A 113,712-nucleotide genomic window follows, 5' to 3' on the forward strand; every position below is an offset into this window, starting at 1 on the left:
TCAGCCGCGAAGCGCTGTCGACCCGCGAACGCATGAGCGATGTGTTGGAACGGCTCAAGGGCGGCGGTTTCGTACCGTTTGTCGAGCTGTTCACCGCTGAAGAAGGGCGCCTGGGGGTGGTGGTGACCTTCATGGCGATCCTTGAATTGGTCAAGGAATCCCTGGTCGAGCTGGTGCAGAATGAGCCATTTGCCGCGATCCACGTGCGAGCCCGAGCCGAATAACGAGTCGAAACATGAACCTGACTGAACCCCGTGATCTGGCACCCTTGCTTGAAGCCTTTCTGTTGGCCTCGGGAAAGCCGCAATCTTTGGAAAGCCTGTTCGAACTCTTTGAAGAAGGCGAACGCCCGGAGCCACCGGTCTTCAAGAAGGCCCTGACGATTCTCGCCAAGTCCTGCGATGGCCGCGCGTTTGAACTCAAGGAAGTGGCCTCGGGGTATCGCCTGCAAATTCGCGAGAAATTTGCGCCTTGGGTCGGGCGTCTGTGGGAAGAGCGCCCGCAGCGTTACTCCCGGGCCATGCTGGAAACCATGGCACTGATTGCCTATCGCCAGCCGATCACCCGCGGTGAAATCGAAGACGTGCGGGGCGTGGCGGTCAACAGCAATATCGTCAAGACCTTGATGGAGCGCGAGTGGATCCGCATCGTCGGCTACCGCGATGTGCCCGGTAAGCCGGCGATGTTCGCCACCACCAAGGCGTTCCTCGATCACTTCAACCTGAAGAACCTCGACGACCTGCCACCGCTGGCGGAACTGCGCGAGCTGGAACCGGATCCGGTGCTCGACTTCGATGATGCCCCGGTACCGGCAGCCCTGCAGGAACTGGCCGACGCCAGTGCCGAACCGGAAGAGCCCAAGGAAGAAACCAGTTTCCACACGCTGCTGCTGGAACTGGACAGCATGGAGGAGGGGATCAAGACCGATTTCGACGATTTGCTGCGTGATGGGGCGTCGCCTGAATTCGATCCGGAACAGTCGGTCATCGAGCCAGAAGTCGAAGCGGCACAGCCCGAGCCTGAACCGGAAATTGAACCGGAGCAAGAAGACGACATCCTCGGTGTTGCCGAAGCCCGGGAAAAGCTCCTGGCCGCCGTGGCTGCCCTCGAACAGCCGAAACCCGAGCCCGAACTGTCGGACGAAGAAGCCGAAGCCCAGGCCCTGGCCGAAGCCATCGAGGCCGAACGGCGCCAGTTCGAAGATTGACACCGATCCTGTAGGAGCGAGCTTGCTCGCGATGGTCGTGAACGATGACGCGCACATCCGGATGCCCGTGGCGCCATTGGGTTTTTCGCGAGCAAGCTCGCTCCTACAGGGGGTTGTGATCGCCGAATGATCAAGTTGCGTGTCACCGGTCGGCGGAAAAGCAAATAACCTTGCCTTGATCAGCTAGTCTCTGATGCGCAAACGCCCTCATGCGCGTATGATTCGCGACCCTTCGGCGATCCCTTCGCCCAAGTACCCAGTTTTCAGACCACACCGGGAGGTGCCCAGATGAGTATCAAAGACCAGCAAGACGATCAGCCAATCGGCCCAGCAGGCGAAAAACTGCAGAAAGTCCTCGCCCGTATCGGCGTCGGCTCGCGCCGTGACGTGGAAGCCTGGATCAGCCACGGCCGCATCAAGGTCAACGGCAAAGACGCCACCCTTGGCCAGCGTGTCGACATGCACGACGCCATCACCATCGATGGCAAGGTGATCAAGCGCGAAGAGGCTGCCGAGTCGGTCCGCCGCGTGATCATGTACAACAAGCCCGACGGCGAGATCTGCACCCGCGTTGACCCTGAAGGCCGTCCGACCGTGTTCGACAAGATGCCGCGCCCGAAAGAAGGCCGCTGGATCAACATCGGTCGCCTGGACATCAACACCACCGGTCTGCTGATGTTCACCACCGACGGTGAACTGGCCAACCGCCTGATGCACCCTTCCTACGAAATGGACCGTGAATACGCGGTACGTGTGCGTGGTGAAGTCGATGACGAGATGATCGAGCGTCTGAAGGCTGGTGTTGTCCTTGAAGACGGCCCGGCCAAGTTCACCGACATCAAGCAGGCGCCAGGCGGTGAAGGTTTCAACCACTGGTATCACTGCGTGGTGATGGAAGGTCGTAACCGCGAAGTTCGTCGCCTGTGGGAATCCCAGGGCCTGGTGGTCAGCCGTCTGAAGCGCGTGCGTTTCGGCCCGGTGTTCCTCAACTCCGACCTGCCGATGGGCCGCTGGCGCGAAATGAGCCAGTACGAAGTCGACATCCTGAGTGCCGAGGTCGGCCTGACGCCGGTCGCGATGCCGCAGATGAACGCCAAGAGCAAGGACAAGCTTGACCGGATGCAGCGCAAGTCGTCGCGTCCGATGGCCAAGACCGAACGCGTTCGTACCCTGCGTCCAGCCACTGGTGCAGCCGCCGCACCTGCCGCGCCTCGTGCCAGCCGCGAGCCGCAGATCGAAGGCGAGCGTCCAGGGCGCAAGCCTGCTGCCCGTCAGGACGGCGAACGCGGTCCACGTACGCCACGTCCGGCCAACGGTCGTACCGAGCGTGGCGAAGGTCGTGGTACGCCGGTAGCCGATCGCCCGGCCGACACCAAGCGCCCGGCCAAGCCTGCGCCGAAGCGTCCGGGGATCAAACTGGTCGACGGTGACACGCCATCGGGCAAGCGCCGTGGCGCACCGGCCGGTTCCGGCCAGCGTCCAGGCTTCGGTCGTCGCAAGCCGGAGTGAGGCAGCGGTAAGCTGTTAGCGGCAAGTGAAAAACGCCAACCTTCGGGTTGGCGTTTTTTTTCGTCTGGCTTTATGTCCGTATTGTTTTTGAGGGCGCCATCGCGAGCAAGCTCGCTCCCACAGGGTAATGAGTTTGCTCGGAGAATCGCGATTAAAATGTGGGAGCGAGCTTGCTCGCGATGGCGTCAGTCGTCGCGCTGAGACCTCCAATATGGAAATCATGGTTTACGCGATGTAAAGAAATCCTGACAAAAACCACGGATTAACCCCGTGGATTCGCCACTCCCTGGATACCGTAAGAAAACGCTTACGCTTCAGCGTCTTCCTTCCTCCTTCCGACCCTCTGGCCCGCTTGTTTCACCGCTCCATGCAGGGTGTTATGCGCGCCATGCCTGTCGTGCAGGTGCATAACAAAAAGGAGGCGCAATGAACGCCGCAATCCGTTTTCATCTCTCCGCGAGTGGCGTGTTTGGCGCCGTCTGCGTCGATGATCCGCAAGGATCTGACCCATTTTTTGCAGCCGCCCGAGCCTCTCGGGGCGGACACAGGCAATCCCGGCCATAGACACGCTTGTCCAGCGGGTCTGGCAGCAGGGGGTTACAGGTGTACAATGCGCCGCGTTTTACCTGTGACCTCCTGCGCATCTGCGCAAACCTCAAGGCTATCCGCCTTGTTCACTCCGTCGCGTCACGAGCGCGTCGGGTTCGATTTCGTCACAGATAAAAACAAACAGGTGACGCATGACCGTTGTAATTACGCTGAACTCCTGGTGCCTGCGCTGGGGTTTGATCGGTGCCGCTTAACGCCTTTCTTGAGCAGCAACGTCTACTGAACATCATCAAACCTTGCGTGAGACCCTTTTCATGAGTGGACAAAACCCGCAATCAGGCGAGCTGAAGCGCGGCCTGAAAAATCGCCACATTCAATTGATCGCCCTCGGTGGCGCGATCGGTACCGGCTTGTTCCTCGGCTCGGCCGGGGTGCTGAAATCCGCCGGCCCGTCGATGATCCTCGGCTACGCCATCTGCGGCTTCATCGCCTTCATGATCATGCGCCAACTGGGTGAAATGATCGTCGAAGATCCGGTGGCCGGCTCCTTCAGCCACTTCGCGCACAAGTACTGGGGCGGCTTTGCCGGCTTCCTGTCGGGCTGGAACTGCTGGATCCTGTACATTCTGGTGGGTATGTCCGAGCTGACCGCGGTCGGCAAATACATCCACTACTGGGCGCCGGACATCCCGACCTGGGCCTCCGCAGCTGCCTTCTTCGTGCTGATCAACGCCATCAACCTGGCCAACGTCAAAGTCTTTGGCGAGGCCGAGTTCTGGTTTGCGATCATCAAGGTCGTGGCGATCGTCGGCATGATTGCTCTGGGCAGCTACCTGCTGGTCAGTGGCAATGGCGGCCCGCAAGCTGCGGTCAGCAACCTGTGGTCCCACGGTGGCTTCTTCCCGAACGGTGTCACGGGTCTGGTGATGGCCATGGCTTTCATCATGTTTTCCTTCGGTGGCCTGGAAATGCTCGGTTTCACCGCTGCCGAAGCCGACAAACCGAAAACCGTGATTCCGAAAGCGATCAACCAGGTGATCTACCGGATCCTGATTTTCTACATCGGTGCATTGGTGATCCTGCTGTCGTTGACGCCGTGGGACAGCCTGCTGACCACCCTGAACGCTTCCGGTGATTCCTATAGCGGCAGCCCGTTCGTGCAAGTGTTCTCGATGCTGGGCAGCAATACCGCCGCGCACATCCTCAACTTCGTGGTCCTGACCGCTGCGCTGTCGGTGTACAACAGCGGCACCTACTGCAACAGCCGCATGCTGCTGGGGATGGCCGAGCAAGGCGATGCGCCAAAGGCATTGGCGAAGATCGACAAGCGCGGTGTGCCGGTGCGCTCGATCCTGGCCTCGGCCGCCGTGACTCTGATCGCGGTACTGCTGAACTACCTGATTCCGCACAGCGCGCTGGAACTGCTGATGTCGCTGGTGGTGGCCACCCTGGTGATCAACTGGGCGATGATCAGCTACTCGCACTTCAAGTTCCGCCAACACATGAACAAGACAAAACAAACGCCACTGTTCAAGGCCTTGTGGTATCCGTACGGCAACTACATCTGCCTGGCGTTCGTGTTGTTCATCCTTGGTGTGATGTTGTTGATTCCGGGGATCCAGACATCGGTGTACGCGATTCCAGTGTGGCTCGTGTTCATGTGGGTCTGCTACGGCATCAAGAACAAGCGCAGCGCGCAACATGCACTGCAGGTTGCCGGCTCTGCGGCGAAGTAAACGCAGAACGCAGAAACAACGAACCCGGCCATGTGCCGGGTTTGTTTTTTTTCGGGGTTCACATAAATCCCTTTGTGGGAGCAAGCCCGCTCCCACATTGGTTCTGCTGCGTTCCTGACACTCATTCGCGGTATCCTGCACACTCTGAATACGGACGCTTTTCCATGCTGGTGATTTCCAACAACGTGCAACTGCCGGATGCCGAGATCGAGTTGACGGCCATTCGCGCCCAGGGCGCGGGTGGGCAGAACGTCAACAAGGTTTCCAGCGCCGTGCACCTGCGCTTCGACATTCCGACGTCGTCCTTGCCCGAGTTCTACAAGGAGCGGCTGCTGGCGCTGCGCGACAGTCGCATCACCAGCGACGGTGTGTTGATCATCAAGGCCCAGCAGTACCGGACGCAGGAGCAGAACCGCGCCGATGCGCTGTTGCGGCTGACCGAGTTGATCCTCAGTGCCACCAAGGTCGAGAAAAAGCGCCGTCCGACCAAACCGACCCTCGGCTCGAAGACCCGTCGCCTCGAATCCAAGAGCAAGCGCGGCAATATCAAGGCCGGGCGCGGCAAGGTCGACTTCTAGCGGGCGTCCCGCGCTTCGCGTTGCTTCGGCGCCTGCCGGTACAGGTATAGGCTCAGCATCAAACCGCTGAGCGCGGCGAGGGCGGCGAACAGGAAGATCGAAGCGAACCCGAACCCGGCGGCAATCGCCCCGGCCAGCGGCCCGGTGATCCCCAGCGACAAGTCGATGAACAGCGAATAGGCGCCGACCGCTGCACCACGGCTGGAGGCCGGGACCAGGTTGACCGCCTCCACGCCCAGTGCCGGAAACACCAGCGAAAAGCCGAAGCCGCTCAGCGCCGCACCCGCCAGTGCCCAATGGGCATCCGGTGCCAGCCACAGCAGGAGCAATCCCAGGGTTTCCACTGACAGGCAGGCAATGGCCACGCGAAAGCCGCCGAGGCGGTTGATCAGGTTGCCGAACAGTAAGCGCGCGCCGATGAAGCTGGCGCCGAACAGGCTTAGGCACAGCACCGCGTTGTCCCAGTGTTGCGTGGCGTAATACAAGGTGATGAAGGTGGCGATGGTGCCGAAGCCGATGGAGCCCAGGGCCAGGCCGCAACCGTGGGGGAAGACTCGCCCCAGCACATGCATGAACGGCAGGCGCTCACCGGCAACGATCGGCGCGGCGGTTTTCGGCCAGGCCAGCAGCAGGCCGAGGATCGCCAGCAGCACAATGCTCACTCCCATGCTCCACAAGCCCAGTTGATGGACGAGCAGCACGCCCAGGGGCGCGCCGACAGCCAGTGCGCCATAGCTGGCGATACCGTTCCAGGAGATGACCTTGGCCGTGTTCGCCGCGCCGACCCGGCCGATGCCCCAGCCAATCGAGCCCGAGCCCACCAGGCTTTCCGCGCTGCCGAGCACTAGGCGGCCGATCAACAGGCTGATCAGGCTCAAGGTCGGCAGGCTCTGGGTCCAGGCCGAGACCAGCATGAACACACCGCTCAAGCCGCAACCGGCCAGGCCATACATCACAGCCAGTTTGCTGCCCTTGTTGTCGATGATCTTCCCGGCATAGGGGCGGCTGAGCAGGGTGGCCAGGTATTGCACGCTGATCACCAGACCCGCGATCACCGCGCCGAAGCCCAGGTCGCTGTGGACGTAACCGGGCAATACGGCCAGGGGGATGCCGATGTTCAGGTAGCCAATGAAGGTGAAAAGGACGATGGAAACGACTTGCAGCGTGACCGCCAGGGGGCGCTGGTTTTCAGGCATGGGTAAAGGTCCACGGTAAAGCAGGATAGATAGGCTGCTTATGATAGCGGTGTGGACGGTCGGCGGTTGTGAAAAAGTAAAACTATTTACCGGGCGGTGTCATTCAGCTTTGACGGGAGCGACCAGTTGCGTGGTGACCAGGGCGGCCAGCGCATTTTCCTGGGTGCCGAAGCGGGCGAGCAAAGCGGCTTGTTTCTCGGGAGAGAGGCGATTCCAGATCTCGATCATTTTCTCGGCGGTGCCGATCAGGACGCTGGCCTGCGCTTCGCTGAATTCATCGGTCATGGAAAGTTCTCGTTTCAGGCAGTGTGGAAAGCGCATGGTAGCGCTTTCCACACGGTCTGTACGGCGGGTGTTTCAGTCTTCTCTGTCAGCCTGGCGGCTGTCAGTGGCTTCTTTCGGCTCGGGCTGTTGGGCTCCGGCTTGCTGCGTGGGCGTCTGCTCAGGTACGTGCAGGCTTGGGAAGGGGAGATTAGGAATCTCGTGCATGGTTGCGCTCCTCGCTAAGTCTGTTGATAGATCTGGTAGATCCGCGCTTTAAAAAAGCCTGGGCAGGATACAGCACTGAAAATGACAAACGGACTTTTATATCCATTTGTTTCGACGGATGGGGTTGTATAGACAGATAAGTAACAATTACGCAGAAGCAAATGTGGGAGCGAGCTTGCTCGCGATTGCGGAGTGTCATTCAACGATGATGTTGACTGATAGACCGCTATCGCGAGCAAGCTCGCTCCCACAGGGGGATTGCAGTGCCCGAGGGTTATTTGCAGACGTTGGCAATCGCCTCGGCCAGCAAATCCAGGCGCGTGGCATCAATGCCGGCCACGTTGGCCCGGCCCGAGCTGACCATGTACACGCTGTGATGATCGCGCAGGTTCTTCACTTGCTCAGGCGACAGGCCGGTGTAGGAGAACATCCCGCGTTGCACGCCAATGTGCGCAAAGCGCTCGCGCAAACCGTGAGGCTCCAGCGCTTCCACCAGACCGCTGCGCAGTTGGGCGATACGCAGGCGCATCGCTTCAACTTCGTCGGCCCACAGGCGTTTCAGCTCTGGATCACCGAGGATGGTCGCTACAACGGCAGCGCCATGATCCGGCGGCGTCGACCAAAGGTTGCGGGCGATGTTGGCCAGTTGGCTGCGGATATCCACCAGCTTGTCGGCGGTTTTCGCGCAGACAATCAGCGCGCCGGTGCGGTCGCGGTACAGGCCGAAATTCTTTGAGCAGGAACTGGTGATCAGCAGTTCCGGCAACTCGGCGGCGAACAGCCGGGTCGACCAGGCATCCTGTTCCAGCCCATCGCCGAATCCTTGATACGCGAAGTCGATCAGCGGCAGCAATTCACGCTTGCGTACTACCTCCAGCACCCGTTGCCAGTCATCCTGGGACAGGTCGAAACCCGTCGGGTTGTGGCAGCAGGCGTGCAGCAAGACCACGTCACCCTTGGGCGCTTCGTTGAGCGCCGCCAGCATGCCGTCGACGTCGAGACGGTTGTCACTACCCACGTACGGGTAGTGGCTGACCTTGACCTTGGCTGCCGCAAAAATCGTTTCGTGGATCGGCCAGGTCGGGTTGCTCAACCACACGCCGCGACCTGGCAAGCACTGGGCGATGAAGTCCGCGCTCAGGCGCAAAGCCCCGGTGCCGCCCGGAGTCTGGGTGGCGCCGGCGCGTTGTGCGCTGATCAGCTTCGAGTCGGCACCGAGCACCAGTTCATTGATCGCTTTGCCGAACGCCGGTTCGCCGTGACCACCGATGTAGGTCTTGGTGGACTGGTGATCCACCAGGCGCTGCTCGGCAAGTTTCACCGACTCGAGAATCGGCGTCAGGCCCTGGGCGTCCTTGTAGACACCCACGCCCAAATCGAATTTGCGCGGGTTCGGGTCCTGCGCGTAGGCCTCCATCAGGCCCAGAATCGGGTCGCCAGGCACTCGACCGATGGCGTCGAAATGCATTACTTGCGCCCCTCAGCGTCCTTCGCCACTTCGTCAGTGCGCGCGGCCATGATGAAATCGTTGCGGTGCAGGCCCTTGATCGAGTGGCTCCACCAGGTCACGGTCACTTTGCCCCACTCGGTCAGCAGGCCTGGGTGATGGCCCTCGGCTTCGGAGATTTCGCCGACGGCGTTGGTGAACGCCAGGGCGTGCTTGAAGTTCTTGAACAGGAAGACCTTTTCCAGCTGCATGACGCTGTCACGTACTTCGATGTTCCAGTCCGGGATCTGCTTGATCAGGATCGGCAGTTCTTCGTCGCTGACTTGTGGGGCGTCGGCGCGGCAGGCTTCGCAATGGGCTTGGTTCAAAGTGGACATGGTGTGTTTCCTGTAATCGAGTGTTTTTATATCGGTCGACAGTGCCGTCACGCTAAACCAAAGCGACGGTGACTGACAGACTCACTTGTCAGCAAAAGTCGCGGTTCACGCAGCTTTTGGTTTTGGCGGAAATTTCGGCGTGTGCAGACCCATCTGCATCGCTTGCTTGACCATGCCCATGATGTCTTCGTGGGCCAGGTCGAACAGGCGCTTGAGGTTCGGCAGAACGAAATACAGGGGTTGCAGGATGTCGATGCGGTAAGGCGTGCGCATGCATTCCAGCGGGTCGAAGGCTTGGTGTTCAGGCTCGTTCGACAGGCTGTAGACAGTCTCTTTCGGTGAGGACAGGATGCCGCCGCCGTAGATGCGCTGGCCTTGCGGGGTGTCGAGCAGGCCGAACTCGATGGTCATCCAGTACAGGCGCGCCAGGTACACGCGTTCTTCCTTGGACGCCTTGAGGCCGAGCTTGCCGTAGGTGTGGGTGAATTCGGCGAACCACGGGTTGGTCAGCAGCGGGCAGTGACCGAAGATCTCGTGGAAAATGTCCGGCTCTTGCAGGTAGTCCAGTTCTTCGCGGGTACGAATAAAGGTCGCCACCGGAAACTGCTTGCTGGCCAGCAATTCGAAAAAGGTCTGGAAGGGAATCAGTGCGGGAACCCGGGCAACCTGCCAGCCGGTAGTTTCAGCGAGGACCTTGTTGATTTCGCCGAGTTGAGGAATGCGGTCGTGGGGCAGACCGAGTTTTTCGATACCGTCCAGGTACTCCTGGCACGCACGCCCTTCAATCACTTTCAGTTGACGAGTGATCAGCGTGTTCCACACCGCGTGTTCTTCGGCGGGGTAGTCGATAAAACCTTGCGCATCGGGCTCGCGAGCCACGTATTGCGTCTGCTTCATGCTGCTCTCCTGCTAGGGGATTTCGTTCTTGTTATGTACTGCTATGGACGTAGAAATACCTCAAGAATTGCGCTGTTGCAGCAGGTGACTCTGGTAATTCGCAGGAAGATTTACCGTTTTTCGTAAATTTTTCGTTACGGATTAACTGCTGTGGCGCAGATGTTGAGTTTTTCGGGTTTGAAAAGCATCGTACCTGTCACATAATCTTGACGACTATCTGAGCACCTCAGCAGAAAAATAATCCCCGTAGGAGCGAGCCTGCTCGCGATGGACGTTAACGAAAACGCGTTCATCCTGAATAAACGCGTTGCGCTCGACTCCATCGCGAGCAGGCTCGCTCCTACAGGTTACGCACCCCATTCATCGTTTTTTCGGGCCTTTAATATGCGTATCAAAGTCCACTGCCAGAACCGCATCGGCATCCTGCGCGACATTCTCAACCTGTTGGTGGAGTACGGGATCAACGTGGCCCGCGGTGAGGTGGGGGGGGAGCATGGCAACGCCATCTACCTGCATTGCCCAAACCTGATCAACATTCAGTTCCAGGCCTTGCGTCCGAAATTCGAAGCGATTGCCGGGGTCTTTGGCGTCAAGCGTGTAGGGCTGATGCCCAGCGAGCGTCGACACATGGAACTCAATGCACTGCTCGGTGCGCTGGAGTTTCCGGTGCTGTCGATCGACATGGGCGGTTCCATTGTCGCGGCCAACCGTGCGGCGGCGCAGTTGCTCGGGGTGCGCGTCGACGAGGTGCCGGGGATTCCCCTGTCGCGGTACGCCGAGGATTTCGATTTGCCGGAACTGGTGCGCGCCAACAAGTCGCGGATCAACGGGCTGCGGGTCAAAGTCAAGGGGGATGTGTTCCTGGCCGACATCGCGCCGCTGCAATCGGAGCATGACGACAGCGAGGCTATGGCCGGTGCGGTGCTGACATTGCACCGCGCCGATCGGGTGGGCGAGCGCATCTACAACGTGCGCAAGCAGGAGTTGCGCGGCTTCGACAGCATCTTCCAAAGCTCGAAAGTCATGGCCGCCGTGGTGCGCGAAGCGCGGCGCATGGCGCCATTGGATGCACCGCTGTTGATCGAAGGGGAAACCGGCACCGGCAAAGAGTTGCTGGCGCGGGCTTGCCACTTGGCCAGCCCTCGAGGGCAGTCGCCGTTGATGGCGCTCAATTGCGCCGGTCTGCCGGAGTCCATGGCCGAGACGGAACTGTTCGGTTACGGCCCGGGTGCCTTTGAAGGGGCGCGGGCCGAAGGCAAGCTCGGGCTGCTGGAGCTGACGGCGGGCGGCACGCTGTTTCTCGATGGCGTCGGGGAAATGAGCCCGCGCTTGCAGGTGAAATTGCTGCGTTTTTTGCAGGACGGTTGCTTCCGTCGTGTGGGCAGTGATGAAGAGGTCTACCTCGACGTGCGAGTGATCTGCGCGACTCAGGTCGACCTGTCCGAATTGTGCGCTCGCGGTGAGTTCCGCCAGGACCTCTACCACCGCTTGAATGTGTTGTCGCTGCACATCCCGCCGTTGCGCGAATGCCTCGACGGTTTGACGCCGCTGGTGGAGCACTTCCTCGATCAGGCCAGCCGGCAGATTGGCTGTCCGCTGCCCAAACTCGCCCCGGCGGCCATGGAGCGGCTCAGCCATTACCATTGGCCGGGTAACGTGCGGCAACTGGAGAATGTGCTATTCCAGGCGGTTTCCCTATGCGACGGCGGCACGGTCAAGGCCGAGCATATTCGTCTGCCGGATTATGGCGTGCGTCAGCCCCTTGGCGATTTTTCGCTGGAGGGTGGGTTGGACGAGATCGTCGGGCGTTTCGAGAAGGCGGTACTGGAACGGCTTTATTCGGAACATGCCAGCAGCCGATTGCTCGGCAAGCGACTGGGTGTTTCCCACACAACGATTGCCAACAAGTTGCGTGAATATGAAATAGGCAAACTGGAGCGTTAAAAACTCACTCAAATAAAAACTCTTCTCGAGTGTCAATATTTATCCAGTGCTGTCAGTTCGCATTTAAGGCGCTAAAGCTTCTGCTATTGATCTGAATCATGGAACTTATAGAGGAAGCCATCTAGGCTCCTCTCAAAGTTTGGCAGGAGTGCTGACCATGCCATCAATGGATGACTCTACCCAGCGAGTTCGCAAAGAAACTCGCCTCTTCTATTTCCTGATCATTGTTCTGTTTCCACTGTTATCGGTGGCGATAGTCGGTGGTTACGGTTTTTTTGTCTGGTTCCTGCAAATGCTCCTCGGTCCGCCAGGCCCCCCCAACTGATCGCCATCTATCTCTAATTCAGCAGGGAGTACGGGACATGGGAAGGACGCTGCACATTGCCAGTCTGGTAGTACATGCCCGTCCGGCCCTGTTCGAGGCGGTGAAAGCCAACTTGCGTTTGCTCACGGGCGTTGAACTTCATCAGGAAAGTCCTGCCGGCAAACTGGTGGTTGTGCTGGAAACCGATCACGAAAGCCAGATTCTTCAGCGAATCGATCAGATCAATCGCTTGCCAGGCGTGCTCAATGCCGCCCTGGTTTATCACGAGATTCTCGATGTAACGGGAGAAAGCACATGCCTATGACGCGGCGAGAGTTTGTCAAAGCCCAGGCTGCCGGGATCGCAGCAGCGGCTGCGGGCCTCCCGGTCTTTACCTCTGCCAGCAACCTGATTACCGAACAAGACATGGTCGCCCTGGACTGGAACAAGGCGCCCTGTCGTTTTTGCGGCACCGGTTGCAGCGTCATGGTGGCGACCAAGGACAACAGGGTTGTTGCAACCCACGGCGACGTAAAAGCCGAGGTCAATCGCGGGTTGAACTGCGTCAAAGGCTACTTTTTATCCAAGATCATGTACGGCGTTGATCGGCTGACTCAGCCGCTGTTGCGCATGACCAATGGGCAATATGACAAACAAGGCGAGTTTCACCCGGTGTCCTGGAAACAGGCGTTCGATGTGATGGAGTTGAAGTACAAGGAGGCGCTGAAGAACAAGGGCGGGGAGTCTATCGCCATGTTCGGTTCCGGACAGTGGACGATCTGGGAAGGGTACGCGGCCAACAAATTGATGAAGGCGGGGTTTCGCTCGAACAACATCGATCCCAATGCTCGCCATTGCATGGCCTCGGCGGTCATGGGCTTTATGCGCACGTTCGGTATCGATGAGCCAATGGGCTGTTATGACGATATCGAAGTCACCGACGCATTCGTCTTGTGGGGTTCGAACATGGCGGAAATGCATCCGATTCTGTGGAGTCGGGTCACCGATCGCCGTCTAAGCCAGCCGAATGTGAAAGTGGCCGTGCTCTCTACTTTCGAACATCGCAGTTTTGAACTGGCCGATATTCCGATGGTGTTCAAGCCGCAGACTGACCTGCTCATTCTCAACTACATCGCCAATCACATCATTGAAAGCGGCTCGGTCAACAAAGACTTCGTCAGCAAACACACCAAGTTCGCCAAAGGCACGGATGACATCGGCTACGGTTTGCGTGCCGATAATCCGCTGGAGATGAAAGCCAAAAATGCCGACAAGGCGAACACCTGGACCGACATCGACTTCGAGCAATTCGCCGCTTTTGTAAAACCCTACACCCTTGAGCGCACCGCGAAAGAAACCGGTGTGCCGGCCGAGCGCCTCAAGGCATTGGCCGAACTGTACGCCGACCCCAAGCGTAAGGTGGTTTCGTTCTGGACCATGGGCTTCAACCAGCACACCCGGGGGGTGTGGGCCAACAACCTGATCTACAACATTCACCTGCTGACCGGGAAAATCAGCGAGCCGGGCAACAGTCCTTTCTCCCTGACGGGCCAGCCTTCGGCCTGCGGGACGGCACGTGAAGTGGGCACGTTCTCCCATCGTTTGCCGGCCGACCTGGTGGTCACCAATCCGGCGCACCGCGCCACCGCGGAAAAAATCTGGAAGCTCCCGGCGGGCACCATCAAGGAAAAGGTCGGGTTCCATGCCGTGCAGCAGAGTCGCATGCTCAAGGACGGCGTGCTCAATGTGTATTGGACGATGGCCAGCAACAACATGCAGGCCGGGCCCAACATCATGCAGGAAGTGCTGCCGGGGTGGCGCAACCCCGAGAACTTCGTGGTGGTGTCGGATGTGTATCCCACCGTCTCGGCACAGGCGGCCGATCTGATTTTGCCGACGGCGATGTGGGTCGAGAAAGAGGGCGCTTACGGCAACGCGGAGCGGCGTACGCAGTTCTGGCATCAACTGGTCTCGGCGCCGGGTGACGCCAAGTCGGACCTTTGGCAATTGGTCGAGTTTTCCAAGCGCTTTAAAACCGACGAGGTCTGGCCGCAGGAACTGTTGGACGGCTCACCGCAATACAAGGGCAAGACCCTGTATGAGGTGCTGTTCAAGAATGGCCAGGTCGATCAGTTCCCTGTTGAACAAATGGCGGCGGGCTATCAGAACGACGAAGCCCGGGATTTCGGTTTCTACCTGCAAAAAGGCCTGTTCGAAGAATATGCCCAGTTCGGCCGTGGACATGGTCATGACTTGGCGCCCTTTGATCGTTATCACTCCGAGCGCGGGTTGCGCTGGCCTGTCGTCGAAGGCAAGGAAACGCTTTGGCGCTTCCGCGAAGGTTACGACCCGTATGTCGAGAAGGGCAGTGGCGTGCAGTTCTACGGCTACCCCGATAAGAAGGCAATCATCTTCGCGCTGCCTTACGAGCCTCCTGCGGAAGCCCCGGACGCGGACTTCCCGTTCTGGTTGAGCACCGGTCGGGTGCTTGAGCATTGGCACACCGGGACTATGACCCAGCGTGTCGAAGAACTTTATAAAGCGGTCCCCGATGCGCTGGTCTACATGCACCCGGCCGATGCCAAGGCCTTGAATGCCCGGCGTGGCAGCGAAGTAAAACTGATCAGTCGGCGCGGCGAGATGCGTGCACGGATTGAAACCCGGGGGCGCAACAAGCCGCCCCAAGGCCTGGTGTTCGTGCCGTTTTTCGATGCCAACAAGCTGATCAACAAAGTCACGCTTGATGCGACGGATCCGATCTCCAAACAGACCGATTACAAGAAGTGCGCGATCAGGATTGAGTTGATCAAGACGGCATAAGGAGAGCTTTCATGAATTTTCGTTCGCTGTCCTTGCTTGTCATGCTGCTGATGTGGCTGCCCGCGGCATTTGCGGCAGAACCTGGTTACCCACTGGATGCGCCGGCACCGGATGGGCGGCGAGTCGGCGGGACCCTGACCCAGGAGCTGCCGGCACCGCCCATCGCGGAAGACGAGAACAAGGACCTCAAGCGTGAGCGCAATTACCCCGATCAACCACCCACCATACCCCACAGCATTCGCGGGTATGCCATCGACATGAACAGCAACAAGTGCCTGACCTGCCACAGTCGCGCCAACAGTGCGCGTACCCAGGCGCCGATGATCAGCATCACTCACTACATGGACCGTGACGGCCAGGCATTGGCGGCGGTGTCGCCGCGCCGATATTTCTGCAACCAGTGTCACGTGCCGCAAAAGGATGTGAAGCCACTGGTGAACAACAGCTTCAAGAACATCGACCAGGTCTTGCAAGACGAAATCAACCACCAGCCGAAACCTTGAGGAAAGGCCATGAAATCTTTGCTTGCCTTGCTCAAGGATTATTGGGCTGTGCTGCGTCGGCCCAGCGTGCATTACAGCCTGGGTTTCCTGACCCTCGGCGGGTTTATCGCCGGGGTGATTTTCTGGGGTGGGTTCAACACCGCGCTGGAAGCGACCAACACCGAGAAGTTCTGCACGTCCTGCCATGAAATGCGTGACAACGTTTTTGTCGAGTTGCAGGAAACCATTCACTACACCAACCGCTCGGGTGTGCGCGCCACGTGCCCGGACTGTCACGTCCCCCACGAGTGGACGCACAAGATCGCCCGCAAGATGCAGGCTTCCAAGGAGGTCTGGGGCAAGCTGTTCGGCACTATCAGTACCCGGGACAAGTTTCTGGGCATGCGCCGGGAGCTGGCCGAACACGAGTGGGCACGGCTCAAGGCCAACGATTCCCGGGAGTGTCGCAACTGCCATAACTTCGAGTTCATGGACTTCACACGCCAGGGTAAACGCGCCGCCAACATGCACTCCACCTCATTGGCCAGCGGCCAGGCGACCTGTATCGATTGCCATAAAGGCATTGCCCACAAATTGCCCGACATGAGCGGCGTGAAAGGTTGGTAGCCGGCTTTTCAAGGCGTTGCCGCCAAGCGGCATAACCGCGCCGGTTTTTCGTCTTCGATACATCGTTCGATTCCCTTCTGATTAGCCTCCAGCCCTCTGTTTAAAGGGGGTTGGAGCCGCTGCGCGCAAGTTGGTCTGCAAATTGCTACAGCCTGCGCAACACAGCAGTGGGCGGCAAACGTCCGGCAGGCAGAGGAAAGAGTGTGGACAAGTACCTTTATGTGGCAATGACCGGCGCCAGCCAGAATGCACTGGCGCAAAAGGCTCATGCCAACAACCTCGCGAACATCTCCACCAACGGCTTCCAGAAAGACCTGGAGCAGGCCCGTTCGATGCCGGTGTTCGGTGACAGCTTTCCGGCGCGTGCGTTTGCCATGTCCGAACGCCCGGCCACGGATTTCTCCCCCGGCTCACTGGTGGAAACCGGCCGCGACCTCGACGTTGCCGTGCAAGGCAACGGCTGGATTGCCGTACAGAATCCCGATGGCGGTGAAAGCTACGTGCGCACCGGCAGCCTGAACGTTGACGCCCTGGGTGTGCTGCGCGCCGGCAACGGCATGCCGGTCATGGGCAATGGCGGGCCGATTTCCGTGCCGCCGGAGCAGCAGATCGAAGTCGGCGAGGACGGCACCATCAGCATCCGCGCGATGGGCGAAGGTCCCCGGGTGATGGCGGAAGTCGACCGCATCAAGCTGGTCAACCCGGACTTCAAGAACATGACCAAGGGCCTGGATGGTTCGATCCACACCAAGGACGGCGCGCCTGCGCAGGCCGATGCCGACGTCAAGCTGGTGTCCGGGTTCCTCGAATCGAGCAACGTCAATGCCGTGGAGGAGATGACCTCCGTTCTGGCCCTGGCCAAGCAGTTCGAGCTGCACATCAAGATGATGAACACCGCCAAAGACGATGACCAGGCCATGGCTCGGGTCTTGCAGATCAGCTAATTACCAGAACGTCGCGCCGTAAAACAGGCGCACGAGGAGAATCGAATGCTTCCGGCTCTATGGGTTGCCAAAACAGGTCTGTCCGCCCAGGACACCAACCTGACCACCATTTCCAACAACCTGGCCAACGTGTCGACCACGGGTTTCAAACGTGACCGTGCCGAGTTCCAGGACCTGCTCTACCAGATCAAGCGCCAGCCAGGCGCCCAGTCGACCCAGGACAGCGAACTGCCGTCGGGTCTGCAACTGGGTACCGGTGTGCGCATCGTTGGCACCCAGAAAAACTTCACCGCCGGCAGCCTGCAAACTACCGAGCAGCCGCTGGACATGGCCATCGACGGCCGTGGTTTCTTCCAGATCCTGCAACCGGACGGCACCACGTCCTACACCCGTGACGGTACGTTCCACCTGGACTCCAACGGCCAGATCGTCAACGCCAGCGGCTTTGCCCTAGAGCCGGCCATTGTCATTCCGAACGACGCGCAGACCTTCACGGTCGGCCGCGACGGCACCGTGTCCATCACCGTTGCCGGCAACCCGGCAGCCCAGGTGATCGGCAACCTGCAAACCGCTGACTTCATCAACCCGGCCGGCCTGCAGGCGGTGGGCAACAACCTGTTCCTGGAAACCGCCGCCAGTGGTGCGCCGCAAGTCGGCACTCCGGGCCTGAACGGTTTCGGCTCCACGCTGCAGAACACCCTGGAAACGTCCAACGTCAGCACCGTTGAGGAGATGGTCAACATGATCACCACCCAGCGCGCCTACGAGATGAACTCCAAGGTGATCTCTACCGCCGACCAGATGCTCTCGTTCGTAACGCAGAATCTGTAATCAAGTCTATGTGGCGGCCATTGGGCCGCCTGCAACACCGTGAGGTAGGGTCATGAATCGCTATGTATCTGTTCTGGCACTGAGTGGGATCACCGCGCTCGCAGGTTGCGTGCCTGCGACGCCCAAGCCCAATGACCCTTACTACGCTCCGGTGTTGCCGCGTACGCCGTTGCCGGCGGCCGCGAACAATGGCTCGATCTATCAGGCCGGTTTCGAACAGAACCTCTACAGCGACCGCAAGGCGTTCCGGGTCGGTGACATCATCACCATCACCCTGAACGAAAGGACCCAGGCCAGCAAAAACGCCAACTCGCAAATTGGCAAGAACAGCAAGGCCAACATCGGCCTGAGTTCGCTGTTCGGCAGCAGCGCCACCACCAACAACCCGTTCAGCGATGGCGACCTGAGCCTGAGTGCCAGCTACGAAGGTGACCGCGCGACCAAGGGGGACAGCAAGGCCGCTCAGGGCAATACCCTGACCGGTTCGATCACTGTCACCGTCGCCGATGTGTTGCCCAACGGCATTATCGCGGTACGCGGCGAGAAGTGGATGACCCTCAACACCGGCGACGAGCTGGTGCGGATTGCCGGCCTGGTTCGCGCCGATGACATCGCCACCGACAACACCGTGCCGTCGACCCGTGTCGCCGATGCGCGCATTACCTACTCGGGCACCGGTTCGTTTGCCGATGCGAGTCAGCCAGGCTGGTTCGACCGTTTCTTCCTCAGCCCGCTGTTCCCTTTCTAGGTGGCTACGTTGAATTTCAGAAGTCTCATGATGGCTGCGTTCCTGATGTCCGCAGCGTTCAACGTTCAAGCCGAGCGCCTGAAGGACATCGCCAGCATTTCCGGCGTGCGTTCCAACCAATTGATCGGCTACGGCCTGGTGGTCGGGCTAAACGGCACCGGCGACCAGACGACGCAGACCCCGTTCACCCTGCAGACCTTCAACAACATGCTCTCGCAGTTCGGCATCAAGGTGCCGCCGGGTTCGGGCAACGTGCAGTTGAAGAACGTCGCGGCGGTGTCGATCAGTGCCGATTTGCCGGCGTTCGCCAAGCCGGGTCAGCAGGTCGATATCACCGTTTCGTCCATCGGTAACTCCAAGAGCCTGCGTGGCGGCACCTTGCTGCTGACGCCACTCAAGGGTATCGATGGCAACGTCTATGCGGTGGCCCAAGGCAACCTGGTGGTCGGCGGTTTCGACGCGGAAGGGCGAGACGGCTCGAAGATCACCGTCAACGTTCCGTCGGCCGGTCGCATCCCCGGTGGTGCATCGGTGGAACGTGCGGTGCCGAGCGGTTTCAACCAGGGCAACAGCCTGACGCTGAACCTCAACCGTTCCGACTTCACCACCGCCAAGCGCATCGTCGACAAGATCAACAACATGCTCGGCCCTGGCGTAGCCCAGGCCATCGACGGCGGGTCGATTCGCGTCACCGCGCCGCTCGATCCGAGCCAGCGCGTCGACTACCTGTCGATCCTGGAAAACCTCGAAGTCGATCCGGGCCAGGCAGTCGCGAAAGTCATCATCAACTCCCGTACCGGCACCATCGTGATCGGCCAGAATGTCAAGGTTTCCCCGGCCGCCGTGACCCACGGCAGCCTGACCGTGACCATTACCGAAGACTCGATCGTCAGCCAGCCCGGCCCTCTGTCCAATGGCACGACGGCGGTGGTGCCGCGTTCGAAGGTCAACGCTCAGCAGGAAGCCAAGCCGATGTTCAAGTTCGGCCCTGGTACCACCCTCGACGAGATCGTGCGGGCGGTGAACCAGGTCGGCGCGGCACCGGGTGACTTGATGGCCATCCTCGAAGCGCTGAAGCAGGCCGGCGCCCTGCAAGCCGATCTGATCGTGATCTGAGGACGGCCATCGTGGATATGCGCAAGAGCGGTCTGGTCAGCAGCAGCGATTCGGGCTCCTATTCGGACCTCAATCGTCTGAATCAGCTCAAGGTCGGCGACAAGAACAGCGACGGCAACATGCGCAAGGTGGCGCAGGAGTTCGAATCGCTGTTCCTCGGTGAGATGCTCAAGTCCATGCGCTCGGCAACCGAAGCGCTGGGGCAGGACAATCCGATGAACACGCCGGCGGCCAAGCAGTACCAGGAAATGTACGACCAGCAACTGGCCGTTTCCATGTCCCGCGAGGGCGGTGGTATCGGCCTGGCGGACGTGCTGATGCGCCAGATGTCGAAGAACAAGCCATTGGCGCCGGGCGAGGCCGCTGCTGCATCGCTGGCCAGGCAAGAGGCTGCCAAGGCCGCCGTGCAAACGCCGGTGGCGGCGGGCACGGTTGCGGTCAATGGGCCGCTGTCGCGGGTCAATGGCCAGCATCCATTGTGGGCTTCGCGATCGGTCCATGCGCCGCAAGAGGCGGGCGAGGGTGGTCATCGCAATGACATGGCTCTGATCAATCAGCGACGCCTGGCGTTGCCGCCGAAGCTGGCTGATCGTCTGTTGGCCGGGCTGGTGCCTTCGGCGACGGCCGCAGCCACGACGATCAACAAGACACCGTTGCCTGAGCGCGCGACAAGCACTGGCACCGGTCCTTTGTATAACGGCGACTGGCTGGCCAGCGCGCAGCAAACTTCCAGTGGCGGCATGCAGATCTACGGTCGCGCCATGGCGCAGATTCCGCTGGCGCTGGCGAAGAAAGCCTTCGGTTCCGCCGACCAGTTCGTCAACACCATGTTGCCGATGGCCAAGGAAGCGGCGGCCCGCATTGGTGTCGATCCGCGTTACCTGGTGGCGCAGGCGGCCCTGGAAACCGGCTGGGGCAAGTCGGTCATGCGTGCTCAGGACGGCAGCAGCAGCCACAACCTGTTCGGCATCAAGGCCGGCAATAGTTGGCAGGGCAATTCGGCGCGGGCGATCACCAGCGAATTCAGGAACGGGCAGATGGTCAAGGAGACGGCGCAGTTCCGCTCCTACGACTCCTACGAGGACAGTTTCCACGACCTTGTAACTTTGCTGCAGACCAACAATCGCTATCAAGATGTCGTGAAGTCGGCCGATAACCCAGAACAGTTTGTACGCGAGTTGCAGAAGGCCGGTTACGCAACCGATCCGAACTACGCGAGCAAGATTTCGCAGATAGCCAAGCAGATGACGAGTTACCAGAACTACGCTGCGGCGGGCGTTTCAACTACGCCTTTATAGGCACAAGGTATAAGGTCTGAACCATGAGTTTGCTCAATATCGGGATGTCGGGGCTGAGTGCTGGCCATAACTCGTTGGTGACGACCGGCAACAACATTGCCAACGTCGACACCGCCGGGTACTCGCGCCAGCAATCTGTGCAGAGCACCAAAGGCTCGATTCAGTACGGCAATGTGTTCATCGGCACCGGCACAACGCTGGCCGATGTGCGTCGCGTGTACAACGCCTACCTCGATTCGCAGCTGCGTACCGCCACCTCGCTCAACAGCGAAGCGGCGTCGTACAACGCTCAGGCCACTCCGCTGGACGCCACGCTTTCCGATACCAACACCGGGCTGACCGGCGTGCTGCAAAAGTTCTTCACCTCGATGCAGGGCGTTTCGACCTCGGCCACCGACGACACGTCCCGCCAGTCGGTGCTGACCGGTGCCCAGGCCCTGTCCGCCCGCTTCAATTCGATTGCCAAGCAGTTGAACGACCAGAACACCAACCTGAACGGCAGCCTGGGCGACATGGCGGATCAGGTGAACAAGCTGTCTACCACTATTGCCACGCTCAACCAGAAGATTTCCGAGCTCTCCACCGGCACCAATCAGCCAAACGACCTGCTGGACTCACGCAACGAAGCCGTGCGGCAACTGTCCGAGCTGGTCGGTACCCAAGTGGTCGAGCGTGGCAGCAGCTACGACATCTACATCGGCAGCGGCCAGCCCCTGGTGGTCGGCAACACCACCAATTCACTGCAAACCGTGCCGAGCCAGAACGATCCATCGCGCATGGCGCTGCAGCTGAACCGTGGCTCCAGCACCATCGACGTGACCTCGGTGATCAGCGGTGGTGAAATCGGTGGTCTGCTGACTTACCGCAAGGAAGTGCTCGACCCTTCGCTCAATGAGTTGGGGCGCGTGGCGCTGGTGGTGGCCGACCAGATCAACAGCCAGCAGGCGCAAGGCATCGACAAGAACGGTGACTTCGGCGCGGCGATCTTCAACAACATCAACAGTGCCGCCCTGATCAGTCAGCGCAGCATTGCGGCAGCGGGCAACAGTGCCGGCTCCGGCAACCTGGATGTCACCATCAAGGACACCGGCAAGCTGACCGCCAGCGACTATCAGGTGACGTTCACCAGCGCAACCAACTACACCGTCAAGCGCTCGGACGGCACCGACATGGGCTCGTTCAGCACCACGACGACGCCGGCTCCGGTGATCGATGGCTTCAGCCTGAACCTGAACGGCGGTGCGTTGAGCGCCGGCGACTCGTTCAAGGTGACACCGACCCGTGGCGCGGCGGCCGGTATCCAGACCGTGCTCACCGACCCGAAAAAAATCGCCGCGGCCGCACCCTTGACCGGTGTGACCAGCGCCAACAACACCGGCACCTACACCCAGCCGACGCTGACCAGCACCATCGATATCTACAACCCGGCGGCCCAGGCAGAAATGCAGACCGCGCTCAAGAACTCGACGCCGGTCAAACTGGTGTTCGGGGCGGCCAGCGGCGGTAGCCAGACCTACAACATGGTCGATGCCAAGGGCAACTCGATCGGCACCGGCACCATCGTTCCCGGCCAGAGCAACACCCTGAACCTGAAAGTGGGCATGGTCGATGCCAGCGGTGCGCCGGTGATGGACAACAGCGTCACGCCAGCCGTGCAGAAGACCTTCACTGTGCAGACCACGGTCGGCGCCACGCCAGCGAGCGGCGAAAGCTTCACCATCAACCTGACCGGCGCGGCGTCTTCGGACAACCGCAATGCTCAAGCGCTGGTGGGTTTGCAAACCAAGCAGACCGTAGACACCGGCACCGCGAGCAAGGGCATCAGCCTGACCGATGCCTACAACAAGCTGGTGACCAACGTCGGCGCCAAGGCTGCCCAGGGCAAGTCCGACAGCGACGCCACCACGGCAATCCTGGCCAATGCCAAGGGGGCGCGGGATTCGAACTCCGGGGTCGACCTGGATGAGGAAACCGGCAACCTGGTCAAGTACCAGCAGTACTACACCGCGTCTTCGCAGATCATCAAGGCTGCGCAGGAAATTTTCACCACGCTGATCAATAGCCTTTAAGGAGTCGTAATTCATGCGCATTTCCACCGCCCAGTATTACGAAATCACCGCTGCCAACTACCAGCGCAACTTCAACAAGGCCATCGCGACCAGCAACGAAGCCAGCAGCCTGGTCCGCATCAATACCGCCGCCGATGATCCGATCGGCGCCGGTCGTTTGCTGCAACTGGGTCAGCAGAGCGCGATGCTTGATCAGTACAAAACCAACATCGGCAGCACCAAAAATGCGTTGAGCCTGCAGGAAACCACGCTCGACTCCATCGGTACGGCTCTGCAGCGCGTCAAGGAACTGGCCCTCGCTGCCAGCAACGGCATTGCCACCGACGCGGACCGCAAGGCTTATGCGTCGGAACTGGGCCAGATCCAGCAACAAGTGCTGGGCCTGATGAACTCCAAGGACGCGAGCGGCAACTACCTGTTCTCCGGTTCGAAAACCGACACCGCGCCTTACTCGCAGAACGCCGACGGCACCTACAGCTACAACGGTGACCAGACCACCATCGACCTTGGTATTGGCGATGGCATGACGGTCGGGACCAACACCACTGGCTGGGATGCGTTCCAGCAGACCATCAATACCAGTCGCACCCAGACCACCATGACTGCTCCGGCGGTGGATGACGGTCGCGTGGTGCTGTCCAACGGTACGGTTGGCACCAGCTCCACCTACAACGCGAAGTTCACTGGCGGCCAGCCCTACACTGTCAGTTTCCTCAGCAGCACCCAGTTGAAGATCACCGACTCGCTGGGCAACGACGTGACCGCCGAAGCCAGCCAGAACGGTCTGATCAGCAATGCCAACGGCGCCAACCAGACGGTCAGTTTCCGTGGCGTCGACCTGAAGCTGAACATCAACCTCAAATCCGGTGATACCAACCCGGATGCGGTGATCGCCGGCCACAGTTTCAATCTGTCTTCCACGTCGGATACCTTCAACACCTCGCGCAGCGCCGGTAACCCGTCGACGGCGGTCATCACCGGTTCCAGCGTGACCGACCCGACGGCTTACACCAACGCCTTCCCGGCGGGCGGGGCGATCCTCAAGTTCACCAGCGCCACCAATTTCGACCTGTATGCAGCCCCGATCACCGCTGACAGCAAGCCGGTCTCGTCGGGCACGGTTTCGGGCGGCAACGCCACCGCGGCGGGCGTGACCTTTGCCCTGGGCGGAGGCACTCCAGCGTCCGGCGACCAGTTCGTGATCCAGAACAACAACCATCAGACCCAGAACGTGCTCGACACCCTGGGCCAGATGATCACCGCGCTGAACACGCCAGTCGACGGCGACGCAGTGGCCAAGCAGAAGTTTCTGGGGGCCATGGAGTCAGGAATGGGCAACATCGACAGTGCGGCCAACCAGATCGGCTCGGCCATCACCACGATCGGTGCCCGCGGTCAGGCGCTGGATAACCAGACCGCGACCAACGAGAGCCTGACCCTTGCGAACAGCGAGAGCCAGAAGTCAATTCGCGATTCGGACCCGGCCGAAGTCATGACTCGCCTGACCTTGCAGCAAACCATGTTGCAGGCTGCGCAGCTGGCCTTCAGCAAGATTTCCCAGCTGGGCCTGTTCAACAAGATCTGACGGTGGTCGGGCGCGCAGGCGCCCGATGGCCTTGTCCCTTCAGTATTTATCGTCTTTTTTTGCGGTAACAAAGGGCTCGCTATTCAGGGCGGGCTCGCGCCGCCTGTGAGCCCGCCGTGAATTCACTCCCGCTTGTCAGCCTGGTCATTCCCGCCTTCAATCCGCGCTTTTTCGGTCGTGCCTTGCACACGGCGGTGAGCCAGAGCTACGGCAATCTGGAGATCATCGTTTGCGATGACAGTCGCGGCCAGGAAATCGAAGACATCGTGGCTTCGCTGGTTGAGGAGGGGGCGAGCGTACGTTATGTGCGTAACCCGCGAACCCTGGGGCTGGTGGGTAACCTGCAGGCTTGCCTGGAGCAGGCGCGGGGCGAGTACATCAAATTTCTTTGTGATGACGACCAGTTGTTCTCGGCCTGCATCGAGCGTCAGGCGCAGATGCTCATCGATTGTGCCGACGTCAACCTGGTCGTCGCTCAGCGACTGCTTTGGGATGCCGACGACATGCCTCTGCCTTCGCGCCTGGAAAATACCCCGCTGTCCCCTGTGGGCGGGGTGTTCAAGGGGGAGGACCTGCTGGCGATCTTCGAAAATTTCCCGGTCAACATCCTCGGTGGTTTCAGCAACGCGATGTTCCGTCGGGCTGACGTGCTCGAACTGTTCCCGGCACTGACTCAGCCAGGCCATTGCTTCGTCGCGACCCTCGACTTCGCCTTGTATGTCTGCCTGATGCGGCGCGGCAACCTGGCGGTGTCCAATCACGTGCTCGGCGTCGAACGCCTGTACCCCGAACGATTGAGCGGCCAACAGTCGATGAAGGACGCAGCCGAAATCGAGCGGCAGTGGCTGTCGCAGATGCTCAAGGCACGTAGCGGCGAATCAGCGCCGGCCCAGGGCTGGGTGCGCTATCTGCCATTGACCAGGGTGGAGGAGTCGCCGCGGGTTTGGGAGGAGTTGCCGCTGAGCCGGACCCTGGGCACCAAGCAGACCACCCAGGACTGGCATGTCGGTATTGCCAGTGTCAGTTTCGCGCAACTGTATGCCCAGTGGCTGGCGTGCCGCCGTCTCACCGACGGTCAGCGCGAGCTGCTGGCGGACACGTTGGAGGCGTGGCCAACAAAGCCCAAAATCGTTCCGATCATCATCGATGAGCACGGCAGCCGTTCGGCGTTGGAGCTCACCCTGCAATCGCTGGCGGATCAGGATTACGCCCCTGAGCTGACGCTGGTGCTGTCGGCATCGTGCACAGAAGCCGTGCTGGACGAGCGCGTGTTCCGTTTGCCGTTGCAGGACGACTGGCAGCAGCAGATCAACGCCTTGTTACCGCAACTGGAAGGCACTGGCTGGTTCTATCTGCTGCGTGCCGGTGATCGGCTGGTGGCGCCGGCCTTGCTGGTCATGGCTGAACGCATTGCGCTGTCGCGCGCGATTACCTGTCTGTACAGCGACGAAGGTGGGTTGCATCAGGGGGAGTCGGCCGAGCCTGCCTTCAAGCCGGACTTCAACCTGGACCTGATGCGCAGTTATCCCTACGTGGGGCGAGCGCTGGCATTCGAGCGCGAGCAGTTCCTGGCGCTGGGCGGTTTCGATTCGGTGTACGGCGAACTGGCGCCACACGATGTGTTGTGGCGAATGGTCGAGAGCGGCGGTACGCAGGTGGTCGGACACGTTTCGGAGGTTCTGCTGGAGTCGGCGTTCGACCTGACCAAATGGCTGTCGCTGCCGCAAGTGGTGGACACCAATCCGCGGTTACTCGAGGCGCACTTGCAGCGCCTGGGTGTCGCCCACGGCATTCGCCAGGGCAGTTCGGCACTGCTCAATCGGGTCGACTATCACCATGAAGATCGGCCGCTGGTGTCGATCGTTATCGTCAGCAAGGACCAGACCCTGGCGTTGCAACGCTGTGTCGAGAGCCTGCTGGAGAAAACCGCGTACGGTGAATACGAGTTGCTGTTGGTGGACAATGGCAGCGAGAGCGCCGAGGCGCTTGACTGGTTCGCCGGCATGGCGCAACTGGGCAGCGACCGGGTCCGGGTGTTGCGTTACGAGTTGCAGGGCAATGCAGCGGCGGTGCGCAACTTCGCCGTGCAGCAGGCCGCTGGCGAGTATGTCCTGATGCTCAACCCCTACACGGTGATCACCCAGGCGCAATGGCTGGGTGAACTGCTCAATCATGCACAACGTCCGGAAGTCGGTGTGGTGGGGGCCAAGCTGTTCAACCCCGATGGCCGCGTGCTGCATGCCGGCCTGATTCTCGGGCTGCAAGGGCCCGCCGGCGTGCCGTTCCATGGCGAGATGCTGCACGCGGCAGGCTACATGTACCGCTTGCAGGTCGCCCACAATTTCAGTGCCGTCGGCGGCGACTGCCTGATGGTGCGCAAGGCGGTCTTCGATGCGGTCGGCGGCCTGGATGAGCAGGGCCTGGCGCACTCCCTCAACGAGGTGGACCTGTGCCTGCGGGTCGGCCAGGAAGGTTATCTGGTGGTGTGGACGCCCCACGCGCAACTGGCCTTGGGCGCGCAACCGGCGGTGGTAGCGCAAGAGGGTGACCAGGCCCGGAGCGAACAGGAGCAGGAGGTTTTCTATAAGCGCTGGCTGCCGATCGTGGCCCGTGATCCGGCCTACAACACCAACCTGGCGTTGCAGGGGTTGGGCGGGGCAAGCTTCAGTCTCGAGCCCGGCTTGCGATCCGGTTGGAGTCCGTTTTCCAAGGCGCAATTACCGAAGATTCTCGCGTTGCCGGTCAACGCATCCGCCATTGGCCATTATCGGGTCACGCAACCGCTGATCGAACTGGAGGCCGCCGGCAGGGCGCATGGGCGCATTCATTACAACCTGCCGACCATCATCGAAGTCGAGCGCCATTCGCCTGACGTGATCATCTTGCAGGGGCGCTATTCCGAAGGTCCGATCAACGAAATCCCGAGCCTGCAAAAATATTCCAGCGCGCGACGTATCTATGAGCTGGATGACTTTGTGATCAACGTCCCGCACCGTAATGCGCATATTCGCAATATGCCGGGAAAGGATGAAATGGAGTCGCTGGTCCGGCGCGCCATCGGCATGTGCGATCGCGTGGTGGTCTCCACCGAACCGCTGGGTAACGCACTGTCGGACATGCATCACGACATCCGCGTGGTACCCAACATGTTGGCGTCGCACTTGTGGACCGATCTGCGCAGTCAGCGCCGCACTTCGAAAAAACCTCGGGTCGGCTGGGGTGGCGGCACCAGCCACCACGGTGACCTGGCGGTCATCGCCGATGTGGTCCGCGAATTGGCCAATGAAGTCGACTGGGTCTTCTTCGGCATGTGCCCGGACGATTTGCGCCCGTACATGCATGAGTTTCATGGGGTGATCGGGCTGGATGTGTACCCGGCCAAGCTGGCCAGCCTGAACCTGGATCTGGCATTGGCGCCGTTGGAGTTCCACATCTTCAACGACTGCAAGAGCAACCTGCGGCTGCTGGAGTATGGCGCGTGCGGTTACCCGGTGATCTGCACCGACACCGAAGCCTATCGCGGCTACTTGCCGTGCACCCGGATCAAGACCAACTCCACGGATGAATGGCTGCAGGCGATCCGCATGCACCTGGCCGATCCGGACGCCAGCTATCGCATGGGCGATGAGTTGCGCGAGATCGTGCTGCGTGACTACGTGCTGCGCGGCGACAATTTGCGCTACTGGGAAAATGGCTGGCTGGCGGACTGACCGTTCGCGCATCCATCCCGTCCAGGCAGGCGACATTGAGTCGCCTGCCTTTTTTTTGCCGCCAGGTTTTCCAATCAGCGTTGAAGATGCCCGCCAGGCATTGCCCGGTAGCGGATTGAAAGAGCTGGCGCGTTTCCTGCAAGTCCCCCTTATATCGCCATAAAACGAGCACTTCCGGGGAGTCCGGACGTGTCCTGAACGGCGGCAGGTTTAACCCAGATGGCCCTGCAAAAGCTTGATACAGCTTGGCTGAGCCCTGTGACGAACAAGAGGGAAGGGGATGAAGGCAGTTATTTTGGCGGGTGGCCTGGGTACGCGGATCAGCGAGGAGTCGCACCTCAAGCCCAAGCCGATGATCGAGGTCGGCGGCAAGCCAATTCTCTGGCACATCATGAAGCAGTACTCCGCTCACGGAATCCACGATTTCGTGATCTGTCTTGGCTACAAGGGCTATGCGATCAAGGACTTCTTCGCCAACTACTTCCTGCACACCTCCGACGTCACGTTCGACATGCGCAACAACCGCATGGATGTTCACCAGAACTACAGCGAGCCATGGCGCGTCACGCTGATCGACACCGGCGAAGAGACCATGACCGGTGGCCGTTTGCGCCGCGCCCGACGCTACCTCGAAGACGAAAAGGCCTTCTGTTTTACCTATGGCGACGGCGTGTCGGACCTCAATATCGGTGCGTTGGTGGATTTCCATCTCAAGCACGGAAAGCTGGCGACCGTCACCGCGGTACAGCCACCAGGTCGCTACGGCGCCCTCAATCGCGATGGCGACAGGGTCTTGGGCTTCACTGAAAAACCTCGCGGCGACGGTGGCTGGATCAATGGCGGGTTCTTTGTCCTGTCGCCCAAAGTGCTGCCGTTGATCGACGGCGATGAAACCTCGTGGGAGTCCGGCCCGCTGGACGGCCTGGCCGAGCGCGGCGAACTCATGGCGTTCCAGCACGACGGTTTCTGGCAACCGATGGATACCCTGCGCGACAAGAATCACCTCGAAGCGCTGTGGCAGAGCGGGGAGGCCCCATGGAAGCAATGGGATTGAGCCCGCAATTCTGGCGTGGCAAGCGCGTGCTGGTCACCGGCCACACCGGGTTCAAGGGCAGTTGGCTGACGTTGTGGCTGCAAAGCCTGGGTGCCGAGGTCAGCGGGTTTTCCCTCGATCCGTCCACCGAGCCGAGCCTGTTCGAACTGGCCCGGGTTCACGAAGGCATCAATGATCAGCGCGGCGACCTGCGTGATCTGGGGGCCTTGCTGGAACTGATCGCCGAAACCCAGCCGCAGATCGTTCTGCACCTGGCGGCCCAGCCGCTGGTGCGCGAAGGTTATCGCGACCCGTTGGGCACGTACTCCAGTAACGTCATGGGCACGCTCAACCTGCTCGAGGCGATCCGTCAGGTGGGCGGCGTGCGCGCCTGCGTGCTGGTGACCACCGACAAGGTCTACGCCAATCAGGAATGGCTGTGGCCGTACCGCGAAAACGAAGCGTTGGGCGGTCATGATCCCTACAGCAGCAGCAAGGCGTGCTGCGAATTGCTGGCGCAATCCTATGCCGCCTCGTTCTTTGCGCCGCAAAAGCATGCCGAGCATGGTCTGGCGTTGGCCACGGCCCGCGCCGGCAATGTGCTCGGTGGTGGCGATTTTGCCCCGGAGCGGCTGATTCCCGACGTGCTGCGGGCGTGGTCGGCGGATGAGCCCGTGACCTTGCGCTATCCCCAGGCGGTGCGCCCATGGCAGCACGCGCTGGAACCGCTGGCCGGCTATCTGCAACTGGCGGCCGGCCTGTTTGAGCAGGGCCCGCAATTCGCCGGGGCGTGGAATTTCGGCCCCGGTGAAGCGGACATGCGCAGCGTCGGTGAAGTGGTCGAACTGCTCGCCAGCCGCTGGCCGCAAGCACGCGGGCTACGCATCGAACCGAGCGATATGCATGAGGCCGGCCTGTTGCGCCTGGACAGCAGCCGCGCCCGTCAATTGCTGGGCTGGCAACCGCGCTGGTCGTTGCAGCAGTGCCTGACCCAGACCCTGGATTGGCATTTGGCGTGGCAGAACGGCGATGACATGCGCGCCGTCAGCCTGGCGCAATTGAACCTGTACCGAGGCACGCTGTGAGTGAATTTCTGCTGAAGGCGTTGCCACTGAACGGATTGTTCAGCGTGCAGCACAAACGTTTCGAGGACGAGCGCGGGCACTTTTCCCGGTTGTTTTGCGAAGGCAGCCTCGGTGCGTTTGGCCAGGCGTTTCATATCCGCCAGATCAATCACTCCTGCACCCGCGAACGCGGCAGCGTGCGTGGCCTGCATTACCAGAGTGCCCGTGCACCGGAAGCCAAATTGATCACCTGCCTGCGCGGTGAAGTCTGGGATGTCGCGGTGGATCTGCGTCCCGACTCCGAGACTTTCCTGCACTGGCACGCCGAACACCTGCGTGCCGGCGATGGCCGCAGCCTGTTGATTCCTGCCGGGTTCGCTCATGGCTTCCAGACCCTGAGTGCCGATGCCGAGCTGCTTTACCTGCACAGCAACGACTACACGCCGGAACATGAAGGCGGGTTGTCGGTGCTCGATCCACGGCTGGCGATTGCCTGGCCGTTGCCTGTCAATAATCTGTCGGTGCGCGATGCGAGCCATCCGGCGCTCGATGAACACTTTGCCGGAGTGCGTCTATGAACTGCCGTGGTTGCGCCGCTGCGCTGGCCCTGCCGCTGATTGACCTGGGCACCTCGCCGCCGTCCAACGCTTACGTGCGTGCCGACCAGCTGGAGCAGGCCGAACAATGGGTGCCGTTGAAGGTTGCCGTGTGCCAGCAGTGCTGGCTGGTGCAAACCGAGGATTACACCAGCGCCGACAGCCTGTTCGATGCCGAGTACGCCTATTTCAGTTCGTTCTCCAGCACCTGGCTGGCCCATGCCGAGCGTTATGTGGCCGAGATGGTCGAACGCTTCGGCCTGAGCGCCGACAGCCGTGTGGTGGAAGTCGCGGCCAACGACGGTTACCTGTTGCAGTACGTGGCCGGGCGCGGCATCCCTTGCCTGGGCGTCGAGCCGACCCGCAGCACCGCGCAAGCGGCGCGGGAAAAAGGCTTGGAGATTCGTGAGCTGTTTTTCGGTCGCGACACCGCCGCGCAATTGAAAAGCGAAGGCTGGGGCGCCGACCTGATGGCCGCCAACAACGTGTTGGCCCACGTCCCGGATATCAACGATTTCCTCGACGGCTTTGCGACCTTGCTCAAGCCGGCGGGTGTGGCGACTTTCGAATTCCCGCAGTTGCTGACCCTGATGGCCGGCCAGCAGTTCGACACGCTGTACCACGAGCATTATTCCTACCTGTCGCTGACCGCTGTGCAGACCTTGTGCGAGCGCAATGGCCTGCAAGTGTTCGACGTCAGTCAGCTCCCGACCCATGGCGGCTCGCTGCGGGTCTTCGTCCAGCGGCTGGACGGCGAGCGTCGCGAAGTGCAACCGACGGTTCGGCAACAGCTGCAGGCTGAACTCGCCGCCGGGGTGAAAACCCCTGAGTACTACGCGACCCTGGCGCCCGCCGCCGAGCGCATCAAGCATGACCTGCTGCGCTTCCTGTTGCAGGCCAAGGCCGATGGCAAGCGCGTGGTCGGCTACGGCGCCGCCGCCAAGGGCAACACCTTGCTCAACTACGCCGGGGTCAAGCCGGACCTGCTGGCCTGGGTGGCCGATGCCAACCCGCACAAGCAAGGCAAGTACCTGCCCGGGAGCCGCATTCCGATCGTGTCGCCGGCACAGATCGACATCGAAAAACCGGACTACGTGCTGGTGCTGCCGTGGAACCTGCTGGATGAGATCACCCAGGCCTTTGCCGGCATTCGTGCATGGGACGGTCGTTTTGTCATTGCCATTCCCGAGTTGATCATTCGATGAGCCGAATTCATTACACCAAACCCAGTGTCGGTGAACTGGAAGCCGACTACGTACTCGATGCCGTCCGCCATGGTTGGGGAGAGCGCTGCTACGAGTACCTGACCCGCTTCGAAAAGTCCTTTGCCGAGCACGTGGGTGCGACCTACGCGATTGCAACGTCCAGTTGCACCGGCGCGCTGCACATGGGCATGGCGGCGCTGGGCATCGGTGCCGGCGATGAGGTGATCCTCGCCGATACCAACTGGATCGCCTCGGCTGCGCCCATCACCTATCTGGGTGCGACACCGGTGTTCGTCGACGTGCTGGCCGACAGTTGGTGCCTTGACCCGCAGCAGGTTCGCCGGGCAATTACCCCACGGACCAAGGCGATTCTGGCGGTGCACCTCTACGGCAATCTCTGCGACATGGATGCGCTGCTGGCCATCGGCCGTGAGTTTGGCCTGCCGGTCATCGAGGACGCCGCCGAGGCGATCGGCTCGCAGTGGCGCCGTCAGGCGGCGGGTTCACTGGGCGCGTTCGGTGCGTTTTCCTTTCACGGCACCAAGACCATGACCACCGGCGAAGGCGGGATCTTCGTGACGTCGGACAAGGCTCTGTATGACCGGGTATTGACCCTGTCCAACCATGGTCGGGTAGCGGGCAGCAGCAAACAGTTCTGGCCGGATTTCCTGGGCTTCAAATACAAAATGAGCAACCTGCAAGCGGCCGTCGGTTGCGCGCAGGTTGAACGTATCGACGAGCTGATCGAACGCAAGCGCGCGATCTTCGCCAACTATGCCCAGGCGCTGGCCCTGCTGCCGGGCCTGTCCATGAACCCTGAGCCCGAACACGCACGCAACGGTTACTGGATGCCCACCGTCGTCTTTGACCGCGAGCTGGGGATCACGCGGGACATGTTGATTGCAGCCTTCCAGGCCGCCGATATCGATGCGCGGGTGTTCTTCTGGCCGCTGTCGTCCTTGCCGATGTTCAGCGAACTGACGGCTGACTCGCCCGTGGCGCATGCGCTGCCGGAGCGCGCGATCAATCTGCCGAGTTATCACGACATGACCGATGACGATCAGCAACGGGTCATCGAGGTGCTGCGCGCGCTGGTACTCAAAAGGACGCGGCTATGAAGGTTTACCTGCTGGGGGCGGCCAATCCTGAAGCGGTACGGATGATCCTCACCCTGCAACGCAGCCAGCCGGACGTACAGTTCGCCTTTCTCGATAACGATCCGGCGAAGCAAGGCACGCTGTTTTATGGCGTGCCGGTGGTGGGTGGTACCGACAAGGTGGCCGAGCTGAAAGGCCCAGATACACGCTTTGTCAATCTGATCACTGGCACCACGGCGCTGCGTTACCGGACCACCTGCGAAATCGTCGAGGCCGGCGGCACCCTGGGCAACTTCATCCACCCGGGCATCGATCTGACGATGATCACCATGGGCGTCGGCACCTATCTGCAAGAGGGCGTGATCATGCAGGCGCAAGTCAGCCTCGGTGATAACACCAGCATCAGCGCCGGTAGCGTCGTCGGGCATGAGGGACAGATCGGCCATTCGGTATTCATGGCGCCGGGTGTCTGCATTGCCGGTTGCGTCGAGATCGGCGACGGCACCTTCATCGGCACCAACGCCACGATCCTGCCGCGATTGCGCATCGGTCGTTGGGTCACCATCGGTGCAGGCGCCGTGGTGACCAAAGACGTTCCAGACTATGCGGTTGTGGTGGGCAGTCCCGCCAGGACCATCAAGACCAATCCAGCTTCCTTTCAAGACGGTCGGGTTTTCAACTAACCACCGCACCAATTTCCGGAGAGTCTGTAATGAATCCTCATGAGCAGTTTCGTGAAGAAGTAAAAGAGAACATCGAAGGCCTGCAACAGGACAAAGCGTTGCAAGCCACGTCGCTGGACTGGGTTGGCACGACCGCCAAGCATAAATACACCTACAACTTCAGCTGGATGGGCCGCCCGATCATTCAGTTTCCCCAGGACATGGTCGCCATGCAGGAGATCATCTGGGCGCTGCGGCCGGACATCATTGTCGAGACCGGTATTGCCCACGGCGGCTCGCTGGTGTTTTACGCCTCGATGCTCGAACTGATCGGCCATGGCGAAGTGCTGGGCGTCGACATCGATATCCGCCAGCACAACCGTGAGGCGATCGAAGCGCACCCGATGAGCAAGCGGATCCAGATGATCCAGGGTTCGAGCATTGATCCGGCAATCGTCGAGCAGGTCCGTCAGCGCGTCGAAGGCAAGAAAGTGCTGGTGGTGCTGGACTCCAACCACACCCACGAGCACGTCCTGGAAGAGCTGCGGGCCTATGCGCCGATGACCTCGGTGGGCAGCTACTGCGTGGTGATGGATACCGTGGTTGAAGACATGCCCGAAGACGCGTTCCCGGACCGTCCGTGGGGCAAGGGCGACAACCCGAAGACCGCGGTATGGGCTTACCTGGAAGAAAACGGCGGTTTTGAAATCGATCAGGCCATTCACAGCAAGCTGCTGATCACCGTCGCGCCGGATGGCTATCTGCGTCGCGTGCGGTAATCGACAAGACATCGTTGGGTTTTTTCGGCGATTCGCCGTTGTGGGGAAATGTATGCAAGGCAAGAACAATTCTGAACACGGGTTGGCACTCAACGAACAGTTGACCGTGGTGCTGATGTCTCACGAGCGGCCGGCATTTTTGCGCCGGGCCGCACGTTTCTACAGCGGCTTGCCTTGCAGGATTCTGGTGCTGGATTCTTCGACTGAAGGTCAGCCAAGCCTGGCCGGGCAGTTTGAAAATGTGGATTACCAGCATGTTCCGCAGTTTGGCTACTGGGGAGTCCGTGCCAAGCTGGCCTTTGGCGTGGAACAAGTGACCACGCCGTTCATGGTGTTCGCCGCCGACGATGACTTCCATGTGCACGACGCCCTGCGCGCAGCCGTGGCATTCATGCAGGCCAATCCCGATTACGGCCTGTGCCACGGCTACAGCATGATGTATCTGTCGCAACCCAACAGCGTCAGCTACTTCCGGCGGGACAAGAAGGTCTGCGAAGACTATTCGTCCGAGCACGCCGAGGAGCGTGTGCTCGATTACATGCACCAGTACCTGCCGCCTTTCTATGCCGTACAGCGCACCGACCTGGTACGTGACTGGTATCAGGTGATGCCTCAGGATACGTCCTTCCAATGGCAGGAAATCGGTCACACCTATTACATGCTGGCGCGGGGCAAGGCGCGGATTCTGCCGATCCCGTATGTCGTGCGTGAAATGAACTACGGGTACTCGGATCACAACACTGAAATCTTCCACACGCTGGCTCATACGGATGCCAGGACGGTCGCCGAGCGTGAAACCTTTGCCGCTTTCCTCTTCGGCTTGCCGACTCAAGTTCAAAGCGAGGACCCGGAGCAAGGCCGGCAGTTCGCGCTGCAAAGCTTTGAGGCCTTGGCCGATAGCTTGCGCACCGGTCGCGCACTGACCACCGAGCTGATTATCGAGTCCGCCTGGACGAGCGTCGAGAAAGGCCCTGTGCGCCGTTTCGGCCCCAAGCAATACGTCGAAATGCCGTTCTACAACCAGGCGTTTTTCGATCAGTTGACCCAGTTCGAGTTCCTGTTGCACGCCATGCCGGCCGGTCGCGTTCAGTTGGCAGGCCTGGAGGGTATCTGGACCCGTCAGCAGAGCTTGATGCTGGCGCGCAACAATGACACGCCGGAAAGTGTGGTCGACCGTTTGTGGCAAGCCCACGACAGCAACATCTTCAACCGCGCGGTGGTCAAGCGTCTGGTGGCCCAGCTGGAACTGTTGGGTGAAGACGAAGAAGCGCAGACCCTGGGCGATTGGGCTGCACGTCTGGAGGCGGTGTCGGTTGAGGGTAATCGTGCGACGTTCGACAAGATGCTCTCCGGTCGACTGCTCAAATGGCTCTCCCCCCGCCAGCCTGATGAACAAGAGGCTGAGACGATCGCCCAACACCTTGCGGCCAACGACGGTGGTCCTCAGTTCGGGATTTTCCTGCTCGACCTGGATAACGATATCGACAAGCTGCAAGTCTCTCTCGACAGCCTGCTCGAAGGTCACAGCAAGGCGTTCAGGATTGTGGTCTTCACCACCGGTGAAGCACCGGCCGCGACCACGGCGCAGAACACTCTGCACTTTGTCCGGGTTACCCAAAGCAACTACGTCGACAAGCTGAACCAGGGGGCTCGTCAGTCGTCTTGCGACTGGTTGATGCTGGCCGAAGCCGGCGACGAGTTCACTGCCGGCGGGCTGTTGCGCGCCAGCCTGGAACTGTTGTCTGCCGCGGATTGCCGCGCCGTCGCCACCGACGAAATCCAGCGCACCAGCGAAGGCGCACTGGTGGACGTATTCCGTCCTGGCTTCAATCTTGATCTGCTGCAAAGCCTGCCGGCCTTGATGGCGCGTCACTGGCTGATCCGTCGGGAAGTGTTCCTTGAAGTCGGTGGGTACCAGCCTGACTTCAGCAAGGCCCTTGAGTTCGACCTGCTGCTGCGCATCATCGAGCAGGGTGGCCTCAACGGGCTGGCCCACCTGGATGAGCCGCTGGTGATTGCCCGGGCGCCCGTACTGGAAGAAAACGCCGATGAGCGCCTGGCGTTGTTGCGCCACCTGGGCAATCGTGGCTACAAGGCCAAGATCACTTCGACGGTACCTGGCACCTGGCAGATTGATTACCGCCACACCGAACGCCCGCTGGTATCGATCATCGTGCCGGCCGGGGACAATCTTTCGGCCCTGCAGCAGTGCCTGCAAGCGGTCTTGCTGCGAACCCGCTACATCCAGTACGAAGTGTTGGTTGCGATCAATCAGCATCAGTCGGCCGAGGTCAATGACTGGCTCGGTACTTATCAGCATCCGAAAGTCAGCGTCCTGCGCACCGATCAGCGTATGAGCGATGCGGCGTTGTACAACGCGGCCAGCCAGCAGGCGCAGGGCGAGTACCTGATACTGTTGGCCGCCGACAGTGAAGTGGTCAACCCGAACTGGCTTGAGTCGCTGCTCAATCACGCCCAGCGTCCGGAAGTCGGCGTGGTCGGTCCCAAGTTGATCGACCGCGACGGCAAGGTCACTCAGGCCGGTCTGATTCTCGGCATGAACGGTGGTGTGGGTTCAGCCTTTGTTGGTGAAAAACACGACGCCGAAGGTTACCTGCACCGGTTGGCGCTGGAGCAGAACTACTCGGCGGTGTCGATGGTGTGCCTGATGGTGCGTAAAGCGTTGTTCGACGAGCTGGACGGTCTGGACAGCGTGACCTTCGCCGACGGCTTGAGCGACGTCGACCTGTGCCTGCGGGCCGGTCAGGCCGGTTACCTCACCGTGTGGACGCCGCTGGTACAGGTGATTCATTCGGGTGAAATACCACAAGCGCCGCAAGCCCTCGATGCACTGCGTGACAAGTGGGCCCCAGCCTTTGCTCAGGACCAGGCCTATAACGCCAATCTGGCCTTGAGCGGCAAAGGCTTTGCCCTGGGCGAAAGTGCTTCGGTGAACTGGGCGCAGATGCTCGGCTAGGCCTGGCGAACAGGTATAAGGATTCAAGGCATGTTCAACGGAAAATCGATTTTCATCGCAGGCGGGGCCGGTTCGTTCGGGTGTCGGATCATTCGGGACGCGCTGGTGCGTGTCTGGTTGCCAGCATGATTCCTTACGCTAGGCAAAGCCTTGATCAGGCGGACATCGATGCCGTGGTCGGTGTATTGCAGTCTGACTGGCTGACCCAGGGGCCGACCATCGAGCGCTTTGAGCGAGCGATGGCCGAACGCTGCGAGGCAGGTTTTGCCGTGGCGGTGTGCAATGCCACGGCGGCCCTGCACATCGCTTGCCTGGCGGCAGGGCTCGGCCCGGGCGATTGGCTGTGGACGACACCGAACACCTTTCTCGCCTCGGCCAACTGTGGTCGCTACTGCGGTGCCGAGGTGGATTTTGTCGACATCGACCCGCTGACCTGGAATCTCGATGCCGCTGCGCTGGCCGTCAAGCTGGAGCGGGCCGAGCGTGAAGGCCGGCTGCCAAAAGTGCTGGTGGCGGTGGCGTTCTCCGGGCAGAGCTGCGACATGCGCAGGATTGCCGCACTGGCCAGGCGATATGGCGTTACTGTGATCGAAGACGCGGCCCATGCTGCTGGTGCGTCCTACGCCGGGCGGCCGGTGGGTTGTGGCGAGTTTGCCGCGATGACCGTGTTCAGTTTTCATCCGGTGAAGATCATCACCAGCGCCGAAGGTGGCATGGTGATGACCAACAGCCCGGAACTGGCCGAGCGTCTGCAACGCTTGCGCAGCCACGGCATGACCCGGGATCCGCAGCAGATGACCGGGCCCAGCCACGGCCCTTGGTACTACGAACAGGTGGAGCTGGGCTTCAATTACCGCATTACCGACCTGCAAGCGGCCCTTGGTTTGTCGCAGTTGAACAAACTGGATGAGTTCATCGAGCGCCGGCGTGAACTGGCGGCTCGTTATGACCGCTTGCTGGCGTATTTGCCGCTGACCTTGCCTGGTGCGCAACCCGAGGCCGAGTCGTCATGGCATCTGTATGTGGTGCGGCTGCAACTCGATCAGATCGGTCTCACTCATCGTGAGGTGTTCGAGGGGTTGCGAGAGGCCGGGGTCGGTGTGAACCTGCACTACATTCCCGTGCATTTGCAGCCTTACTATCGTGATCTCGGGTTCGTCGAAGGTGATTTTCCGCAGGCAGAACGTTACTACGCCGAAGCCATCAGCCTGCCGTTATATCCGTTGCTCAGTGATGAACAACAGGACTACGTGGTCGAGCAGATGCGGCAGCTGATCGAAATAATCCAGCCATTGCGGCGGGTGGGAAATGTGTGATGCATGAACTGACCGAGCAGGAAACCTTCTGGCAGGGTGAATTCGGTAACCAGTACGTTGAGCGCAATGTCGGGCAGCCGCTGGTGGCGGCCAACCTGGCGTTGTTCGCCAAGGCACTGACACGGGTCGGGCACATCGACAGCCTGGTAGAACTGGGCACCAATGCCGGCAACAACCTGCAGGCACTGCACCAGCTGTTGCCGCGCTGCGAGTTGTTCGGCGTGGAAATCAATGCCAGCGCTTGTGCCGCGGCCCGGGCGTTGGGTATCGCACACATCTGGCAGGGTTCGCTGTACGACTTCCCACGGGAACGCACCTTCGACCTGACCCTGAGCAAAGGCGTTCTGATTCACCTGGCGCCGGAGTTGCTGCCGGCCGCGTACGCGCAACTGTATGAGCTGAGCCAGCGCTACATACTGATCGCCGAGTACTACAACCCGGTGCCGGTCGAGGTCCCGTATCGCGGCAACAGCGGCAAGTTGTTCAAACGCGATTTCGCCGGTGAAATGCTCGATCGCTATGACGACCTGCAACTGGTTGATTACGGTTTTGGTTACCACCGCGATCGGCAATTCCCGGTGGATGACATCACCTGGTTTGTCCTGGAAAAATGCCGTTGAACAACGTCGCCATTATTCCGGCCCGCGGTGGCAGCAAACGCATACCCCGCAAGAACCTCAAGCCGTTTGCCGGTGTGCCGATGATTGCCCGATCGATTCAGGTCGCTCTGGAATCCGGGTTGTTTTCCCGGGTGGTGGTCAGCACCGACGACGAGGAAATCGCCGGGCTGGCGCGGGACTGCGGCGCCCTGGTGCCCTTCATGCGCCCGGCGGCACTGGCCGACGACTTCACGGGCACCGCGGCGGTGATCGCCCATGCCCTGCAAGCCTTGCGCGAACAAGGGGACGAGTTTGATCGCGCCTGTTGTATCTACGCGACCGCGCCTTTGTTGCAATCGCGATTTCTTGTCCAGGGGCTGAGCCTGCTGGAACAGCATCCCGACAAGTCATTCGCTTTTTCGGTGTGCGACTTCGGATTCCCGGTCCAGCGAGCCCTGACCCTTGATGATCAGGGGGCATTAACGGCGCTGTATCCGCAGTATCGTGATACCCGCTCCCAGGATTTGTCGATCGCCTATCAGGATGCCGGACAGTTCTACTGGGGCCGCAGCGATGCCTGGCTGCGTGGCGAGGTGTTGTATTCGCCGTACAGCCTGCCGGTCATCCTGCCGCGTCATCTGGTGCAGGACATCGACACACCGCAGGACTGGAAACGCGCCGAATACCTGTATGCCGCGCTGAAGGCCGGGGGTGAGCTGCAATGAGAGTGCTGATTCGCTCTGACGCCTCGCCAACCATCGGCAGCGGCCACATTGCGCGCTGCCTGTGCCTGGCCCGGGTGTTGCGCAGGCAGGGCAGTCATGTGGCGTTCGCCTGTCGCCTGTTACCGGGGCATCGACTGGAGGCACTGCGGGCCGAAGGCTTCGAAACCTTCGCGCTGCCCGAGCGCTACAGCGATGAAGACCCGCAGCAAGCCATCGAGTCCATGCTGCCATGGCAGACGGACATCGCCGCGCTCGAGCCGCTGCTGGAGCACCAGCCGGCGTTTGACTGGATCATTGTCGACCACTACGGCCTCGATCATCACTGGCAGACGGCCGCCCGGCGCTTTGCACCACGGATCGCCGTGGTCGATGACCTCGCCACGCGGACCTACAGCGCCGACTTGCTGCTGAACCAGAATCTCTCGGGAACGCCAGAGGCTTATGCGTCGCTGCTGGCGCCAGGCTGCCGGACCTTGTTCGGCCCAAGGTTTGCCATGCTGCGCGACGAGTTCCGTTGCCCGGCCATCGAAATCAAGCCTCAGGCCCGGCGTGTGCTGGTAAATTTCGGCGGTTTCGACGCGGCAATGCAGACCCATCATGCGATGCTGGCGCTGGCAGACTTTGCTGAGCTGGAAGTCGATTTTGTCGCCGGAGCAGATAATCCGGCCTGGGCGCAGATGCAGGCGTTGGCGGTGAGTCGCCCGCATTGGCGCCTGCACAGTTTTGTCAGTGACTTTTATCGATTGATGACCGAGGCCGACCTGTTTGTCGGGGCGGGTGGCGGCACCAGTTGGGAGCGGGCGGCCATGGGGCTGCCGACGATTTGCATTGCCGTATCGAACAACCAGCAGGTCAACGGCGAGGTCATGGCGGCCGCGGGCGCCCATGTGTTCATGGGGGCGCGCGAGCAGGTCAGTGTCGAGCAATTGCGCCTGGCCATCGGCTTTGTCGCGGGTAACCAGGGTCTGCGCCAGAGCCTGGCGCGGCAATCGCGACAACTGGTCGATGGCCGGGGGGCGCAGCGAGTGGCGGCTGCGCTGGCCGGCGCGGTGCTGAGGGTGCGTCCGGCGACCCTGGGTGATGCGCAGCTGTTGTTCGACGGGCGCAACACCGAGGCCGTGCGCCACTGGTCGCTGGAGACCGGAGTGATCGAGTGGCCCGCGCATCAAAACTGGCTGACGGCGACCCTGAGCAATCCCCGGCGGCTGCTGTTGATAGCCGAGGCCGATGACGGTCCGGTCGGTGTGCTGCGTTATGACGTGCGTGGCTTTACCGCCGAAGTGTCGATTTATCTGTTCGAAGGTCGGTTCGGCCTGGGCTGGGGCAGGGCGCTGCTGGACCGTGGAGAAGCCTTTGTGAAGGCCCGCTGGCCAGAACTTGAGTCGCTCACCGCCCAGGTATTGCCCGCTAACCAGCCGTCGCTGCATGTCTTTCGCGAAGCCGGTTTTACCCAGAGTGCCTGCGCGTTCACGCGCGTATTGAAGGATCACGCAGATGACTAGCTTCAAGATTGGCGAGCGCCTGATCGGTGCCGATGCGCCGCCATTGATCATTGCCGAGATGAGCGGCAACCATAACCAGTCCCTGGACGTGGCGCTGCAAATCGTCGAGGCCGCGGCCAAGGCCGGTGCCCATGCGTTGAAACTGCAGACCTACACCGCCGACACCATGACCCTGGACCTGGCCGAGGGTGAGTTTTTCATCAAGGACCCCAACAGCCTGTGGGCCGGTAGTTCGTTGTACGCGCTGTACGAGAAGGCATACACGCCCTGGGAATGGCATGCGCCGATTTTCGCTCGCGCCAGGGAGCTGGGCCTGCTGGCGTTCTCCACGCCATTCGATGAGAGCGCCGTGGATTTCCTCGAAAGCCTCGACGTGCCGGCCTACAAGATCGCCAGTTTCGAAAACACCGACCTGCCGCTGATACGCCGGGTGGCCGCGACGGGCAAGCCGCTGATCATTTCCACCGGCATGGCCAGCATCGCCGAGCTCGATGAAACCGTGCGCGCCGCCCGTGGGGCCGGGTGCAAGGATCTGGTGCTGCTCAAATGCACCAGCACCTATCCGGCATCACCCGCGAACAGCAACCTGCGCACGATCGCGCATTTGCGCGAGTTGTTCGATTGTCAGGTGGGGCTGTCCGATCACTCCATGGGGGTCGGTGTGTCCGTGGCGGCGGTGGCATTGGGGGCAACGGTGGTGGAAAAGCATTTCACCCTCGACCGTGCGGCCGGTGGCGTCGACGCCAGTTTCTCGCTGGAGCCTTCCGAACTGGCCAGCCTGGTGATTGAAACCGAGCGCGCCTGGCAAGCCATGGGGCAGGTGCATTACGGTGTCACCGAGGCTGAGCGCCAATCCCTGGTGTACCGTAGATCGTTGTATGTAACCCGGGATATGGCGGCCGGCGAGCCCTTCGACGGGACAAATCTGAGAGCCATCCGTCCGGGTCTCGGGCTGGCGCCCAAACACGCGCAAAGTCTCCTGGGACGCCGTGCCCGTCAGGCCATCAAGCGTGGAACAGCACTGGATTGGTCGTTGGTCGAATGACCCGTTGCCGGGCTGATTCGGCAAAATAGCGTGACCTGCGAGTCATAACGGGCATCTTCACTGTATTGTATTGACCGGGAAGATGGCGCCTGACCCTTTATCGGGTTCAGTGATGGCCCTCTACGCTTCCCGGCCGTCGCCTTGGGGCGACGCAAATCCAGGTTTGTCGGCGCCCCTCGATTCCTGCGAGTGGTGGTATTGGGCTGTTTATTATTGGGAAGCCGTAATGATTGGCATAAAGAGCATTGCGAGCTACGTTCCTGTAGCCGGCGTGGACAATTACGCACAAGGTGCAAAATTCGAGAAGGATGAAGAATTCATCCTGGGCAAGATCGGTTCGGCTTTCCTGCCGCGCAAGGGCGTTGATCAGGAAACTTCCGATCTGTGCGTTGAAGCGGCCAATGCGCTGTTTGCCAGCAACCCCGATTTGAAACGCGAGTCCATAGATGCGTTGATCGTTGTCACCCAGAACGGTGACGAAGAAGGCCTGCCGCATACCGCGGCCATCGTGCAGGACAAACTCGGCCTGCCGACCAACGTCGCTGCGTTCGATATTTCCCTGGGTTGTTCCGGTTACGTCTACGGCATTTATGCGATCAAGGGCTTCATGGAGGCCGCTGGCCTGAAGAACGGCCTGCTGATCACTGCCGACCCGTATTCGAAGATCGTCGACCCGGAAGACCGCAACACCACCATGCTGTTCGGCGATGCGGCCACGGCTACCTGGATGGGTGAGAACCCGACCTGGGCACTGGGCAAGGCCAAGTTCGGCACCGATGGTTCCGGCGCCCCACATTTGAAAGTCACCGACGGCGTGTTCTTCATGAACGGTCGCCAGGTGTTCAATTTCGCACTGCTCAAGGTGCCGGCGCATTTGCATGAGTTGCTGGGCGAATCGCAATTGAGCGCTGACGACATCGATGCGTTCTGCATTCACCAAGGCAGCGCGGCGATTGTCGACGCAGTTGCGCGGCGCTTCGAAGAGTGCCCGCAGAAGTTCATCAAGGACATGGTCGAGACCGGTAACACGGTGTCGTCGAGCATTCCATTGCTGCTGGAAAAGCATATTCTCGATTCCGAATGGAAGCGCGTTGCGCTCAGCGGTTTCGGAGTGGGGCTGTCATGGGGTTCGGCGATTATCTATCGTCCTTGAGTGAACGTCTTTTAATAAAAAGGCCGGTACAAAAAAGCGCTCAAGGGTTAACCTTGAGCGCTTTTTTGCTTGTAAGGAATGCGAGGTAGCATGAGCGAATGCTTTGAAGACAATGCTCAGGTTATCCAGCGTCGCTGGCCGTCGCTGTATGCGCGATTGAAAACGGAAGACCGCCTGGCCGTCGAGGTCGACCTGATCGAGGGGCGGGACTCGACGCTGTGTGTGGGTGGCATCCAGCTCACCAGCCGTCATGGTCGTCTGCGCGAGGCCCGCCTGCAGGCCGCCAGTCTCCCGCTCGACAAGCCACAGCTGCACGTTTACGGCACCGGCTTCGGCGATTTGCCTGCGGTTTTGCTGGAACGCGCCGGGCTTGAAAAACTCTATGTCCACATTCTCAACGGCGCGCTTTTCCTGTTGGTGCTGGAGCTGATCGATCAACGCCAATGGCTGGGCGATCCGCGCGTGCAATTGCTCTACGCCGGCGATCTGTCCGACATCTTCACGCCGTTTTTTGCCTTGCCCGCCGAAATGCTGCTGGCCGATGACCACAGTGCGAAGATTCGTGATCGGCTGGTCAGCGAAGTGCACTTGAGTTTCAACAATCGTGATTTCGACCCGCAGTCGCCGGTCATTCTGCAGCGCTTGCAGGACACCCTTGGACTACTGCTTGCCGATGACGATGTGGCTCGGCTCTTTGGCACTTGTCCCGGGCGTGAGGTTTATGTGATTGCCACCGGGCCGAGCCTGGAAGGGAATTTCGAGCGCTTGGCAGCGGTGCGCAACCAATCCCCGCGACCCCTGTTCATCTGTGTGGACACGGCCTACAAGCCCCTTCGCGAGCACGGAATCAAGCCTGACCTGGTCGTGAGCATCGACCAGCGCATCAGCGTGCTGCACTTGTCCGGTGACGCGTCCGAGGATATTGCGCTGGTGTACTTGCCATTGAGCGATCCACAAATGCTCAATGCCTGGAAAGGCAAGCGTTACGGTGGTTACTCCGCAAGCCCGATCTACGCCACGTTGCGCGAACAGCATCCCCGTGCGCAGCTGAACGTGGGCGGCAGCGTGATTCACCCGGCCGTGGATCTGGCGGTGAAGATGGGCGCGCAGCGCATCACGCTTTTCGGTGCCGACTTTGCCTTTCCAATGAACCGGACCCACACCGGCTGGAACGATGGTGACCTGGGGCCGCCGGTGAGTCAGGCCAGATACTGGGTGCACGATGGTCATGGCCAGAAGGTCAAGACGCAGTTGAATTTTCGCGGCTATCTGTGCGAGCTGGAGCGTTACATTGCCAGGCATCCCCAGGTCCTTTTCCTCAACAGCAGTCGGGCGGGGGCAATGATTGCCGGGACACAGTTCAATCAGGATTTCGTGCGATGAAGCATCAGGCGATAGGTATCGATGAATACCGGCAATGCGCCGGTTTGTTTCGCTTGGGGCGTGATGTCGAAGCGGCGTTGAACATGGTCGATCTGTTCGATGAGGCGCAGCGCCTGTTTTTGCAGGCGCCGCAGGACGTGCAGCAGGCGTGGGCATCGTTGCTCAGGCAAATGCTCGCCTGCCAGGAGCGCCAGGATTGGCTGGGGCTCGCCGATTTCATGGAATATGAGTTGATCGAATTGCTCGAAAACATGCCGGCCTGAGGGCAACAACAGCTTTGGCACGGGCGTTTTCGGGCTGGACAGTTTTATGGCGTCATTTTTTCGCGGTTGAGGGGCGCTAAGCCCTTGTTTTCTCGGGGGTGGCAGGGTGATGGCATTTTTTTTAAAAAAAGCCCTCAAGCAACCTGCCAACCCGACGATAACTAATACGAAGGTTCTCTAGGCCATACCCGGCGGTTGCCAGGGCCGGAAGCCGCAGTACCCAACCAACGAGGAATTCGTCATGGCTTTAACAGTAAACACCAACACCACGTCGCTGAACGTTCAGAAAAACCTGAACCGTGCTACCGACGCTCTGTCGACTTCGATGGCTCGCCTGTCTTCCGGCCTGAAAATCAACAGCGCTAAAGACGACGCCGCTGGCCTGCAGATCGCAACTCGCATGGCTGCACAGATTCGTGGTGGCAATCAGGCAGTGCAGAACGCCAACGACGGTATCTCCGTTGCCCAGACCGCTGAAGGCGCGCTGCAAGCTTCGACCGACATTCTGCAGCGTATGCGTGAACTGGCTGTTAAAGCACGTAACGGCACCAACAGCACTGCTGACCAGACCGCTACCAACTCCGAATTCGCTCAGATGTCTGACGAGATCACTCGTATCTCTGCTTCCACCAATCTGAACGGCAAAAACCTGCTGGACGGTACCGCTGGTACCATGCAACTGCAAGTTGGCGCAAACACTGGTTCGGCTAACCGCATCGACCTGGTACTGAGCTCCAAGTTCGACGCCGTATCCCTGTCCGTAGGCAGCGGTACTGTTGTTCTGACTGGTGCAACTTCCGCTACCCTGTCTGCCAACATCGACAACGCGATCACCGCGATCGACGCTGCTCTGGCATCGATCAACGCCACCCGCGCAAACCTGGGTGCTTCGCAGAACCGTCTGACCAGCACCATCTCCAACCTGCAGAACATCGTGGAAAACACCACTGCTGCACAAGGCCGTGTACAAGACACCGACTTCGCCGCAGAAACCGCGAACCTGACCAAGCAGCAAACCCTGCAACAGGCTTCTACCTCGGTTCTGGCTCAAGCCAACCAACTGCCTTCCGCTGTACTGAAGCTGCTTCAGTAATTTTGGCAAGAGTTTGGGCGGGGGAGTGTGCTTGTCACGCTCTCTCGCTTTTTACGTTAAGAGGTGATGGGCATGGAGATGAGCGTAAAGCTTGGCGTGTCTTATCCGGCTCCCCAGCCAGCGAGCACCGTTTCGGATAAAGCGCCGGAAAAGCCTAAAGTCGCCAGCGAGACTCCCGTGGCGCAAAAGAAGCAGGATACGGATGACACCCACTTGAAGCAGGCGGTGCAGCAGATCGAAAAGTTTGTACAGTCGATCAAGCGCAATCTGGAGTTCTCGATAGACGAGCAATCCGGAAAGGTCGTCGTCAAGGTGATTGCAAGCGAAACGGGCGAAGTCGTGCGACAGATCCCCTCCGCGGAGGCCCTCAAGCTGGCAGAAAGCCTGAGCAATGCGAGTCACGTATTGTTCGACGCTAAAGTTTGATGGCTGGCATGAATAGTGTTTGTACGTTCTTTGGGCGCTGATAAAGGTCAAAAGAGTGGCAGCAACCTGAAGGGAGACGAAAAATGGCAAGTCCAATTTTACCGGGTACGGGCCTGGGCTCTGGCCTGGATATCGGTGCGATCGTTACTGCGCTGGTCAACGCCGACAAATCGGCGAAACAGACGCAGATCGATACCCAGACCAAAACCAACACGCTGAAGATCTCCGGTGTCGGTTCCTTGAAAAGCGCACTGACGGCCTTTCAGACGGCGCTGACCAATCTCGGTAGCAAGACCAATCCTGCGTTTGCGGGCTATACCGCAACTTCGGGTACCCCGTCGATCCTGGGTGCAACTTCCGACAATACCGCCGTTGCCGGTACTTACAGCGTTGTTGTGAATAAGCTGGCCACCAGCTCGAAAGTAGCCAGTGCTTCTTTTGCCGGCGGTGCCGCCAGTGCCATTCCGAGTGGTACTTTGAAAATCAGTCAGAATGGCACTGATTACGATGTCACGATTCCAGCCAATGCGACCTTGCAGAGCACCCGGGACGCCATCAACTCTGCACAGGCGAGTAATGGTATTTCTGCCAACATCGTGACCGACAGCACGGGTGCGTCGCGTCTGGTGATCAGCTCCACCAAGACCGGCGCGGGTTCCGACCTGACGGTCAGCGGTATCGCCGGCCTTGAAATCGACGGCACCCAACCGATGGGCACCAACCCTTCGGCCTCCAGTTCAGGAGCTGTCAACGGGATTGCGGTGGATGCATCGCTGACCATCGATGGACTGGCAGTGACCAGCAAGAGCAATACGGTTACCGGCGCGGTCAGTGGCCTGACCCTGAACCTGACATCCGTGAGCCCGGGTACGCCGCCGGCTGCGGCGACCGTCACCGTCGCGAACAACACCGCCGGTTTGCAGACGTCGATCCAGTCGTTCGTTGATTCCTACAACACCCTGATGAACACCATCAACTCCCTGTCCAAGGCGACAGCGGATGCCGATGGCAACCTGACTGTTCAGGCGGCGTTTACCGGTGATTCGATGTCGCGCACACTGATCTCCGATATCCGCAGCGTGCTGACCGCTCCCGGGGCGGGCGGTCCATTGGCCGTTCTGTCGCAGATCGGCGTGCTGACGAATGAGAAAACTGGCAACCTGGCGTTCGATACAACGGCGTTCAACAAGACGATGGCCATCAACGGCATGAGTGGCCAGGTGCAGCAGTTGTTCAACGGTAGCAATGCTACCAACGGCCTGCTGGCGCGCATGGGCACTGTAATCAAGCCTTATGTGCAGACGGGCGGGTTGCTTGACCAGCGCAATACCAGCCTGCAGACCGTGAGCAAGAACCTTTCAAATCAGCAGACTGCGCTGGACTTGCGTGTCGCCAACATGACCAAGACGTTGACCGCCAAGTACAACGCAATGGACCTTTTGGTCGGGCAGATGAAAGCGACGGCGAGTAACATCACCTCGTTCTTCACTTCCTTGAACGCCCAGAAGTCCAACAGCTAGTCGTGAACTGACGATAAAAACCCGGCTACGCATTTTCGCGTGTGCCGGGTTTTTGTCTTTTGATCTAAAGTTCTCTGGCTCGCGGACGATACACTGGTCATACGAGTCTTTGTGGTAATGAGGTAGAACATGAATCCAATGTTAGCCCTTCGGCAGTATCAGAAAGTGGGTGCGCACGCCCAGACGTCAGAAGCAAGTCCGCATCGTTTGGTGCAGATGCTCATGGGGGGTGGCCTGGACCGTATTGCCCAGGCCAAAGGCGCCCTGGAGCGCAAGGACATTCCCGGCAAGTGTGTGTCGATCAGCAAGGCGATCGGCATCATCGGTGGTTTGCGTGAAGGCCTGGATCTTGAAAACTGCGCCGATGCCGTGGGTGAACTCGACAGCCTTTACCTCTACATGATGAAGCGCCTGGCCGAGGCGAACATCAGCAGCGATCCGGAGATTCTCGATGAGGTCGCGAGCTTGTTGCGCACGGTGAAAGAAGGCTGGGACGGCATTGCTGAGCCAGGTCCGCAGTTCTAAGGGAGATCGCCATGAGTCTTGTATTGCAGCGGATAGAGCAAACTCGTGAAGCGCTGGTCGGTGCTTTGGCCGAGCGTGACTGGGAGGCCATCGGTCAATTGGACCTGGATTGCCGTTCCTGCATGGAAGATGTCATGAGCGAGGCTTCGCTGGATGAAGAGGTTTTGCGCAGCAATCTTGAGGAGTTGCTGTATGTCTACAAGCAGTTGCTTGAGGTCGCGATGGGTGAAAGGCAGGCGATAGTCGATGAAATGTCTCAGATCCAGCAAGCGCGGAACGCGGCAAAGGTTTACCATCTGTTTGGATAATAAAACCCGGTTAATCCAAACAAGTGCGCCATAAATTTGACTGTGCACGGATTTTTGACTTAACTAGTGGCTGGTTCCAGATTTCAGTCGTCTTCAGGCATACAAGGCCTGCAAGCGTTTAGCTTGCCCCAGCATTTTGGGCATTGAGTTGACTAGGGAAGTTGCTATTGCATGTGGCGTGAAACCAAAATTCTGCTGATTGATGACGATAGCGTCCGCCGCCGCGACCTGGCGGTGATTTTGAATTTTCTCGGCGAAGAAAATTTACCCTGCGGAAGCCATGACTGGCAGCAGGCTGTCGGCTCTTTGTCGTCAAGTCGTGAAGTGATCTGTGTCCTCATCGGGACGGTCAATGCTCCTGGTGCACTTCTGGGCTTGCTTAAGACACTGTCGACATGGGATGAGTTCCTTCCGGTTTTGTTAATGGGCGATAATTCTTCCATTGACTTGCCGGAAGACCAGCGTCGGCGAGTGCTTTCGACCCTCGAAATGCCGCCCAGCTACAGCAAATTGCTCGATTCGCTGCACCGTGCCCAGGTCTATCGCGAGATGTACGACCAGGCCCGCGAGCGCGGTCGTCATCGCGAGCCCAATCTTTTCCGCAGCCTTGTCGGCACCAGCCGGGCGATTCAACACGTCCGCCAGATGATGCAGCAGGTCGCCGACACCGATGCCAGCGTGCTGATCCTCGGTGAGTCCGGCACCGGCAAGGAAGTGGTTGCGCGCAACCTGCATTACCATTCCAAGCGCCGCGAAGCGCCGTTCGTGCCGGTCAACTGCGGGGCGATTCCGGCCGAGTTGCTGGAAAGCGAATTGTTCGGCCATGAGAAGGGCGCCTTCACCGGGGCGATCACCAGCCGCGCCGGTCGATTCGAGCTGGCCAACGGCGGCACACTGTTCCTCGATGAAATCGGCGACATGCCGCTGCCGATGCAGGTCAAGTTGCTGCGCGTGTTGCAGGAGCGCACCTTCGAGCGCGTGGGCAGCAACAAGACCCAGAGCGTCGACGTGCGCATCATTGCGGCGACCCACAAGAATCTCGAAAGCATGATCGAGATCGGCACCTTCCGCGAAGATTTGTACTACCGCCTGAATGTGTTCCCGATCGAGATGGCGCCGCTGCGTGAGCGCGTCGAAGACATTCCCCTGCTGATGAACGAGCTGATCTCGCGCATGGAGCACGAGAAGCGCGGTTCGATCCGTTTCAACTCGGCGGCCATCATGTCGCTGTGTCGTCATGGCTGGCCGGGCAACGTCCGCGAATTGGCCAACCTGGTGGAGCGCATGGCGATCATGCACCCATACGGCGTGATCGGCGTGGTCGAGTTGCCGAAGAAATTCCGCTACGTCGACGATGAAGACGAGCAAATGGTCGACAGCCTGCGCAGCGATCTGGAAGAGCGCGTGGCTATCAACGGCCATACCCAGGACTTTACCGCCAATGCCATGTTGCCTCCGGAAGGTCTGGACCTGAAGGACTACCTCGGTGGTCTGGAGCAGGGGCTGATCCAGCAGGCGCTGGATGATGCCAACGGCATTGTGGCGCGCGCGGCCGAGCGCCTGCGTATTCGTCGCACCACGCTGGTGGAAAAGATGCGCAAGTACGGCATGAGCCGTCGTGATGGAGACGAGCAGGCGGATGATTGACGCCTGTTTTTCAACTCATTCATTTATAAGAAGTTTTTTTTAGGCACGGGTATTGCTACGTCCCTCGCAACGTTCCGTTTCACTGACGGTCAGCCAAGCGAGAGAGCACGATGCCCCAAGCCGCCCAGATGTCTCCTGTCCTTGATGCTTCGGGACAACCGTCGTCCGTAGAGCTGGCGAGCCGGCTTGGCCTTGAGCAGGCATTTTCGCTGTTCAACCAGATGTCCAGTCAGTTGACCGATTCCTACAGCATGCTTGAAGCCCGGGTAACCGAGCTCAAGGGTGAACTGGCAGTGGTCAGTGCCCAGCGCATGCAGGAGCTGGCGGAAAAAGAACGCCTGGCCAATCGCCTGCAAAACCTCCTTGATCTCTTGCCCGGCGGGGTCATCGTCATTGACGCCCAGGGCATCGTGCGCGAAGCCAATCCGGCGGCGTGCGAGTTGCTGGGGTTGCCGCTGGAAGGTGAATTGTGGCGCCACGTCATTGCCCGCTGTTTTGCGCCGCGCGAAGACGATGGTCATGAAGTCTCCCTCAAGGATGGTCGGCGCCTGTCGATCGCCACGCGCTCGCTGGACGCCGAGCCTGGCCAGTTGGTGTTGCTCAACGACCTGACTGAAACCCGTCACCTGCAGGATCAACTGGCCCGTCATGAGCGGCTGTCGTCGTTGGGGCGCATGGTCGCTTCGTTGGCTCATCAGATACGCACGCCGTTGTCCGCCGCGTTGCTGTATGCCAGTCATTTGACCGAGCAAGAGCTGCCGGTCGCTACCCAGCAGCGCTTTGCCGGGCGCCTCAAGGAGCGCCTGCACGAGCTGGAGCACCAGGTGCGCGACATGCTGGTTTTCGCCCGGGGCGAGTTGCCGCTGACCGATCGCGTGACGCCCGCTCAGTTGATGCAATCGTTGCAAGCGGCGGCGCTGACCCACGTACAGGATCTGCCGATCCGCTGGCAGTGCGACAGTCATTCGGGGGAGTTGCTGTGTAATCGCGACACCCTGGTCGGTGCGATCCTCAATCTGATCGAGAACGCCATTCAGTCCAGTGCCGGTCCATTGCGCCTCAAGATTCACCTCTATACCCGTGGCAATTACCTGCGCCTGTGCGTCAGCGACAGTGGCTCCGGTATCGATGCCGCCGTTCTGGCGCGATTGGGCGAACCCTTTTTTACCACCAGGGCCACTGGTACAGGTCTTGGCCTGACCGTGGTCAAGGCAGTGGCGCGTGCTCATCAGGGACAATTGCAGTTGCGCTCGCAACTCGGTCGCGGCACTTGCGCGCAGGTTATCCTGCCGTTGTTCAGCAGCGCTCAAGGAGCGGAGTGACACAGATGGGTATCAAGGTTCTGCTGGTCGAGGACGACCGCGCGTTGCGCGAGGCGCTGGCCGATACGCTATTGCTCGCGGGGCACGATTACAAGGCGGTGGGTTCGGCAGAGGAGGCGTTGCTTGCCGTCGGCGGCGAGGCCTTCAGCCTGGTGATCAGCGACGTCAACATGCCGGGTATGGACGGCCACCAGTTGCTGGGCCTGTTGCGAGCGCGGCAGCCGCAATTGCCGGTGTTGCTGATGACGGCTCACGGCGCGGTCGAGCGTGCGGTCGATGCGATGCGCCAAGGTGCGGTGGACTATCTGGTCAAACCTTTCGAGCCCAAGGCGTTGCTCGATCTGGTGGGGCGTCATGCCCTGGGCAGTCTCGGCCTGGCTGAGGGTGAAGGGCCGATAGCATTCGAGCCGGCGAGCGCGCAGTTGCTCGAATTGGCAGCGCGGGTCGCACGCAGCGATTCCACGGTGTTGATCTCGGGTGAGTCGGGCACGGGCAAGGAAGTGCTGGCGCGCTACATTCATCAGCATTCTCATCGCGCCAATCAGCCATTCATTGCGATCAACTGTGCGGCGATCCCGGACAACATGCTCGAAGCGACCTTGTTCGGGCACGAGAAGGGCTCCTTCACCGGTGCCATTGCCGCGCAAGCCGGCAAGTTCGAGCAGGCCGACGGCGGCACCATTCTGCTCGACGAAATTTCCGAAATGCCCCTGGGGCTCCAGGCCAAATTGCTGCGCGTACTGCAAGAACGTGAGGTCGAAAGGGTTGGGGCGCGCAAGCCGATCACGCTGGACATTCGCGTAGTCGCCACCACCAATCGCGACCTGGCGGGTGAAGTGGCAGCGGGGCGCTTCCGTGAAGATCTTTACTATCGCCTGTCGGTGTTTCCCCTGGCCTGGCGTCCGTTGCGCGAGCGTACCGCCGACATCCTGCCGCTGGCCGAGCGTCTGCTGGCCAGGCACGTCAATAAAATGAAGCATTCACCGGCCAGATTGTCCCCCGAGGCCCAGGCGTGTCTGATCGCTTATCCGTGGCCGGGTAACGTGCGTGAGCTGGACAACGCGATTCAGCGAGCGTTGATTCTGCAGCAGGGTGGCTTGATCCAGCCGCAGGATTTCTGCCTGGCCGGGCCGGTGGCTTGCGCTCCATTGCCTGCGTTGGCGCAGGCGCCGGTGCGTCCAGTGGAAGTCGAGGCCGAGTCGGCCGGGGCGCTGGGCGATGATCTGCGTCGCCGTGAATTCCAGATGATCATCGATACCCTGCGCGCCGAGCGCGGTCGTCGCAAAGAGGCGGCCGAGCGCCTGGGTATCAGCCCGCGGACCCTGCGCTACAAGCTGGCGCAAATGCGCGATGCCGGTATGGATGTGGAAGCCTATCTGTTCGCCACCTGATCCTGTTCCTGTAGGAGCGAGCTCTGCTCGCGATGGTCGTTAACGATAATGCGGGGCGTCAGGATAAACGCGGCGTTCTTCAGTTCATCGCGAGCAAGCTCGCTCCTGCAGCGGCTAGCGGCGATGAGAAGGGCTTTTGTGAAACAAGGCCATGGAGCTGGCACCCTTGTTGCTAACACCTCATGACCCGCCGAGTGAGTGTCAAAAAATTGCGGGTCGTCAAAGAGAGAAACCATGAGCCAAGGTATTGAATTCAATCGGTTGATGCTGGATATGCGCGCCATGCAAATGGATGCCATGTCTGCGCCGAAATCGACTGCCGTTCCTGAAGTGTCGGGCAGCAGCTTTTCCGACATGCTCGGTCAGGCCGTCAATAAAGTGAACGACACCCAACAGGCTTCCACGCAGTTGGCCAGTGCGTTCGAAATCGGCAAAAGCGGCGTCGATCTTACAGACGTGATGATCTCATCGCAGAAAGCCAGCGTGTCCTTCCAGGCATTGACCCAGGTACGCAACAAACTGGTTCAGGCCTACCAAGACATCATGCAGATGCCGGTTTAAAGGACGAGATTGAGTCATGGCAGAAGCAGTCGCCGATAACGTTCCGGCCAAGGCCACTCCAATAGACGGCAAACCGCCGCTGTTCGGGTTGTCCTTCCTGGAAAACCTCTCCGAGATGACCATGTTGCGTCAGGTGGGCCTGTTGGTCGGCCTGGCGGCGAGCGTGGCGATTGGTTTTGCCGTGGTGTTGTGGTCCCAGCAACCGGACTACCGGCCTCTGTACGGCAGCCTTGCCGGCATGGACGCCAAGCAGGTCATGGATACCCTGGCCTCCGCCGATATCCCGTACACCGTCGAACCCAATTCCGGTGCCTTGCTGGTCAAGGCCGATGACCTGTCCCGAGCGCGGCTCAAGCTCGCGGCCGCTGGTGTCACTCCCAGCGACGGCAACATCGGTTTTGAAATCCTCGACAAGGAGCAGGGGCTTGGCACCAGTCAGTTCATGGAAGCGACCCGCTACCGTCGCGGCCTCGAAGGCGAACTGGCCCGCACCATTTCCAGCCTGAACAACGTCAAGGGCGCCCGCGTACACCTGGCGATCCCGAAAAGTTCGGTGTTCGTGCGCGACGAACGCAAGCCAAGCGCTTCTGTTCTGGTTGAACTCTATTCCGGTCGCTCCCTCGAGCCTGGCCAGGTCGTGGCTATTATCAATCTGGTAGCGACCAGCGTTCCCGAGCTCAGCAAGTCGCAGATCACCGTGGTCGACCAGAAGGGCAACCTGCTCTCCGATCAGGCGGAAAACTCCGAACTGACCATGGCTGGCAAGCAGTTCGACTACAGCCGTCGCATGGAAAGCATGCTCACTCAGCGCGTGCACAACATCCTGCAGCCGGTGCTGGGCAACGACCGTTACAAGGCCGAAGTCTCGGCCGACGTGGATTTCAGTGCGGTCGAATCGACTTCCGAGCAATTCAACCCGGATCAACCGGCGTTGCGCAGCGAGCAGTCGGTCAACGAACAACGTACCGCCAGCAATGGCCCGCAAGGCGTGCCGGGTGCCTTGAGCAACCAGCCTCCAGCGCCGGCCTCCGCGCCGCAAACCACCGGCGGCACTCCGGGTGCAGCCGGCATGGTGCAGCCGGGCCAACCGCTGGTTGATGCCAATGGCCAGCAAATCATGGACCCGGCCACCGGTCAGCCGATGCTCGCTCCGTACCCGGCGGACAAGCGTCAACAATCGACCAAGAACTTCGAACTCGACCGATCCATCAGCCACACCAAGCAGCAGCAGGGCCGGTTGAATCGCCTGTCGGTGTCGGTGGTGGTCGATGATCAGGTCAAGATCAATCCGGCCAACGGCGAAACCACCCGTGCGCCATGGAGCGCCGATGAATTGGCGCGCTTCACTCGCCTGGTTCAGGACGCGGTCGGCTTCGATGCCAGCCGTGGTGACAGCGTCAGCGTGATCAACATGCCGTTCTCCGCCGAGCGCGGTGAAGCGATTGCCGAAATTCCGTTCTACTCCCAGCCGTGGTTCTGGGACATCGTCAAGCAAGTGCTGGGTGTGCTGTTCATTCTGGTGCTGGTATTCGGTGTGCTGCGTCCGGTGCTCAACAATATTACCGGTGGTGGCAAGGGCAAGCAGTTGGCCGGTATCGGCAGCGACGTCGAGTTGGGTGGCATGGGCGGTCTGGATGGCGAACTGGCCAACGACCGTGTCAGCCTCGGTGGCCCGACCAGCATCCTGTTGCCGAGCCTGAGCGAAGGCTATGACGCTCAGTTGAACGCAATCAAGAGTCTGGTGGCAGAAGACCCGGGTCGTGTGGCCCAGGTCGTGAAAGAGTGGATTAACGCAGATGAGTGATAACCGAGCCGTTGCCGCCAAACTGTCCAAGGTCGACAAAGCCGCAATCCTGTTGCTGTCCCTGGGGTCCACCGACGCTGCCCAGGTGCTGCGCCACATGGGCCCCAAAGAGGTTCAGCGCGTGGGTGTGGCCATGGCCCAGATGGGTAATGTGCACCGCGAGCAGGTCGAACAGGTGATGAGCGAGTTCGTCGATATCGTCGGCGACCAGACCAGCCTGGGCGTCGGCTCCGACGACTATGTGCGCAAGATGCTCACCCAGGCTCTTGGCGAAGACAAGGCCAACGGCCTGATCGACCGCATCCTGCTCGGTGGCAACACCAGCGGCCTCGACAGCCTGAAGTGGATGGAGCCGCGCGCCGTCGCCGACGTGATCCGTTACGAGCACCCGCAGATCCAGGCGATCGTGGTGGCGTATCTCGATCCGGACCAGGCCGGTGAAGTGCTCGGCAACTTCGACCACAAGGTGCGGCTCGACATCATCCTGCGGGTCTCTTCGCTGAACACCGTACAGCCAGCGGCCCTGAAAGAGCTCAACCAGATTCTCGAGAAGCAGTTCTCCGGCAACTCGAATGCCTCGCGCACTACCCTGGGTGGCATCAAACGCGCGGCGGACATCATGAACTTCCTCGACAGCTCGATCGAAGGCCAGCTCATGGACTCGATCCGCGAAGTCGACGAAGACCTGTCCGGTCAGATCGAAGACCTCATGTTCGTGTTCAACAACCTGGCCGATGTCGACGACCGCGGGATTCAGGCGCTGCTGCGCGAGGTGTCCTCCGATGTGCTGGTGCTGGCCCTCAAGGGGTCGGACGAAGGCGTCAAGGAGAAGATCTTCAAGAACATGTCCAAGCGTGCCGCCGAACTGTTGCGCGACGACCTGGAAGCCAAGGGCCCGGTGCGCGTCAGCGACGTGGAAACCGCGCAGAAGGAAATCCTCACCATCGCCCGCCGTATGGCCGAAGCCGGGGAAATCGTTCTCGGCGGCAAGGGCGGCGAGCAAATGATCTAACACCATGGTCAAGAATGATGATGCACCCACTGACCTGATCCGGGCCAGGGATGTCAGTGGTTTCGATACCTGGGCGCTGCCCAGTTTCGACCCGCCGGAACCCGAGCCGGAACCTGAGCCTGAACCCGAACCGCCGGAAATGGAGGAAGTGCCGCTGGAGGAAGTCCAGCCACTGACCCTTGAAGAGCTCGAAAGCATTCGCCAGGAAGCCTATAACGAAGGCTTCGCGGTGGGTGAGAAGGAAGGTTTCCACAGCACCACGCTCAAGGTCCGTCAGGAAGCCGAAATGGCCCTGACCGCCAAGATTGCGGCGTTGGAGCAACTGATGACGCACCTGTTCGAGCCCATTGCCGAACAGGACACCGAGATTGAAAAGTCCCTGGTCGACCTCGTGCAGCACATCACCAGACAGGTGATCCAGCGCGAGCTGGCCATCGACTCGACGCAGATCGAACACGTCATGCGCGAGGCGCTCAAGCTCTTGCCGCTGGGCGTGGGCAATGTGCGGCTGTACATCAATCCGCAGGATTTCGAACAGGTCAAAGCCCTGCGCGAACGTCATGAAGAAACCTGGCGCATCGTCGAGGACGAAGCGCTGTTGCCTGGCGGTTGCCGGGTCGAGACAGAACACAGCCGCATCGACGCCACGGTCGAAACCCGTGTCGCGCGGGTGATGGACAAGCTGTTCGATCAGTTGCACGAGCAGGCCTTGCACCCGGCCGCGCCGGACCTGAGCCTGGAACTGCCGATCGAAAACAAGCCTGCGGTCGCACCGGCTCAGGATGTTCCCGATGCGCCTTGAACGCACCAGTTTCGCCAAGCGCCTGCGCAGCTATGCCGAGGCCACGGGACTGGAGGGCGCACCGATCCTCGAAGGCCGCTTGCTGCGCATGGTCGGCCTGACCCTTGAAGCCGAAGGCCTGCGCGCCGCCATGGGCAGTCGCTGCATGGTCATCAACGACGACAGCTATCACCCGATGCAGGTCGAAGCCGAGGTGATGGGCTTCTCCGGCAGTAAAGTTTTCCTGATGCCAGTCGGCAGTGTCGCCGGCATCGCGCCCGGTGCCCGAGTGGTGCCCTTGGCCGATACCGGTCGCCTGCCCATGGGCATGAGCATGCTCGGGCGGGTGCTGGATGGCGCCGGTCGTGCGCTGGACGGCAAGGGGGGGATGAAGGCCGAAGACTGGGTGCCAATGGACGGCCCGACCATCAACCCGCTCAAGCGCGAACCGATCAGCGAACCGCTGGACGTGGGCATCCGTTGCATCAATGGCATGCTGACGGTCGGCCGCGGCCAGCGGCTCGGCCTGTTCGCCGGTACCGGTGTCGGTAAATCCGTGCTGTTGGGGATGATGACGCGCTTTACCGAGGCCGACATTATCGTCGTCGGGCTGATCGGTGAGCGGGGGCGTGAAGTTAAAGAATTCATCGAGCACATCCTCGGTGAAGAAGGGCTCAAGCGTTCGGTAGTGGTGGCGTCCCCGGCGGACGATGCGCCGCTGATGCGACTGCGCGCCGCCATGTACTGCACGCGCATCGCCGAATATTTCCGCGACAAGGGCAAGAACGTCCTGTTACTCATGGATTCGCTGACCCGTTTCGCCCAGGCCCAGCGGGAAATCGCCTTGGCCATCGGCGAGCCGCCGGCGACCAAAGGCTATCCGCCGTCGGTATTCGCCAAGCTGCCGAAGCTGGTGGAGCGGGCCGGTAATGCCGAGAAGGGCGGTGGTTCGATCACCGCGTTCTACACCGTGCTGTCCGAAGGCGATGACCAGCAGGACCCGATTGCCGACTCGGCGCGGGGCGTGCTCGACGGGCACATCGTGCTGTCCCGGCGACTGGCCGAGGAAGGGCATTACCCGGCCATTGATATCGAGGCATCCATCAGCCGGGTGATGCCGGCGGTGGTGTCGCCGGAGCACATGATGCGAGCACAGTATTTCAAGCAATTGTGGTCGCGCTATCAGCAGAGTCGCGACCTGATCAGCGTCGGCGCCTACGTCGCTGGCGGCGACCGCGAGACCGACCTGGCGATTTCCTTGCAGCCGCAGCTGGTCAAATACCTGCGCCAGGGGCTCAACGACAGCATCAGCCTGGGCGAAAGCGAAGCTTACCTCGCGTCGATCTTCGCGCCCGCGGCGGGCGGCTAACCGGCCATGGCCCAGACTCGGGCAGGGCGCCTGGCCCCCGTGGTGGAAATGGCCGAAAAGGCCGAGATAACCGCAGTCCAGCGCCTGGGGCACTTTCAGGGGCAAGTGCGTTTGGCCGAAAGCAAACTCGCCGACCTCGAAGCCTTCCGTCTCGACTATCAGGAACAATGGATCGTGCGCGGCAGCGGCGGCGTCTCGGGCCAATGGTTGCTGGGCTATCAGGGCTTTCTCGCGCAACTGGGCACGGCCATCGACCAGCAGCGGCAAAGCCTGGCCTGGCATCAGAACAACCTGAACAAGGCCCGGGAAACCTGGCAGCAGGCGTTTGCCCGGGTCGAGGGTTTGCGCAAGCTGGTTCAGCGCTATGCCGATGAGGCGCGGGCGCTTGAAGACCGGCGCGAACAGAAACTGTTGGATGAATTGTCCCAGCGCCTGCCACGGCAGAATCACCCGTAGGAGCGAGCTCGCTCGCGATAAACCCGAGAGCGCACCGGGCTGTCAGGTGTACAGCGATACTATTGACGACCATCGTCACCACAACCTACCGCCTTGCTCCAACCTCTACCAAATGCTAAACCTTGTGCAAGCGGGTTTACCAATGACAAGGAAGCCATGAAATGTCAGTCGTTACAGAACTCTCTCCGGATGGGCAAAAACTGACGATATCGGTCAAGGGACGATTCGATTTCGCCAAGCATCAGGAGTTTCGTCAGTCCTACGAAAATAAAGAGATATCGGCGGTTGTGGTCGACCTGAAAGACGCCACTTACCTCGACAGCTCGGCGCTGGGCATGCTGCTTTTGCTGCGTGATCACGCCGGTGGCGACGACTCCGATGTCCGCGTCGTCAACAGCAGTACCGACGTGCGCAAGATCCTCGCCATCTCCAACTTCGACAAGCTGTTCGACATCAGTTGATTGCCATGCAGCCACTGGAGCCGCTGACGATCCTGATCGCCGAGGACAGCGCCGCCGATCGCCTGCTGTTGTCGAGCATTCTGCGCCGCCAGGGGCACGAAGTGCTGACGGCGGCCAACGGTGCCGAAGCGGTCGAGGTGTTTCGCCAGCAATCACCGCACCTGGTGTTGATGGATGCGCTGATGCCGGTGATGGACGGTTTCGAGGCGGCCCGGCAGATCAAGGCTCTGGCCGGGGAAACCCTGGTGCCGATCATCTTCCTCACGTCGTTGTCCGAAAGCGAAGCCCTGGCCCGTTGCCTGGAAGTCGGCGGTGACGACTTTCTGGCCAAGCCCTACAACCAGGTGATTCTCGCTGCCAAGATCAAGGCGATGGATCGCTTGCGGCGCTTGCAGGACACCGTGCTGCAACAGCGTGACCAGATCGCCCGGCACCACGACTACCTGCTCAACGAACAGCGTGTGGCCAAGGCCGTTTTCGACAAGGTGGCGCACTCCGGCTGCCTGAATGCCGCTCCGAATATCCGTTATCTGCAATCGCCCTATGCGCTGTTCAACGGCGACCTGTTGCTGGCCGCGTTCACCCCGGCTGGAGACATGCACGTGCTGCTGGGCGATTTCACCGGCCACGGTTTGCCAGCGGCAGTGGGTGCGATGCCCTTGGCCGAGGTCTTCTACGGCATGACCGCCAAGGGCTATGGCCTGGCGGAAATCCTGCGCGAGATGAATGCCAAGCTCAAGCGCATCCTGCCGGTGGACATGTTCTGCTGTGCCACGTTGCTGTGCCTGAGTTTTCAGCGTCGTTCGGTGGAAGTCTGGAATGGCGGCATGCCGGACGGTTACCTGCATCGCGTTGCCAGTGGCGAGCGAACGCCTCTGCCGGCGCGGAACCTGCCTTTGGGTGTGCTGAGCCCGGAATCCTTCGATGAGCGTACCGACGTGTATCCCATGGCCCTCGGGGATCGGGTGTTTCTGCTGTCCGATGGGGTGATCGATACCTGCGACGCCAATGATCAACTGTTTGGCGCGCAGCGATTGCAGCAGGTGTTTGCCGCCAATCGGCATCCGAATGCGCTGTTCGAAGAGATCGAGCAGGCGCTGCGTCATTTCGGCGGTGAAGCGCGTGACGATGTCAGTATGGTCGAAGTCAGCCTGCTGGAGTCGACGCAAATCACTCCGCCGGCGTTGGTCTACTCCGACAGCGGCCAGTCCTGCCCGCTGGACTGGTCGGTAAGTTTCGAGTTTCGCGCCGCCACGCTCAAGCGCTTCAATCCGTTACCCTATCTGTTGCAGTTGTTGCTTGAGGTCCATGGTCTTCGGGCTCAGAGCGGTGCGCTCTACAGCGTGCTGGCGGAGCTCTACTCCAATGCGCTGGAGCATGGCGTGCTGGGGCTGGATTCGAGTCTCAAGCGCGATGCCTCGGGTTTTGCGCGATATTATCAAGAGCGCAATGCCCGGCTGGACGAGCTGCTGGATGGTTATGTACGGTTGCATTTGCAGGTGACGCCAACGGACGATGGCGGTTGCCTGACCATTCACATCGAAGACAGCGGCAAGGGTTTCGATGTCGAGCGGGTGATCGCAAGACCTTTGGAAGACGTCCGCCTGTCGGGGCGTGGGGTCAGTCTGATCCGCCAGTTGGGGCGTAATGCCCGCTGGACCGACAATGGTCGAAGTGCACGCGTGGAGTTTATCTGGGAGGCTCTGGCATAATCCGCGCATTCTTGATCAAGGAGTGAGCAAGTGGACGACACACATGTGGATCGCGACGTGCTGAGCGCATTGCAGGAAGTGATGGAAGAGGGCTATCCGGATCTGCTGGTTGTCTTTCTTGCAGACTCCGAAGAGCGCCTGAAAGTCTTGAGAACAGCCGACAGTGCCGCACGGCTCGTTGAAACCGCCCATAGCTTCAAGGGCAGCAGCAGCAATATGGGCGCCTTCCGGCTGACAGAGCTCTGCCGTCAACTTGAACAGCAGGCCAAAGATTTGCCATGGGCCGCCGTTCAGGAGTTGGTCGGCGAAATCGACCGCGAATTCGCCGATATCCGGCCTCTGTACGAAGCTGAACGACAGCGTTGCCCGGCGAAAATCTGAGCACACGCTGCATTTGGTCCTCTTCGAGTGAAACTGGCTCGACTTTTGCACTTAACTCATCCAACTGTACTTACGAGCCCCGTGCAGCGGAGACCGTTTCATGCCCGTTACTCCCGATATTCTGTTTCAGGCCTCCAGGCAGGCCAAGACTCAAGCTGGCTCCGCCAATCCTCCGGCGCAGACCTCTGAGCCCGGGGGCAAGGCCGCAAGCTTCGCTGATGTCTACGCCGATCAGGCGCAAAGCAAGCCCACTGCGTTGGCGGATGCGTCGCTCAAGCCGGGTCGCGACAAAACCTGCGATGTTGCCGGAACCAAAGACGCTGGTGACGACAAGTCTGCCGCCGAGGAACCGGTGGTTGCCGATGGCGGCAAATCCTTGCCTGCCGAGAGCTCGGTGCAGGCTGGCGACAAGGTCGCTGGCGATGATGCGTCAGATGCCGACCCGGCTCCGGTCGTTGACGCCGCACTGCTGGATCCGGCGCTTGATCCTACATTGCAATCCATCGTATCGGCACCGGTAGCCCCCGCCGTGGTCGACACCGTGCAACCTGTCGTTGATGCGCCGGTTGCCGCTACGGCTACGGCTGTACTCGCTCCAGCGCTGGCCACTGCCGAGGGCGATTTCGATCCCTCGACCGATCCGCTCGACGCATTGCCGGCGGTGCGCCTGGCGATGGAGCAGGGCGGTCACGTATCGGCTTCCAGCCAGGCACAACCCAAGGCTGCACCGACACAGGCGCAAGCCCAGGCTGACGCAGAGCTGACGCCAGAGCAAAATTTTGCCGCCGGCATGGCGACCCTGTTGGATGTTAAGGGTGACAAGAGCGACACCAGCCCGGGTGAAGACAAGGCTTTCAGCGGCTTGATCGATGACGGCCTGAAGGATCTCAAGTCCGCCAGCAGCGACACCCGTGTCGATGATTTCGCCAACCGTCTGGCAGCGCTGACCCAGGCGGCCACACCGAAGACAGCCAATGCCTTGCCGGTGAACCAGCCGATCGCCATGCACCAGAGCGGGTGGACCGAAGAGGTGGTGAACCGGGTCATGTACCTGTCCAGCGCCAATCTCAAGGCGGCGGACATCCAGTTGCAGCCCGCTGAGCTCGGGCGTCTGGACATTCGGGTGAACATGGTTCCCGATCAACAGACCCAGGTCACGTTCATGAGTGCGCATCCGGGCGTCCGTGAGGCGCTGGATGGGCAGGTCCATCGCTTGCGCGACATGTTCGCGCAGCAGGGCATGGGGCAGGTCGATGTCAACGTTTCGGACCAGTCCCGTGGTTCGCAGCAGGGGCAGGAACAAGCCCGGCAAGGTCAGAGCGGGCGGACCAGTGCCAGCGGCGGTCGCCTCGATTCAATGGATGATGACATCACCCCAAGCGTCGCTGAAGCGGCGGTCAATACCACCAGCGTGATCGGCTCCAGCGCGGTCGATTACTACGCCTGACCAAACGAACACCTAACCCTGTGGGAGCGAGCTTGCTCGCGATAGCGGTGTAACAGTCGATGAAAATGTTGACTGTTAAAATGCCATCGCGAGCAAGCTCGCTCCCACAGTGGCTTCGTGGTGATCTTCCGATCGAAGCCGGTCCGCCCAGCTCTTCCCGATACTTCTGGCATAACACTTGCTCTTGCCTTGCCGTGCGACTGTGAAAACCCGAATAGTGACGGATTATTGGCATGGCGAAGAGCGACGCAGCAGTAAAAGACCCCGCAACCAAAGGCAAACTCAAGCTGATTATCGTGATCGTGCTGGCCCTGCTGCTGGCGATCGGTGTGTCCGTGGGGGCGACCTGGTACTTCATGCACAGCGCTCAGAGCAAGCCTGCCGCCGCAGTGGAACAAACCGCTCCTGTCGGCAAGCAGCCAGCGATTTTCGAGGCGATGGCGCCAGCTTTCGTGGCCAACTTCAACCAGAGCGGTCGCCAGCGCTACATGCAAGTGAGCATCACCATGCTCGCGCGCAACCAGGCGGATCTGGAGGCGCTCAAGGTCCACATGCCGGTGATCCGCAATAACCTGGTGATGCTGTTCTCCGGGCAGGACTTCGCGACCCTCGCCTCGCCGGTCGGCCAGGAAATGCTGCGGCAGAAAGCTACCGCCAGTGTCCAGGAAGTGGCGCAGAAAGAGCTCGGTAAAGTGGTGATCGAACAGTTGCTTTTCACTAATTTCGTACTGCAGTAGGAACACGACATGGCCGTGCAGGACCTGCTGTCCCAGGATGAGATCGACGCGCTGTTGCATGGCGTCGACGATGGTCTGGTACAGACCGAAAACGCTGCCGAACCCGGCAGCGTCAAAAGCTATGACCTGACCAGCCAGGATCGCATCGTCCGTGGACGCATGCCGACCCTGGAAATGATCAACGAGCGTTTCGCCCGCTACACACGCATCAGCATGTTCAACATGCTGCGTCGCTCGGCGGACGTGGCGGTCGGCGGCGTGCAGGTGATGAAGTTCGGCGAATACGTGCACTCGCTGTACGTGCCGACCAGTCTCAACCTGGTCAAGATCAAACCCCTGCGCGGCACCGCGCTGTTCATCCTCGACGCCAAACTGGTGTTCAAGCTGGTGGACAACTTCTTCGGCGGCGACGGCCGCCACGCCAAGATCGAAGGGCGTGAATTCACGCCGACCGAACTGCGCGTGGTACGCATGGTGCTGGAGCAGGCGTTCGTCGATTTGAAGGAAGCCTGGCAGGCGATCATGGAAGTCAACTTCGAGTACATCAACTCGGAAGTGAACCCGGCCATGGCCAACATCGTCGGCCCGAGCGAGGCCATTGTGGTGTCGACCTTCCACATCGAACTCGATGGCGGTGGCGGCGACCTGCACGTGACCATGCCGTACTCGATGATCGAGCCAGTGCGCGAAATGCTCGACGCCGGCTTCCAGTCGGATCTCGACGATCAGGACGAGCGCTGGGTCAACGCTCTGCGCCAGGACGTGCTGGACGTCGACGTGCCGATCGGTGCGACGGTGGCTCGTCGTCAGTTGCGCCTGCGCGACATCCTGCACATGCAGCCGGGGGATGTGATCCCGGTCGACATGCCGGAAGAAATGATCATGCGCGCCAACGGCGTGCCGGCCTTCAAGGTCAAGATGGGCTCGCACAAGGGCAATCTGGCGTTGCAAGTGATCGAGCCGATCGAGCGCCGTTGACCGGCGCTCGTACCCATTCGCGATTAAACCGAATTCTGAATTTTTGCTCGCCGAGGACACTGACAAATGAACACGCAAGACGACCAGGCTCTGGCCGATGAGTGGGCAGCAGCCCTGGAAGAAACCGGTGATGCCGGGCAGGCTGACATCGATGCCTTGCTGGCCGCCGACTCCGGCAGTTCCGCGTCCAACCGCCTGCCCATGGAAGAGTTCGGCAGTGTGCCGAGAAACAACGATCCGGTGAGTCTCGAAGGCCCGAACCTGGACGTGATCCTCGATATCCCGGTGTCGATTTCCATGGAAGTGGGCAGCACCGACATCAACATCCGCAACCTGCTGCAACTGAACCAGGGTTCGGTGATCGAGCTTGATCGCCTGGCCGGCGAGCCGCTGGACGTGCTGGTCAATGGCACGCTCATCGCCCACGGCGAAGTGGTGGTGGTCAACGAGAAGTTCGGCATCCGCCTGACGGACGTGATCAGCCCGAGCGAACGCATCAAGAAGCTGCGCTGAGTGAAAAGGGTTCTCGGGTTTGTATTGGCGATGCCGTTCAGCGTGCTGGCGGCTGAGCCTGTCGCTACGGCGACCACGGCTGCCGCGCCGGCGGTGAGCAGCGGTGTGGCTGGGCAACTGACGCAGCTGGTGTTCGGCTTGCTGCTGGTGCTGGGGTTGATCTTCCTCCTCGCCTGGTTGCTGCGTCGGGTCCAGCAGGCAGGTCCGGCTGGCAAGGGGCAGGTGATCGAGATTGTCGGTTCCCGCGCGCTGGGGCCTCGCGACCGCTTGATGCTGGTGCAGGTCGGCAACGAGCAGATCCTGTTGGGCCTGAGCCCCGGCAACATCACTGCATTGCATGTGCTCAAGGAGCCGGTGCAAGTGCCGAGTACCGAGAAGCCGACGCCGGAATTTGCCCAGCGCCTGTTGGAGATGCTGGGTAAAGATCAGAAGGATAAGAAGTAATGGGTGCGCTGCGCATCGCCTTGATGCTGACCCTGATGCTGGCCGCGCCGCTGGCATTCGCCGCCGATCCGTTGTCGATCCCGGCTATCACCCTGGGCACCAATGCGCAGGGTGCGCAGGAATACTCGGTCAGCCTGCAAATCCTGCTGATCATGACCGCGCTGAGTTTTATCCCGGCGTTTGTCATGCTGATGACCAGTTTCACCCGGATCATCATTGTCTTCTCGATCCTGCGCCAGGCCCTGGGCCTGCAGCAGACACCGTCGAACCAGATCCTCACCGGCATGGCGCTGTTCCTGACCCTGTTCATCATGGCGCCGGTGTTCGACCGGGTGAACCAGGACGCCTTGCAGCCGTATCTGGCGGAAAAACTGACGGCCCAGGATGCGGTCGCCAAGGCCCAGGTGCCGATCAAGAACTTCATGCTCGCCCAGACCCGCACCAGCGATCTGGAACTGTTCATGCGCCTGTCCAAGCGCACTGACATCGCGACGCCGGATCAGGCGCCATTGACCATCCTGGTGCCGGCCTTCGTGACCTCCGAGCTGAAAACGGCATTCCAGATCGGCTTCATGATCTTCATTCCGTTCCTGATCATCGACCTGGTCGTGGCCAGTGTGTTGATGGCCATGGGTATGATGATGCTGTCGCCGCTGATCATTTCCCTGCCGTTCAAAATCATGTTGTTCGTGCTGGTGGATGGCTGGGCGCTGATCATCGGCACGCTGGCCAGCAGCTTTGGCGGTGTCTCGCCATGACCCCGGAAGTTGCGGTCGACATCTTTCGCGAAGCGCTGTGGCTGACCACCATGATGGTCGCCGTGCTGGTGATTCCGAGTTTGCTGGTGGGCCTGTTGGTGGCGATGTTTCAGGCCGCCACGCAGATCAACGAACAGACCCTGAGCTTTTTGCCGCGCCTGTTGGTGATGCTGGTGACGCTGATCGTTGGCGGTCCATGGCTGGTGCAGACTTTCATGGAGTACATCCTGCAGTTGTACGGCAGTATTCCGCAGGTCATCGGCTAAGCCATGTCACTGCTTGCACTGACCGATACCCAGATCAGCACCTGGGTGGCGACGTTCATGTTGCCGCTGTTTCGCGTCGGCGCCTTGCTGATGGTCATGCCGGTGTTTGGCACGACCTTGCTGCCCCGGCGCATCCGCCTGTATTTCGCGTTGGCCATCACCGTGGTCATCGCGCCGGGCCTGCCGCCGATGCCGCCGGTCAATGCCCTGGATTTGAGCGGGCTATTGCTGATTGCCGAGCAGATTCTCATCGGTGCGGTGATGGGTTTTTCCTTGCAGCTGTTCTTCCAGGCCTTTGTGGTGGCCGGGCAAATCGTCGCCATCCAGATGGGCATGGGCTTCGCCTCCATGATCGACCCGGCCAACGGCGTATCGACGGCGGTGATCGGGCAGTTCTTCACCATGCTGGTGACGCTGCTGTTCCTGTCCATGAACGGTCATCTGGTGGTGTTCGAGATCCTCACCGAGAGTTTCACCACGTTGCCGGTGGGGGGCGGCCTGATGGTCAACCACTACTGGGAACTGGCCGGCAAGCTCGGCTGGGTGCTCGGTGCGGCGCTGTTGCTGGTACTGCCGGCGATCACCGCGTTGCTGGTGGTCAACATCGCGTTTGGCGTCATGACCCGGGCGGCGCCGCAACTCAATATTTTCTCTGTCGGCTTCCCGCTGATCCTGGTGCTTGGGCTGTTTATCGTCTGGGTCGGGCTGGCGGACATTCTCAACCAGTATCAACCGCTGGCCTCCGAGGCCTTGCAGTTGTTACGCGAAATGGCACGGGCGAGCTGAGTCATGGCCGAGAGCGAAAGCGGTCAGGATAAAACAGAAGACCCCACGGAGAAGCGCAAGCAGGACTCCCGTGAAAAGGGTGAGATTGCGCGGTCCAAGGAGCTCAACACCCTGGCGATCATGCTGGTCGGTGCCTCGGCACTGCTGATTTTTGGCGGCGCCATGGCGCAGGACATGATGGAGCTGATGCGCATCAACTTCTCGCTGCCGCGGGAGGTGATTCTGGATCAGCGCTCCATGGCCACCTACCTGATGCGCTCGGGGCAGATTGCCCTGTGGTCGATCCAGCCAGTGATGATCACGTTGGTGCTGGCCGCCATCATCGGTCCGATTTCCCTGGGTGGCTGGCTGTTCGCGGCAAGTTCCATGGCGCCCAAATTCAGCCGCTTGAACCCCGGTCCCGGCCTCAAGCGCATGTTCTCGACCAAGTCGCTGGTCGAACTGCTCAAGGCTCTGGCCAAGTTCATCATCATCCTGTTCGTGGCGCTGGCGGTGCTGTCGTCGGACATCGACGACCTGCTGCGCATCGCCCATGAGCCCTTGGATATGGCCATTATTCACAGTCTGCAAGTCGTGGGCTGGAGCACCTTGTGGATGGCCTGCGGGTTGATCCTCATCGCTGCGGTGGATGTGCCGGTGCAGCTCTGGGAAAGCCACAAGAAGCTGCTGATGACCAAGCAGGAAGTGCGTGACGAGCACAAGGATCAAGAGGGGCGACCGGAGGTCAAGCAGCGAATTCGACAGCTGCAGCGCGAGATGTCCCAGCGGCGGATGATGGCCGCCATTCCCGAGGCCGACGTGGTCATCACCAACCCGACGCACTACGCCGTGGCCCTCAAGTACGACCCGGAAAAGGGTAATGCGCCGGTATTGCTGGCCAAGGGTAGCGACTTCCTGGCCCTGAAGATCCGTGAGATCGCTGCGGCCAACGAGATTCTGTTGCTGGAGTCTCCGGCACTGGCGCGGTCGATTTACTACTCCACGGAACTGGAGCAGGAGATTCCCGGCGGTCTCTACCTGGCGGTCGCGCAGGTGCTGGCTTACGTTTATCAGATTCGACAGTATCGGGCGGGCAAGGGCAAGCGGCCTGATCCGCTTAAGGATGATTTGCCGATTCCGCCGGATTTGCGCCGCGATTCTTGAGTTTCGCGCTGTCGCTGATGGCCCCTTCGCGGGCAAGCCCGCTCCCACAGGTTTGGCGATAACTTGTGGGAGCGTGGCTTGCCCGCGATGACGTCAGTCCAGGCAACTCATATCCTCCTGAAAAATCGCTCTATTTCTCCCTTTGCAAAAGTTGGAAAGCTTCTTGCAGTAGCCGCCTTGCGCCCGCTTCAGGCGTCAAAAGTTTGCTTTAAAGGAACGGGGAAAACCGGTGGATCGCTCTCAGTTATTCAACACTGCTCGCACAAACGTTGCCGATTTGAGTCGCGGCAATCTGGGCGTGCCGCTGTTGCTGCTGGTCATGCTGGCGATGATGATGTTGCCGGTGCCGCCGTTCCTGCTGGACGTGTTCTTCACCTTCAACATTGCCCTGTCCATCGTCGTGCTGCTGGTGTGCGTCTATGCTCTGCGCCCGCTGGATTTCGCGGTGTTTCCGACCATTCTGCTGGTGGCGACGTTGTTGCGCCTGGCGTTGAACGTGGCTTCGACTCGGGTGGTGATGCTCCACGGCCAGGACGGTCATGCGGCGGCCGGCAAGGTGATCCAGGCCTTCGGCGAGGTGGTGATCGGCGGTAACTACGTGGTCGGTATCGTGGTCTTCGCGATTTTGATGATCATCAACTTCGTCGTGGTGACCAAGGGCGCGGGGCGGATTTCCGAGGTGAGCGCGCGTTTCACCCTCGATGCGATGCCCGGCAAGCAAATGGCGATCGACGCCGACCTCAACGCCGGCCTGATCGATCAGGCCCAGGCCAAGGCCCGTCGTTCGGAAGTGGCCCAGGAAGCCGAGTTCTACGGCTCCATGGACGGTGCCAGCAAATTCGTCCGCGGTGACGCCATCGCCGGCCTGTTGATCCTGTTCATCAACCTGATCGGCGGCATGGCGGTCGGTATCTTCCAACACGGCATGACCTTCGGCGACGCCGGCAAGGTGTATGCGCTGCTGACCATCGGTGACGGTTTGGTGGCGCAATTGCCATCACTGTTGTTATCGACAGCAGCGGCAATCATGGTGACCCGTGCGTCCGGTTCGGAAGACATGGGCAAGCAAATCAATCGCCAGATGTTCGCCTCGCCCAAGGCGCTGGCGGTGGCAGCCGGTTTGATGGCGGTCATGGGCCTGGTGCCCGGCATGCCGCACTTCTCGTTCCTGAGCATGGCGGCCCTGGCGGCCGGTGGCGCTTACCTGTTCTGGAAGAAGCAGAACGTGGCCAAGGTTCACGCCCTGCAAGAGGTCAAGCGCCAGCAGGAGTTGCTGCCGTCGCCGGCCCGCGCCCAGGAAACCAAGGAGCTTGGCTGGGATGACGTGACGCCGATCGACATGATCGGCCTGGAGGTGGGTTATCGCCTGATTCCGCTGGTGGACCGCAACCAGGGCGGCCAGTTGCTGGCGCGAATCAAGGGCGTGCGCAAGAAGCTGTCCCAGGATCTGGGCTTCCTGATGCCCACGGTGCATATCCGCGACAACCTCGACCTGGCGCCGAGTGCCTATCGCCTGACCCTCATGGGAGTGATCCTGGCCGAAGCGGAGATTTACCCGGATCGCGAACTGGCGATCAACCCGGGGCAGGTCTACGGCACGCTCAACGGCATTACCGCCAAAGATCCGGCTTTCGGCCTGGAGGCGGTCTGGATCGAAATCAGCCAGCGCGCCCAGGCGCAATCCCTCGGTTATACGGTGGTCGATGCCAGTACAGTAGTGGCTACTCACTTGAACCAGATACTCTACAAGCATTCCAGTGAGCTGATCGGTCACGAAGAAGTGCAGCAACTCATGCAATTGCTGGCCAAAAGCTCGCCGAAACTGGCCGAGGAGCTGGTGCCGGGCGTGGTTTCGCTGTCGCAGTTGCTCAAGGTGCTGCAAGCACTGTTGGCCGAACAAGTGCCTGTTCGCGATATCCGCAGTATTGCCGAGGCGATCGCCAACAATGCCGCCAAGAGTCAAGATACCGCCGCGCTGGTGGCTGCCGTGCGGGTTGGCGTATCCCGCGCAATCGTCCAAAGCATTGTAGGTACTGAGTCGGAGCTGCCAGTTATCACGCTGGAGCCAAGGTTGGAACAGATATTGCTCAATAGTCTGCAAAAGGCAGGACAAGGCTCGGAAGAGGGCGTTCTGCTGGAGCCAAGCATGGCTGAGAAGCTGCAACGTTCGTTGATCGACGCGGCGCAGCGTCAGGAGATGCAAGGTCAGCCGGTGATTCTGCTGGTGGCCGGTCCGGTTCGCGCGATGCTCTCGCGATTTGGCCGGCTCGCAGTCCCGGGTTTGCATGTGTTGGCTTACCAGGAAATCCCTGACAACAAGCAAGTGACCATCGTTGCGACAGTAGGGCCCAACGGCTGAGGTAGTGGTTTATGCAAGTTAAGCGTTTTTTCGCCGCCGATATGCGTCAGGCCATGAAGCTGGTTCGCGATGAGTTGGGCGCTGATGCCGCCATCATTGGCAACCGCCGGATCGCCGGGGGGGTCGAACTGACAGCTGCGCTGGATTACAAGTTGTCGGCGCTGGCGCCGCGGGTTCCGAACATGGAACTCGAAGACGAATTGCGCAAGACTCAGTCGCGGATCGTCACCGCCCAGGCCGAATTGAGCCTGCGTGGCGATGGCGAGAGCGACAATGCAACCAATCGCCAACTGTTCGCCGGATTGCCGTTGACTGCCGCCGAGCCTCTGATCGAGCCGACCTACGCCGAACCCCGTCGCCCCGCGCCGGCCGCTGCGCCAGCGTCCGGTGGCGTGGACCCGCGCGCGTTCGACTCGATGCGTTTCGAGCTCAACAGCCTGCGCGAACTCATGGAAGTACAACTCGGCTCCCTGGCCTGGAATCAGCTGCAAGGCAGCCGTCCGGACCAGGCCAACCTCTGGCGTCGCCTGCAACGTATCGGCCTGTCTGGCCCGCTGTCGCGCGACCTGCTGGCAATGATCACCGAAATCGAAGAGCCTCGTCAGGCCTGGCGTATGTTGCTGGCGCACCTGGCGCGCATGATCGTTACTCCGGAAGTCGAGCCGCTGGAAGAGGGTGGAGTGATCGCCATGGTCGGCCCTGCCGGCATGGGCAAGACCACCACCCTGGCCAAGCTGGCCGCCCGTTACGTGCTCAAGTACGGCGCGCAGAACATTGCGTTGGTGAGCATGGACAGCTTCCGCATCGGCGCCCAGGAACAGCTCAAGACCCTGGGGCGCATTCTCAATGTGTCGGTGACCCACGTCGATCCCGGCCAGTCCCTGGTGCAGGCCCTGGAGCCGTTGCTGCGCAAACGCGTGGTGCTGATCGATACCGCGGGCCTGCAGGCCAGCGATCCGGCGCTGCGCATGCAGCTCGAAAGCCTGGCCGGTCGCGGCATCAAATCAAAAAATTATCTGGTCCTGGCAACCACCAGCCAGAAACAGGTTCTAACGGCCGCGTATCACAGTTACAAGCGCTGCGGGCTCTCCGGCTGCATTCTGACTAAACTGGATGAAACGGCTAGTCTGGGTGAGGTGTTGAGCCTTGCCATCAGCCATGAACTGCCGGTGGCTTACCTGACCGATGGCCCGCGGATCCCGGATGATTTGCATCTGCCGCGCCGTCATCAATTGGTCAGCCGCGCCGTGAGCGTGCAAATGCAGGAAGAACCCAGCGAAGAAGCCATGGCTGACATGTTCGCTGACATCTACCACAGCCCGACCAAGCAGGTTGGCTGAGGTAATAATGAACAGTTTTTGTACCTACATCGATGGTCTGCCATGCATTGTTCCGTTTGTGAACGCGCAGCCAGTAATGTGGCCTCCGTCTATGCAAGACAAGGTAAAGAAATAACATGGGCAGCATGCATCCCGTACAGGTGATCGCGGTGACCGGCGGCAAAGGTGGCGTCGGGAAAACTAATGTGTCAGTGAACTTGTCCCTGGCTTTGGCCGAACTTGGCCGGCGCGTCATGCTGTTGGACGCCGACCTGGGACTGGCGAACGTCGACGTTCTGCTGGGCCTGACACCCAAACGTACCCTGGCCGACGTGATCGAGGGCCGCTGCGAACTGCGCGATGTATTGCTGCAGGGACCCGGCGGCATCCGTATCGTTCCGGCCGCATCCGGCACTCAGAGCATGGTGCATCTGAGCCCCGCGCAACACGCCGGCCTGATCCAGGCCTTCAGTGATATCGGCGATAACCTCGACGTACTGGTGATCGACACCGCTGCGGGCATTGGTGACTCGGTAGTCAGTTTCGTCCGCGCAGCCCAGGAAGTGCTGCTGGTGGTGTGCGACGAGCCGACCTCGATCACCGATGCCTACGCCTTGATCAAGTTGCTCAATCGCGACTACGGCATGAACCGCTTCCGCGTCCTGGCCAACATGGCCCAGAGCCCGCAGGAAGGACGCAACCTGTTCGCCAAGTTGACCAAGGTCACGGATCGCTTCCTCGACGTCGCCCTGCAATACGTCGGTGCGGTGCCTTACGACGAAAGCGTGCGCAAGGCCGTGCAGAAGCAGCGCGCCGTCTACGAGGCCTTTCCGCGTTCCAAGTGCTCGCTGGCATTCAAGGCCATCGCGCAGAAGGTTGATACCTGGCCGCTGCCTGCCAACCCGCGCGGGCACCTGGAGTTTTTCGTCGAGCGCCTCGTGCAGCAGACAGCAGGACCTGTTCTATGACAGCCAGCGGCTACAACCTCTACAAGAAGTCGGCACGTGATGCGCAGTACGAGCTGATCGAGCGTTACGCGCCGCTGGTTAAACGCATTGCCTACCACTTGCTGGCGCGTTTACCGGCCAGTGTCCAGGTCGAAGACCTGATCCAGGCCGGGATGATTGGCCTGCTTGAAGTGTCGACCAAATATGACGCCGGCAAAGGCGCCAGTTTCGAGACGTACGCGGGCATACGAATCCGCGGCGCCATGCTCGATGAAGTGCGCAAGGGGGACTGGGCGCCACGTTCGGTCCACCGCAATACGCGCATGGTCAGCGATGCCATTCGCTCGATTGAAGCTAAAACCGGCCGTGACGCTAAAGATCACGAAGTTGCGGCCGAACTCCAATTGAGTCTCGACGATTACTACGGGATTTTGAACGACACCCTGGGCAGCCGGCTGTTCAGTTTCGACGACCTGTTGCAGGACGGCGAACACGAAGGGCTGCACGAGGATGGCGCGAGTGCTCATGTCGAGCCGTCACGCGACCTGGAGGATGAACGCTTCCAGGCTGCGCTGGCGGATGCGATTGCCAATTTGCCGGAGCGTGAGCGACTGGTGTTGGCGCTGTACTACGACGAAGAGTTGAATCTCAAGGAAATCGGTGAGGTCCTGGGGGTCAGCGAATCTCGGGTCAGCCAGTTACACAGCCAGTGCGCGGCCCGTTTACGGGGGCGTTTGGGGGAGTGGCGAGCGCGCTGAAGGCAGTGTGGGGACACTGCGAACGAGGCCGGTGTGGTGTTGAACTGCGCCGGTCGCGATCTGTTGTGCTCCAGACAGTCATTGAGTGCTTTGCCGGATTGATTGAAATGGCGTGTCCAGGTGCTGGGCGCGTTTAAGACTGCTTGGAGGTCGAATTGGACAAGAACATGAAAATCCTCATCGTTGATGACTTCTCAACGATGCGGCGGATCATCAAGAACCTGCTGCGTGACCTTGGGTTCACCAACACCGTCGAGGCCGACGATGGCACTACCGCCATCCCGGTGCTCAACAGCGGAAGCATCGACTTTCTGGTAACGGACTGGAACATGCCTGGCATGACCGGTATCGATCTGCTGCGCCACGTGCGTGCCGATGAAAAGCTCAAGCACCTGCCGGTGCTGATGGTGACCGCTGAAGCCAAGCGCGAGCAGATCATCGAAGCGGCCCAGGCCGGCGTTAACGGCTATGTGGTCAAGCCCTTCACGGCCCAGGCGTTGAAAGAAAAAATCGAGAAGATTTTCGAACGCATCGGTTGATGAGTGCGCCACGGGGGAGCTATGGGCAATAACGAAACTTCATTGGGCGATTTTGAATCGACCCTGAAAAAACACGCCGTCGAATTGGTCGAGAGCCTTGAAAAAGGCAAGTTCGGCGACGCGGTGCAATTGATCCATGAGCTCAACCAGACCCGTGACCGCGGCCTGTATCAGGAAGTGGGCAAGCTCACCCGCGAACTGCATAGCGCGATCGTCAATTTCCAGATTGACCCGCACATGCCGCAGGCCGAAGAAGTGTCGCAGATCACCGACGCCACCGAGCGCCTGGGGTATGTGGTCAAGCTGACCGAGGCTGCGGCCAACCGCACCATGGATCTGGTGGAAAGTGCCACGCCGCTGGTCAATGGCCTGGCCGATGAAGCCAAGGTGTTGAGCGCGGACTGGGGGCGCTTCATGCGTCGCGAAGTCGGCGCCGAAGAGTTTCGTGAACTGGCCCGGCGGGTCGACGGGTTCCTGACGCGCAGCGGCACGGACAATCGCGCGGTGTCGGGCAACCTGAACGACATCCTGCTCGCCCAGGATTACCAGGACCTCACAGGCCAGGTGATCAAGCGTGTGACCCAGTTGGTCACCGAAGTTGAAAGCAACCTGCTCAAGCTCGTGCTGATGGCCAGTCAGGTGGACCGCTTTGCGGGCATCGAACATGACCGTGAAGCGATGCTTGCTGAAAAAGATCCACAAAAACATCTCTCTCAGGGTGAAGGTCCGCAGATTCATGCCGATAAAAGAGAAGACGTTGTGTCCGGTCAGGACGATGTGGACGATTTGCTATCCAGCCTAGGGTTTTAGAATTTTAGGCATTTTAGGTTTTTAGACCTTTAGGAGCACCCCCTTAATGAGCTTCGGCGCCGATGAAGAGATCCTTCAGGATTTCCTGGTTGAGGCCGGCGAGATTCTAGAGCAACTGTCCGAGCAACTGGTCGAGCTGGAAAGCCGCCCGGATGATGCGGATTTGCTCAATGCAATTTTTCGCGGTTTTCACACTGTAAAAGGAGGCGCCGGCTTCCTCCAGCTCAACGAACTGGTGGAGTGTTGCCACATCGCCGAGAACGTGTTCGACATCCTGCGCAAGGGTGAGCGTCGCGTCGACTCGGAACTGATGGACGTGGTTCTCGAAGCGCTGGACGCGGTGAACAGCATGTTCAGCGAAGTCCGCGAACGCAGCCCGATCACGGCCGCGACACCGGAACTGCTCGCGGCACTGGCCCGTCTGGCCGAGCCGCAATCGGCTGACGAGGCGGCTGCCGCACCTGTCGTCGCCGTGGTCCAAGCGCCTGTGGCTGAAAGCGAGTCGGGCGATATCACCGACAATGAATTCGAACAACTGCTGGACTCGCTGAACGCCGTCAAGGCCCAGGCCGAGGCCCCGGCGGCTGTTCCAGCGCCTGCCGGCAATGCCGCTGGCAGCGACGAAATCACCGATGCCGAGTTCGAGTCGTTGCTCGATCAACTGCACGGTAAAGGCCAGTTCGCCGTTGACGCGGTGGTCCCGGCACCGGCTGCGCCAGAAGCCCCGAAAGCGGCTGGCGACAGTTCCGATATTACTGACGACGAATTCGAAGCACTGCTCGACCAGCTGCACGGCAAGGGTAATTTTGCTGTCGAGGCGCTGGAGTCGGCCATTGCTTCTGTGCCTGCACCCGCGGCACCAAGCGCGGTGGCGGCCGGCAGCGATCTGATTTCCGATCACGAGTTCGAAGCGCTGCTCGACGAATTGCACGGCAAAGGCAAGTTCACTGAAGTGGGCGCGACGGTTGGAACGGCAACCGGCGCCAACGCCTCGGTTGCGGCACCTGCCGCCAAGGCAGCCGCGCCGAAACCGGTGGCCAGGGCCCCCGAGCCAAAAACCGAAGCGCCGGCCCCGGCAACTGCTACACCGGCATCGTCCCGTGCCCCGGCCGCGCCACCGGCGGAAAAGCCGGCGAGCGAAGCCGAGACCACGGTACGTGTCGATACCGCGCGTCTGGACGAGATCATGAACATGGTCGGCGAGTTGGTGCTGGTGCGTAACCGCCTGGTCCGCCTGGGCCTCAACAGCGGCGACGAAGCCATGTCCAAGGCCGTGTCGAACCTCGACGTGGTCACCGCCGACTTGCAAACCGCAGTCATGAAGACCCGGATGCAACCGATCAAGAAAGTCTTCGGGCGCTTCCCGCGCCTGGTTCGCGACTTGGCCCGCCAGCTCAAGAAAGAGATCAACCTGGAGCTGGTCGGCGAAGAAACCGACCTCGACAAGAACCTCGTCGAGGCCCTGGCCGACCCGCTGGTCCACTTGGTGCGCAACGCGGTTGACCACGGCATCGAGTCGCCGGAAGAACGCGAAGCCTCGGGCAAGGCCCGGGGTGGCAAGGTGATCCTGGCGGCGGAGCAGGAAGGCGACCACATCCTGCTGTCGATCTCCGACGACGGCAAGGGCATGGACCCGAACGTGCTGCGTTCCATCGCGGTAAAACGCGGTGTGATGGACAAGGACGCCGCCGATCGCCTGAGCGACACCGAATGCTACAACCTGATCTTCGCCCCGGGTTTCTCGACCAAGACCGAGATTTCCGACGTATCGGGTCGTGGCGTGGGCATGGACGTGGTGAAAACCAAGATTTCCCAGCTCAACGGCTCGATCAACATCTACTCGGCCAAGGGCCAGGGTTCGAAGATCGTCATCAAGGTGCCGCTGACCCTGGCGATCATGCCGACGCTGATGGTCATGCTCGGTAACCAGGCGTTCGCGTTCCCGCTGGTGAACGTCAACGAGATCTTCCACCTCGACCTGTCGACCACCAACGTCGTGGACGGCCAGGAAGTGGTGATCGTGCGGGACAAGGCGCTGCCATTGTTCTATCTCAAACGCTGGCTGGTCAGCTCCGCCGCTCACGAAGAGCAGCGCGAGGGCCATGTGGTGATCCTTTCGGTGGGCACGCAGCGGATCGGCTTTGTCGTCGATCAACTGGTGGGCCAGGAAGAAGTAGTCATCAAGCCATTGGGCAAAATGCTCCAGGGAACCCCGGGCATGTCCGGCGCCACCATCACCGGTGACGGCCGCATCGCGCTGATTCTCGATGTTCCGAGCATGCTCAAGCGTTACGCCACACGGCGTATTTGATTCTGGTGGAGCGAGGCGCCTGGCCTCGCTCCATCTAATGGAGTGTTTATGGCAGTCAAAGTCCTGGTGGTGGACGATTCGGGTTTTTTCCGCCGCCGCGTCTCGGAAATTCTTTCAGCGGATTCCAATATCCAGGTCGTCGGCACGGCGACCAACGGCAAAGAGGCGATCGATCAGGCGCTGGCCCTCAAGCCGGATGTGATCACCATGGACTACGAGATGCCGATGATGGACGGCATCACCGCCGTGCGGCACATCATGCAACGCTGCCCGACCCCGGTCCTGATGTTCTCCTCGCTGACCCACGAAGGCGCCCGGGTCACCCTCGATGCGCTGGATGCCGGCGCGGTGGACTTCCTGCCGAAGAATTTCGAAGACATCTCGCGCAACCCCGAGAAGGTCAAGCAACTGTTGTGCGAGAAGATCCTGAGCATCTCGCGCAGCAATCGTCGCGTCAGCACTTACAGCGCTCCGGCCCCTGTGACCGCACTTGCTCCAACAGCTGCGCCTTCGAGCGTCGGCAGTTACGGCAGCAGCGCGCCCGTGCGTCCGGCACCGATCCCTGCGCGTACGCATGCGGCCACTGCGTCGTCGCCCGCGCCGAAACGCAAAGCCTTCAAACTGGTGGCCATCGGTACGTCCACCGGCGGCCCGGTCGCCCTGCAGCGAGTGTTGACTCAATTGCCGGCCAACTTCCCGGCCCCGATCGTGCTGGTTCAACACATGCCGGCGGCCTTCACCAAGGCCTTCGCCGAACGCCTGGACAAGCTCTGCCGCATCAGCGTCAAGGAAGCCGAGGATGGCGATATCCTGCGTCCGGGCCTGGCGCTACTGGCACCGGGTGGCAAACAGATGATGATCGACGGCCGCGGCGCGGTGAAAATCCTCCCGGGTGACGAGCGTCTCAATTACAAGCCGTGCGTGGACATCACCTTCGGTTCGGCAGCCAAGACCTACGGTGACAAAGTTCTGGCGGTGGTCCTGACCGGCATGGGCGCCGACGGCCGCGAAGGCGCGCGCCTGCTCAAGCAGGGCGGCAGTTCGATCTGGGCCCAGGACGAAGCCAGTTGCGTGATCTACGGCATGCCGATGGCCATCGTCAAAGCCGAGCTCGCCGACGCGGTGTACAGCCTGGACGACATTGGCAAGCACCTGGTCGAGGCCTGTATCTGATGGATGTTCTAAGCCTGATTGGCATCATCATGGCCTTTGTCGCGATCATCGGCGGCAACTACCTTGAAGGCGGTCACCTCGGCGCCCTGGCCAACGGCCCGGCAGCGCTGATCGTGCTCGGCGGCACCATTGGCGCCGCGCTACTGCAATCGCCGATGAGTGCCTTCAAGCGTGCCATGCAGATCCTCGCCTGGATCCTGTTCCCGCCCCGTGTCGATCTGGCCGGTGGCATCGACCGCGTGGTGAACTGGAGCCTGACCGCCCGCAAGGAAGGCCTGCTGGGCCTTGAAGGCATCGCCGACGCCGAGCCGGACAACTACGCACGCAAAGGCCTGCAACTGCTGGTTGACGGCGCCGAGCCGGAAGCGATCCGCAGCATTCTGGAAGTGGACTTCTACACCCAGGAAAGCCGCGACATCGAAGCGGCCAAAGTCTTCGAAAGCATGGGCGGTTACGCGCCGACCATCGGCATCATCGGTGCGGTCATGGGCCTGATTCATGTCATGGGCAACCTCGCTGATCCATCGCAACTGGGCAGCGGTATTGCCGTGGCGTTCGTCGCCACTATCTACGGTGTGGCCAGTGCCAACCTGGTGCTGCTGCCGATTGCCGCCAAACTCAAATCCATCGCGTTACGTCAGTCGCGTTATCGCGAGATGTTGCTGGAAGGGCTCCTGTCGATCGCCGAAGGTGAAAACCCTCGCTCCATTGAGTTGAAGCTTCAGGGCTTCATGGATTAAGGGAATAAGCTCATGGCCCGTCGTCGACATCAGGAAGAACACGTTAACCACGAGCGCTGGCTGGTGTCCTACGCGGACTTCATCACCTTGCTGTTCGCCTTTTTCGTGGTGATGTACTCCATCTCGTCGATCAACGAAGGCAAGTACAAGGTCATTTCCGAGGCATTGATCGGGGTCTTTACCGACTCCGACCGTTCGATCAAGCCGATCCTCATCGGTGACGAGCGGCCGAAGACCGTGACCCCGGCCAAGCCGCTGGTCAAGGACAGTGACCAGGTCGATGCCGGCGTCTCCGGCGCCAGCGATCCGCTCAAGAGCATCGCCGACGACATCAGTGCGGCGTTCGGTGACCTGATCAGCTCCAACCAGATGACCGTGCGCGGCAACGAGTTGTGGGTTGAGATCGAGCTCAATTCCAGCCTGCTGTTCGGCAGTGGCGACGCCATGCCCAGCGACATCGCGTTCAACATCATCGACAAGGTCGCGGCGATCCTGAAGCCGTTCGACAACCCGATCCATGTCGAAGGTTTCACTGACGATCAGCCGATCCGCACCGCGCAGTACCCGACCAACTGGGAGCTGTCCTCGGCCCGCTCGGCCAGCATCGTGCGCATGCTGGCGATGCAGGGGGTGAACCCCGGTCGCCTGGCTTCAGTGGGCTACGGCGAGTTTCAGCCGGTGGCCAACAACGCCACCGCCGAAGGCCGCGCCCGCAACCGTCGCGTGGTGCTGGTGGTGTCGCGCAACCTCGATGTTCGCCGCAGCCTGACCGGTACCGGAACCGCCCATGCGCAACCGGATGCCGCATTGAAGCGTGCTGGCACACAAACTGCACCGACCCCGGTCAAGTCGCCGGTACGAGAGAACGCCGTCAATTCTCCGTCACCCGCATTAACACGTTGAGCTATTTCTCGGTCGATCCGTTCGGCCGGGAGGAACAATCCGAATGAGAGTCTGGGCAGTCGCCAATCAAAAGGGTGGTGTCGGTAAAACCACTTCCTCCATCGCTTTAGCCGGTTTACTGGCGGAGGCGGGCAAGCGCGTGGTCGTGGTTGATCTCGACCCCCATGGCTCCATGACCAGCTACTTCGGCTACGATCCCGACGCCCTGGAGCACAGCAGCTACGATTTGTTCCTGCACAAAGGCAACGTGCCCCAAGGCCTGCCGGGTCAACTGCTGCTGTCGACCAGTGACGAGCGCATCTCCCTGTTGCCCTCCAGCACCGCACTGGCCACCCTTGAGCGCCAGTCGCCGGGGCAGAGCGGTTTGGGCCTGGTGATTGCCAAGAGCCTGGCGCAACTGTGGCAGGACTTCGATTACGCCGTGATCGACAGCCCGCCATTGCTCGGCGTGCTGATGGTCAATGCCTTGGCGGCGAGCCAGCAACTGGTGATCCCGGTGCAGACCGAGCATCTGGCGGTCAAAGGCCTTGAGCGCATGGTCAACACCCTGGCGATGATCAATCGCTCTCGCAAACAGGCGCTGCCCTTCACCATCGTGCCAACCCTGTTTGACCGCCGCACCCAGGCGTCCCTCGGAACGTTGCGCGTGCTGCGCGACAAATTCCCCGACGAAATCTGGCAAGGCTATATCCCGGTGGACACGCGCCTGCGCGATGCCAGCCGCGCCGGTCTGACGCCTTCACAATTCGACGGCAAGAGCCGTGGCGTTCTCGCTTACCGTGCGTTGCTCAAGCATCTGCTGGCGGCGCAACTTGTGCCGCAGGTGGCATGAGATGAAACCAATCCCTGTAGGAGCGAGCTTGCTCGCGATGGACGACAACGATTACGCGCGCTGTCTGGATGATCGCGTTTCCCGACAGTTTTTCGCGAGCAAGCTCGCTCCTGCAGGGGGGCAGCCATGAACCGGCCGTTTAAGACCACCTCGCGCCCGCAACTGGCGCTTCAGTCTTATCTGGACAGCTTGCTGCAGGACATCACCGAGGAATTTGCGCCACAAATCGAAGCGCCTCCCCGGGTGGTCGAGGTTGAAGCGGCGCTGGACGAATTCCAGGCGGCAGTGCTCGAAGAACAGGCCCACGATGCGCAGAAAATTGTGGTTGCTCCCGCTCCTGTGGTCACGCCGGTAGCGAAGGCTCCAGTAGCTGTGGTCGAAGCACCGACACCCATGCTGGCGCCGGTATCGACCATCGCACCGTTGCTCCAGGCGTTGGTGCCGCCGGCCGTCGAGGTGCAGCCAGCACCGGAGCCAGCTGTTGTCGAAGTGCCTCAGGCACTGGTGCCGCCAGTCGTCGAAGTTCATCTGCCGCCAAGCAATACGCCGCCACCGGTGGAAACCGACGGTCGTCCGTCCTGGGCTGCCGAACCCTTCGAATGCCTGCTGTTCGATGTCGCCGGCTTGACCCTGGCGGTGCCGCTGGTGTGCCTGGGGTCGATTTACTCCCTGGCCGGCCACGAGTTGACCCCATTGTTCGGCCAGCCCGAATGGTTCCTGGGCATCCTGCCGAGCCAGGCCGGCAATCTCAAGGTGCTCGATACCGCGCGTTGGGTCATGCCCGACCGATACCGCGACGATTTCAAGCAAGGTCTGCAATACGTGATTTCGGTGCAAGGCTACGAGTGGGGGCTGGCAGTGCATCAGGTCAGTCGCTCGTTGCGCCTGAACCCGAATGAAATCAAATGGAGAAGTCACCGAGGTCAGCGGCCATGGCTCGCCGGCACGGTAATTGAACACATGTGCGCCTTGCTCGATGTCGCCTCACTGGCCGAGTTGATCGCCAGCGGCGGAGCCCGGCACATGTCCGGCGACAAGCCGGGCCACAAACCGACATCAGTCAAATAAACAAAACAGGCGACGTCACATCTGATGATGTTGCACAGAACACACACCGCCAGGGCGGTTTCTTGAGGGGTCAGGGTATGAATGACAAGGCAACGGCGGCAAAAGGTTCCGAAGATCCGATCCTGCAATGGGTCACCTTCAAGCTGGACAACGAGACCTACGGCATCAACGTGATGCGCGTCCAGGAAGTCCTGCGTTACACCGAAATCGCCCCGGTCCCGGGTGCCCCGAGCTACGTGCTGGGCATCATCAACCTGCGCGGCAACGTCGTGACCGTGATCGACACCCGCCAGCGCTTCGGCCTGATGAATGCCGAGATCAGCGACAACACCCGTATCGTCATCATCGAAGCCGACAAGCAGGTGGTCGGGATCATGGTCGACAGCGTGGCCGAAGTGGTTTACCTGCGTCAGTCGGAAATCGAAACCGCGCCGAACGTGGGTAACGAAGAGTCCGCCAAGTTCATTCAAGGCGTATGCAACAAGAACAACGAATTGCTCATCCTGGTCGAGCTCGACAAGATGATGAGCGAAGAAGAATGGTCGGAACTGGAGAGTATCTGATTGATTCTCGAGGTTGCGGTCATTGTCCTGTTCCTGTTTTGGGCAGGCACGCTGGCAATGTTCCTGGCGTACATTCGCGGTCAAAAGCAGATCGCCGCGCAACAGGCCCAGGGTGATGCGCTGCGCGATCAGCGCATCAAGGACCTGGCCAGGCGCGTCGAGGATTACCAGAACGGCAATGTGCGCATGGGCGAGGACCTGCATGAACTGCGGGCGATCGTTGCGCCCCTGCCGGACAAACTCGCCCAGCTGGAACAACGCGACCCCTCAAGCCTGTCGTTCGCCCAGGCGGCGCGACTGGTCGGGATGGGCGCCAGCGTCAACGAACTGACCCAGTCCTGCGGCTTGACCCAGGCTGAGGCGGAGTTGATGAGCAAGTTGCACAAGAACAGCTAGAAATCTGTAGGAGCGAGCTTGCTCGCGATGGTCGTCAACGATGACGCGGGCCTCCTGGAGAAACGCGGCGCTCATACCTCCATCGTGAGCAAGCTCGCTCCTACAAAGGTTCCATGTCGGACACAGAACATGTGTTCACCGCAGATCATCTGTGGGAGCGAGCTTGCTCGCGATGGACGTCAACGATGACGCGGGCTTCCTGGAGAAACGCGGCGCTCATGCCTCCATCGCGAGCAGGCTCGCTCCTACAGTGGTTCTATGTCGGACACAGAACATGTGTTCACCGCAGATCATCTGTGGGAGCGAGCTTGCTCGCGATGGACGTTAACGATGACGCGGGCTTCCTGGAGAAACGCGGCGCTCATGCCTCCATCGCGAGCAAGCTCGCTCCTACAATGGTTCCATGTCGGACATGGAACATGAGTTCACCTGTGGGAGCGAGCTTGCTCGCGATGGCGTACTCGAAAACTCAATAATCATCCCCTCGCTCGGTAATATCCTTCTCGACCATCAGTCCATCCGCATCCTGCCCCGCCGGAAACTTCCCCTTCAAACTCCACGCAAACGCAATGATCTCGGCAATCGTCAGATAGAGTTCCTGCGGAATGCTGTCCCCCAGTTCCATGCGCGCCAGCAGTCTCACCAGTTCGGCGTTTTCGTAGATCGGCACTTCGCAGTCGCGGGCAATGCGCAGGATTTCTTCCGCCAGCTCTTCGTCGCCCTTGGCGGTGAGGGTGGGGGCGTGGGTGCCGTCGTATTTGAGGGCGATGGCCTGGCGTGGAGCGTTGGGGTTTTTCATGCGGTTTCGTCGACCCAGCGTTGTTCGAGGCGGGTTTGCGGGCCTTGGGGCGGTGTACCGAGGTGGCAGTCCAGGTCGCCGACGTTCAGGCCGGCGGACAGCAGGCGATCACGCAGCCCGGCCAAATTGCTTCCGATCAGGCTGGCGGTGTATGGCCGCTCGGCCCAGAGTTGGCCGCAGAGGCTGCCCTTGACCAGTTGCGCCTGGATTTGCAGCGGCCCCAAAGGCTCCATGGAGAAGGCCAGCTCCACACGCCACAGCTGTTGCTTGGGTTCGTGTTCTTCGCGACGTTCCTTTGGCTGTTGTTTTTCGGCGGCGTCTTCGCGCTGGAACTTGACCTGCAAGGGCACGATGTCCTGCATATTGCGCATCGGGATTTCCAGCTGCCAGGTGCTCATCAGCCGTCCGTCGGCGGTTACGCCGGTCTGTTCCAGGCTCGACAGTTGATGGCTTTGCAGGCGTGAAACCGCGGCGGCGGCCAGGCGAAGCAGGTGTTCGAGGTCGTTTTCACCGTCGGCACCTTTTAACAGACGTTCGGGCAGCGGGAAACCGGTCGGCGACGGCTTGGCACTGACCTGACCGAGCATGCCCAGGGCATTGCGGACAAAATTCGGCATGGCCTGGGCCAGGGTATTGGCGGCGATGATCGCGCCGAGGCTGGTGTTGGCTGGCAAGCCCTGACTCAACTGCGCAACCAGTTTGAGCAAATCGCCTTTCATGTCCGGCGCGAGCGTCGGGTTTTGCCCGGTCAGCAGTTTGCTTTCGAGAAACATGCCGCTGCTGGCCAGGGCCTGGGCCAGGCCCTTGGGGGTGCTCAACTGTTGAACATCCGGTAAGCCGGCGAGCAAACGGGCAGCAGCGCTGCGCAATTCAACGGATGTCTGGTCCGAGGGCGGAAGGTTCTGCAGGCGCATGAGCAAGCTATCCAGCGAGCCCTGGCGGCTTTGCTGGTCGACCAGTTGCTGGGTCACCGCCAGTTGTTCCTGTCGGCTGCTCAGGGGTACGAACTTCACGGTCTGGGCGTCCTGCACCTGTGCGCTCAACAAGGTGCCGATGCGCAAGGGTTGCGGGCTGTCGATGCTCAGTGTGCTGCCGCTCAGTGCGGTGTTGAGCAGGCCCACCATCGAGCGAAACACCATGGGCTGGCCGGGCACCTGGGGCAGCACTTGCGAGGTCAGCACTTTGCCCTGTAGCAGGGTGCCAACGGGCAGTTGCGCGGTGTCGAGGCGGGTGAGGGTGGCGACGTTGGAAGCAATGGCCTGTTGTACCGTCACGGCCAGGTTGCCGGCCGAGGGTTGGGTGACGACCAGCGTGGTGCCCTGGGCCAGCGGTTGATTGCTGGTGGTCTGGACCGTGGTCTGGCGACCGCTGTCGAGGGTGACCTTGAGCAGCAGCTGGAAAGTCTGGTCCGCCTGCTTGAGCGACAACACTTCGGCCTGGGCGGTTTGACCGACGCTGATCAGCCCCTCCACTGGCGTCAGCAACTTGAGCAACTCACCGCTGACCACCTGCGGGCGCGAAGTCGCCTGGAGGGTTTGCGGTAGCGGGAGGATGTTCATTTCGCCTGTCATACGCGGTCACAACCTGAGGAAAATGCACTCTTTAGAGTAAGGTATGGCATGTATAATGCCGCGCCGTTGTATCCAATAATGGCGAAAACTTTGCAATTGTTTGACGCAGCTCTCTAGAACAAGACGCCAATGCATCTATGCTGCATCTCTTTAACGGCCGCGCCAGAGCCGACTTGAACCGTATAAGGCCCGTGATCCCTTGACCAGTCCTGTCCTGCAAACCGTTGCCCTTGCCTGTGAGCGAGACCTTCGGCTGCTCTTCGAAAATCTCGATTTGAGACTGGCCAGTGGCGAAATGATGCAAATCAGCGGCCCCAACGGCAGCGGCAAGACCAGCCTGTTGCGCCTGCTCTCGGGGCTGATGCAGCCGACCGCCGGTCAAGTGCTGCTCAACGGCCAGCCGCTGAATGAACAACGCGGTGAGCTGGCGCGCAACCTGCTGTGGATCGGCCATGCGGCCGGGATCAAGGATTTGCTGACGCCGGAAGAGAACCTGAGCTGGCTGTGCGCCTTGCATCATCCGGCGACCCATGCGGCGATCTGGCAGGCGCTGGCCGCGGTCGGGCTGCGCGGATTCGAGGATGTTCCCTGTCATACGTTGTCCGCCGGACAACAGCGGCGCGTTGCCCTGGCACGGCTGTATCTGGACAGTCCGCCGCTGTGGATCCTCGATGAACCCTTTACCGCCCTCGACAAGCAGGGCGTGGCGCAACTGGAAGAACACCTGGCCGGCCACTGCGAACGCGGCGGCATGGTGGTGTTGACCACCCACCACACGCTGAGCCGGATGCCGGCCGGTTATCGCGACATCGATCTGGGGAGCTGGGCCGTATGAGTGTTTTCGGCCTGCTGGTCGCCCGCGAGGCTCGTCTGCTGTTTCGCCGTCCGGCTGAACTGGCCAATCCGCTGGTGTTCTTCGCCATCGTCGTTTCCCTGTTCCCGTTGGCGGTCGGCCCCGAGTCTCAATTGTTGCAAACCTTGTCTCCGGGGTTGGTCTGGGTCGCGGCACTTTTATCGGTTCTGCTCTCGCTGGACGGGCTTTTCCGCAGTGATTTCGAAGACGGATCCCTTGAGCAGTGGGTCCTTTCGCCGCACCCCCTGCCTCTTCTGGTTTTGGCCAAAGTGCTGGCACACTGGGCTTTTTCCGGTCTGGCACTGGTTTTGCTCGCACCCTTGCTGGCGCTGATGCTCGGTTTGCCTGCCGCCTGTCTGCCGGTGTTGCTGCTTTCGTTGCTGCTCGGTACACCGGTACTGAGCCTGCTCGGTGCGGTGGGTGCGGCGCTGACAGTAGGTTTGAAGCGCGGCGGCCTGTTGCTGGCACTGCTGATTCTGCCGTTGTACATCCCGGTATTGATCCTTGGCAGTGGCGCCTTGCAGGCGGCCTTGCAGGGAATGCCGGCGACCGGTTATCTCCTATGGCTTGGCAGCCTGACCGCCTTGGCGATAACCCTGACACCTTTTGCAATAGCCGCTGGCTTGAAGATCAGCGTCGGCGAATAATGAGGTCTGGTCAAAAATTGATCAGTAAAGGCCCTGGCTCTTCACAGTAAAGAGCAACCGTGATGGAAACAGTATGAACTGGACGTGGTTTCACAAACTCGGCTCGCCCAAATGGTTTTACGGTATCAGCGGCAGAATGCTGCCCTGGCTGAGCGTCGCGGCGTTGCTGCTGATCGGCGTTGGCGTGGTCTGGGGCCTGGCCTTCGCGCCGCCGGACTACCAGCAGGGCAACAGCTTCCGCATCATCTATATCCACGTTCCGGCCGCCATGCTGGCGCAGTCCATCTACGTGATGCTGGCCGTGTGCGGCATCGTCGGCCTTGTGTGGAAGATGAAACTGGCCGACGTCGCCCTGCAATGCGCGGCGCCCATCGGCGCCTGGATGACCGCCGTGGCGCTGGTCACCGGGGCCATCTGGGGCAAGCCGACCTGGGGCTCGTGGTGGGTCTGGGATGCACGCCTTACGTCCATGCTTATCCTGCTGTTCCTGTACTTCGGTCTCATTGCATTGGGCAACGCCATCAGCAATCGTGACAGCGCGGCCAAGGCCTGTGCGGTGCTGGCGATCGTTGGTGTGATCAACATCCCGATCATCAAGTACTCGGTGGAGTGGTGGAACACCCTGCACCAGGGCGCGACCTTCACCCTCACCGAAAAACCGGCGATGCCAGCCGAGATGTGGCTGCCACTGCTGCTGACGGCGCTGGGTTTCTACTGTTTCTTCGGCGCGGTCCTGCTGCTGCGCATGCGTCTTGAAGTGCTCAAGCGCGAAGCCCGGGCCAGTTGGGTCAAAACCGAAGTCGAAAACAGCCTGGAGGTCGCTCGATGAGTTTTGCTTCATTCGGCGACTTCGTCGCCATGGGTCATCATGGCCTGTATGTCTGGTCAGCCTATGGCATCTGCCTGGCGGTATTGGCCCTCAACGTGGCGGCGCCGATCCTGGCCCGCAAGCGGTATCTGCAACAAGAGGCGCGCCGTCTGCGCCGGGAGAACGGCAAGTGAATCCGCTGCGTAAAAAGCGTCTTATCATCATTCTCGCGATCCTGGTCGGGGTCGGCGCTGCCGTTGGCCTGGCCCTGAGTGCCCTGCAGCAGAACATCAACCTGTTTTACACACCGACCCAGATCGCCAACGGCGAAGCCCCGCAGGACACGCGTATCCGTGCCGGCGGCATGGTCGAGGCCGGTTCCTTGCAGCGCTCCGGCGACTCGCTGGACGTGAAGTTTGTCGTCACCGACTTCAACAAATCCGTGACCATCACTTATCGCGGCATCCTGCCGGACCTGTTCCGCGAAGGGCAGGGCATTGTTGCCCTGGGCAAACTCAATGCTGACGGCGTCGTGGTGGCCGATGAAGTGCTGGCCAAGCACGATGAAAAGTACATGCCGCCGGAAGTGACCAAGGCGTTGAAAGACAGCGGCCAGTCGGCACCCACTCCCGCGAAAGAGGGCTAACTGATGACAGCTGGAATCTTCATTCCCGAATTGGGCCACCTGGCCATGATCCTGGCGCTGTGTTTCGCGCTGGTTCAGGCCGTGGTGCCATTGGTCGGTGCCTGGCGCGGTGACCGCTTCTGGATGAGCCTGGCCCAGCCGGCCGCGTGGGGGCAGTTCGCGTTCTTGCTGTTCGCCTTCGGTTGCCTGACCTACGCTTTCATGGTCGACGATTTCTCCGTGGCCTATGTGGCCAACAACTCCAACAGTGCCTTGCCGTGGTACTACAAGTTCAGCGCCGTGTGGGGTGCCCACGAAGGTTCCCTGCTGTTGTGGGCCTTGATTCTCGGCGGCTGGACCTTTGCGGTATCGGTGTTTTCCCGGCAATTGCCGCAGGTCATGCTGGCCCGCGTGCTGGCGGTGATGGGCATGATCAGCACCGGTTTCCTGCTATTCCTGATCATGACCTCCAACCCGTTCAAGCGCATCCTGCCGCAAATGCCCACCGACGGTGCCGACCTCAACCCGCTGCTGCAAGACATCGGCCTGATCGTTCACCCGCCGATGCTGTACATGGGCTACGTCGGCTTCTCGGTGGCCTTCGCCTTCGCCATCGCCGCGCTGATGGGCGGTCGCCTGGACGCCGCCTGGGCGCGCTGGTCGCGTCCGTGGACCATCGTGGCCTGGGCGTTCCTCGGTATTGGTATCACCCTTGGTTCGTGGTGGGCCTATTACGAACTCGGCTGGGGTGGCTGGTGGTTCTGGGATCCGGTGGAAAACGCCTCGTTCATGCCATGGCTGGTGGGCACCGCACTGATTCACTCGTTGGCGGTCACGGAAAAACGTGGCGTGTTCAAAAGCTGGACCGTGTTGCTGGCCATCGCCGCATTCTCCTTGAGCCTGCTGGGTACCTTCCTCGTGCGTTCCGGCGTGCTGACCTCGGTGCACGCCTTTGCGTCCGACCCGGAGCGCGGGGTGTTCATCCTGATTTTCCTGCTGTTCGTGGTCGGTGGTTCGCTGACGCTGTTCGCCCTGCGCGCGCCGGTGGTCAAGAGCCAGGTGGGCTTCAACCTCTGGTCCCGGGAAACCCTGCTGCTGGGTAACAACCTGGTGCTGGTGGTGGCCGCGTCGATGATTCTGCTCGGCACCTTGTATCCGCTGATTCTGGACGCCATGACCGGCGCCAAGCTGTCCGTCGGCCCGCCATACTTCAACGCGCTGTTCATTCCGTTGATGGCATTGCTGATGGTGGTGATGGCGGTCGGCGTGATCGTGCGCTGGAAAGACACTCCGGTGAAATGGCTGGTAAGCATGCTCACCCCGGTCCTGCTCGGCAGTGCCGCGCTGGCCGTAGTGGCCGGCATCGCCTACGGCGATTTCAACTGGGCCGTGCTCGCGACCTTCATGCTCGCTGCCTGGGTGTTGCTGGCCGGCGTGCGTGACATCTTCGACAAGACTCGCCACAAGGGCCTGATCAAAGGACTGCCAACCCTGACCCGCAGCTACTGGGGCATGCAGATCGCGCACCTGGGTATCGCCGTGTGTGCGCTGGGTGTCGTGCTGTCGAGCCAGAACAGTGCCGAGCGCGACCTGCGCCTGGCGCCCGGTGAATCCATGGACCTGGGCGGCTATCAGTTCGTCTTCGAAGGCGCCAAACACTTCGAAGGCCCGAACTTCACCTCCGACAAGGGCACCGTGCGGGTGATCCGCAACGGCAAGGAAATCAGCGTGCTGCACCCGGAAAAACGCCTCTATACCGTGCAGAACTCGGTGATGACCGAAGCGGGTATCGACGCCGGTTTCACCCGCGACCTCTATGTCGCCCTCGGTGAACCACTGGGTAACGGCGCCTGGGCTGTGCGTGTGCACGTCAAGCCGTTCGTGCGCTGGATCTGGTTCGGCGGCTTGCTGACAGGTGCAGGCGGGTTGCTGGCGGCGCTGGATCGGCGTTATCGGGTCAAGGTCAAAAGCCGCGTGCGCGAAGCACTGGGCATGTCGGGAGCCACTGCATGAAGCGTTGGTTGATGTTGCTGCCACTGGCGATTTTTCTGGTGGTCGCGGTATTCCTTTACCGTGGGTTGTACCTGGATCCGGCCGAGCTGCCTTCGGCCATGATCAACAAGCCGTTCCCGGAGTTTTCCCTGCCGTCGGTGCAGGGCGACAAGACCCTGACCCGCGCTGACATTCTGGGCAAACCGGCGCTGGTCAACGTCTGGGGCACCTGGTGCATTTCCTGCCGGGTCGAGCACCCGGTGTTGAACAAACTGGCCCAGCAGGGCGTGGTGATCTACGGCATCAACTACAAGGACGTCAACGCCGATGCCTTGAAGTGGCTGAAGGACTTCCACAATCCGTATGCGCTGGACATTCGTGACGACGAAGGCTCGTTGGGCCTGAACCTCGGCGTGTATGGCGCACCGGAAACCTTCTTCATCGACGCCAAAGGCATCATCCGTGACAAGTTCGTCGGCGTGATCGACGAGCAGGTCTGGCGTGAAAAACTGGCGGGCAAGTACCAGGCGCTGGTCGACGAGGCCAAGCCATGAAGCGCTGGATCGCTGCCGTTGTCCTGGGCTTGAGCCTGGCGGGCGTGGCCCACGCGGCCATCGACACCTACGAGTTCGCCAAGGAAGAAGACCGCGAGCGTTTCCGCGAGTTGACCAAGGAGCTGCGTTGCCCCAAGTGCCAGAATCAGGACATCGCCGATTCCAACGCACCGATTGCCGCCGACCTGCGCAAAGAGATTTACCGCATGCTCGGCGAGGGCAAGGACAACCAGCAGATCATCGACTTCATGGTCGATCGCTACGGTGATTTCGTCCGCTACAAGCCTGCGCTGAACGCCAAGACCGCCTTGCTCTGGTTTGGCCCCGCCGGCCTGCTGCTGGGCGGTGTCGTGATCATCGCGGTGATCGTCCGCCGTCGTCGCGTGCAACGCGCCGGCACCCCGGACTCGCTTTCTGCCGAGGAGCGCTCGCGCCTCGACCACCTGTTGGATAAAACCAAGAATGATTGATTTCTGGCTCGCTGCAGGTCTGCTGCTTCTGGTTGCCCTGAGTTTTCTGTTGATCCCGGTGCTGCGCAGCCGTCGCGCCCAGCGCGAAGAGGATCGTACCGCCCTGAACGTCGCGCTGTATCAGGAGCGCGTGACTGAGTTGCAGACTCAGCAGGAAGAGGGCGTGCTCGATGCCGCGCAAATGGACGCCGGTCGCGCCGAAGCTGCCCGTGAGTTGCTGGCGGACACCGAAGGCGCTGAAGCGCCACGGGTGTCGCGTCTGGGCAAACCCTTGCCGTTGCTGGCGGCCATTCTGGTGCCGGTGCTGGGCCTGGGCCTGTATCTGCATTTCGGTGCCAGCGACAAGGTCGAACTGACCCGCGAATTCTCCCAGGCACCCCAGTCGATGGAAGAGATGACGCGGCGCCTGGAACGTGCGGTCGCCGCTCAACCGGATTCCGCTGAAGGCATGTATTTCCTCGGTCGCACCTACATGGCTCAGGATCGTCCGGCGGACGCGGCGAAGATGTTCGAACGCACCGTGAGCCTGGCCGGTCGCCAGCCCGAGTTGCTCGGTCAATGGGCCCAGGCCCAGTACTTCGCCGATGGCAAGAAGTGGTCGGACAAGGTCCAGGCCCTGACCGACGAAGCGCTCAAGACCGATCCGAAAGAAGTCACCAGCCTTGGCTTGCTTGGCATTGCCGCGTTTGAAAGCGAGCGTTATCAGGACGCCATCGATTACTGGAATCGCCTGTTGGCGCAGCTGCCGCCGGAGGACAAGTCCCGCGAGGCGCTGCAAGGCGGAATTACCCGGGCCACGGAAAAGCTGGTGGCCAGTGGCGGCAAGGTTGCACAAGCACCGGCGGCAAAGGCCTCGGCGTTGCTCAAGGTCAGTGTCGATCTGGCCGCGGACCTCAAATCCAAGGTCCAGCCTGGCGACAGCGTGTTCATCTTCGCTCGTGCGATCTCCGGTCCTCCGGCCCCGCTGGCGGTCAAGCGCATGACCGTGGCCGACCTGCCGGTGACCGTCGAACTGGGCGATGCCGACGCAATGATGCCGCAATTGAAACTGTCGAACTTCCCTGAAGTCCAACTGGTTGCGCGCATTTCCCGCGCCGGCAAACCGACCGCCGGCGAATGGATTGGTCGCAGCCAGCCCCTGGCCAGCAGCACCACCGCGCCGCAGACACTGACCATCGACAGCCCGGATAAATAACAGGAAACGCCACCATGACCGCCATTGCTCGTATTGCCCTGCTCAGCGCTGTTTTGGGGTTAAGCGCTTGTGCGGTCCAGCAACCAACGGAACATCAGGCACCACCACCGTTCCCGCCGTCGCAGCCCAGCCCCACGCCATCGACGTCGCCTGTACCGAGCAAGCCGACCATCCCGGCCAAACCCTCCAAGCCGTTGCCACGCACTTCTGCCAGCTTCGCGCCACCACCGGGGGGCAATAGCCATTGGGATCCGAAGCTTGGGGTGTATGTGCTTGATGACCAGCCCAATACCTTTTATCGCCAACGTACCTATTACCGCTGGGATAATGGTTGGAGTCGGTCGATTAGTCCGCAAGGGCCGTGGGAAGATACTGACATCCAGGGTGTACCGGGTGGCCTGGGACGGAAATTCGGGCAGTAACGCAAAAAAGGCGACCTTCGGGTCGCCTTTTTTGTGCCTGCCGGAATGTGATTGGTGGGTCACTGCTGAATTCTGTGGGAGCGAGCTTGCTCGCGATGGCGGCCTGAATGAGTCCATACATAAGGGCGGAACCCTAAATGGCCGTGACCGCAGAAACGGATATGTACACCGGTAAAAACACTCCGCCACCGCAGGCAAGCCAAGCACCCACAGCCTCCAACGCCGGATTGACCTGCGCTGCGAGGACACCCTCAGCGTAACCGTGACCCGCTGGAAAACCCGCTGGTGCAACCGGTGTCGGTGATGGATCATACGCGGGGCCTGCGGGCTGATCTGGCGCAAGCGCAATCAGGACGGTCTGTCGTGGGGCCGGCAAACAGGTCGAAAAATGAAGAGGGTGGTTTGATGGCGGGCAGGTTGATCTATCTCATCGGGCCTTCAGGTTCGGGCAAGGACAGCCTGCTGGATGCCGCGCGAACACGGTTGGCCGAACGCGGCTGCCGCGTCGTGCGGCGGGTCATCACGCGTTCGGCGGAAGCCGTGGGCGAAGCGGCGCTGGGCGTCAGTGAACAGCAGTTCTCCGAAATGGAGGCCCAGGGCGCGTTTGCCCTGAGCTGGCACGCCAACGGGTTGTCCTATGGCATCCCGCGGGAAATCGACGATTGGCTGGCCGCCGGGCAGGACGTGCTGATCAATGGCTCTCGAGGGCATTTGCAGAACACGCGCCAGCGCTATCCGAACGCGTTGGTGCTGTTGTTGACTGTGGATCAGGCAGTACTGCGCCAGCGCTTGCTGGAACGCAGGCGGGAATCGCCGATCGAGATCGATCAGCGGTTGGCACGCAATGCCCGATTCAGCGAGCAATTGCTGGCGGAGGACCCGGCCGTGCACTTGCTCGACAACTCAGGGCCGCTTGAGCAAACGGTCGAACGGTTGCTGGTCTGCATTGACGAGTAACTCCCGGCTGCCTGTCAGGCCTTCCAGGCCAACAACCCCTGCACATACTCCACGAATGCCCGAGCGTTGGCGCTGGCCATTCTCCCTGTAGGGAAAACCGTCCACAAATCCAGGTCCGGCAGTGCCCAGTCCTTCATCACTTCCCGAACCGAACCGTCGGCCAGTTCCGGCGCAAACATCCATTGCGAGGCCATGGCCAGCCCTTGGTGGGCCAGCACGGCTTCTCGCAGGCCTTCGGCGGCATTGACGCGGATCCGACCGCTGACGATGACCGATTGCTCCTCGCCGGCCTTGTTGAACGGCCGATCCACTGTGGGAGCGAGCCTGCTCCGGGCGGCGATCCGACCGGGTTTTGAGGCTTACGCCGTCGCCAGCGAAGCCTTCTGCGAAGCACTCAAGAACCGCAACAACGCCAACAGCGGAAACGCGCTGCCGACGATCACGATCCACAACCAGCCACCGTGTTCGTACACCGCGCTGGCCACCGAAGAGCCGAAGGCGCCGCCGATGAAGATGCTGGTCATGTACAGCGCATTCAGGCGGCTGCGGCTTTTGCCGTCGAGGGCGTAGACGGCGCGTTGGCCGAGGACCATGTTCATCTGCACGCAGAAGTCGAGCACCACGCCGGTCACCGCCAGACCGATGACGCTGTAGGCCGGATGGATAAACGCCGGCATGAAACTCAAGCTGGCAAACAGCAGGGACAGCAACGATGCGATGCGGGTGTGACCGGCATCGGCCAGGCGACCGGCGATCGGGGCAGCAATGGCGCCGATGGCCCCGACCAGGGCGAAGATCGCGATCTCGCTTTGCGACAAACCGTGATTGCGCGCCAGTTCCAGCGGCACGGCGGTCCAGAACAGGCTGAAGGTGGCAAACATGCAGCCCTGGTAAAACGCACGCTGGCGCAGGACCGGTTGCTTGCGCAATAGCGTCCACAGAGAGCCCAGCAACTGGCCATAGGACGCGCTGTGATCAGGCTCACGCTTGGGAATGGTCACGGCCAGCACGATGCTGATGGCCGCCATCAACACTGCGGCAATCACAAACATCGCCCGCCAGCCAAAGTGGTCGGCCACCACGCTGGACACCGGTCGGGCCAGCAGAATGCCGAGCAACAACCCACCCATGATCCCGCCCACCACACGACCACGGGTTTCTTCCGGTGCCAGGTGCGCGGCCAACGGAATCAGGATTTGCACCGAAACCGAACTGAAGCCCACCAACAGCGAAATCAGCAAAAACACGTTCGGCTGGTCGGTAAACGCCGCACCTAGCAGGCTGACAATTGCCACTAGCGTGGTGATGATCATCAACCGGCGGTTCTCCAGCAGATCCCCCAGCGGCACCAGGAAAAACAGTCCCAGCGCATAGCCGATCTGAGTCAAGGAAACGATCAGGCTGGCCATGGTGTTGGTCAGGCCAATGTCCGGCGCGATCAGGCCGATGATCGGCTGGGCGTAGTAGATATTGGCGACAATGGCGCCGCAGCAGAAGGCGAACAGCAGCACCATGCCTCGGGTCATTGTCGCGGTGCCGTGGGGCACCTGGGTCGCTGGGTTCATAACGGGTCTCGCTGTACGGAAAGGAATGCGCGCAGGCTAATGGGCTGACTGAAACGGCGGAAGTGGGATTGGAGTGATAGCAATCATTCCATTGCGGAATGACTGACGAACGTGTGTGTCTTGCGTCAGAACATCGAGGGTGAATGATACATTCACTTACATCTTGTTCGTGAAGATCGTGACCTTTGTGACGCAGGGCGCTGACGGCACGCTCACCGCCCAATCCATTTCGGCGGGCAAGGATGGCGTGACGCCGCCGATGTAGCGGGAGGTCGCAGAACCTGTGGGAGCGAGCTTGCTCGCGATAGCGTAATGGCAGTCAACGACGATGCTGACTGTTCAATTGTCATCGCGAGCAAGCTCGCTCCCATAGAAGTTGCAGTGTTTCAGTCGATTACTTGCCGCTGTAGATCTGGTCGAAAACCCCGCCATCATTGAAGTGGGTCTTCTGCACGGTGCGCCAGTCGCCGAAGGTCTTCTCGACCGACAGGAAGTCTACTTTCGGGAAACGGTCGGTGTACTTGGCCAACACGGCTGGGTCACGCGGGCGCAGGTAGTTTGCCGCGGCAATTTCCTGACCTTCCGGCGACCACAAGTACTTCAGGTATTCCTCGGCCGCTGCACGGGTGCCTTTTTTGTCGACGGTCTTGTCGACCACCGACACCGGTGGCTCGGCTTCGGCGGAAACGCTTGGGTAGATGACTTCGAACTGATCACGGCCGAACTCGCGGGCGATCATTTCCGCTTCGTTTTCAAAGGTCACCAGCACGTCGCCGATCTGGTTGGTCATGAAGGTGGTGGTGGCGGCACGGCCACCGGTGTCGAGTACCGGCGCTTGCTTGAACAGCTTGCCGACGAAGTCTTTGGCCTTGTTCTCGTCGCCGCCGGTTTTCAGCACGTAGCCCCAGGCCGAGAGGTAGGTATAGCGACCGTTACCGGAGGTTTTCGGGTTTGGCACGATGACCTGAACGCCGTCCTTGAGCAGGTCCGGCCAGTCTTTCAGGGCTTTCGGGTTGCCCTTGCGCACGATGAACACGGTGGCCGAGGTGAACGGCGCGCTGTTGTTCGGCAGGCGCGTGACCCAGTTGTCCGGGACCAGTTTGCCATTGTCCGCCAGGGCGTTGATGTCGGTGGCCATGTTCATGGTGATGACGTCGGCCGGCAAGCCGTCGATGACCGAACGCGCCTGTTTGCTGGAGCCGCCGAAGGACATTTGCAGGGTGATGTTTTCGTTATGCTCGGCTTGCCAGTGTTTCTGGAACGCAGTGTTGTAGTCCTTGTAGAAATCGCGCATCACGTCGTAGGAAACGTTGAGCAGGGTCGGTGCAGCCTGGGCGATGTTGCCCAGGGCCAGGCCAGCGGCGATAAGCGAGGCGCCAAAGAGTTTTTTCACTGCGCATTCCTTGTTCTATTAAAAGTGGGGCAATTTGCCAGCGACTATAACTGGGCTCGTATAGTCCTTTAAAGATTAAAAAGCTCTTTGCTTATTCCCGTTTCCTGAATAGCGCATTACCGCAACGGGAACAGAACGACGCCTCCGGCTCATGGCTGTCCTTGGCGCACACCGGGCAGTGGTGCTGCAACTGGCCACCACGCATGGCCGTGGCCAGTTCGGCGGTGAAGATCCCGGTGGGCACGGCGATGATCGAGTAACCGGTGATCATCACCATCGACGAGATGACCTGACCCAGTGCGGTCTTGGGCACGATGTCGCCGTAACCGACGGTGGTCAACGTCACGATAGCCCAGTAAATGCTCTTGGGAATGCTGGTGAAGCCATGTTGCGGGCCCTCGACCACATACATCAGGGTGCCGAACACCGTCACCAGGGTGCAGACGCTGAGCAGGAACACAAGGATCTTCTGCTTGCTGCCACGCAGGGCATCGAGCAGGTAATGAGCTTGCTTGAGGTACGGGCCGAGCTTGAGCACGCGGAAGATCCGCAGCATCCGGATCACCCGGATGATCAGCAGGTACTGGGCATCGCTGTAGTACAGCGCGAGGATGCCGGGCACGATGGCCAGCAAGTCCACCAGCCCATAGAAACTGAAGGCATAGCGCAGGGGCCTGGGCGAGCAGTACAGGCGCAGGATGTACTCGCCGAGGAAGATCACCGTGAAGCCCCACTCGATGTACGCCAGCAGGCTGGCGTAGTGCTGGTGAACGTCATCGATGCTGTCCAGAATCACTACTACCAGGCTGGCGAAGATGATCAGCAGCAGGGTGGAGTCGAAGCGTCGACCGGCGACGGTGTCGGTCTGGAAAATAATCACGTACAGGCGATTACGCCACGTGTCGTTGCTGATCATGCCCATCGCCTTGGCCGCAAATCAGCGCAGCCTAGGTCGATTCTCCCCGGTAGCGCAAGGCGTGCTTTCGACCGTGGCTCTGCCGAGCATTTGCACGACGCTGCGAATCAGCCAGCCGGCAAGAATGAACGGCGCGGTCAGGGTGGGCAGACCGATGGCGGCAAACAGCGGCGTCAGCAGCAGCGCCAGGCCGATGCCAACCAGCGGCAGCCACGGTTGGCGACGCTGGGAGCTGAAGGCGAGGGCGACCAGCACGGCGTTATAGCCACCGAGGCCGAGCAGTGCGGTATAGAAATCGTGGTTCAGCAGGCTCCAGCCCATGCCCGCGACTGAGGCCAACAATGCCCAGCAGAATGCGCGGCGATCAGCGATCAGCAAACCGGCGGCAATCATCGCACCGGCCAGCGGATGACCGAGGAACATCACCTGGCCGAGGCCTTTGAGTGGCGCGGCGAGCATGTTCAGGGTGCTGACTTCGATCAAGTGCGGCTCTGTCGAGGGCGTGGCGAAGCACAGCAGCAACCAGCCCAGCCCAACGAAGGGCGCGGTGTAGGCCGGCAGGTATTGGCTGAACCGGACGCGCTTGAGCCACTGTTGGGTGACCATCGCGCTCAGGCCACCGGCGGCCAGGATCAGTGGCGGCATCATCGCCGACCAGGGGAAATACAGGCTCAGCAACAGTCCGAGCAGCACGCCGTTGTAGCTGAACAACCCGGCCTGACGATCAGCCTTGGCATAGTTGCGGCGTTGCGCGGTGAGTAGCCCGGCGACACCACCGAGCAAGGCGCCGCCGAGCAAGGCGGGCGCCGTGAACAAGATGGCCAGGACGCACAGCAGGCCGCACAGCGGATTGCGCTGAAGAAAGATCTGGCTGAAGCCGTTGAGCAAGGCTTCGGCCCAGTCGGGGCAGTGGGTGTTGAAATGGTTGGCAGGCATGGCAGGTCTGAAAGTCAGTGGGACCGGGTTGCCTGCATCGCGAGCAAGCTCGCTCACACACTGAATCTTTGTTCAGTCTTGGTTCCGTGAATGACACAAAACCAATGTGGGAGCGAGCTTGCTCGCGATAAGGCCGGTACAGGCGCTAGATCAATGTCTCGATACGCAGAGAGTTAGTCGACCCCGGCTGGCCAAAGGGCACACCTGCGGTGATCAACAGTGTGTCGCCACGCTGCGCCATGCCCTGGGCCTGGGCAATTTCCAGTGCCGTCGAGCAGACTTCATCGACCTGACGCAGGCGGTCGTTGACCACCGAGTGCACACCCCACGCCACGCTCAGGCGACGGGCGGTCTGCAGGTTCGGTGTCAGGTTGAGGATCGGCACTGTCGGCCGCTCCCGCGCCGCACGCAGGCTCGACGCACCGGACTCGCTGTAGTTGACCAGCACCGCCACCGGCAGCACGTTGCTGATACGGCGAATGGCGCAGCTGATCGCATCGGAAACAGTCGCCTCGGCTTTCGGCCGGCTGACGTCCAGTTGAGTCTGATAGTCCGGACCGTTTTCCACCTGGCGGATGATCTTGCTCATCATCTGCACAGCTTCGAGCGGGTATTCGCCGGATGCGGTTTCCGCCGACAGCATCACCGCGTCCGCACCTTCGGCCACGGCGTTGGCCACATCGGTGACTTCGGCGCGGGTTGGCGCGGGTGAGAAGCGCATCGACTCCAGCATCTGAGTGGCGACCACCACCGGTTTGCCGAGCTGGCGGCAGGTGCTGATGATGTTCTTCTGGATCTGCGGCACGCTTTCGGCCGGCACTTCCACACCCAGGTCACCCCGGGCGACCATGATCGCGTCGCTCAATTCGGCGATCTCGCGCAGTTGCTCGACGGCCGAAGGCTTCTCGATCTTGGCCATCAGGAACGCCTTGTCGCCGATCAGGGTACGGGCTTCGCGGATGTCATCGGGACGTTGCACGAACGACAGCGCCACCCAGTCCACACCCAGCTCCAGACCGAAGGCCAAGTCGCGGCGATCCTTGGCGGTCAGCGGGCTCAGGTCGAGTACCGCTTGCGGTACGTTCACGCCTTTGCGGTCCGACAGTTCGCCGCCATTGAGCACGGTGGTGTCGATGGCGTCGGCGTACTTGGTCACCACCCGCAGGCGCAACTTGCCATCGTCCAGCAGCAGGTCCATGCCCGGCTCCAGCGCGGCGATGATTTCCGGGTGGGGCAGGTTGACCCGGCGCTCATCGCCCGGCGTGGCATCGAGGTCCAGGCGCAAGGCCTGGCCGCGAACCAGTTGCACCTTGCCTTCGGCGAACTTGCCGACCCGCAGTTTCGGGCCTTGCAGGTCCATCAGGATGCCCAATGGATAATTGAGCTGACGCTCGACTTCACGAATCCACTGGAAACGCTGGGCGTGGTCAGCATGATCGCCATGGCTGAAGTTCAGACGGAAGATGTTGACCCCGGCCAGCACCAGTTCACGGATGGCATCGATGCCGTCGATGGCCGGGCCGAGCGTGGCGAGGATTTTGACCTTTTTATCAGGCGTCATGTTTAGTGCTCTCAAGGATCAGAATGGCGCGGAAGTCGTTGACGTTGGTTCGGGTCGGCTCGGTGACGATCAGGGCGTCCAGCGCCTCGAAGTAGCCGTAACCGTTGTTGTTATCCAACTCGTCGCTGGCGCTCAGGCCCTTTGCCGCGGCGAGGGCGTAGCTGTCCGGGGTCATGATCGCGCCGGCGTTGTCTTCGGAACCGTCGATGCCGTCGGTATCACCGGCCAGTGCGTAGACGCCGGGCAGGCCCTTGAGGCTGTCGGTCAGGCTGAGCAGGAACTCGGCATTGCGCCCGCCACGGCCATTGCCGCGCACGGTGACGGTGGTTTCACCGCCCGAGAGAATCACGCAGGGCGCCGCCAGCGGCTGACCGTGCAGGACGATCTGCCGTGCGATGCCGGCGTGGACTTTCGCCACCTCGCGGGATTCGCCTTCAAGGTCGCCGAGGATCAGCGGACTGAACCCGGCCTGACGGCATTTCACCGCCGCCGCTTCAAGGGATTGCTGCGGGCGGGCGATCAACTGGAAATGACTGCGTGCCAGGCTCGGGTCGCCGGGTTTGACGGTTTCCGATTCGGGGCTTTGCAGCCAGGTGCGCACCGAAGCCGGAACCTCGATGGCGTAGCGTTTCAGGATCGCCAGCGCTTCGGCCGACGTGCTCGGGTCGGCCACGGTAGGGCCGGAGGCGATGACCGTGGCGAGGTCGCCCGGCACATCGGAAATCGCATAGGTATAAACCGTGGCAGGCCAGCAGGCTTTGCCCAGACGCCCACCCTTGATCGCCGAGAGGTGCTTGCGCACGCAGTTCATCTCGCCGATGGTGGCGCCGGACTTGAGCAGGGCTTTGTTGATTGACTGCTTGTCGGCCAGGGTGATGCCTTCGGCCGGCAGTGCCAGCAGGGCAGAGCCACCGCCGGAGAGCAGGAAGATCACGCGGTCGGATTCGTTCAGGTCGCTGACCAGTTCCAGCACACGCTTGGCCACCGCCAGACCTGCAGCGTCCGGTACCGGATGTGCGGCTTCGACCACTTCGATTTTTTCGCAAGGTGCGCCGTGACCGTAGCGGGTCACCACCAGGCCGGACACTTCACCCTGCCAGCAGCGCTCGACCACCTGGGCCATGGCGGCTGCGGCTTTGCCGGCGCCAATGACGATCACGCGGCCGCTGCGGTCGGCAGGCAAATGGGCTTCGAGGACTTGTTGCGGATGCGCCGCATCGATGGCTGTGGCAAACAGCTCGCGCAGCAATTGTTGCGGATCGACCGACATGGCGGGCTCCCGGAATTCTTGTTATTTGAAGGGCAACTCGGGTTCCTGTGGGAGCGAGCTTGCTCGCGATAGCGGTGTGTCAGTCAACATGGATGTTGATAGTCAGGGCCTCATCGCGAGCAAGCTCGCTCCCACAGGTTTGATGCAGTTTCGGGCAGGGGCTTACTTCTTGTCGCGAATCGAGAAGTTCGCCATGTGTTCCAGGCCCTTGATCAGCGCCGAGTGGTCCCAGTTGCTGCCACCGATGGCCGCGCAGGTGCTGAACACTTGCTGGGTGTTGGCGGTGTTCGGCAGGTTGATGTTCAGCTCCTTGGCGCCTTGCAGGGCCAGGTTCAGGTCCTTCTGGTGCAGGCTGATGCGGAAGCCTGGATCGAAGGTGCCCTTGATCATGCGCTCGCCGTGCACTTCGAGGATCTTGGAGGACGCGAAACCGCCCATCAGTGCTTCACGCACCTTGGCTGGATCGGCACCGTTTTTCGAAGCGAACAGCAGGGCTTCAGCCACGGCCTGGATGTTCAGGGCCACGATGATCTGGTTGGCCACCTTGGCGGTTTGACCGTCGCCGTTGCCGCCGACCAAGGTGATGTTCTTGCCCATGGCCTGGAACAGTGGCAGGGCGCGCTCGAAGGCGTCGGCATCGCCGCCGACCATGATGCTCAGGGTCGCAGCCTTGGCGCCGACTTCACCGCCGGAGACCGGGGCGTCGAGGTATTGCGCGCCTTTTTCGTTGATCTTTGCTGCGAAAGCCTTGGTGGCGGTCGGCGAGATCGAGCTCATGTCGATCACCACTTTGCCTTTGCCAACACCGGCGGCAACGCCATCAGCGCGGAACAGCACGTCATCGACCTGTGGGGTATCCGGCACCATGACGATGATGAATTCGGCTTCCTGGGCGACTTCCTTCGGGTTCGCCAGGGCAACGGCGCCAGCGGCGACCAGGTCGGCAGGCGCAGGGTCGTGGTGTGCCGACAGGAACAGGCTGTGACCGGCTTTCTGCAGGTTCAACGCCATTGGGTGGCCCATGATGCCGGTGCCGATAAATCCGATTTTAGCCATGAGAAAATCCTCTTGTTTTTATTGCTGCTTCAAGCAAATAGGGGAGTACTGCTCTTTGTGGGAGCGAGCTTGCTCGCGATGGGGCCATAACATTCAGCATCGATGTCGACTGTTCCACCGCTATCGCGAGCAAGCTCGCTCCCACAGGGATCTACATCAGATTGCGTTATGGGTCTTGAGCCAGCCCAGGCCCGCTTCGGTGGTGGTCAGCGGCTTGTATTCGCAACCGACCCAGCCCTGGTAACCGATGCGGTCCAGGTGTTCGAACAGGAAGCGGTAGTTGATTTCACCGGTGCCTGGTTCGTTGCGCCCCGGGTTGTCCGCGAGCTGCACGTGGTTGATCTCGCCCAGGTGCGATTGCAGGGTGCGGGCCAGATCGCCTTCCATGATTTGCATGTGATAGATGTCGTATTGCAGGAACAGGTTGGCGCTGCCGACCTGCTCGCGAATCGACAGGGCTTGCGCCGTGTTGTTCAGGTAGAAACCTGGAATGTCACGGGTGTTGATCGCTTCCATCACCAGTTTGATGCCTGCCGCTTGCAGCTTGTCGGCCGCGTACTTGAGGTTGGCGACGAAGGTTTTCTCCACGGTGGCATCGTCAAAGCCCTGCGGACGAATACCGGCCAGGCAGTTGACCTGGGTGTTGCCCAGCACTTGCGCGTAAGCGATGGCCAGGTCGACACCGGCACGGAACTCTTCGACCCGGTCCGGCAGGCAGGCGATACCGCGCTCGCCCTTCGCCCAGTCGCCGGCTGGCAGATTGAACAGCACTTGGGTCAGACCGTTGGCGTCGAGCTGGGCCTTGATTTCGGCGGAGCTGAAGTCGTACGGGAACAGGTATTCGACACCACTGAAGCCGGCTTTGGCGGCCGCTTCGAAACGGGCAAGAAAGTCCTGTTCGGTGAACAGCATGGACAGGTTGGCTGCGAAACGCGGCATGGTGGTCTCCTGTAAATGTGTGTAGGCCCCTTGTAGGAGCGAGCTTGCTCGCGATAGCGGTGTGTCAGTCAACATAGATGTTGAATGTGCCGGACTCATCGCGAGCAAGCTCGCTCCCACAGGGGTGGTGATCAATCAAGCAACGAAATCGCAGTCGGTGCGTCGTCGCCGACCAGCGCCAGGTCTTCGAATTCGTTGACGGCGTTGATCTCGGTACCCATGGAAATGTTGGTCACGCGCTCCAGGATGATCTCGACGATCACCGGAACCTTGAACTCTTCGATCAGCTCCTGGGCCTTGCGCAGGGCAGGCTGGATCTGAGCCGGTTCGAACACACGCAGTGCCTTGCAGCCCAAGCCTTCGGCAACTGCGACGTGGTCCACACCGTAGCCGTTGAGTTCCGGCGCGTTCAGGTTGTCGAACGACAGCTGTACGCAGTAATCCATGTCGAAACCGCGCTGCGCCTGACGGATCAGACCCAGGTACGAGTTGTTTACCACCACATGAATGTACGGCAGCTTGAACTGCGCGCCCACTGCCAATTCTTCGATCATGAACTGGAAGTCATAGTCCCCCGACAGGGCCACGACTTTACGGTTCGGATCAGCCTTGACCACGCCCAGTGCTGCCGGAATGGTCCAGCCCAGAGGGCCTGCCTGACCGCAGTTGATCCAGTGACGCGGCTTGTAGACGTGCAGGAACTGAGCGCCGGCAATCTGCGACAGACCGATGGTGCTGACGTAGCAGGTGTCTTTGCCGAACACCTGGTTCATTTCTTCGTAAACGCGTTGCGGCTTGACCGGCACGTTGTCGAAGTGAGTCTTGCGCTGCAGGCTGGCTTTACGCTGCTGGCAGTCTTGCAACCAGGCGCTGCGGTTCTTCAGCTTGCCGGCGGCTTGCCATTCGCGAGCGACTTCGATGAACACGGTCAGCGCGGCGGCAGCGTCGGAAACGATGCCCAGGTCCGGGGTGAACACGCGACCGATCTGGGTCGGTTCGATATCAACATGAATGAACTTGCGGCCTTCGGTGTACACGTCAACGGAACCGGTGTGACGGTTGGCCCAGCGGTTGCCTACGCCCAGAACCACGTCGGACTTGAGCATGGTGGCGTTGCCGTAGCGGTGCGACGTCTGCAAGCCAACCATGCCCACCATCAACGGGTGATCGTCCGGGATGGCGCCCCAGCCCATCAGGGTCGGGATCACTGGAATACCGGTCAGTTCGGCGAACTCCACCAGCAGATCGGCGGCATCGGCATTGATGATGCCGCCACCGGCCACCAGCAATGGACGCTCGGCCTGATCCAGCATGGCCAGGGCCTTTTCAACCTGGACGCGGGTAGCGCTCGGCTTGGCCAATGGCAGTGGCTGGTAGGCGTCGATGTCGAATTCGATTTCGGCCATCTGCACGTCGAACGGCAGGTCGATCAGCACCGGGCCCGGACGGCCGGAGCGCATTTCATAGAAAGCTTTCTGGAACGCGTAAGGCACCTGGCCCGGTTCCATGACGGTGGTCGACCACTTGGTGACTGGCTTGACGATGGTGGTGATATCGACAGCCTGGAAGTCTTCCTTGTGCATACGGGCGCGAGGTGCCTGGCCTGTGATGCAGAGGATTGGAATCGAGTCGGCCGAGGCGCTGTAGAGCCCGGTGACCATGTCGGTACCGGCAGGGCCGGAAGTGCCGATGCACACGCCGATGTTGCCGGCCTTGGTGCGGGTGTAGCCCTCGGCCATGTGCGAGGCGCCTTCAACGTGGCGAGCGAGTACGTGATCGATGCCGCCGACCTTTTGCAGGGCGGAGTACAGCGGGTTGATGGCGGCACCCGGGATGCCAAAAGCGGTATCGACCCCTTCACGGCGCATCACCAGAACGGCGGCTTCGATTGCTCTCATTTTGCTCATGGTTTTGTGCCTCTTTACGTTTTGTAATTGTATACAAGTGGCTTTGCGCAGAGTGTATTCACGGCGGACGGCGCAGGTCAATCCATTTTCTCAAGCGCTTGTTTCATTCGTCGGAAGCCGGTTCTGCTGTGGCTTTTCGTCGCATGTGGCGCCTTTCGATGATTATTGTATACAAAAAAATAATTCATTGTGTTCTATTTGTTGCATCGGGCTGCGGCACAACGGCGCAGTCCACCGACTTTCCGAAAAACAAAATGAGGACGGCACCATGAGCGCTTTAACCTTGAAAGTCGCAGTCAACCTGGTCGATCAGGCCATCACCGCGGGGCGGGCAATCTCTGCCGCGCCATTGACCGTTGCAGTACTGGATGCCGGCGGGCACCTGATAACGCTGCAGCGGGAAGACGGCGCCAGCCTGCTGCGCCCGCAGATCGCCATCGGCAAGGCCTGGGGCGCGATCGCCCTGGGCAAGGGCTCACGCCTGCTGGCACAGGACGCGCAACAACGCCCGGCGTTCTTCGCCGCGCTCAATAGCCTGGGGCAGGGTAGCGTCGTCCCGGTGCCGGGCGGCGTGCTGGTTCGGGATCAGGACGGGACTGTGCTGGGGGCGGTGGGCATCAGCGGGGATCTGTCAGATGTTGACGAGCAATGTGCGATCCGCGCGATCGAGGGGCAGGGGCTGAGGGCGGATGCGGGGGTGGCTGGTTGATCTTCGGCGTCTGATTTACCGCTTTCGCGGGCTTGCTCGCGAAAGCGCCTTACGGATGAAAACAGCTTTCTAGCTGTCTGCTTTTCTCGTTGAGATTTCCATCCGGTAAATTCCGTTTTTTTAGAATTTTGTGCGAAACATTTGGGCGTTACCGAAGATTTTCGCAAGAAAATTCACAGGTATCACTCGTATCATTCTCTCGGAACAGTCCGAGAGCTTTGCAATGAAAACAACACTGTCGTGGTGGGATATCAGCCCGCCGTTGAGCACCACTACACCTACCTGGCCGGGTGACACACCTTTTCAGGAAGAGCGCGTGTGGAGCTTCGGACCAGAGTGTCCGGTGAATGTCGGGCGTATCACCCTGTCGCCTCACACGGGGGCCCATGTCGACGCGCCACTGCATTACAGCGCTGATGGCGCGGCCATTGGCGATGTGTCGCTCGATGTCTATATGGGGCCTTGCCGTGTGCTGCATTGCCTGAGCAGCGGCCGGCTGGTGCACCCCGAACAGCTTGAAGGTCGCTTGCAAGACCTGCCTGAACGGGTGCTGCTGCGCACCTGGCGACAAGCGCCGTTGAGCGCCTGGGATCCTGATTTCTCCGCAGTCGCCAAAGAAACCGTCGACCTGCTGGCGAGCCTCGGTGTGCGCTTGATCGGTATCGATACGCCGTCGCTGGACCCCCAGCAATCCAAAACCATGGATTCGCACAATGCCGTGGCCCGACATGGCATGGCTATCCTCGAGGGCATCGTGCTCGATGACGTCCCGGAAGGGGACTATGAATTGATCGCGCTGCCGCTGCGTTTTGCCCATCTGGACGCCAGTCCGGTCAGGGCAATTTTGCGTCCACTGAACAAACCGCAACTTGAGGAACCGACTCAATGAGCCAATGCCCCTATTCACCTGCAAACCAGACGGAAGAATGGCATAACGCCGAGCTGAATTTTTCCGACTCCATGAGCTACGGCGACTACCTGGATCTGGGGCGCATTCTCAGCGCACAGCACCCGTTGTCTCCGGACCATAACGAGATGCTGTTCATCATCCAGCATCAGACCTCGGAGCTGTGGATGAAGCTGATGCTGCACGAGCTCAATGCCGCCCGTGAGCACGTTCGACTGGGAGAGTTGCCGCCCGCGTTCAAGATGCTGGCGCGGGTCTCGCGGATTTTTGATCAGCTGGTGCATGCCTGGACGGTGCTGGCCACCATGACTCCCACCGAGTACCACGCGATACGGCCCTTTCTGGGGCAGTCATCGGGCTTTCAGTCGTTCCAGTACCGCGAGATCGAATTCATTCTGGGCAACAAAAGCGCGACCCTGTTGCGCCCCCATGCGCATCGGCCGGAACTGTTGCAGGCGCTTGAAAAGGCGATCGCCACACCGTCGCTGTATGACGAGGCGATTCGCTTGATGGCCAGCGCTGGCTTGACCATCGACCCACAGCGTTTCGAGCGTGATCCGACCAGTCCAACGGCGCATGACGCGTCGGTCGAAGCTGCGTGGCGCGTGGTCTACACGGACCCTTCGCGTTATTGGGATCTCTATCAGTTGGCGGAGAAACTCATCGACCTTGAGGATTCGTTCCGGCAATGGCGCTTCCGGCATGTGACCACGGTCGAGCGGATCATCGGCTTCCAACCAGGGACCGGTGGCACAGAAGGTGTCGGTTATCTGCGCAAGATGCTCGATACCGTGCTGTTCCCGGAGTTGTGGCGAGTGCGCTCAACGCTCTGATTTACCGATAGTCATGTCTGAACGCTTAAACCGGGCGGCAATTGAATAAATTGACGCATTCAAACCATGCCTGACCATAACAATTAGAAGGTAACCAGATGGCGGATGAAATCTTGCGACAAGGCGAACTCAAGCGAGGGCTGAAAAATCGTCATATTCAGCTGATCGCATTGGGCGGCGCGATAGGTACCGGGTTGTTTCTCGGCTCTGCCGGCGTGCTCAAGTCGGCCGGGCCGTCGATGATCCTCGGCTATGCGATTGCCGGATTCATCGCCTTTCTGATCATGCGCCAGCTGGGCGAGATGATTGTCGAGGAACCGGTGGCCGGCTCCTTCAGTCATTTTGCCCACAAGTACTGGGGCGGCTATGCCGGCTTTCTGTCCGGCTGGAACTACTGGGTGCTGTATGTGCTGGTGGGCATGGCCGAGTTGACGGCCGTCGGCAAGTACGTGCAGTTCTGGTGGCCGGAAGTCCCCTCCTGGGTCAGCGCGGCGGTGTTCTTCGTCCTGGTCAATTTGATCAATATGATGAACGTCAAAGTCTTCGGTGAGATGGAATTCTGGTTCGCAATCATCAAGGTCGTAGCGATCATTGGCATGATCGCCCTGGGCTGCTACATGCTGTTCAGCGGCACCGGCGGCCCGCAGGCCTCGGTCAGCAATCTGTGGGACCACGGCGGGTTCTTCCCAAACGGCTACAGCGGTCTGCTGATGGCGATGGCGTTCATCATGTTCTCCTTCGGCGGCCTGGAGCTGGTCGGCATCACCGCCGCTGAAGCCAGCGAGCCGGGAAAGGTGATTCCCAAGGCGATCAACCAGGTGGTTTATCGCGTGCTGATCTTCTACGTCGGCGCGCTCACCGTGCTGCTGTCGTTGTATCCGTGGGACCAACTGCTACAGACACTCGGCGCTTCGGGCGATGCCTATGGCGGCAGCCCGTTCGTGCAGATCTTCTCCTTGATCGGCAGCGACACAGCAGCGCACATCCTCAATTTCGTGGTGCTCACCGCTGCGCTCTCTGTCTATAACAGTGGCGTCTACTGCAACAGCCGTATGCTCTATGGCCTGGCCGAACAGGGCGACGCACCCAAGGCGCTGATGAAACTGAACAAGCAGGGCGTGCCTCTGCTGGCGCTGGGCGTATCGGCGTTGATCACCCTGCTGTCCGTGCTGGTCAACTACCTCGCCCCGCATGAAGCGCTTGAGTTGCTCTTTGCACTGGTGGTCGCATCGCTGATGATCAACTGGGCGATGATCAGCCTGACGCACCTGAAGTTTCGCAAAAGCATGAGCCAGCAAGGCATCGTTCCGGGCTTCAAGTCGTTCTGGTTTCCCTTCAGCAACTACCTGTGCCTGGCCTTCATGGTCATGATCGTCTGCGTCATGCTGATGATTCCAGGTATACGCGCTTCAGTCTTCGCCATACCGGTGTGGGTGTTGATCATCTTCGGCTTTTACCGGATGCGTATGGCCAAGGATCGGGCCTTGCCGGTGGTTCAATAGCCTTTGCCGTGGGGGCGCCGTGATGAGTAGCAACGTTGATCCGCAGTTTCGCGACATTCGTATCGATCACTATGACCTCGAGGGTGCGAGGAACTGGATGTCGGGTATCTGCGGGCCGCACCGCCTCCAGACTTCGACGCCCGAGCGGATCCGCTTTCATCACAGCGCCAATGTGTTCAAGTCGATGGCCACGACCCTGGGCACTCTCTCATACGGTACCGATGTCACCATCGATATTGAAGACGCCGAGCACTTCAGCAGTTACAGCCTGAGTTTGCCTTTGGTGGGCGAGCAGGAACTGAGCAAGAACGGCAGCGTGTTGAAATCCAACCGCGATCAAGGGGTGATCATTTCCCCGAATGAGAACCAGATGCTGGCGATCTCCGGGGACTGTCGCAAAGTTCAGGTGGTGATCACCCGCGTCGCCATGAGCGAGTCGCTGGAAGGCATGCTGCAGCGACCGTTGGATACGCCGCTGTGTTTCGAGCCGGTGATGGATGCGGTGGACGGCACGTCGGCCTCGTGGTGGCGCATGGCGCGTTATTTCATCGAGGAGCTGGAACGCAGCAGTGAACTGTACGAACAGGTGGCCTTCACTCGGGACATCGAAAGCTCATTGATCAAAGGCTTGATCCTCGCCCAGCCGAACAACTACTCCGAAGAGTTGCGCAACGTGCTCGGCGTGAAACTGCCGCACTACCTGATCAGGGCCAAGCAATACATTCACGACAATGCTCGCGAAGCCTTGCACCTGGAGGACATCGAGGTCGCGGCCGGGGTCTCGCGTTTCAAGCTGTTCGAGGCGTTCAAGAAGTACTTCGCCCTGTCGCCGATGGCCTACCTGAAAAAGTACCGGTTGAACGCTGTGCGCCAGGAAATCCTCGAACACGGCTCGTCGCGTAATATTTCCGCGATCGCCATGGGCTGGGGCTTTACGCATCTCGGACGTTTTTGCGCCGAATACCGCAAGTTGTTTGACGAGTCCCCCAGCATGACCTTGCAGCGTAACGAAGCCCGGCGCATGCGCGGGGCCTGAGTATTCCGCCGCCCAGAATTTCAGGACCGCTTCGTGCACCGGCGGGAGCAAGCGCCCTCGCCACAATTCATCACCTGACCATCGATATCCATTAACTGGCGCTCACTTACGCACTACCAAATCAAGCAACGTCTCCTGCTCCTTGATTTTCTGCAACACGATTTCCGAGCGGATATCAGTCACCCCCGCCGTGCGGTTCAGTTGGTTGACGATGAAGTCGGAGAAGTGTTTGATGTTGCGCGCCTGGACCCGCAGCACATAGTTGCTCGCCCCGGTAATCACGTAGGCGGTGACCACCTCCGGCCACAACTGGACCTTCTTGATGAAGGTCTCGTGCCAATCCTCGACGTCCTGTCGCAATGACACATGGACGATGGCTTCCAGTTCGACTCCCAACTTTTCGGCGTTCAGCATCGCGCGATAGCCGGTGATGATTCCTTCACTTTCCAGCAAGCGTAAACGGCGCAAACAGGCCGACGGCGACAGTGCGACCTTCTCTGCCATTTCGTGATTGCTGATGCGGCCGTCCCGTTGCAAGAGATGCAGGATCCGCAGGTCTGTCGAGTCGAGTGTCATGGCTAGAATAAATCCGCGATATTTTGAGTTGGATTCGAATTTTCTTCGAGATAAATACAAGATGGCCGCTTACTTTGCACGAAAATTCTCTAAAACTTCGTTCATTATTTCCTCATCGTGAAGGCGCAAACAACGCCTGAAACACGACACTCACACCCGACTATCGCGATTTGCCCGGACGGCACTTCTTTCAAAAAAGCAGGACACCCAATGACTACAAGAAACGATTGTCTGGCGCTCGATGCGCAGGACGCTCTGGCCCCTCTGCGTCAGCAGTTTGCGCTCCCTGAAGGGGTGATCTATCTCGACGGCAACTCCCTGGGCGCGCGCCCGGTCGCAGCGCTGGCGCGTGCTCAGGCAGTGATCGCCGAGGAATGGGGCAATGGCCTGATCCGCAGTTGGAACAGCGCTGGCTGGCGCGACCTGCCTGAACGTCTGGGCAATCGACTGGCGGGGCTGATTGGCGCCGGTGACGGCGAAGTGGTGGTGACCGACACCACCTCGATCAACCTGTTCAAGGTGCTCAGTGCCGCCTTGCGCGTGCAGGCCACGCGGGCGCCGACGCGGCGGGTGATCGTCACCGAGACCGGCAACTTCCCGACTGACCTGTATATCGCCGAAGGTCTGGCGGACATGCTGCAGCAGGGCTACACCCTGCGTCTGGTCGACAGCCCGCAAGAGCTGCCGCAAGCGATTGACCAGGACACCGCGGTGGTCATGCTCACCCACGTCAACTACAAGACCGGCTACATGCACGACATGCAGGCCCTGACCACGTTGACCCATGAGTGTGGCGCGCTGGCCATCTGGGACCTGGCGCATTCCGCCGGGGCGGTGCCGGTCGATCTGCATCAGGCGCGCGCCGACTACGCCATCGGTTGCACCTACAAGTACCTCAATGGCGGTCCGGGCTCGCAAGCTTTCGTCTGGGTTTCCCCTGAGCTGTGCGATCTGGTGGCGCAACCACTGTCCGGCTGGTTCGGTCATTCGCGGCAGTTCGCCATGGAGTCGCATTACCAGCCGAGCAGCGGAATCGCCCGCTATTTGTGCGGCACCCAGCCCATCACTTCATTGGCGATGGTCGAGTGTGGTCTGGATGTTTTCGCCCAGACCGACATGGCCAGCCTGCGCAGCAAGTCCTTGGCCCTGACGGACCTGTTCATCCAGTTGGTCGAGCAGCGCTGCGCCGCTCACGAGCTGACCTTGGTCACTCCACGCGAACACGCCAAACGTGGCAGCCATGTCAGCTTCGAACATCCTCAAGGTTATGCGGTGATCCAGGCCTTGATCGC

The 113,712-nt window shown here is 60.6% G+C and carries 110 protein-coding genes and 2 pseudogenes (2 of these 112 cut by a window edge); 93 read left to right on the top strand and 19 right to left on the bottom strand.

Annotation, left to right across the window (positions count from 1 at the left end; all coding sequences use genetic code 11):
* From AC1RS8_RS20765 to arfB, 5 genes are all read left to right on the top strand, one after another.
* Nucleotides 1-224, top strand: partial view of a segregation and condensation protein A gene (locus AC1RS8_RS20765; RefSeq protein WP_007984128.1) — the end only. Its footprint begins 595 nt before the window's first position; 224 of the gene's 819 nt are visible here — the last part of the coding sequence; the start codon falls outside the window, past its left edge; its stop codon occupies nt 222-224.
* Between the two features lie 11 nt (nt 225-235).
* On the top strand, nt 236-1,207 hold the full coding sequence (scpB, locus tag AC1RS8_RS20770; protein WP_090453783.1) for an SMC-Scp complex subunit ScpB: 972 nt from the start codon (nt 236-238) through the stop codon (nt 1,205-1,207).
* Between the two features lie 288 nt (nt 1,208-1,495).
* Nucleotides 1,496-2,716, top strand: coding sequence for a 23S rRNA pseudouridine(2605) synthase RluB (gene rluB / locus AC1RS8_RS20775; protein ID WP_057715929.1), 1,221 nt, complete (start codon nt 1,496-1,498; stop codon nt 2,714-2,716).
* An 863-nt stretch (nt 2,717-3,579) separates the two neighbouring features.
* Nucleotides 3,580-5,001, top strand: a complete 1,422-nt coding sequence (locus AC1RS8_RS20780; protein WP_057715928.1) for an amino acid permease — start codon at nt 3,580-3,582, stop codon at nt 4,999-5,001.
* 164 nt (nt 5,002-5,165) lie between these two features.
* The gene (arfB, locus tag AC1RS8_RS20785; protein WP_489339992.1) at nt 5,166-5,579 is read left to right on the top strand and encodes an alternative ribosome rescue aminoacyl-tRNA hydrolase ArfB; all 414 of its coding nucleotides are present in this window, start codon (nt 5,166-5,168) and stop codon (nt 5,577-5,579) included.
* Here arfB and AC1RS8_RS20790 read toward each other — a convergent pair.
* From AC1RS8_RS20790 to phhA, 6 genes are all read right to left on the bottom strand, one after another.
* Nucleotides 5,576-6,775, bottom strand: coding sequence for an MFS transporter (locus AC1RS8_RS20790; protein WP_102669766.1), 1,200 nt, complete (start codon nt 6,773-6,775; stop codon nt 5,576-5,578). The two genes, arfB and AC1RS8_RS20790, sit on opposite strands and share 4 nt — an antisense overlap.
* A 99-nt stretch (nt 6,776-6,874) precedes the next feature.
* Complete coding sequence (locus AC1RS8_RS20795; RefSeq protein ID WP_057715925.1) at nt 6,875-7,060, bottom strand: hypothetical protein; 186 nt, start codon at nt 7,058-7,060, stop codon at nt 6,875-6,877.
* A gap of 72 nt (nt 7,061-7,132) precedes the next feature.
* Nucleotides 7,133-7,264, bottom strand: a complete 132-nt coding sequence (locus AC1RS8_RS20800) for a hypothetical protein (RefSeq protein WP_263597030.1) — start codon at nt 7,262-7,264, stop codon at nt 7,133-7,135.
* Nucleotides 7,265-7,538: 274 nt separating this feature from the next.
* On the bottom strand, nt 7,539-8,732 hold the full coding sequence (locus AC1RS8_RS20805) for an amino acid aminotransferase (RefSeq protein ID WP_340314979.1): 1,194 nt from the start codon (nt 8,730-8,732) through the stop codon (nt 7,539-7,541).
* Nucleotides 8,732-9,088, bottom strand: coding sequence for a 4a-hydroxytetrahydrobiopterin dehydratase (locus tag AC1RS8_RS20810; RefSeq protein ID WP_007938547.1), 357 nt, complete (start codon nt 9,086-9,088; stop codon nt 8,732-8,734). The genes AC1RS8_RS20805 and AC1RS8_RS20810 overlap by 1 nt, the downstream gene beginning before the upstream one ends.
* 105 nt (nt 9,089-9,193) lie before the next feature.
* Nucleotides 9,194-9,985 carry a phenylalanine 4-monooxygenase gene (phhA, locus tag AC1RS8_RS20815; RefSeq protein ID WP_489339993.1) on the bottom strand — a complete coding sequence of 264 codons (792 nt, stop codon included), beginning with the start codon at nt 9,983-9,985 and terminating at the stop codon, nt 9,194-9,196.
* A gap of 384 nt (nt 9,986-10,369) precedes the next feature.
* Here phhA and AC1RS8_RS20820 point away from each other — a divergent pair, with 384 nt between their 5' ends.
* From AC1RS8_RS20820 to AC1RS8_RS21165, 70 genes are all read left to right on the top strand, one after another.
* Nucleotides 10,370-11,929 carry a sigma-54-dependent transcriptional regulator gene (locus AC1RS8_RS20820; RefSeq protein WP_095945466.1) on the top strand — a complete coding sequence of 520 codons (1,560 nt, stop codon included), beginning with the start codon at nt 10,370-10,372 and terminating at the stop codon, nt 11,927-11,929.
* Between the two features lie 157 nt (nt 11,930-12,086).
* Entirely contained in the window at nt 12,087-12,254 is a 168-nt protein-coding gene (locus AC1RS8_RS20825) for a periplasmic nitrate reductase, NapE protein (protein ID WP_173677902.1), read from the top strand.
* A gap of 37 nt (nt 12,255-12,291) precedes the next feature.
* Nucleotides 12,292-12,558, top strand: coding sequence for a chaperone NapD (locus tag AC1RS8_RS20830; protein ID WP_489339994.1), 267 nt, complete (start codon nt 12,292-12,294; stop codon nt 12,556-12,558).
* Nucleotides 12,549-15,053 carry a nitrate reductase catalytic subunit NapA gene (napA, locus tag AC1RS8_RS20835; RefSeq protein WP_090453787.1) on the top strand — a complete coding sequence of 835 codons (2,505 nt, stop codon included), beginning with the start codon at nt 12,549-12,551 and terminating at the stop codon, nt 15,051-15,053. The genes AC1RS8_RS20830 and napA overlap by 10 nt, the downstream gene beginning before the upstream one ends.
* 41 nt (nt 15,054-15,094) lie before the next feature.
* Complete coding sequence (locus AC1RS8_RS20840) at nt 15,095-15,556, top strand: nitrate reductase cytochrome c-type subunit (RefSeq protein WP_489340609.1); 462 nt, start codon at nt 15,095-15,097, stop codon at nt 15,554-15,556.
* A 9-nt stretch (nt 15,557-15,565) separates the two neighbouring features.
* Nucleotides 15,566-16,162, top strand: a complete 597-nt coding sequence (locus AC1RS8_RS20845; protein WP_057715918.1) for a cytochrome c3 family protein — start codon at nt 15,566-15,568, stop codon at nt 16,160-16,162.
* A 203-nt stretch (nt 16,163-16,365) separates the two neighbouring features.
* Complete coding sequence (locus AC1RS8_RS20850) at nt 16,366-17,106, top strand: flagellar basal body rod protein FlgF (protein ID WP_057715917.1); 741 nt, start codon at nt 16,366-16,368, stop codon at nt 17,104-17,106.
* Nucleotides 17,107-17,151: 45 nt separating this feature from the next.
* Nucleotides 17,152-17,937 (top strand): flagellar basal-body rod protein FlgG, encoded by a 786-nt coding sequence (gene flgG, locus AC1RS8_RS20855; protein ID WP_057715916.1) that lies wholly within the window; start codon nt 17,152-17,154, stop codon nt 17,935-17,937.
* Between the two features lie 52 nt (nt 17,938-17,989).
* A complete protein-coding gene (gene flgH, locus AC1RS8_RS20860) occupies nt 17,990-18,685 on the top strand; it encodes a flagellar basal body L-ring protein FlgH (RefSeq protein ID WP_057715915.1) in 696 nt (231 codons plus the stop codon).
* A gap of 27 nt (nt 18,686-18,712) precedes the next feature.
* Nucleotides 18,713-19,801, top strand: a complete 1,089-nt coding sequence (locus AC1RS8_RS20865; RefSeq protein ID WP_493163461.1) for a flagellar basal body P-ring protein FlgI — start codon at nt 18,713-18,715, stop codon at nt 19,799-19,801.
* 11 nt (nt 19,802-19,812) lie between these two features.
* Nucleotides 19,813-21,099 carry a flagellar assembly peptidoglycan hydrolase FlgJ gene (gene flgJ, locus AC1RS8_RS20870; RefSeq protein ID WP_489339995.1) on the top strand — a complete coding sequence of 429 codons (1,287 nt, stop codon included), beginning with the start codon at nt 19,813-19,815 and terminating at the stop codon, nt 21,097-21,099.
* 23 nt (nt 21,100-21,122) lie between these two features.
* Nucleotides 21,123-23,168, top strand: a complete 2,046-nt coding sequence (flgK, locus tag AC1RS8_RS20875; protein ID WP_218497039.1) for a flagellar hook-associated protein FlgK — start codon at nt 21,123-21,125, stop codon at nt 23,166-23,168.
* 13 nt (nt 23,169-23,181) lie between these two features.
* Entirely contained in the window at nt 23,182-24,753 is a 1,572-nt protein-coding gene (locus AC1RS8_RS20880) for a flagellar hook-associated protein 3 (RefSeq protein WP_489339996.1), read from the top strand.
* Nucleotides 24,754-24,869: 116 nt separating this feature from the next.
* Nucleotides 24,870-28,463 carry a glycosyltransferase gene (locus AC1RS8_RS20885; protein ID WP_489339997.1) on the top strand — a complete coding sequence of 1,198 codons (3,594 nt, stop codon included), beginning with the start codon at nt 24,870-24,872 and terminating at the stop codon, nt 28,461-28,463.
* A gap of 280 nt (nt 28,464-28,743) precedes the next feature.
* Nucleotides 28,744-29,517 carry a glucose-1-phosphate cytidylyltransferase gene (gene rfbF / locus AC1RS8_RS20890; protein ID WP_489339998.1) on the top strand — a complete coding sequence of 258 codons (774 nt, stop codon included), beginning with the start codon at nt 28,744-28,746 and terminating at the stop codon, nt 29,515-29,517.
* Entirely contained in the window at nt 29,499-30,581 is a 1,083-nt protein-coding gene (rfbG, locus tag AC1RS8_RS20895) for a CDP-glucose 4,6-dehydratase (RefSeq protein ID WP_218497062.1), read from the top strand. The genes rfbF and rfbG overlap by 19 nt, the downstream gene beginning before the upstream one ends.
* The gene (locus AC1RS8_RS20900; protein WP_340315002.1) at nt 30,578-31,138 is read left to right on the top strand and encodes a dTDP-4-dehydrorhamnose 3,5-epimerase family protein; all 561 of its coding nucleotides are present in this window, start codon (nt 30,578-30,580) and stop codon (nt 31,136-31,138) included. Before rfbG ends, AC1RS8_RS20900 begins: the two co-directional genes overlap by 4 nt.
* Nucleotides 31,135-32,361: a methyltransferase domain-containing protein gene (locus tag AC1RS8_RS20905; RefSeq protein ID WP_489339999.1), complete on the top strand. Its 1,227-nt coding sequence runs from the start codon at nt 31,135-31,137 to the stop codon at nt 32,359-32,361. The genes AC1RS8_RS20900 and AC1RS8_RS20905 overlap by 4 nt, the downstream gene beginning before the upstream one ends.
* The gene (locus AC1RS8_RS20910) at nt 32,358-33,479 is read left to right on the top strand and encodes a DegT/DnrJ/EryC1/StrS family aminotransferase (protein ID WP_340315006.1); all 1,122 of its coding nucleotides are present in this window, start codon (nt 32,358-32,360) and stop codon (nt 33,477-33,479) included. The genes AC1RS8_RS20905 and AC1RS8_RS20910 overlap by 4 nt, the downstream gene beginning before the upstream one ends.
* Nucleotides 33,476-34,141 carry an acetyltransferase gene (locus AC1RS8_RS20915; RefSeq protein WP_090453805.1) on the top strand — a complete coding sequence of 222 codons (666 nt, stop codon included), beginning with the start codon at nt 33,476-33,478 and terminating at the stop codon, nt 34,139-34,141. The genes AC1RS8_RS20910 and AC1RS8_RS20915 overlap by 4 nt, the downstream gene beginning before the upstream one ends.
* Before the next feature lie 29 nt (nt 34,142-34,170).
* Nucleotides 34,171-34,899, top strand: a complete 729-nt coding sequence (locus AC1RS8_RS20920) for a cephalosporin hydroxylase family protein (RefSeq protein WP_090453807.1) — start codon at nt 34,171-34,173, stop codon at nt 34,897-34,899.
* A gap of 52 nt (nt 34,900-34,951) precedes the next feature.
* Nucleotides 34,952-37,876 (top strand): TIGR00180 family glycosyltransferase, encoded by a 2,925-nt coding sequence (locus AC1RS8_RS20925; RefSeq protein ID WP_489340000.1) that lies wholly within the window; start codon nt 34,952-34,954, stop codon nt 37,874-37,876.
* A 125-nt stretch (nt 37,877-38,001) separates the two neighbouring features.
* Complete coding sequence (gene pseC / locus AC1RS8_RS20930) at nt 38,002-39,192, top strand: UDP-4-amino-4,6-dideoxy-N-acetyl-beta-L-altrosamine transaminase (protein WP_057715901.1); 1,191 nt, start codon at nt 38,002-38,004, stop codon at nt 39,190-39,192.
* Entirely contained in the window at nt 39,192-39,812 is a 621-nt protein-coding gene (locus tag AC1RS8_RS20935; protein ID WP_489340001.1) for a pseudaminic acid biosynthesis-associated methylase, read from the top strand. The genes pseC and AC1RS8_RS20935 overlap by 1 nt, the downstream gene beginning before the upstream one ends.
* Nucleotides 39,809-40,516, top strand: a complete 708-nt coding sequence (gene pseF / locus AC1RS8_RS20940; RefSeq protein ID WP_489340002.1) for a pseudaminic acid cytidylyltransferase — start codon at nt 39,809-39,811, stop codon at nt 40,514-40,516. The genes AC1RS8_RS20935 and pseF overlap by 4 nt, the downstream gene beginning before the upstream one ends.
* Nucleotides 40,513-42,018 (top strand): UDP-2,4-diacetamido-2,4,6-trideoxy-beta-L-altropyranose hydrolase, encoded by a 1,506-nt coding sequence (pseG, locus tag AC1RS8_RS20945; protein WP_489340003.1) that lies wholly within the window; start codon nt 40,513-40,515, stop codon nt 42,016-42,018. The genes pseF and pseG overlap by 4 nt, the downstream gene beginning before the upstream one ends.
* Entirely contained in the window at nt 42,011-43,063 is a 1,053-nt protein-coding gene (pseI, locus tag AC1RS8_RS20950; protein WP_489340004.1) for a pseudaminic acid synthase, read from the top strand. The genes pseG and pseI overlap by 8 nt, the downstream gene beginning before the upstream one ends.
* Before the next feature lie 226 nt (nt 43,064-43,289).
* Nucleotides 43,290-44,216: a ketoacyl-ACP synthase III gene (locus AC1RS8_RS20955; RefSeq protein ID WP_056721553.1), complete on the top strand. Its 927-nt coding sequence runs from the start codon at nt 43,290-43,292 to the stop codon at nt 44,214-44,216.
* A gap of 90 nt (nt 44,217-44,306) precedes the next feature.
* Nucleotides 44,307-45,599: a motility associated factor glycosyltransferase family protein gene (locus tag AC1RS8_RS20960; protein ID WP_489340005.1), complete on the top strand. Its 1,293-nt coding sequence runs from the start codon at nt 44,307-44,309 to the stop codon at nt 45,597-45,599.
* A complete protein-coding gene (locus AC1RS8_RS20965) occupies nt 45,596-45,862 on the top strand; it encodes a hypothetical protein (RefSeq protein WP_489340006.1) in 267 nt (88 codons plus the stop codon). The genes AC1RS8_RS20960 and AC1RS8_RS20965 overlap by 4 nt, the downstream gene beginning before the upstream one ends.
* 241 nt (nt 45,863-46,103) lie before the next feature.
* Nucleotides 46,104-46,955 carry a flagellin domain-containing protein gene (locus AC1RS8_RS20970; RefSeq protein ID WP_057715895.1) on the top strand — a complete coding sequence of 284 codons (852 nt, stop codon included), beginning with the start codon at nt 46,104-46,106 and terminating at the stop codon, nt 46,953-46,955.
* Between the two features lie 72 nt (nt 46,956-47,027).
* Nucleotides 47,028-47,381, top strand: a complete 354-nt coding sequence (locus tag AC1RS8_RS20975) for a flagellar protein FlaG (RefSeq protein WP_489340007.1) — start codon at nt 47,028-47,030, stop codon at nt 47,379-47,381.
* 83 nt (nt 47,382-47,464) lie between these two features.
* Nucleotides 47,465-48,901 carry a flagellar filament capping protein FliD gene (fliD, locus tag AC1RS8_RS20980; RefSeq protein ID WP_057715893.1) on the top strand — a complete coding sequence of 479 codons (1,437 nt, stop codon included), beginning with the start codon at nt 47,465-47,467 and terminating at the stop codon, nt 48,899-48,901.
* Between the two features lie 129 nt (nt 48,902-49,030).
* Nucleotides 49,031-49,426: a flagellar export chaperone FliS gene (fliS, locus tag AC1RS8_RS20985; protein ID WP_090453820.1), complete on the top strand. Its 396-nt coding sequence runs from the start codon at nt 49,031-49,033 to the stop codon at nt 49,424-49,426.
* An 11-nt stretch (nt 49,427-49,437) separates the two neighbouring features.
* On the top strand, nt 49,438-49,734 hold the full coding sequence (fliT, locus tag AC1RS8_RS20990; RefSeq protein ID WP_056721566.1) for a flagellar protein FliT: 297 nt from the start codon (nt 49,438-49,440) through the stop codon (nt 49,732-49,734).
* Nucleotides 49,735-49,905: 171 nt separating this feature from the next.
* The gene (locus AC1RS8_RS20995; protein WP_046037712.1) at nt 49,906-51,381 is read left to right on the top strand and encodes a sigma-54 dependent transcriptional regulator; all 1,476 of its coding nucleotides are present in this window, start codon (nt 49,906-49,908) and stop codon (nt 51,379-51,381) included.
* Between the two features lie 128 nt (nt 51,382-51,509).
* A complete protein-coding gene (locus AC1RS8_RS21000) occupies nt 51,510-52,703 on the top strand; it encodes a sensor histidine kinase (RefSeq protein WP_489340610.1) in 1,194 nt (397 codons plus the stop codon).
* Between the two features lie 5 nt (nt 52,704-52,708).
* Nucleotides 52,709-54,094, top strand: coding sequence for a sigma-54-dependent transcriptional regulator (locus AC1RS8_RS21005; RefSeq protein WP_429521408.1), 1,386 nt, complete (start codon nt 52,709-52,711; stop codon nt 54,092-54,094).
* 234 nt (nt 54,095-54,328) lie between these two features.
* The gene (fliE, locus tag AC1RS8_RS21010; RefSeq protein WP_057715889.1) at nt 54,329-54,655 is read left to right on the top strand and encodes a flagellar hook-basal body complex protein FliE; all 327 of its coding nucleotides are present in this window, start codon (nt 54,329-54,331) and stop codon (nt 54,653-54,655) included.
* A 16-nt stretch (nt 54,656-54,671) separates the two neighbouring features.
* Entirely contained in the window at nt 54,672-56,459 is a 1,788-nt protein-coding gene (gene fliF / locus AC1RS8_RS21015; RefSeq protein ID WP_493163473.1) for a flagellar basal-body MS-ring/collar protein FliF, read from the top strand.
* A complete protein-coding gene (gene fliG, locus AC1RS8_RS21020) occupies nt 56,452-57,471 on the top strand; it encodes a flagellar motor switch protein FliG (protein ID WP_493163475.1) in 1,020 nt (339 codons plus the stop codon). Before fliF ends, fliG begins: the two co-directional genes overlap by 8 nt.
* 4 nt (nt 57,472-57,475) lie before the next feature.
* The gene (gene fliH / locus AC1RS8_RS21025; RefSeq protein WP_489340008.1) at nt 57,476-58,273 is read left to right on the top strand and encodes a flagellar assembly protein FliH; all 798 of its coding nucleotides are present in this window, start codon (nt 57,476-57,478) and stop codon (nt 58,271-58,273) included.
* On the top strand, nt 58,263-59,621 hold the full coding sequence (gene fliI / locus AC1RS8_RS21030) for a flagellar protein export ATPase FliI (protein ID WP_489340009.1): 1,359 nt from the start codon (nt 58,263-58,265) through the stop codon (nt 59,619-59,621). The genes fliH and fliI overlap by 11 nt, the downstream gene beginning before the upstream one ends.
* A gap of 6 nt (nt 59,622-59,627) precedes the next feature.
* Nucleotides 59,628-60,077 carry a flagellar export protein FliJ gene (gene fliJ / locus AC1RS8_RS21035; protein ID WP_493163478.1) on the top strand — a complete coding sequence of 150 codons (450 nt, stop codon included), beginning with the start codon at nt 59,628-59,630 and terminating at the stop codon, nt 60,075-60,077.
* 161 nt (nt 60,078-60,238) lie between these two features.
* Nucleotides 60,239-60,538 carry an STAS domain-containing protein gene (locus AC1RS8_RS21040; RefSeq protein WP_489340011.1) on the top strand — a complete coding sequence of 100 codons (300 nt, stop codon included), beginning with the start codon at nt 60,239-60,241 and terminating at the stop codon, nt 60,536-60,538.
* 5 nt (nt 60,539-60,543) lie between these two features.
* Complete coding sequence (locus AC1RS8_RS21045; RefSeq protein ID WP_489340012.1) at nt 60,544-62,250, top strand: ATP-binding SpoIIE family protein phosphatase; 1,707 nt, start codon at nt 60,544-60,546, stop codon at nt 62,248-62,250.
* Between the two features lie 30 nt (nt 62,251-62,280).
* Complete coding sequence (locus tag AC1RS8_RS21050; protein WP_057715882.1) at nt 62,281-62,631, top strand: Hpt domain-containing protein; 351 nt, start codon at nt 62,281-62,283, stop codon at nt 62,629-62,631.
* 100 nt (nt 62,632-62,731) lie between these two features.
* Nucleotides 62,732-64,078 carry a flagellar hook-length control protein FliK gene (locus AC1RS8_RS21055; protein WP_489340013.1) on the top strand — a complete coding sequence of 449 codons (1,347 nt, stop codon included), beginning with the start codon at nt 62,732-62,734 and terminating at the stop codon, nt 64,076-64,078.
* A 233-nt stretch (nt 64,079-64,311) separates the two neighbouring features.
* On the top strand, nt 64,312-64,815 hold the full coding sequence (gene fliL / locus AC1RS8_RS21060; protein WP_429521405.1) for a flagellar basal body-associated protein FliL: 504 nt from the start codon (nt 64,312-64,314) through the stop codon (nt 64,813-64,815).
* 9 nt (nt 64,816-64,824) lie between these two features.
* Nucleotides 64,825-65,793, top strand: coding sequence for a flagellar motor switch protein FliM (gene fliM, locus AC1RS8_RS21065; RefSeq protein ID WP_015096242.1), 969 nt, complete (start codon nt 64,825-64,827; stop codon nt 65,791-65,793).
* A 66-nt stretch (nt 65,794-65,859) separates the two neighbouring features.
* The gene (fliN, locus tag AC1RS8_RS21070; RefSeq protein WP_007983370.1) at nt 65,860-66,306 is read left to right on the top strand and encodes a flagellar motor switch protein FliN; all 447 of its coding nucleotides are present in this window, start codon (nt 65,860-65,862) and stop codon (nt 66,304-66,306) included.
* A 30-nt stretch (nt 66,307-66,336) separates the two neighbouring features.
* Nucleotides 66,337-66,750: a flagellar biosynthetic protein FliO gene (gene fliO, locus AC1RS8_RS21075; protein ID WP_102669727.1), complete on the top strand. Its 414-nt coding sequence runs from the start codon at nt 66,337-66,339 to the stop codon at nt 66,748-66,750.
* Complete coding sequence (gene fliP / locus AC1RS8_RS21080; protein ID WP_057715878.1) at nt 66,750-67,508, top strand: flagellar type III secretion system pore protein FliP; 759 nt, start codon at nt 66,750-66,752, stop codon at nt 67,506-67,508. Before fliO ends, fliP begins: the two co-directional genes overlap by 1 nt.
* Nucleotides 67,505-67,774: a flagellar biosynthesis protein FliQ gene (gene fliQ, locus AC1RS8_RS21085; RefSeq protein WP_015096238.1), complete on the top strand. Its 270-nt coding sequence runs from the start codon at nt 67,505-67,507 to the stop codon at nt 67,772-67,774. Before fliP ends, fliQ begins: the two co-directional genes overlap by 4 nt.
* Before the next feature lie 3 nt (nt 67,775-67,777).
* Nucleotides 67,778-68,560, top strand: a complete 783-nt coding sequence (gene fliR / locus AC1RS8_RS21090; RefSeq protein WP_057715877.1) for a flagellar biosynthetic protein FliR — start codon at nt 67,778-67,780, stop codon at nt 68,558-68,560.
* 3 nt (nt 68,561-68,563) lie between these two features.
* On the top strand, nt 68,564-69,703 hold the full coding sequence (gene flhB / locus AC1RS8_RS21095; RefSeq protein ID WP_489340014.1) for a flagellar biosynthesis protein FlhB: 1,140 nt from the start codon (nt 68,564-68,566) through the stop codon (nt 69,701-69,703).
* A gap of 229 nt (nt 69,704-69,932) precedes the next feature.
* On the top strand, nt 69,933-72,062 hold the full coding sequence (gene flhA, locus AC1RS8_RS21100; protein WP_057715875.1) for a flagellar biosynthesis protein FlhA: 2,130 nt from the start codon (nt 69,933-69,935) through the stop codon (nt 72,060-72,062).
* 11 nt (nt 72,063-72,073) lie between these two features.
* Nucleotides 72,074-73,402 carry a flagellar biosynthesis GTPase FlhF gene (gene flhF / locus AC1RS8_RS21105; protein WP_057715874.1) on the top strand — a complete coding sequence of 443 codons (1,329 nt, stop codon included), beginning with the start codon at nt 72,074-72,076 and terminating at the stop codon, nt 73,400-73,402.
* A 116-nt stretch (nt 73,403-73,518) separates the two neighbouring features.
* Nucleotides 73,519-74,349: a flagellar synthesis regulator FleN gene (gene fleN, locus AC1RS8_RS21110; RefSeq protein WP_008001746.1), complete on the top strand. Its 831-nt coding sequence runs from the start codon at nt 73,519-73,521 to the stop codon at nt 74,347-74,349.
* Complete coding sequence (gene fliA / locus AC1RS8_RS21115; protein WP_057715873.1) at nt 74,346-75,086, top strand: RNA polymerase sigma factor FliA; 741 nt, start codon at nt 74,346-74,348, stop codon at nt 75,084-75,086. The genes fleN and fliA overlap by 4 nt, the downstream gene beginning before the upstream one ends.
* A gap of 167 nt (nt 75,087-75,253) precedes the next feature.
* On the top strand, nt 75,254-75,625 hold the full coding sequence (locus AC1RS8_RS21120; RefSeq protein ID WP_003183998.1) for a chemotaxis response regulator CheY: 372 nt from the start codon (nt 75,254-75,256) through the stop codon (nt 75,623-75,625).
* 21 nt (nt 75,626-75,646) lie between these two features.
* Nucleotides 75,647-76,435, top strand: a complete 789-nt coding sequence (locus AC1RS8_RS21125) for a protein phosphatase CheZ (protein WP_008052267.1) — start codon at nt 75,647-75,649, stop codon at nt 76,433-76,435.
* Between the two features lie 46 nt (nt 76,436-76,481).
* On the top strand, nt 76,482-78,746 hold the full coding sequence (locus tag AC1RS8_RS21130) for a chemotaxis protein CheA (protein WP_489340015.1): 2,265 nt from the start codon (nt 76,482-76,484) through the stop codon (nt 78,744-78,746).
* A gap of 48 nt (nt 78,747-78,794) precedes the next feature.
* A complete protein-coding gene (locus AC1RS8_RS21135) occupies nt 78,795-79,919 on the top strand; it encodes a protein-glutamate methylesterase/protein-glutamine glutaminase (RefSeq protein ID WP_407515203.1) in 1,125 nt (374 codons plus the stop codon).
* Nucleotides 79,919-80,659, top strand: coding sequence for a flagellar motor protein (locus AC1RS8_RS21140; protein ID WP_057715870.1), 741 nt, complete (start codon nt 79,919-79,921; stop codon nt 80,657-80,659). Before AC1RS8_RS21135 ends, AC1RS8_RS21140 begins: the two co-directional genes overlap by 1 nt.
* A gap of 12 nt (nt 80,660-80,671) precedes the next feature.
* A complete protein-coding gene (gene motD / locus AC1RS8_RS21145; protein WP_489340017.1) occupies nt 80,672-81,562 on the top strand; it encodes a flagellar motor protein MotD in 891 nt (296 codons plus the stop codon).
* Nucleotides 81,563-81,605: 43 nt separating this feature from the next.
* On the top strand, nt 81,606-82,394 hold the full coding sequence (locus AC1RS8_RS21150) for a ParA family protein (RefSeq protein WP_008000390.1): 789 nt from the start codon (nt 81,606-81,608) through the stop codon (nt 82,392-82,394).
* Nucleotides 82,395-82,520: 126 nt separating this feature from the next.
* A complete protein-coding gene (locus AC1RS8_RS21155) occupies nt 82,521-83,462 on the top strand; it encodes a CheW domain-containing protein (RefSeq protein WP_090453851.1) in 942 nt (313 codons plus the stop codon).
* A 77-nt stretch (nt 83,463-83,539) separates the two neighbouring features.
* On the top strand, nt 83,540-84,025 hold the full coding sequence (locus tag AC1RS8_RS21160) for a chemotaxis protein CheW (protein ID WP_007980742.1): 486 nt from the start codon (nt 83,540-83,542) through the stop codon (nt 84,023-84,025).
* Nucleotides 84,026-84,421, top strand: a complete 396-nt coding sequence (locus AC1RS8_RS21165) for a DUF2802 domain-containing protein (protein WP_218497117.1) — start codon at nt 84,026-84,028, stop codon at nt 84,419-84,421. It abuts the gene before it with no gap.
* Nucleotides 84,422-84,890: 469 nt separating this feature from the next.
* On the opposite strand, the gene AC1RS8_RS21170 is transcribed toward AC1RS8_RS21165, so the two are convergent.
* A complete protein-coding gene (locus AC1RS8_RS21170) occupies nt 84,891-85,220 on the bottom strand; it encodes an EscU/YscU/HrcU family type III secretion system export apparatus switch protein (protein ID WP_489340018.1) in 330 nt (109 codons plus the stop codon).
* The gene (gene fliK / locus AC1RS8_RS21175) at nt 85,217-86,791 is read right to left on the bottom strand and encodes a flagellar hook-length control protein FliK (protein ID WP_489340019.1); all 1,575 of its coding nucleotides are present in this window, start codon (nt 86,789-86,791) and stop codon (nt 85,217-85,219) included. The genes AC1RS8_RS21170 and fliK overlap by 4 nt, the downstream gene beginning before the upstream one ends.
* Before the next feature lie 199 nt (nt 86,792-86,990).
* Between fliK and ccmA the strand changes: the two genes are divergently transcribed.
* From ccmA to phnN, 11 genes are all read left to right on the top strand, one after another.
* The gene (ccmA, locus tag AC1RS8_RS21180; protein WP_429521398.1) at nt 86,991-87,626 is read left to right on the top strand and encodes a cytochrome c biogenesis heme-transporting ATPase CcmA; all 636 of its coding nucleotides are present in this window, start codon (nt 86,991-86,993) and stop codon (nt 87,624-87,626) included.
* Nucleotides 87,623-88,291: a heme exporter protein CcmB gene (gene ccmB / locus AC1RS8_RS21185; RefSeq protein ID WP_007983326.1), complete on the top strand. Its 669-nt coding sequence runs from the start codon at nt 87,623-87,625 to the stop codon at nt 88,289-88,291. The genes ccmA and ccmB overlap by 4 nt, the downstream gene beginning before the upstream one ends.
* 73 nt (nt 88,292-88,364) lie before the next feature.
* Nucleotides 88,365-89,120, top strand: a complete 756-nt coding sequence (locus AC1RS8_RS21190; RefSeq protein ID WP_090453858.1) for a heme ABC transporter permease — start codon at nt 88,365-88,367, stop codon at nt 89,118-89,120.
* A complete protein-coding gene (gene ccmD, locus AC1RS8_RS21195) occupies nt 89,117-89,293 on the top strand; it encodes a heme exporter protein CcmD (RefSeq protein WP_057715863.1) in 177 nt (58 codons plus the stop codon). Before AC1RS8_RS21190 ends, ccmD begins: the two co-directional genes overlap by 4 nt.
* On the top strand, nt 89,290-89,745 hold the full coding sequence (gene ccmE, locus AC1RS8_RS21200; RefSeq protein ID WP_008052305.1) for a cytochrome c maturation protein CcmE: 456 nt from the start codon (nt 89,290-89,292) through the stop codon (nt 89,743-89,745). The genes ccmD and ccmE overlap by 4 nt, the downstream gene beginning before the upstream one ends.
* A gap of 3 nt (nt 89,746-89,748) precedes the next feature.
* A complete protein-coding gene (locus AC1RS8_RS21205; protein WP_057715862.1) occupies nt 89,749-91,737 on the top strand; it encodes a heme lyase CcmF/NrfE family subunit in 1,989 nt (662 codons plus the stop codon).
* On the top strand, nt 91,734-92,270 hold the full coding sequence (locus tag AC1RS8_RS21210) for a DsbE family thiol:disulfide interchange protein (protein WP_150724492.1): 537 nt from the start codon (nt 91,734-91,736) through the stop codon (nt 92,268-92,270). The genes AC1RS8_RS21205 and AC1RS8_RS21210 overlap by 4 nt, the downstream gene beginning before the upstream one ends.
* Nucleotides 92,267-92,740: a cytochrome c-type biogenesis protein gene (locus AC1RS8_RS21215; RefSeq protein ID WP_489340020.1), complete on the top strand. Its 474-nt coding sequence runs from the start codon at nt 92,267-92,269 to the stop codon at nt 92,738-92,740. Before AC1RS8_RS21210 ends, AC1RS8_RS21215 begins: the two co-directional genes overlap by 4 nt.
* On the top strand, nt 92,733-93,935 hold the full coding sequence (gene ccmI, locus AC1RS8_RS21220; protein WP_057715859.1) for a c-type cytochrome biogenesis protein CcmI: 1,203 nt from the start codon (nt 92,733-92,735) through the stop codon (nt 93,933-93,935). Before AC1RS8_RS21215 ends, ccmI begins: the two co-directional genes overlap by 8 nt.
* Before the next feature lie 14 nt (nt 93,936-93,949).
* Complete coding sequence (locus AC1RS8_RS21225) at nt 93,950-94,357, top strand: hypothetical protein (RefSeq protein WP_079246789.1); 408 nt, start codon at nt 93,950-93,952, stop codon at nt 94,355-94,357.
* Between the two features lie 405 nt (nt 94,358-94,762).
* Nucleotides 94,763-95,314 carry a phosphonate metabolism protein/1,5-bisphosphokinase (PRPP-forming) PhnN gene (phnN, locus tag AC1RS8_RS21230; RefSeq protein ID WP_218497258.1) on the top strand — a complete coding sequence of 184 codons (552 nt, stop codon included), beginning with the start codon at nt 94,763-94,765 and terminating at the stop codon, nt 95,312-95,314.
* Nucleotides 95,315-95,328: 14 nt separating this feature from the next.
* Here phnN and AC1RS8_RS21235 read toward each other — a convergent pair.
* Nucleotides 95,329-95,613 (bottom strand): annotated as a pseudogene (locus AC1RS8_RS21235) (LysR substrate-binding domain-containing protein); the annotation flags it as partial.
* A 60-nt stretch (nt 95,614-95,673) separates the two neighbouring features.
* Nucleotides 95,674-96,879, bottom strand: coding sequence for an MFS transporter (locus AC1RS8_RS21240; protein ID WP_489340021.1), 1,206 nt, complete (start codon nt 96,877-96,879; stop codon nt 95,674-95,676).
* 169 nt (nt 96,880-97,048) lie between these two features.
* On the opposite strand from AC1RS8_RS21240, the pseudogene AC1RS8_RS21245 reads away from it, so the two are divergent.
* Nucleotides 97,049-97,144 (top strand): annotated as a pseudogene (locus AC1RS8_RS21245) (hypothetical protein); the annotation flags it as partial.
* A 129-nt stretch (nt 97,145-97,273) separates the two neighbouring features.
* Here the strand turns inward: AC1RS8_RS21245 and AC1RS8_RS21250 are convergent.
* The 8 genes from AC1RS8_RS21250 to gcl form a co-directional block, all read right to left on the bottom strand.
* The gene (locus AC1RS8_RS21250) at nt 97,274-98,272 is read right to left on the bottom strand and encodes a sulfate ABC transporter substrate-binding protein (protein ID WP_489340022.1); all 999 of its coding nucleotides are present in this window, start codon (nt 98,270-98,272) and stop codon (nt 97,274-97,276) included.
* Between the two features lie 91 nt (nt 98,273-98,363).
* Nucleotides 98,364-99,188, bottom strand: a complete 825-nt coding sequence (locus AC1RS8_RS21255) for an ion transporter (RefSeq protein WP_489340023.1) — start codon at nt 99,186-99,188, stop codon at nt 98,364-98,366.
* A 21-nt stretch (nt 99,189-99,209) separates the two neighbouring features.
* Nucleotides 99,210-100,124: an urea transporter gene (locus AC1RS8_RS21260; RefSeq protein WP_489340024.1), complete on the bottom strand. Its 915-nt coding sequence runs from the start codon at nt 100,122-100,124 to the stop codon at nt 99,210-99,212.
* Between the two features lie 145 nt (nt 100,125-100,269).
* A complete protein-coding gene (gene pyk / locus AC1RS8_RS21265) occupies nt 100,270-101,685 on the bottom strand; it encodes a pyruvate kinase (RefSeq protein WP_090453871.1) in 1,416 nt (471 codons plus the stop codon).
* On the bottom strand, nt 101,675-102,955 hold the full coding sequence (locus AC1RS8_RS21270; protein WP_223502932.1) for a glycerate kinase type-2 family protein: 1,281 nt from the start codon (nt 102,953-102,955) through the stop codon (nt 101,675-101,677). The genes pyk and AC1RS8_RS21270 overlap by 11 nt, the downstream gene beginning before the upstream one ends.
* Nucleotides 102,956-103,117: 162 nt before the next feature.
* Nucleotides 103,118-104,011, bottom strand: a complete 894-nt coding sequence (locus tag AC1RS8_RS21275; RefSeq protein WP_057715850.1) for a 2-hydroxy-3-oxopropionate reductase — start codon at nt 104,009-104,011, stop codon at nt 103,118-103,120.
* Nucleotides 104,012-104,167: 156 nt separating this feature from the next.
* A complete protein-coding gene (gene hyi / locus AC1RS8_RS21280) occupies nt 104,168-104,950 on the bottom strand; it encodes a hydroxypyruvate isomerase (protein WP_090453874.1) in 783 nt (260 codons plus the stop codon).
* 131 nt (nt 104,951-105,081) lie between these two features.
* Entirely contained in the window at nt 105,082-106,857 is a 1,776-nt protein-coding gene (gene gcl / locus AC1RS8_RS21285) for a glyoxylate carboligase (protein WP_057715848.1), read from the bottom strand.
* 268 nt (nt 106,858-107,125) lie between these two features.
* On the opposite strand from gcl, the gene AC1RS8_RS21290 reads away from it, so the two are divergent.
* The 5 genes from AC1RS8_RS21290 (at nt 107,126) to AC1RS8_RS21310 (ending at nt 111,844) form a co-directional block, all read left to right on the top strand.
* The gene (locus AC1RS8_RS21290) at nt 107,126-107,566 is read left to right on the top strand and encodes a GlcG/HbpS family heme-binding protein (RefSeq protein WP_493163497.1); all 441 of its coding nucleotides are present in this window, start codon (nt 107,126-107,128) and stop codon (nt 107,564-107,566) included.
* A 223-nt stretch (nt 107,567-107,789) separates the two neighbouring features.
* Nucleotides 107,790-108,455, top strand: a complete 666-nt coding sequence (gene kynB, locus AC1RS8_RS21295) for an arylformamidase (protein WP_489340027.1) — start codon at nt 107,790-107,792, stop codon at nt 108,453-108,455.
* Nucleotides 108,452-109,306 (top strand): tryptophan 2,3-dioxygenase, encoded by an 855-nt coding sequence (gene kynA, locus AC1RS8_RS21300; RefSeq protein WP_057715845.1) that lies wholly within the window; start codon nt 108,452-108,454, stop codon nt 109,304-109,306. The genes kynB and kynA overlap by 4 nt, the downstream gene beginning before the upstream one ends.
* A gap of 98 nt (nt 109,307-109,404) precedes the next feature.
* The gene (locus AC1RS8_RS21305) at nt 109,405-110,808 is read left to right on the top strand and encodes an amino acid permease (RefSeq protein WP_090453878.1); all 1,404 of its coding nucleotides are present in this window, start codon (nt 109,405-109,407) and stop codon (nt 110,806-110,808) included.
* A gap of 22 nt (nt 110,809-110,830) precedes the next feature.
* A complete protein-coding gene (locus AC1RS8_RS21310) occupies nt 110,831-111,844 on the top strand; it encodes an AraC family transcriptional regulator (protein WP_489340028.1) in 1,014 nt (337 codons plus the stop codon).
* Between the two features lie 102 nt (nt 111,845-111,946).
* Here the strand turns inward: AC1RS8_RS21310 and AC1RS8_RS21315 are convergent, their stop codons facing one another.
* Nucleotides 111,947-112,420, bottom strand: a complete 474-nt coding sequence (locus AC1RS8_RS21315; protein ID WP_057398413.1) for an Lrp/AsnC family transcriptional regulator — start codon at nt 112,418-112,420, stop codon at nt 111,947-111,949.
* A 210-nt stretch (nt 112,421-112,630) separates the two neighbouring features.
* On the opposite strand from AC1RS8_RS21315, the gene kynU reads away from it, so the two are divergent.
* Nucleotides 112,631-113,712 carry the 5' portion of a kynureninase gene (gene kynU, locus AC1RS8_RS21320; RefSeq protein WP_489340029.1) on the top strand. The gene runs 169 nt beyond the window's last position, so the window shows 1,082 of its 1,251 coding nt (coding positions 1-1,082); it begins with the start codon at nt 112,631-112,633; the stop codon falls past the right edge of the window.

It is taken from the genome of Pseudomonas sp. GW821-FHT12A04 (assembly GCF_058807755.1).

What these genes read in the sequence shown, in the direction of transcription:
- scpB (WP_090453783.1), top strand. Translation starts at nt 236, where the DNA reads ATGAACCTGACTGAACCCCGTGATCTGGCACCCTTGCTTGAAGCCTTT.
- rluB (WP_057715929.1), top strand. Translation starts at nt 1,496, where the DNA reads ATGAGTATCAAAGACCAGCAAGACGATCAGCCAATCGGCCCAGCAGGC.
- AC1RS8_RS20780 (WP_057715928.1), top strand. Translation starts at nt 3,580, where the DNA reads ATGAGTGGACAAAACCCGCAATCAGGCGAGCTGAAGCGCGGCCTGAAA.
- arfB (WP_489339992.1), top strand. Translation starts at nt 5,166, where the DNA reads ATGCTGGTGATTTCCAACAACGTGCAACTGCCGGATGCCGAGATCGAG.
- AC1RS8_RS20790 (WP_102669766.1), bottom strand. Translation starts at nt 6,775, where the DNA reads ATGCCTGAAAACCAGCGCCCCCTGGCGGTCACGCTGCAAGTCGTTTCC.
- AC1RS8_RS20795 (WP_057715925.1), bottom strand. Translation starts at nt 7,060, where the DNA reads ATGACCGATGAATTCAGCGAAGCGCAGGCCAGCGTCCTGATCGGCACC.
- AC1RS8_RS20800 (WP_263597030.1), bottom strand. Translation starts at nt 7,264, where the DNA reads ATGCACGAGATTCCTAATCTCCCCTTCCCAAGCCTGCACGTACCTGAG.
- AC1RS8_RS20805 (WP_340314979.1), bottom strand. Translation starts at nt 8,732, where the DNA reads ATGCATTTCGACGCCATCGGTCGAGTGCCTGGCGACCCGATTCTGGGC.
- AC1RS8_RS20810 (WP_007938547.1), bottom strand. Translation starts at nt 9,088, where the DNA reads ATGTCCACTTTGAACCAAGCCCATTGCGAAGCCTGCCGCGCCGACGCC.
- phhA (WP_489339993.1), bottom strand. Translation starts at nt 9,985, where the DNA reads ATGAAGCAGACGCAATACGTGGCTCGCGAGCCCGATGCGCAAGGTTTT.
- AC1RS8_RS20820 (WP_095945466.1), top strand. Translation starts at nt 10,370, where the DNA reads ATGCGTATCAAAGTCCACTGCCAGAACCGCATCGGCATCCTGCGCGAC.
- AC1RS8_RS20825 (WP_173677902.1), top strand. Translation starts at nt 12,087, where the DNA reads ATGCCATCAATGGATGACTCTACCCAGCGAGTTCGCAAAGAAACTCGC.
- AC1RS8_RS20830 (WP_489339994.1), top strand. Translation starts at nt 12,292, where the DNA reads ATGGGAAGGACGCTGCACATTGCCAGTCTGGTAGTACATGCCCGTCCG.
- napA (WP_090453787.1), top strand. Translation starts at nt 12,549, where the DNA reads ATGCCTATGACGCGGCGAGAGTTTGTCAAAGCCCAGGCTGCCGGGATC.
- AC1RS8_RS20840 (WP_489340609.1), top strand. Translation starts at nt 15,095, where the DNA reads ATGCTGCTGATGTGGCTGCCCGCGGCATTTGCGGCAGAACCTGGTTAC.
- AC1RS8_RS20845 (WP_057715918.1), top strand. Translation starts at nt 15,566, where the DNA reads ATGAAATCTTTGCTTGCCTTGCTCAAGGATTATTGGGCTGTGCTGCGT.
- flgG (WP_057715916.1), top strand. Translation starts at nt 17,152, where the DNA reads ATGCTTCCGGCTCTATGGGTTGCCAAAACAGGTCTGTCCGCCCAGGAC.
- flgH (WP_057715915.1), top strand. Translation starts at nt 17,990, where the DNA reads ATGAATCGCTATGTATCTGTTCTGGCACTGAGTGGGATCACCGCGCTC.
- AC1RS8_RS20865 (WP_493163461.1), top strand. Translation starts at nt 18,713, where the DNA reads ATGATGGCTGCGTTCCTGATGTCCGCAGCGTTCAACGTTCAAGCCGAG.
- flgK (WP_218497039.1), top strand. Translation starts at nt 21,123, where the DNA reads ATGAGTTTGCTCAATATCGGGATGTCGGGGCTGAGTGCTGGCCATAAC.
- AC1RS8_RS20880 (WP_489339996.1), top strand. Translation starts at nt 23,182, where the DNA reads ATGCGCATTTCCACCGCCCAGTATTACGAAATCACCGCTGCCAACTAC.
- rfbF (WP_489339998.1), top strand. Translation starts at nt 28,744, where the DNA reads ATGAAGGCAGTTATTTTGGCGGGTGGCCTGGGTACGCGGATCAGCGAG.
- rfbG (WP_218497062.1), top strand. Translation starts at nt 29,499, where the DNA reads ATGGAAGCAATGGGATTGAGCCCGCAATTCTGGCGTGGCAAGCGCGTG.
- AC1RS8_RS20905 (WP_489339999.1), top strand. Translation starts at nt 31,135, where the DNA reads ATGAACTGCCGTGGTTGCGCCGCTGCGCTGGCCCTGCCGCTGATTGAC.
- AC1RS8_RS20910 (WP_340315006.1), top strand. Translation starts at nt 32,358, where the DNA reads ATGAGCCGAATTCATTACACCAAACCCAGTGTCGGTGAACTGGAAGCC.
- AC1RS8_RS20915 (WP_090453805.1), top strand. Translation starts at nt 33,476, where the DNA reads ATGAAGGTTTACCTGCTGGGGGCGGCCAATCCTGAAGCGGTACGGATG.
- AC1RS8_RS20920 (WP_090453807.1), top strand. Translation starts at nt 34,171, where the DNA reads ATGAATCCTCATGAGCAGTTTCGTGAAGAAGTAAAAGAGAACATCGAA.
- AC1RS8_RS20925 (WP_489340000.1), top strand. Translation starts at nt 34,952, where the DNA reads ATGCAAGGCAAGAACAATTCTGAACACGGGTTGGCACTCAACGAACAG.
- pseC (WP_057715901.1), top strand. Translation starts at nt 38,002, where the DNA reads ATGATTCCTTACGCTAGGCAAAGCCTTGATCAGGCGGACATCGATGCC.
- AC1RS8_RS20935 (WP_489340001.1), top strand. Translation starts at nt 39,192, where the DNA reads ATGCATGAACTGACCGAGCAGGAAACCTTCTGGCAGGGTGAATTCGGT.
- pseG (WP_489340003.1), top strand. Translation starts at nt 40,513, where the DNA reads ATGAGAGTGCTGATTCGCTCTGACGCCTCGCCAACCATCGGCAGCGGC.
- pseI (WP_489340004.1), top strand. Translation starts at nt 42,011, where the DNA reads ATGACTAGCTTCAAGATTGGCGAGCGCCTGATCGGTGCCGATGCGCCG.
- AC1RS8_RS20955 (WP_056721553.1), top strand. Translation starts at nt 43,290, where the DNA reads ATGATTGGCATAAAGAGCATTGCGAGCTACGTTCCTGTAGCCGGCGTG.
- AC1RS8_RS20960 (WP_489340005.1), top strand. Translation starts at nt 44,307, where the DNA reads ATGAGCGAATGCTTTGAAGACAATGCTCAGGTTATCCAGCGTCGCTGG.
- AC1RS8_RS20965 (WP_489340006.1), top strand. Translation starts at nt 45,596, where the DNA reads ATGAAGCATCAGGCGATAGGTATCGATGAATACCGGCAATGCGCCGGT.
- AC1RS8_RS20970 (WP_057715895.1), top strand. Translation starts at nt 46,104, where the DNA reads ATGGCTTTAACAGTAAACACCAACACCACGTCGCTGAACGTTCAGAAA.
- AC1RS8_RS20975 (WP_489340007.1), top strand. Translation starts at nt 47,028, where the DNA reads ATGGAGATGAGCGTAAAGCTTGGCGTGTCTTATCCGGCTCCCCAGCCA.
- fliD (WP_057715893.1), top strand. Translation starts at nt 47,465, where the DNA reads ATGGCAAGTCCAATTTTACCGGGTACGGGCCTGGGCTCTGGCCTGGAT.
- fliS (WP_090453820.1), top strand. Translation starts at nt 49,031, where the DNA reads ATGAATCCAATGTTAGCCCTTCGGCAGTATCAGAAAGTGGGTGCGCAC.
- fliT (WP_056721566.1), top strand. Translation starts at nt 49,438, where the DNA reads ATGAGTCTTGTATTGCAGCGGATAGAGCAAACTCGTGAAGCGCTGGTC.
- AC1RS8_RS20995 (WP_046037712.1), top strand. Translation starts at nt 49,906, where the DNA reads ATGTGGCGTGAAACCAAAATTCTGCTGATTGATGACGATAGCGTCCGC.
- AC1RS8_RS21000 (WP_489340610.1), top strand. Translation starts at nt 51,510, where the DNA reads ATGTCTCCTGTCCTTGATGCTTCGGGACAACCGTCGTCCGTAGAGCTG.
- AC1RS8_RS21005 (WP_429521408.1), top strand. Translation starts at nt 52,709, where the DNA reads ATGGGTATCAAGGTTCTGCTGGTCGAGGACGACCGCGCGTTGCGCGAG.
- fliE (WP_057715889.1), top strand. Translation starts at nt 54,329, where the DNA reads ATGAGCCAAGGTATTGAATTCAATCGGTTGATGCTGGATATGCGCGCC.
- fliF (WP_493163473.1), top strand. Translation starts at nt 54,672, where the DNA reads ATGGCAGAAGCAGTCGCCGATAACGTTCCGGCCAAGGCCACTCCAATA.
- fliG (WP_493163475.1), top strand. Translation starts at nt 56,452, where the DNA reads ATGAGTGATAACCGAGCCGTTGCCGCCAAACTGTCCAAGGTCGACAAA.
- fliH (WP_489340008.1), top strand. Translation starts at nt 57,476, where the DNA reads ATGGTCAAGAATGATGATGCACCCACTGACCTGATCCGGGCCAGGGAT.
- fliI (WP_489340009.1), top strand. Translation starts at nt 58,263, where the DNA reads ATGCGCCTTGAACGCACCAGTTTCGCCAAGCGCCTGCGCAGCTATGCC.
- fliJ (WP_493163478.1), top strand. Translation starts at nt 59,628, where the DNA reads ATGGCCCAGACTCGGGCAGGGCGCCTGGCCCCCGTGGTGGAAATGGCC.
- AC1RS8_RS21040 (WP_489340011.1), top strand. Translation starts at nt 60,239, where the DNA reads ATGTCAGTCGTTACAGAACTCTCTCCGGATGGGCAAAAACTGACGATA.
- AC1RS8_RS21045 (WP_489340012.1), top strand. Translation starts at nt 60,544, where the DNA reads ATGCAGCCACTGGAGCCGCTGACGATCCTGATCGCCGAGGACAGCGCC.
- AC1RS8_RS21055 (WP_489340013.1), top strand. Translation starts at nt 62,732, where the DNA reads ATGCCCGTTACTCCCGATATTCTGTTTCAGGCCTCCAGGCAGGCCAAG.
- fliL (WP_429521405.1), top strand. Translation starts at nt 64,312, where the DNA reads ATGGCGAAGAGCGACGCAGCAGTAAAAGACCCCGCAACCAAAGGCAAA.
- fliM (WP_015096242.1), top strand. Translation starts at nt 64,825, where the DNA reads ATGGCCGTGCAGGACCTGCTGTCCCAGGATGAGATCGACGCGCTGTTG.
- fliN (WP_007983370.1), top strand. Translation starts at nt 65,860, where the DNA reads ATGAACACGCAAGACGACCAGGCTCTGGCCGATGAGTGGGCAGCAGCC.
- fliO (WP_102669727.1), top strand. Translation starts at nt 66,337, where the DNA reads ATGCCGTTCAGCGTGCTGGCGGCTGAGCCTGTCGCTACGGCGACCACG.
- fliP (WP_057715878.1), top strand. Translation starts at nt 66,750, where the DNA reads ATGGGTGCGCTGCGCATCGCCTTGATGCTGACCCTGATGCTGGCCGCG.
- fliQ (WP_015096238.1), top strand. Translation starts at nt 67,505, where the DNA reads ATGACCCCGGAAGTTGCGGTCGACATCTTTCGCGAAGCGCTGTGGCTG.
- fliR (WP_057715877.1), top strand. Translation starts at nt 67,778, where the DNA reads ATGTCACTGCTTGCACTGACCGATACCCAGATCAGCACCTGGGTGGCG.
- flhB (WP_489340014.1), top strand. Translation starts at nt 68,564, where the DNA reads ATGGCCGAGAGCGAAAGCGGTCAGGATAAAACAGAAGACCCCACGGAG.
- flhF (WP_057715874.1), top strand. Translation starts at nt 72,074, where the DNA reads ATGCAAGTTAAGCGTTTTTTCGCCGCCGATATGCGTCAGGCCATGAAG.
- fleN (WP_008001746.1), top strand. Translation starts at nt 73,519, where the DNA reads ATGGGCAGCATGCATCCCGTACAGGTGATCGCGGTGACCGGCGGCAAA.
- fliA (WP_057715873.1), top strand. Translation starts at nt 74,346, where the DNA reads ATGACAGCCAGCGGCTACAACCTCTACAAGAAGTCGGCACGTGATGCG.
- AC1RS8_RS21120 (WP_003183998.1), top strand. Translation starts at nt 75,254, where the DNA reads ATGAAAATCCTCATCGTTGATGACTTCTCAACGATGCGGCGGATCATC.
- AC1RS8_RS21125 (WP_008052267.1), top strand. Translation starts at nt 75,647, where the DNA reads ATGGGCAATAACGAAACTTCATTGGGCGATTTTGAATCGACCCTGAAA.
- AC1RS8_RS21130 (WP_489340015.1), top strand. Translation starts at nt 76,482, where the DNA reads ATGAGCTTCGGCGCCGATGAAGAGATCCTTCAGGATTTCCTGGTTGAG.
- AC1RS8_RS21135 (WP_407515203.1), top strand. Translation starts at nt 78,795, where the DNA reads ATGGCAGTCAAAGTCCTGGTGGTGGACGATTCGGGTTTTTTCCGCCGC.
- AC1RS8_RS21140 (WP_057715870.1), top strand. Translation starts at nt 79,919, where the DNA reads ATGGATGTTCTAAGCCTGATTGGCATCATCATGGCCTTTGTCGCGATC.
- motD (WP_489340017.1), top strand. Translation starts at nt 80,672, where the DNA reads ATGGCCCGTCGTCGACATCAGGAAGAACACGTTAACCACGAGCGCTGG.
- AC1RS8_RS21150 (WP_008000390.1), top strand. Translation starts at nt 81,606, where the DNA reads ATGAGAGTCTGGGCAGTCGCCAATCAAAAGGGTGGTGTCGGTAAAACC.
- AC1RS8_RS21155 (WP_090453851.1), top strand. Translation starts at nt 82,521, where the DNA reads ATGAACCGGCCGTTTAAGACCACCTCGCGCCCGCAACTGGCGCTTCAG.
- AC1RS8_RS21160 (WP_007980742.1), top strand. Translation starts at nt 83,540, where the DNA reads ATGAATGACAAGGCAACGGCGGCAAAAGGTTCCGAAGATCCGATCCTG.
- AC1RS8_RS21170 (WP_489340018.1), bottom strand. Translation starts at nt 85,220, where the DNA reads ATGAAAAACCCCAACGCTCCACGCCAGGCCATCGCCCTCAAATACGAC.
- fliK (WP_489340019.1), bottom strand. Translation starts at nt 86,791, where the DNA reads ATGACAGGCGAAATGAACATCCTCCCGCTACCGCAAACCCTCCAGGCG.
- ccmB (WP_007983326.1), top strand. Translation starts at nt 87,623, where the DNA reads ATGAGTGTTTTCGGCCTGCTGGTCGCCCGCGAGGCTCGTCTGCTGTTT.
- AC1RS8_RS21190 (WP_090453858.1), top strand. Translation starts at nt 88,365, where the DNA reads ATGAACTGGACGTGGTTTCACAAACTCGGCTCGCCCAAATGGTTTTAC.
- ccmD (WP_057715863.1), top strand. Translation starts at nt 89,117, where the DNA reads ATGAGTTTTGCTTCATTCGGCGACTTCGTCGCCATGGGTCATCATGGC.
- AC1RS8_RS21205 (WP_057715862.1), top strand. Translation starts at nt 89,749, where the DNA reads ATGACAGCTGGAATCTTCATTCCCGAATTGGGCCACCTGGCCATGATC.
- AC1RS8_RS21210 (WP_150724492.1), top strand. Translation starts at nt 91,734, where the DNA reads ATGAAGCGTTGGTTGATGTTGCTGCCACTGGCGATTTTTCTGGTGGTC.
- AC1RS8_RS21215 (WP_489340020.1), top strand. Translation starts at nt 92,267, where the DNA reads ATGAAGCGCTGGATCGCTGCCGTTGTCCTGGGCTTGAGCCTGGCGGGC.
- ccmI (WP_057715859.1), top strand. Translation starts at nt 92,733, where the DNA reads ATGATTGATTTCTGGCTCGCTGCAGGTCTGCTGCTTCTGGTTGCCCTG.
- AC1RS8_RS21225 (WP_079246789.1), top strand. Translation starts at nt 93,950, where the DNA reads ATGACCGCCATTGCTCGTATTGCCCTGCTCAGCGCTGTTTTGGGGTTA.
- phnN (WP_218497258.1), top strand. Translation starts at nt 94,763, where the DNA reads ATGGCGGGCAGGTTGATCTATCTCATCGGGCCTTCAGGTTCGGGCAAG.
- AC1RS8_RS21240 (WP_489340021.1), bottom strand. Translation starts at nt 96,879, where the DNA reads ATGAACCCAGCGACCCAGGTGCCCCACGGCACCGCGACAATGACCCGA.
- AC1RS8_RS21255 (WP_489340023.1), bottom strand. Translation starts at nt 99,188, where the DNA reads ATGATCAGCAACGACACGTGGCGTAATCGCCTGTACGTGATTATTTTC.
- AC1RS8_RS21260 (WP_489340024.1), bottom strand. Translation starts at nt 100,124, where the DNA reads ATGCCTGCCAACCATTTCAACACCCACTGCCCCGACTGGGCCGAAGCC.
- pyk (WP_090453871.1), bottom strand. Translation starts at nt 101,685, where the DNA reads ATGACGCCTGATAAAAAGGTCAAAATCCTCGCCACGCTCGGCCCGGCC.
- AC1RS8_RS21270 (WP_223502932.1), bottom strand. Translation starts at nt 102,955, where the DNA reads ATGTCGGTCGATCCGCAACAATTGCTGCGCGAGCTGTTTGCCACAGCC.
- AC1RS8_RS21275 (WP_057715850.1), bottom strand. Translation starts at nt 104,011, where the DNA reads ATGGCTAAAATCGGATTTATCGGCACCGGCATCATGGGCCACCCAATG.
- hyi (WP_090453874.1), bottom strand. Translation starts at nt 104,950, where the DNA reads ATGCCGCGTTTCGCAGCCAACCTGTCCATGCTGTTCACCGAACAGGAC.
- gcl (WP_057715848.1), bottom strand. Translation starts at nt 106,857, where the DNA reads ATGAGCAAAATGAGAGCAATCGAAGCCGCCGTTCTGGTGATGCGCCGT.
- AC1RS8_RS21290 (WP_493163497.1), top strand. Translation starts at nt 107,126, where the DNA reads ATGAGCGCTTTAACCTTGAAAGTCGCAGTCAACCTGGTCGATCAGGCC.
- kynB (WP_489340027.1), top strand. Translation starts at nt 107,790, where the DNA reads ATGAAAACAACACTGTCGTGGTGGGATATCAGCCCGCCGTTGAGCACC.
- kynA (WP_057715845.1), top strand. Translation starts at nt 108,452, where the DNA reads ATGAGCCAATGCCCCTATTCACCTGCAAACCAGACGGAAGAATGGCAT.
- AC1RS8_RS21305 (WP_090453878.1), top strand. Translation starts at nt 109,405, where the DNA reads ATGGCGGATGAAATCTTGCGACAAGGCGAACTCAAGCGAGGGCTGAAA.
- AC1RS8_RS21310 (WP_489340028.1), top strand. Translation starts at nt 110,831, where the DNA reads ATGAGTAGCAACGTTGATCCGCAGTTTCGCGACATTCGTATCGATCAC.
- AC1RS8_RS21315 (WP_057398413.1), bottom strand. Translation starts at nt 112,420, where the DNA reads ATGACACTCGACTCGACAGACCTGCGGATCCTGCATCTCTTGCAACGG.